At 70.0% G+C, this 114787-nt stretch carries 87 protein-coding genes, 8 tRNA genes, 6 rRNA genes and 1 pseudogene (2 of these 102 running past the window's edge); 49 read left to right on the top strand and 53 right to left on the bottom strand.

The window, feature by feature from the left end:
- From AC3IYI_RS19790 to AC3IYI_RS19775, 4 genes are all read right to left on the bottom strand, one after another.
- Positions 1 to 784, bottom strand: the 5' portion of a protein-coding gene (locus tag AC3IYI_RS19790; protein WP_489411411.1) for a sensor histidine kinase. It extends 461 nt beyond the left edge of the window; only the first 784 of its 1245 coding nucleotides appear in the window; the start codon lies at positions 782 to 784; its stop codon lies beyond the left edge, outside the window.
- Between the two features lie 126 nt (positions 785 to 910).
- Positions 911 to 983 (bottom strand) — tRNA-Gly (locus AC3IYI_RS19785).
- A gap of 79 nt (positions 984 to 1062) precedes the next feature.
- Positions 1063 to 1134: transfer RNA gene (locus AC3IYI_RS19780), tRNA-Gly, on the bottom strand.
- Between the two features lie 86 nt (positions 1135 to 1220).
- Positions 1221 to 1538 (bottom strand): histone-like nucleoid-structuring protein Lsr2, encoded by a 318-nt coding sequence (locus AC3IYI_RS19775; protein ID WP_489411410.1) that lies wholly within the window; start codon positions 1536 to 1538, stop codon positions 1221 to 1223.
- Between the two features lie 361 nt (positions 1539 to 1899).
- Between AC3IYI_RS19775 and purS the strand changes: the two genes are divergently transcribed.
- The 6 genes from purS to AC3IYI_RS19745 all read left to right on the top strand — a co-directional run bounded on the left by purS (position 1900) and on the right by AC3IYI_RS19745 (position 7458).
- The gene (gene purS, locus AC3IYI_RS19770; RefSeq protein ID WP_030009438.1) at positions 1900 to 2145 is read left to right on the top strand and encodes a phosphoribosylformylglycinamidine synthase subunit PurS; all 246 of its coding nucleotides are present in this window, start codon (positions 1900 to 1902) and stop codon (positions 2143 to 2145) included.
- A 2-nt stretch (positions 2146 to 2147) separates the two neighbouring features.
- Entirely contained in the window at positions 2148 to 2852 is a 705-nt protein-coding gene (gene purQ, locus AC3IYI_RS19765) for a phosphoribosylformylglycinamidine synthase subunit PurQ (protein ID WP_489411409.1), read from the top strand.
- Positions 2849 to 5098, top strand: a complete 2250-nt coding sequence (purL, locus tag AC3IYI_RS19760; RefSeq protein ID WP_489411408.1) for a phosphoribosylformylglycinamidine synthase subunit PurL — start codon at positions 2849 to 2851, stop codon at positions 5096 to 5098. The genes purQ and purL overlap by 4 nt, the downstream gene beginning before the upstream one ends.
- Positions 5099 to 5202: 104 nt before the next feature.
- Positions 5203 to 5757 (top strand): hypothetical protein, encoded by a 555-nt coding sequence (locus AC3IYI_RS19755; RefSeq protein WP_489411407.1) that lies wholly within the window; start codon positions 5203 to 5205, stop codon positions 5755 to 5757.
- A gap of 43 nt (positions 5758 to 5800) precedes the next feature.
- Positions 5801 to 6592: a maleylpyruvate isomerase family mycothiol-dependent enzyme gene (locus AC3IYI_RS19750; RefSeq protein WP_489411406.1), complete on the top strand. Its 792-nt coding sequence runs from the start codon at positions 5801 to 5803 to the stop codon at positions 6590 to 6592.
- Positions 6593 to 6630: 38 nt separating this feature from the next.
- A complete protein-coding gene (locus AC3IYI_RS19745) occupies positions 6631 to 7458 on the top strand; it encodes an META domain-containing protein (protein WP_489411405.1) in 828 nt (275 codons plus the stop codon).
- A 9-nt stretch (positions 7459 to 7467) separates the two neighbouring features.
- Here the strand turns inward: AC3IYI_RS19745 and AC3IYI_RS19740 are convergent, their stop codons facing one another.
- From AC3IYI_RS19740 to AC3IYI_RS19730, 3 genes are all read right to left on the bottom strand, one after another.
- Positions 7468 to 8073: an HIT family protein gene (locus tag AC3IYI_RS19740; protein WP_489411404.1), complete on the bottom strand. Its 606-nt coding sequence runs from the start codon at positions 8071 to 8073 to the stop codon at positions 7468 to 7470.
- A gap of 55 nt (positions 8074 to 8128) precedes the next feature.
- Positions 8129 to 9565 carry a sulfatase family protein gene (locus AC3IYI_RS19735; RefSeq protein WP_489411403.1) on the bottom strand — a complete coding sequence of 479 codons (1437 nt, stop codon included), beginning with the start codon at positions 9563 to 9565 and terminating at the stop codon, positions 8129 to 8131.
- 150 nt (positions 9566 to 9715) lie between these two features.
- Positions 9716 to 9811, bottom strand: coding sequence for a putative leader peptide (locus AC3IYI_RS19730; RefSeq protein WP_323187867.1), 96 nt, complete (start codon positions 9809 to 9811; stop codon positions 9716 to 9718).
- 148 nt (positions 9812 to 9959) lie between these two features.
- Between AC3IYI_RS19730 and purF the strand changes: the two genes are divergently transcribed.
- Positions 9960 to 11477: an amidophosphoribosyltransferase gene (gene purF / locus AC3IYI_RS19725; RefSeq protein ID WP_243341158.1), complete on the top strand. Its 1518-nt coding sequence runs from the start codon at positions 9960 to 9962 to the stop codon at positions 11475 to 11477.
- 166 nt (positions 11478 to 11643) lie between these two features.
- Positions 11644 to 12714, top strand: coding sequence for a phosphoribosylformylglycinamidine cyclo-ligase (gene purM, locus AC3IYI_RS19720; RefSeq protein WP_489411402.1), 1071 nt, complete (start codon positions 11644 to 11646; stop codon positions 12712 to 12714).
- Between the two features lie 161 nt (positions 12715 to 12875).
- Here the strand turns inward: purM and AC3IYI_RS19715 are convergent, their stop codons facing one another.
- Together AC3IYI_RS19715 and AC3IYI_RS19710 are read right to left on the bottom strand one after the other, a co-directional pair.
- Complete coding sequence (locus AC3IYI_RS19715; protein ID WP_243341155.1) at positions 12876 to 13142, bottom strand: DUF3073 domain-containing protein; 267 nt, start codon at positions 13140 to 13142, stop codon at positions 12876 to 12878.
- A gap of 298 nt (positions 13143 to 13440) precedes the next feature.
- A complete protein-coding gene (locus tag AC3IYI_RS19710; RefSeq protein ID WP_489411401.1) occupies positions 13441 to 14553 on the bottom strand; it encodes a Leu/Phe/Val dehydrogenase in 1113 nt (370 codons plus the stop codon).
- 232 nt (positions 14554 to 14785) lie between these two features.
- Between AC3IYI_RS19710 and AC3IYI_RS19705 the strand changes: the two genes are divergently transcribed.
- Both AC3IYI_RS19705 and bldC read left to right on the top strand, forming a co-directional pair.
- Positions 14786 to 15616 carry a DUF8083 family protein gene (locus AC3IYI_RS19705; RefSeq protein ID WP_489411593.1) on the top strand — a complete coding sequence of 277 codons (831 nt, stop codon included), beginning with the start codon at positions 14786 to 14788 and terminating at the stop codon, positions 15614 to 15616.
- 588 nt (positions 15617 to 16204) lie between these two features.
- The gene (bldC, locus tag AC3IYI_RS19700; protein ID WP_003949541.1) at positions 16205 to 16411 is read left to right on the top strand and encodes a developmental transcriptional regulator BldC; all 207 of its coding nucleotides are present in this window, start codon (positions 16205 to 16207) and stop codon (positions 16409 to 16411) included.
- A 674-nt stretch (positions 16412 to 17085) separates the two neighbouring features.
- Here bldC and AC3IYI_RS19695 read toward each other — a convergent pair.
- Together AC3IYI_RS19695 and hrpA are read right to left on the bottom strand one after the other, a co-directional pair.
- Positions 17086 to 17159, bottom strand: a tRNA-Asp gene (locus tag AC3IYI_RS19695).
- Positions 17160 to 17228: 69 nt separating this feature from the next.
- The gene (gene hrpA / locus AC3IYI_RS19690; protein ID WP_489411400.1) at positions 17229 to 21164 is read right to left on the bottom strand and encodes an ATP-dependent RNA helicase HrpA; all 3936 of its coding nucleotides are present in this window, start codon (positions 21162 to 21164) and stop codon (positions 17229 to 17231) included.
- 212 nt (positions 21165 to 21376) lie between these two features.
- Here hrpA and AC3IYI_RS19685 point away from each other — a divergent pair, with 212 nt between their 5' ends.
- The 3 genes from AC3IYI_RS19685 to AC3IYI_RS19675 all read left to right on the top strand — a co-directional run bounded on the left by AC3IYI_RS19685 (position 21377) and on the right by AC3IYI_RS19675 (position 23507).
- Positions 21377 to 21829 carry a hypothetical protein gene (locus AC3IYI_RS19685; protein ID WP_489411399.1) on the top strand — a complete coding sequence of 151 codons (453 nt, stop codon included), beginning with the start codon at positions 21377 to 21379 and terminating at the stop codon, positions 21827 to 21829.
- Positions 21830 to 21897: 68 nt separating this feature from the next.
- Positions 21898 to 22653, top strand: coding sequence for a DsbA family protein (locus AC3IYI_RS19680; RefSeq protein WP_489411398.1), 756 nt, complete (start codon positions 21898 to 21900; stop codon positions 22651 to 22653).
- The gene (locus tag AC3IYI_RS19675; RefSeq protein WP_489411397.1) at positions 22650 to 23507 is read left to right on the top strand and encodes a cytochrome c biogenesis CcdA family protein; all 858 of its coding nucleotides are present in this window, start codon (positions 22650 to 22652) and stop codon (positions 23505 to 23507) included. Before AC3IYI_RS19680 ends, AC3IYI_RS19675 begins: the two co-directional genes overlap by 4 nt.
- Before the next feature lie 40 nt (positions 23508 to 23547).
- Here AC3IYI_RS19675 and AC3IYI_RS19670 read toward each other — a convergent pair.
- The 4 genes from AC3IYI_RS19670 to AC3IYI_RS19655 all read right to left on the bottom strand — a co-directional run bounded on the left by AC3IYI_RS19670 (position 23548) and on the right by AC3IYI_RS19655 (position 24340).
- Positions 23548 to 23624 (bottom strand) — tRNA-Phe (locus tag AC3IYI_RS19670).
- Positions 23625 to 23646: 22 nt separating this feature from the next.
- Positions 23647 to 23720 (bottom strand) — tRNA-Asp (locus AC3IYI_RS19665).
- Positions 23721 to 23759: 39 nt separating this feature from the next.
- Positions 23760 to 23832: transfer RNA gene (locus AC3IYI_RS19660), tRNA-Glu, on the bottom strand.
- Between the two features lie 157 nt (positions 23833 to 23989).
- Entirely contained in the window at positions 23990 to 24340 is a 351-nt protein-coding gene (locus tag AC3IYI_RS19655) for a metallopeptidase family protein (protein ID WP_243341145.1), read from the bottom strand.
- Between the two features lie 106 nt (positions 24341 to 24446).
- Here AC3IYI_RS19655 and AC3IYI_RS19650 point away from each other — a divergent pair, with 106 nt between their 5' ends.
- The 8 genes from AC3IYI_RS19650 (at position 24447) to AC3IYI_RS19615 (ending at position 32011) form a co-directional block, all read left to right on the top strand.
- Positions 24447 to 24968 (top strand): FluC/FEX family fluoride channel, encoded by a 522-nt coding sequence (locus AC3IYI_RS19650; protein ID WP_489411396.1) that lies wholly within the window; start codon positions 24447 to 24449, stop codon positions 24966 to 24968.
- Positions 24965 to 25339: a fluoride efflux transporter FluC gene (locus AC3IYI_RS19645; protein WP_243341141.1), complete on the top strand. Its 375-nt coding sequence runs from the start codon at positions 24965 to 24967 to the stop codon at positions 25337 to 25339. Before AC3IYI_RS19650 ends, AC3IYI_RS19645 begins: the two co-directional genes overlap by 4 nt.
- A 204-nt stretch (positions 25340 to 25543) precedes the next feature.
- Positions 25544 to 26026, top strand: coding sequence for a hypothetical protein (locus AC3IYI_RS19640; protein WP_489411395.1), 483 nt, complete (start codon positions 25544 to 25546; stop codon positions 26024 to 26026).
- Between the two features lie 280 nt (positions 26027 to 26306).
- Positions 26307 to 28775, top strand: a complete 2469-nt coding sequence (locus AC3IYI_RS19635) for a DEAD/DEAH box helicase (protein WP_489411394.1) — start codon at positions 26307 to 26309, stop codon at positions 28773 to 28775.
- A gap of 165 nt (positions 28776 to 28940) precedes the next feature.
- Positions 28941 to 29013, top strand: a tRNA-Lys gene (locus tag AC3IYI_RS19630).
- A gap of 225 nt (positions 29014 to 29238) precedes the next feature.
- A tRNA-Met gene (locus tag AC3IYI_RS19625) sits at positions 29239 to 29312 on the top strand.
- A gap of 181 nt (positions 29313 to 29493) precedes the next feature.
- A complete protein-coding gene (locus AC3IYI_RS19620; RefSeq protein ID WP_489411592.1) occupies positions 29494 to 30666 on the top strand; it encodes a PP2C family protein-serine/threonine phosphatase in 1173 nt (390 codons plus the stop codon).
- Positions 30667 to 30958: 292 nt separating this feature from the next.
- Positions 30959 to 32011 (top strand): M23 family metallopeptidase, encoded by a 1053-nt coding sequence (locus AC3IYI_RS19615; protein ID WP_489411393.1) that lies wholly within the window; start codon positions 30959 to 30961, stop codon positions 32009 to 32011.
- On the opposite strand, the gene AC3IYI_RS19610 is transcribed toward AC3IYI_RS19615, so the two are convergent.
- From AC3IYI_RS19610 to AC3IYI_RS19595, 4 genes are all read right to left on the bottom strand, one after another.
- Positions 31962 to 33302: a PrsW family intramembrane metalloprotease gene (locus AC3IYI_RS19610; protein ID WP_489411392.1), complete on the bottom strand. Its 1341-nt coding sequence runs from the start codon at positions 33300 to 33302 to the stop codon at positions 31962 to 31964. The two genes, AC3IYI_RS19615 and AC3IYI_RS19610, sit on opposite strands and share 50 nt — an antisense overlap.
- Before the next feature lie 43 nt (positions 33303 to 33345).
- Positions 33346 to 34167, bottom strand: coding sequence for a tRNA (guanosine(46)-N7)-methyltransferase TrmB (gene trmB / locus AC3IYI_RS19605; RefSeq protein WP_489411391.1), 822 nt, complete (start codon positions 34165 to 34167; stop codon positions 33346 to 33348).
- Between the two features lie 312 nt (positions 34168 to 34479).
- Entirely contained in the window at positions 34480 to 35688 is a 1209-nt protein-coding gene (lhgO, locus tag AC3IYI_RS19600; RefSeq protein ID WP_489411591.1) for an L-2-hydroxyglutarate oxidase, read from the bottom strand.
- Between the two features lie 81 nt (positions 35689 to 35769).
- Positions 35770 to 37368, bottom strand: a complete 1599-nt coding sequence (locus tag AC3IYI_RS19595; protein ID WP_489411390.1) for an NsdA family TPR-like regulatory protein — start codon at positions 37366 to 37368, stop codon at positions 35770 to 35772.
- A 653-nt stretch (positions 37369 to 38021) separates the two neighbouring features.
- Between AC3IYI_RS19595 and AC3IYI_RS19590 the strand changes: the two genes are divergently transcribed.
- On the top strand, positions 38022 to 40325 hold the full coding sequence (locus tag AC3IYI_RS19590) for an asparagine synthase-related protein (protein ID WP_489411389.1): 2304 nt from the start codon (positions 38022 to 38024) through the stop codon (positions 40323 to 40325).
- Between the two features lie 70 nt (positions 40326 to 40395).
- Here AC3IYI_RS19590 and AC3IYI_RS19585 read toward each other — a convergent pair whose 3' ends face one another.
- Together AC3IYI_RS19585 and AC3IYI_RS19580 are read right to left on the bottom strand one after the other, a co-directional pair.
- Positions 40396 to 42369: a sigma-70 family RNA polymerase sigma factor gene (locus AC3IYI_RS19585; RefSeq protein ID WP_489411388.1), complete on the bottom strand. Its 1974-nt coding sequence runs from the start codon at positions 42367 to 42369 to the stop codon at positions 40396 to 40398.
- Positions 42370 to 42687: 318 nt separating this feature from the next.
- Complete coding sequence (locus AC3IYI_RS19580; RefSeq protein WP_489411387.1) at positions 42688 to 43488, bottom strand: TetR/AcrR family transcriptional regulator; 801 nt, start codon at positions 43486 to 43488, stop codon at positions 42688 to 42690.
- A 429-nt stretch (positions 43489 to 43917) separates the two neighbouring features.
- On the opposite strand from AC3IYI_RS19580, the gene AC3IYI_RS19575 reads away from it, so the two are divergent.
- The gene (locus AC3IYI_RS19575) at positions 43918 to 45225 is read left to right on the top strand and encodes an NAD(P)/FAD-dependent oxidoreductase (protein WP_489411590.1); all 1308 of its coding nucleotides are present in this window, start codon (positions 43918 to 43920) and stop codon (positions 45223 to 45225) included.
- Between the two features lie 146 nt (positions 45226 to 45371).
- Positions 45372 to 47195, top strand: a complete 1824-nt coding sequence (locus AC3IYI_RS19570) for an ATP-binding SpoIIE family protein phosphatase (protein WP_489411589.1) — start codon at positions 45372 to 45374, stop codon at positions 47193 to 47195.
- Positions 47196 to 47262: 67 nt separating this feature from the next.
- Here the strand turns inward: AC3IYI_RS19570 and AC3IYI_RS19565 are convergent, their stop codons facing one another.
- Complete coding sequence (locus AC3IYI_RS19565; protein ID WP_489411588.1) at positions 47263 to 48555, bottom strand: MFS transporter; 1293 nt, start codon at positions 48553 to 48555, stop codon at positions 47263 to 47265.
- A 123-nt stretch (positions 48556 to 48678) separates the two neighbouring features.
- Here AC3IYI_RS19565 and AC3IYI_RS19560 point away from each other — a divergent pair, with 123 nt between their 5' ends.
- The 4 genes from AC3IYI_RS19560 to rrf (AC3IYI_RS19545) all read left to right on the top strand — a co-directional run bounded on the left by AC3IYI_RS19560 (position 48679) and on the right by rrf (AC3IYI_RS19545) (position 55002).
- Positions 48679 to 49215: a MarR family winged helix-turn-helix transcriptional regulator gene (locus AC3IYI_RS19560; protein WP_489411386.1), complete on the top strand. Its 537-nt coding sequence runs from the start codon at positions 48679 to 48681 to the stop codon at positions 49213 to 49215.
- 660 nt (positions 49216 to 49875) lie between these two features.
- Positions 49876 to 51400: ribosomal RNA gene (locus tag AC3IYI_RS19555) — 16S ribosomal RNA — on the top strand.
- 286 nt (positions 51401 to 51686) lie between these two features.
- Positions 51687 to 54810: ribosomal RNA gene (locus tag AC3IYI_RS19550) — 23S ribosomal RNA — on the top strand.
- Positions 54811 to 54884: 74 nt separating this feature from the next.
- Positions 54885 to 55002, top strand: a 5S ribosomal RNA gene (gene rrf, locus AC3IYI_RS19545).
- Together the 16S, 23S and 5S rRNA genes form the textbook arrangement of a ribosomal RNA operon.
- Positions 55003 to 55648: 646 nt before the next feature.
- Here the strand turns inward: rrf (AC3IYI_RS19545) and AC3IYI_RS19540 are convergent.
- A complete protein-coding gene (locus AC3IYI_RS19540) occupies positions 55649 to 56716 on the bottom strand; it encodes a hypothetical protein (protein WP_489411385.1) in 1068 nt (355 codons plus the stop codon).
- Between the two features lie 790 nt (positions 56717 to 57506).
- Between AC3IYI_RS19540 and AC3IYI_RS19535 the strand changes: the two genes are divergently transcribed.
- From AC3IYI_RS19535 to AC3IYI_RS19520, 4 genes are all read left to right on the top strand, one after another.
- Positions 57507 to 59031, top strand: a 16S ribosomal RNA gene (locus AC3IYI_RS19535).
- A 286-nt stretch (positions 59032 to 59317) separates the two neighbouring features.
- A 23S ribosomal RNA gene (locus AC3IYI_RS19530) occupies positions 59318 to 62441 on the top strand.
- Between the two features lie 74 nt (positions 62442 to 62515).
- Positions 62516 to 62633, top strand: a 5S ribosomal RNA gene (gene rrf, locus AC3IYI_RS19525).
- Positions 62634 to 62770: 137 nt separating this feature from the next.
- Positions 62771 to 63328 (top strand): GNAT family N-acetyltransferase, encoded by a 558-nt coding sequence (locus AC3IYI_RS19520; RefSeq protein ID WP_489411384.1) that lies wholly within the window; start codon positions 62771 to 62773, stop codon positions 63326 to 63328.
- A gap of 216 nt (positions 63329 to 63544) precedes the next feature.
- On the opposite strand, the gene AC3IYI_RS19515 is transcribed toward AC3IYI_RS19520, so the two are convergent.
- Entirely contained in the window at positions 63545 to 64891 is a 1347-nt protein-coding gene (locus tag AC3IYI_RS19515) for an IS630 family transposase (RefSeq protein ID WP_489405530.1), read from the bottom strand.
- Positions 64892 to 65034: 143 nt separating this feature from the next.
- Between AC3IYI_RS19515 and AC3IYI_RS19510 the strand changes: the two genes are divergently transcribed.
- Positions 65035 to 66306 carry an IS256 family transposase gene (locus AC3IYI_RS19510; RefSeq protein ID WP_489411383.1) on the top strand — a complete coding sequence of 424 codons (1272 nt, stop codon included), beginning with the start codon at positions 65035 to 65037 and terminating at the stop codon, positions 66304 to 66306.
- A gap of 37 nt (positions 66307 to 66343) precedes the next feature.
- On the opposite strand, the gene AC3IYI_RS19505 is transcribed toward AC3IYI_RS19510, so the two are convergent.
- The 6 genes from AC3IYI_RS19505 to AC3IYI_RS19480 all read right to left on the bottom strand — a co-directional run bounded on the left by AC3IYI_RS19505 (position 66344) and on the right by AC3IYI_RS19480 (position 73642).
- Entirely contained in the window at positions 66344 to 67192 is an 849-nt protein-coding gene (locus AC3IYI_RS19505; protein WP_489411382.1) for a hypothetical protein, read from the bottom strand.
- Between the two features lie 949 nt (positions 67193 to 68141).
- A complete protein-coding gene (locus AC3IYI_RS19500) occupies positions 68142 to 69557 on the bottom strand; it encodes an ATP-binding protein (protein ID WP_489411381.1) in 1416 nt (471 codons plus the stop codon).
- A gap of 19 nt (positions 69558 to 69576) precedes the next feature.
- Entirely contained in the window at positions 69577 to 71142 is a 1566-nt protein-coding gene (locus AC3IYI_RS19495; protein ID WP_489411380.1) for an SCO6880 family protein, read from the bottom strand.
- On the bottom strand, positions 71139 to 72446 hold the full coding sequence (locus AC3IYI_RS19490) for a hypothetical protein (RefSeq protein ID WP_489411379.1): 1308 nt from the start codon (positions 72444 to 72446) through the stop codon (positions 71139 to 71141). The genes AC3IYI_RS19495 and AC3IYI_RS19490 overlap by 4 nt, the downstream gene beginning before the upstream one ends.
- Entirely contained in the window at positions 72436 to 73248 is an 813-nt protein-coding gene (locus tag AC3IYI_RS19485; protein WP_489411378.1) for a hypothetical protein, read from the bottom strand. Before AC3IYI_RS19485 ends, AC3IYI_RS19490 begins: the two co-directional genes overlap by 11 nt.
- Before the next feature lie 85 nt (positions 73249 to 73333).
- Entirely contained in the window at positions 73334 to 73642 is a 309-nt protein-coding gene (locus AC3IYI_RS19480) for a DUF8827 family protein (protein WP_031145169.1), read from the bottom strand.
- Positions 73643 to 74579: 937 nt separating this feature from the next.
- On the opposite strand from AC3IYI_RS19480, the gene AC3IYI_RS19475 reads away from it, so the two are divergent.
- Positions 74580 to 76136, top strand: a complete 1557-nt coding sequence (locus AC3IYI_RS19475) for an IS1182 family transposase (protein ID WP_489411587.1) — start codon at positions 74580 to 74582, stop codon at positions 76134 to 76136.
- A 235-nt stretch (positions 76137 to 76371) separates the two neighbouring features.
- Here AC3IYI_RS19475 and AC3IYI_RS19470 read toward each other — a convergent pair whose 3' ends face one another.
- Both AC3IYI_RS19470 and AC3IYI_RS19465 read right to left on the bottom strand, forming a co-directional pair.
- Positions 76372 to 76659 (bottom strand): hypothetical protein, encoded by a 288-nt coding sequence (locus AC3IYI_RS19470; RefSeq protein ID WP_489411377.1) that lies wholly within the window; start codon positions 76657 to 76659, stop codon positions 76372 to 76374.
- A gap of 169 nt (positions 76660 to 76828) precedes the next feature.
- Positions 76829 to 77707 (bottom strand): pentapeptide repeat-containing protein, encoded by an 879-nt coding sequence (locus AC3IYI_RS19465; RefSeq protein WP_489411376.1) that lies wholly within the window; start codon positions 77705 to 77707, stop codon positions 76829 to 76831.
- 110 nt (positions 77708 to 77817) lie between these two features.
- Between AC3IYI_RS19465 and AC3IYI_RS19460 the strand changes: the two genes are divergently transcribed.
- From AC3IYI_RS19460 to AC3IYI_RS19445, 4 genes are all read left to right on the top strand, one after another.
- The gene (locus tag AC3IYI_RS19460; protein ID WP_250744626.1) at positions 77818 to 78426 is read left to right on the top strand and encodes a LysE family translocator; all 609 of its coding nucleotides are present in this window, start codon (positions 77818 to 77820) and stop codon (positions 78424 to 78426) included.
- Between the two features lie 164 nt (positions 78427 to 78590).
- A complete protein-coding gene (locus AC3IYI_RS19455; protein ID WP_489411375.1) occupies positions 78591 to 79394 on the top strand; it encodes a thioesterase family protein in 804 nt (267 codons plus the stop codon).
- Positions 79395 to 79589: 195 nt separating this feature from the next.
- Entirely contained in the window at positions 79590 to 80594 is a 1005-nt protein-coding gene (locus tag AC3IYI_RS19450) for a C40 family peptidase (protein WP_489411586.1), read from the top strand.
- A 213-nt stretch (positions 80595 to 80807) separates the two neighbouring features.
- A complete protein-coding gene (locus AC3IYI_RS19445; protein ID WP_489411374.1) occupies positions 80808 to 81521 on the top strand; it encodes a phosphatase PAP2 family protein in 714 nt (237 codons plus the stop codon).
- A gap of 141 nt (positions 81522 to 81662) precedes the next feature.
- On the opposite strand, the gene AC3IYI_RS19440 is transcribed toward AC3IYI_RS19445, so the two are convergent.
- Positions 81663 to 81902 (bottom strand): hypothetical protein, encoded by a 240-nt coding sequence (locus tag AC3IYI_RS19440; protein ID WP_489411373.1) that lies wholly within the window; start codon positions 81900 to 81902, stop codon positions 81663 to 81665.
- 63 nt (positions 81903 to 81965) lie between these two features.
- Entirely contained in the window at positions 81966 to 82142 is a 177-nt protein-coding gene (locus AC3IYI_RS19435) for a hypothetical protein (RefSeq protein ID WP_489411372.1), read from the bottom strand.
- A gap of 190 nt (positions 82143 to 82332) precedes the next feature.
- Between AC3IYI_RS19435 and AC3IYI_RS19430 the strand changes: the two genes are divergently transcribed.
- Both AC3IYI_RS19430 and AC3IYI_RS19425 read left to right on the top strand, forming a co-directional pair.
- On the top strand, positions 82333 to 83172 hold the full coding sequence (locus AC3IYI_RS19430; RefSeq protein ID WP_489411371.1) for an SCO4651 family lipoprotein: 840 nt from the start codon (positions 82333 to 82335) through the stop codon (positions 83170 to 83172).
- 167 nt (positions 83173 to 83339) lie between these two features.
- A complete protein-coding gene (locus AC3IYI_RS19425; protein ID WP_489411370.1) occupies positions 83340 to 83495 on the top strand; it encodes a hypothetical protein in 156 nt (51 codons plus the stop codon).
- Between the two features lie 29 nt (positions 83496 to 83524).
- Here the strand turns inward: AC3IYI_RS19425 and AC3IYI_RS19420 are convergent, their stop codons facing one another.
- Positions 83525 to 83929 carry a metal-sensitive transcriptional regulator gene (locus AC3IYI_RS19420; RefSeq protein WP_489411369.1) on the bottom strand — a complete coding sequence of 135 codons (405 nt, stop codon included), beginning with the start codon at positions 83927 to 83929 and terminating at the stop codon, positions 83525 to 83527.
- Between the two features lie 194 nt (positions 83930 to 84123).
- Here AC3IYI_RS19420 and AC3IYI_RS19415 point away from each other — a divergent pair, with 194 nt between their 5' ends.
- Both AC3IYI_RS19415 and AC3IYI_RS19410 read left to right on the top strand, forming a co-directional pair.
- Positions 84124 to 84744 carry a DUF47 domain-containing protein gene (locus AC3IYI_RS19415; protein WP_384652478.1) on the top strand — a complete coding sequence of 207 codons (621 nt, stop codon included), beginning with the start codon at positions 84124 to 84126 and terminating at the stop codon, positions 84742 to 84744.
- Positions 84745 to 84749: 5 nt separating this feature from the next.
- Positions 84750 to 85748 (top strand): inorganic phosphate transporter, encoded by a 999-nt coding sequence (locus AC3IYI_RS19410; RefSeq protein WP_489411368.1) that lies wholly within the window; start codon positions 84750 to 84752, stop codon positions 85746 to 85748.
- A gap of 87 nt (positions 85749 to 85835) precedes the next feature.
- On the opposite strand, the gene AC3IYI_RS19405 is transcribed toward AC3IYI_RS19410, so the two are convergent.
- From AC3IYI_RS19405 to AC3IYI_RS19355, 11 genes and pseudogenes are all read right to left on the bottom strand, one after another.
- A complete protein-coding gene (locus tag AC3IYI_RS19405; protein WP_489411367.1) occupies positions 85836 to 87275 on the bottom strand; it encodes an FG-GAP and VCBS repeat-containing protein in 1440 nt (479 codons plus the stop codon).
- Between the two features lie 61 nt (positions 87276 to 87336).
- On the bottom strand, positions 87337 to 88788 hold the full coding sequence (locus tag AC3IYI_RS19400; RefSeq protein ID WP_489411366.1) for an FG-GAP-like repeat-containing protein: 1452 nt from the start codon (positions 88786 to 88788) through the stop codon (positions 87337 to 87339).
- A gap of 36 nt (positions 88789 to 88824) precedes the next feature.
- Complete coding sequence (locus AC3IYI_RS19395) at positions 88825 to 90273, bottom strand: FG-GAP-like repeat-containing protein (RefSeq protein ID WP_489411365.1); 1449 nt, start codon at positions 90271 to 90273, stop codon at positions 88825 to 88827.
- 68 nt (positions 90274 to 90341) lie between these two features.
- Positions 90342 to 91367, bottom strand: a complete 1026-nt coding sequence (locus AC3IYI_RS19390) for an FG-GAP and VCBS repeat-containing protein (RefSeq protein ID WP_489411364.1) — start codon at positions 91365 to 91367, stop codon at positions 90342 to 90344.
- A gap of 238 nt (positions 91368 to 91605) precedes the next feature.
- Positions 91606 to 92013 (bottom strand): annotated as a pseudogene (locus AC3IYI_RS19385) (FG-GAP repeat protein); the annotation flags it as partial.
- Between the two features lie 33 nt (positions 92014 to 92046).
- A complete protein-coding gene (gene pstB / locus AC3IYI_RS19380) occupies positions 92047 to 92823 on the bottom strand; it encodes a phosphate ABC transporter ATP-binding protein PstB (RefSeq protein WP_489363208.1) in 777 nt (258 codons plus the stop codon).
- A 28-nt stretch (positions 92824 to 92851) separates the two neighbouring features.
- Positions 92852 to 93934: a phosphate ABC transporter permease PstA gene (gene pstA / locus AC3IYI_RS19375; RefSeq protein WP_489411363.1), complete on the bottom strand. Its 1083-nt coding sequence runs from the start codon at positions 93932 to 93934 to the stop codon at positions 92852 to 92854.
- Positions 93934 to 94923 carry a phosphate ABC transporter permease subunit PstC gene (pstC, locus tag AC3IYI_RS19370; protein ID WP_489411362.1) on the bottom strand — a complete coding sequence of 330 codons (990 nt, stop codon included), beginning with the start codon at positions 94921 to 94923 and terminating at the stop codon, positions 93934 to 93936. Before pstC ends, pstA begins: the two co-directional genes overlap by 1 nt.
- Before the next feature lie 133 nt (positions 94924 to 95056).
- Complete coding sequence (pstS, locus tag AC3IYI_RS19365; protein WP_489411361.1) at positions 95057 to 96193, bottom strand: phosphate ABC transporter substrate-binding protein PstS; 1137 nt, start codon at positions 96191 to 96193, stop codon at positions 95057 to 95059.
- 344 nt (positions 96194 to 96537) lie between these two features.
- A complete protein-coding gene (locus AC3IYI_RS19360; RefSeq protein ID WP_489411360.1) occupies positions 96538 to 97530 on the bottom strand; it encodes a CHAD domain-containing protein in 993 nt (330 codons plus the stop codon).
- Positions 97511 to 99916, bottom strand: a complete 2406-nt coding sequence (locus AC3IYI_RS19355; RefSeq protein WP_489411359.1) for an RNA degradosome polyphosphate kinase — start codon at positions 99914 to 99916, stop codon at positions 97511 to 97513. The genes AC3IYI_RS19360 and AC3IYI_RS19355 overlap by 20 nt, the downstream gene beginning before the upstream one ends.
- A 401-nt stretch (positions 99917 to 100317) precedes the next feature.
- Here AC3IYI_RS19355 and AC3IYI_RS19350 point away from each other — a divergent pair, with 401 nt between their 5' ends.
- Positions 100318 to 100602, top strand: a complete 285-nt coding sequence (locus tag AC3IYI_RS19350) for a hypothetical protein (RefSeq protein WP_489411358.1) — start codon at positions 100318 to 100320, stop codon at positions 100600 to 100602.
- A gap of 60 nt (positions 100603 to 100662) precedes the next feature.
- Here AC3IYI_RS19350 and mshD read toward each other — a convergent pair whose 3' ends face one another.
- Entirely contained in the window at positions 100663 to 101595 is a 933-nt protein-coding gene (mshD, locus tag AC3IYI_RS19345; RefSeq protein ID WP_489411357.1) for a mycothiol synthase, read from the bottom strand.
- Positions 101596 to 101844: 249 nt separating this feature from the next.
- Between mshD and AC3IYI_RS19340 the strand changes: the two genes are divergently transcribed.
- Positions 101845 to 103668 (top strand): bifunctional metallophosphatase/5'-nucleotidase, encoded by a 1824-nt coding sequence (locus tag AC3IYI_RS19340; RefSeq protein WP_489411356.1) that lies wholly within the window; start codon positions 101845 to 101847, stop codon positions 103666 to 103668.
- Positions 103669 to 103746: 78 nt separating this feature from the next.
- On the opposite strand, the gene AC3IYI_RS19335 is transcribed toward AC3IYI_RS19340, so the two are convergent.
- Positions 103747 to 104529, bottom strand: a complete 783-nt coding sequence (locus tag AC3IYI_RS19335) for an alpha/beta fold hydrolase (protein ID WP_489411355.1) — start codon at positions 104527 to 104529, stop codon at positions 103747 to 103749.
- Between the two features lie 124 nt (positions 104530 to 104653).
- Between AC3IYI_RS19335 and AC3IYI_RS19330 the strand changes: the two genes are divergently transcribed.
- The gene (locus AC3IYI_RS19330) at positions 104654 to 105223 is read left to right on the top strand and encodes a TetR/AcrR family transcriptional regulator (protein WP_489411354.1); all 570 of its coding nucleotides are present in this window, start codon (positions 104654 to 104656) and stop codon (positions 105221 to 105223) included.
- Between the two features lie 101 nt (positions 105224 to 105324).
- Positions 105325 to 106257: a phosphatidylinositol-specific phospholipase C gene (locus AC3IYI_RS19325; RefSeq protein WP_489411353.1), complete on the top strand. Its 933-nt coding sequence runs from the start codon at positions 105325 to 105327 to the stop codon at positions 106255 to 106257.
- Here the strand turns inward: AC3IYI_RS19325 and AC3IYI_RS19320 are convergent.
- From AC3IYI_RS19320 to AC3IYI_RS19300, 5 genes are all read right to left on the bottom strand, one after another.
- Positions 106237 to 107703, bottom strand: coding sequence for a sensor histidine kinase (locus AC3IYI_RS19320; protein ID WP_489411352.1), 1467 nt, complete (start codon positions 107701 to 107703; stop codon positions 106237 to 106239). The two genes, AC3IYI_RS19325 and AC3IYI_RS19320, sit on opposite strands and share 21 nt — an antisense overlap.
- Positions 107700 to 108449, bottom strand: a complete 750-nt coding sequence (locus tag AC3IYI_RS19315; protein WP_489411351.1) for a response regulator transcription factor — start codon at positions 108447 to 108449, stop codon at positions 107700 to 107702. The genes AC3IYI_RS19320 and AC3IYI_RS19315 overlap by 4 nt, the downstream gene beginning before the upstream one ends.
- A gap of 65 nt (positions 108450 to 108514) precedes the next feature.
- On the bottom strand, positions 108515 to 109750 hold the full coding sequence (locus AC3IYI_RS19310; RefSeq protein WP_489411350.1) for a S1C family serine protease: 1236 nt from the start codon (positions 109748 to 109750) through the stop codon (positions 108515 to 108517).
- Positions 109751 to 110144: 394 nt separating this feature from the next.
- Positions 110145 to 111167 carry a LacI family DNA-binding transcriptional regulator gene (locus AC3IYI_RS19305; RefSeq protein ID WP_489411349.1) on the bottom strand — a complete coding sequence of 341 codons (1023 nt, stop codon included), beginning with the start codon at positions 111165 to 111167 and terminating at the stop codon, positions 110145 to 110147.
- Positions 111168 to 111237: 70 nt separating this feature from the next.
- A complete protein-coding gene (locus AC3IYI_RS19300) occupies positions 111238 to 112008 on the bottom strand; it encodes a response regulator transcription factor (protein WP_243339450.1) in 771 nt (256 codons plus the stop codon).
- A gap of 519 nt (positions 112009 to 112527) precedes the next feature.
- On the opposite strand from AC3IYI_RS19300, the gene AC3IYI_RS19295 reads away from it, so the two are divergent.
- From AC3IYI_RS19295 to AC3IYI_RS19285, 3 genes are all read left to right on the top strand, one after another.
- Positions 112528 to 112782 carry a MoaD/ThiS family protein gene (locus AC3IYI_RS19295; RefSeq protein ID WP_112449116.1) on the top strand — a complete coding sequence of 85 codons (255 nt, stop codon included), beginning with the start codon at positions 112528 to 112530 and terminating at the stop codon, positions 112780 to 112782.
- Between the two features lie 10 nt (positions 112783 to 112792).
- Positions 112793 to 114298, top strand: a complete 1506-nt coding sequence (locus AC3IYI_RS19290; RefSeq protein ID WP_489411348.1) for a hypothetical protein — start codon at positions 112793 to 112795, stop codon at positions 114296 to 114298.
- A gap of 190 nt (positions 114299 to 114488) precedes the next feature.
- Positions 114489 to 114787 carry the 5' end (the start) of an LmeA family phospholipid-binding protein gene (locus AC3IYI_RS19285; RefSeq protein ID WP_489411347.1) on the top strand. The gene runs 415 nt beyond the window's last position, so the window shows 299 of its 714 coding nt (coding positions 1–299); the start codon lies at positions 114489 to 114491; its stop codon lies off the right edge, out of view.

The following is a 114787-nucleotide window of genomic DNA, read 5'->3' as shown; positions in this document are numbered from 1 at the left end:
GGGCGATCCGCTGGACCTCGATCATCTGGTCGACGGCTTCGGGGCGTTCGCGCCGCGCGAGCTGCACGGCCAGCTCGCTCTTGAGGGCGATCACCGCCAGGTTGCGGCCCATCACGTCGTGCAGGTCCCGGCCGAACCGCAGCCGCTCCTCGGCCACCGCGAGCTGCGCCTGGACCTCGCGGGCCCGGTCCAGCTCGTACACGGTGTCGAGCAGCCAGCCGGAGAACCCGCAGGTCGCGCACAGGAGGGAACTGGTCAGCAGCGCCCCGACGGCCAGCCCCGCGGACTCGCCGGCCGGGACGCCGGAGGCGACGGACGCCAGGCCGACGAAGGCGGCCGTGGCCGGAGCCACATAGCGCATCTGCCGGACCTTGCGCAGACACAGGACGAGCGTGCCGCTGGTGAAGCAGCTCATGCCGGCGACGAGCGTCGGGGCCACTGCCGGGTCGCTGATGAGCCCGGCCGCGCGCAGGCCGAGGATGCCCAGGGCGGCGGCGGCGGTCAGGGCGGTGACGGTGACCGCGAGCCGCACCGGGCGCTCGCGCCGCCCCAGGATCCAGTCAAGCGACCGGGAGGAGAGGAAGCCGACGAGCAGGGAGTGCGCGCACACCGTCAGGAAGAGCGCGACCGGCACCACTGCCGAGCCCTTTCCGGCGGTCGAGCCCAGCACGGCCAGTCCGATCGACGCGATCTCGATGACCACGAAGAAGTGGAACGACCAGCGCGTGTACAGCTCGACCTTCCCCGCGCTGCTGCGGTTCTTCCACCAGCCGCTGAGTTTCATGGCCCCAGTCTCGCGGGCTCCGGGCCGGGGAGGCCATGACACCTGTCATGGATCTCGGGGCCGGGATCTCCGATAACCGGGCATACGACAAAGGCCCCGGTCATTGACCGGGGCCTTCATACGCTGAGCGGACGACGCGACTCGAACGCGCGACATCCACCTTGGCAAGGTGGTGCTCTACCAACTGAGCTACGTCCGCATGCTTCCCACGACGAAACTGCCGTGCGATGCGTGCATCACTCTACCTGATCCACAACCGTGGTCGGTAAAGCGAGCAGAGCGGGTGACAGGGATCGCACACTGCGCCTTCCCCCTGGAAGGGGGATGTTCTGCTACTGAACTACACCCGCACGACTTCGGGGTCTGACCTGCGGCCTCGCCCCTTGGCGTGATCCACACCTTAGCGGACCGGTGGGGGTGGATGGCAAATCGGCTCTCAGTGCGCGGCGTTGTACTCCTCGTAGATCTTCTTGGGGATCCGTCCGCGCGGCGGGACGTCGTGCTGGTGGGAGCGGGCCCAGGCCCGGACGACCGCCGGGTCGGGGGCGATGGCGGTGTGCTTGAAGGCCTTCCCGGACCGGGCCTGCCGGCGGCCGGCGGCCACGAACGGGGCGAGGCCCTTCCGCAGTTTCTTTGCGTTGGCCACATTGAGGTCGATCTCGTACGACTTACCGTCCAGCCCGAAGACCACCGTTTCCGATGCATCTCCGCCATCGATGTCGTCGGAGATCGTGACTACTACACGCTGCGCCACGGATATCGGTCCCTTCGTGCGACGCCGCTCCCGCTGACGTGCGCGGACGGAGCGGTGATGTCGCCTGTGTGGATGTTTCGGAGGAATGCATCTTTCTGGCGTCGCCGTGCACCGAAAAATGCCGGTGCATCGGAGGAATCCTTTGTACCCCGATTCTCATTGCATTGCGAAGCCCAGTTAATTATCTCCGCGTGTCCCGCCGCAATGCCGGGCGCGTGGTTTTCCGGCGGATTTTGCGAAGCGTTGGTGAAGCCGAAACGGCGTGGAGGATCGTACAAGAGAGATATCTACCCGCGTAGAAATTTCCTCCAGGTACGCTGAGGGAACCGCCTTCGCACCAACCACCTCATCGGGAGTGCCAGTGGCACGCGTCGTAGTCGACGTCATGCTCAAGCCGGAGATCCTCGACCCCCAGGGCCAGGCGGTGCAGCGTGCACTGCCGCGCCTGGGATTCGAAGGGATCGCCGACGTCCGCCAGGGGAAGCGCTTCGAACTGGAGGTGGAGGGACCGGTCGACCAGGCCGCCCTCGACCGCATCCACAAGATGGCCGAAACCTTCCTCGCCAACACCGTCATCGAAGACTTCACCGTGAAGGTCGAGGCCTGACGGTGACCACTCGCATCGGAGTCGTCACGTTCCCCGGAACGCTCGACGACCGTGACTCTCTGCGCGCCGTGCGCCTCGCGGGAGCCGAGCCCGTATCGCTCTGGCACCGCGACAAGGACCTCCACCAGGTCGACGCGGTCGTCCTCGCGGGCGGCTTCTCCTACGGGGACTACCTGCGCGCCGGAGCCATCTCCCGCTTCTCGCCGGTGATGGAGAGCATCATCGAGCAGGCCAAGGGCGGCATGCCCGTCCTCGGCATCTGCAACGGCTTCCAGATCCTCACCGAGGCCCACCTGCTGCCGGGGGCGATGCTCCGCAACAACCACCTGCACTTCATCTGCCGCGACCAGAAGCTGCGGGTGGAGAACACGGAGACCGCCTGGACCGGCGACTACACCGCCGGCGAGGAGATCTCCGTACCGCTCAAGAACATGGACGGCCGCTACGTGGCCGACGAGCGGGTGCTGGACGAACTGGAGGCCGAAGGCCGAGTGGCCTTCCGGTACGTGGTCCGCGGCGAAGCCGCTGATGGATGCGGCAACCCCAACGGCTCGCTGCGCGACATCGCCGGCATCACCAACGCCGCGGGCAACGTCGTGGGCCTCATGCCGCACCCCGAGCACGCGGTCGAGCCGCTGATCGGGACGGGCCGCACCGACGGCCTCCCGTTCTTCACCTCGGTCCTGAAGAAGCTGGTCAGCGCATGAGCCTCGACACCGTCAAGAACGCCACCGAGACCCCGGACGCCTCCCAGCCCTGGAAGGAACTCGGCCTCAAGGAGGACGAGTACGCCCGGATCCGCGAGATCCTCGACCGCCGTCCCACCGGCGCCGAGCTCGCCATGTACTCCGTCATGTGGTCCGAGCACTGCTCGTACAAGAGCAGCAAGGTCCACCTGAAGCAGTTCGGCGAGAAGGTCCCGCAGAACGACGCCATGCTCGTCGGCATCGGCGAGAACGCCGGAGTCGTCGACGTCGGCCAGGGCTACGCGGTCACCTTCAAGGTGGAGTCGCACAACCACCCGTCGTACATCGAGCCCTACCAGGGCGCGGCCACCGGCATCGGCGGCATCGTCCGCGACATCCTCGCCATGGGCGCCCGCCCGGTCGCCGTCGTCGACCCGCTGCGCTTCGGCGCGGCCGACCACCCCGACACCAAGCGCGTCCTGCCGGGCGTCGTCGCGGGCATCGGCGGCTACGGAAACTGCCTCGGCCTGCCGAACATCGGCGGCGAGGTCGTCTTCGACGCCTGCTACCAGGGCAACCCCCTCGTCAACGCCGGCTGCATCGGCGTCATGAAGCACGAGGACATCCACCTCGCCAAGGCCTCCGGCCCGGGCAACAAGGTCATCCTCTACGGCGCCCGCACGGGCGGCGACGGCATCGGCGGCGTCTCGGTCCTCGCGTCCGAGACCTTCGACGACACCAAGCCCACCAAGCGCCCCGCGGTGCAGGTCGGCGACCCCTTCCAGGAGAAGCTCCTCATCGAGTGCACCCTGGAGATCTTCAAGGAGAAGCTGGTCGCGGGCATCCAGGACCTCGGCGGCGCCGGGCTCTCCTGCGCGACCTCCGAGCTCGCCTCCGCCGGCTCCGGCGGCATGCGGGTCGAGCTGGACACCGTCCCGCTGCGCGACGCGACGCTCTCGCCCGAGGAAATCCTCATGAGCGAGTCGCAGGAACGCATGTGCGCGATCGTCGAGCCGCAGTACGTCGACCGCTTCATGGAGATCTGTGAGAAGTGGGACGTCATCGCCACCGTCATCGGTGAGGTGACCGACGGCGAGCGCCTGGAGATCTTCTGGCACGGCGAGCAGATCGTGGACGTGCCCCCGGGCACCGTCGCCCACGAGGGTCCGGTCTACAACCGCCCGTACGCGCGCCCCTCCTGGCAGGACGCGCTCCAGGCCGACGACGCCGGCAAGCTGCCCCGCCCGCAGACCTCCGAGGAGCTCCGCGCGCAGGTCCTGGCCCTGGTCTCCTCCCCGAACCAGGCCTCGAAGTCCTGGATCACCGACCAGTACGACCGCTTCGTCCAGGGCAACACGGTGCTCTCGCAGCCCGAGGACGCCGGCATGGTCCGCATCGACGAGGAGACCAACCTCGGCGTGGCCATGTCCACGGACGGCAACGGCCGCTACGCGAAGCTCGACCCCTACACGGGTGCGCAGCTCGCACTGGCCGAGTCCTACCGCAACGTGGCCGCGACCGGCGCCAAGCCCCTCGCGATCTCCGATTGCCTGAACTTCGGCTCCCCCGAGGACCCGGACGTCATGTGGCAGTTCGCCGAGGCCTGCCGCGGTCTCGCCGACGGCTGCCTGGAGCTGGGCACCCCGGTGACCGGCGGCAACGTCTCCCTCTACAACCAGACGGGCGACATCGCGATCCACCCGACCCCGGTCGTGGCGGTCCTCGGTGTGATCGACGACGTCAACCGCCGTACGCCGATGGCGTTCGCGGAGGCCGGCCAGCTGCTGTACCTGCTCGGCGACACCGCCGAGGAGTTCGGCGGCTCGGCCTGGTCCGAGGTGGTCCACCAGCACCTCGGCGGCATGCCGCCCAAGGTGGACCTGGGCCGCGAGAAGCTCCTCGCGGAGATCCTCATCTCGGCCTCGCGCGACGGCATGATCGACGCCGCGCACGACCTGTCCGACGGCGGCGTGATCCAGGCGCTCACCGAGTCCTGCCTGCGCGGCGGCAACGGTGCGCGGATCGTGGTGCCGGAGGCGCTGGACGCCTTCACCTTCCTGTTCTCCGAGTCCGCGGGCCGGGCCATCGTGGCCGTCCCGCGCAGCGAGGAGCTCCGCTTCACCGACATGTGCGGCGCGCGGGGCCTGCCGGCGGCCCGGATCGGTGTGGTCGACGGCGAGGAGATCGAGATCCAGGGCGAGTTCACCCTCCCCCTGGCCGAACTCCGCACCGCGCACGAGACCACGATCCCGGCGCTGCTCGCCTGATCCGCCGTTTTTCCGAGCCCCCGTCCGGAACCTTTCCGGGCGGGGGCTCGTCCGTTCCGGCAGGACGTCCGCACGGGTGGCGGCCACGGGGGCAGGGGGGACGGATGTCCGGGAGCAGGGGCCGAAGGCCCGGTACGGGCGGGGTGGTCGGTCTGGTCGTGTGCGCGGCCGCCCTCGGTGTGGGCGGCTGGTTCGTCTACGAGCAGTACGGGACCCGCCAGGACAGCCGGGCGGAGATCAACGAGGCCTGTGAGGGGCTGGTGGACCCGGATGCGGTGATGCGGTTCGGCGGCCACGCGGACAAGGTGGACTCCACCGGCACGGGGGGCCAGGTGTGCGTGCTGCGCCGGGCGGTGACCTTCGAGGGGCAGGAGCAGATGGAGGAGTACTTCTCGCTCAAGGTCGTCGCCTCCAAGGACGCCGAGCCGGGCGAAAGCCGGTTCGTCCTCGGGACCCGCAGCGTAGAGGTGACTGCGAAGTGCGCCGCCCCGGCCGAGTCCGCCGGGGTGACCTCCCTGCGGGTGACGGCCGTGCGCGAAGGGGACCGCGCGCACCGCGGCGAGCCCGGGGCCCTGGCGGCGCTGGCCCGCGAGGCGGCCCTGCGCGCGGCGGCGAAGGCCGGGTGCGAGACCACCCTGCCCGCGGCCCCCACGACCTGACGGCTACCGGACCCCGGGCGCCCGGCGGCGTAGGGTCGGCCCCATGCCGCCCGCCAAGAAGAAGCCGCGCACCTACGACCACGCCCGGACCCGTACGGCCGTCCTCGCGCAGTTCGGGCACGTACGGGACGCCGTACGGGAGTTGGACCCCGAGCGGCTCGCCCGGCCCAGCGGGGTCGGGCACTGGTCCGTCGCGGAGCTGGCCGCGCACATCGCGTGGATCGCCGACTCGCTGGCCGGCGGCCTCGCCCGGCCGCCCGCCGCCGTCGCCGAACTGTCCGCCGCCGAGTGGCCCTTCGCGACGGCCTCGCTCGCCGGGAAGATCGCCGAGGCCGCGAAGGAGAACCTGGAGGGCGCCCCGCTCGCCGAGCTCTACGACCGGGCCGGCGCCCGCCTGGCCGAGGCGCTCGACGCGAACCCCGGCAGCCGCGTGCTCGACCTGTGGATCGGGGCCATGACCCTGGCCGACTTCCTGGTCACCCGCACCGTCGAGCTCGTCGTCCACACCGACGACCTGCGCCGCGCCACCGGACTGGACATCCCCGTGGACCGCCAGGCCCTGGCCGCCTGCACCCGGCTGCTCGCCGACGCCCTCGCGCTCAAGGCTCCGGGCGGGGCGGTGGAGTTCCGCGTCCCGCCGTTCGCGGTGGTGCAGTGCGTCGAAGGGCCCCGGCACACCCGCGGCACCCCGCCGAACGTGGTGGAGACCGACCCGCTGACCTGGATCCGGCTCGCCACCGGCCGGACGAGCTGGGGCGAAGCACTGGACGGGGCCCAGGTCCGGGCCAGCGGCGAGCGCGCCGACCTCTCGGCGCTGCTCCCCCTGATGAGCTGATCCGGGAACCGGTTCGCAGCCTGGCGCGTCCCACCGGCATGCGTACGCTGCCGCTCTTCCCCGCCGCCCTGGTCGCCGTACTCGCGCTGTCCGTCACCTCCACCGCCTGCGGTGACGACGGCGCCGCGCCGGGGACGCAACCCGCCCGCGGGTTCTCCGGCCCCTGGTCGGTCGAGAGCCTCACCGTCGACGGCAAGACGCTGCGGGCCCCGGCCGCCGCCCGGCTGTCCGTGGAGCGCGGCAAGGGTTACGAGGCCGAGGCCAGCGGCAACTACGGCTGCAACGGCTTCACCGCCGCGGTGATCTTCGACTCGGCGACCGTCATGACCGTGTCGCCCGGCGTCCACACCGACATGGCCTGCCCCGACCTGCCGTTCGAGACGGCCTTCGCCAGGCTCTTCCGGGGCCCGCTGACCGTGGAACAGGGCCAGGAGAAGATCACGCTGAAGACCTCGGACGGCAACACGATCGCCCTGAGCTCGAAGCCCCCGGCCCCCGCGGCCCCGTTCGTCGCCACGCAGTGGACCGTCGATTCCCTGATCAAGGGGGAGACGGCTTCCTCGGTCCCGGCCGGCGCCGAGGGCCGGGCCCGCTTCACCGTGGCCGCGGACGGGAACGTGAGCGGCAACCTCGGCTGCAACCGCTTCAACGCGAGCGCCGCCGTCGAGGGCGACAAGCTCACCGTCGGCCCCCTCACCAGCACCCGGATGGCCTGCGAGGGCGGACCGGGGGAGGTCGAGCGGGCGCTGACCGAGCTGTTCGGCAGCGGCCCGCTCACCTGGAAGGTCCAGGGCGAGGCCCTCACCCTCACAGCACCCGGTTCGGGCACCGGCATCACCGCGAAGGCGGCCTCGGCCGTCGAGTGACCCCGGGCCTCAGACGTGCGCGGTCCCGCCGTCCTTCGCCATCGCCGCGGCGATCCGGCGCGCGGACTCGGCCCACACCTCGTCGGGGAGCCTCGGCAGCACGTCGTCCCACAGCGGCAGGCAGGAGCCGCGCAACTGCAGCATCCCCTCGGGCCGGGCCATCAGGAAGAGATGCAGGTGGGCGCCCCCGTCGCCGACCTTGCTGACGTGCACGCGGCCGATCCCTCCGAGCGTGCGTACGGCCCGCTCGATCCGCTGGGCCATCCCGCCCAGCTCGGCGGCCCGCTCGGCCGGCAGGTCCAGCAGATCGTGATGGCCGCGCGGGATCAGCATGAGGATGGCGGACAGCGAGCCGTGCAGGCCCATCAACCGCCAGTGCTCGTCCGTCCACAGGAAGTCGGAGTCCGCCGGCACGCAGCCCTCGCACCCCTCCGGCCCGGCCTCCCCGTTGCGGGGCGGCTCGGGCAGGACGGGCTCGTCCAGCGGCCTGACCCGCAGCTCACCCTCGAACGGGAAGGTGTCCCACATCGGGATGCCCTCGGAGGAGAAGGGGATCGGTTCGCCGATCGGCAACCGGCGTACGTACTCACTGGGTTCAGGTATCAGGTCCGTCATGATCCACAGCCTTCCACAGGCTGTGGACCACGTCACGGGCTCCCGCCTCGGCGGCTCAGCCCGGGTACGGCAGCAGCCCCGCGTCCGTCTTCTCCCAGGCCGCCCGCAGTTCGGCCAGCCGGGCCGGCTCCAGCGCCGCCTTGTCGGCCTGCTCGCGGATGTCCCCGGCCAGGTTGAAGAGCTGGTCGCGGCCCGCCTTGCCGCGGTAGTACTTCCAGTCCCCGCGGCGCAGTGCCCGCTCCCCGCGCACCCGCCAGAACAGGTTCCGCTCGGCGACCTCCTCGCCGCGCAGCAGGTACCCGGCCAGGCTGACCCCGTCCAGCGGGTACGCCGGGTTCGCGCGGGCGCCCGCCAGTTCCAGCAGGGTGGCCGTCCAGTCCGGGGTGAAGACCGGCACGTGGCTGACCTGGCCGCCGTCGAGCCGGGCGGGCCAGCGCACGATGGTCGGGACGCGGATGCCGCCCTCCTGGAGGGAGGACTTGTTGCCGGCGAGCGGCCAGTTGTGGGAGAAGCGCTCGCCCCCGTTGTCGCTGGCGAAGAAGACCAGGGTGTCCTCCTCCTGGCCGGAGCGCTTCAGCGCCTTCAGCACCTCGCCGATCGAGCGGTCGAGGTCCTCCACCATCTGCTTGTACTTCTCGATGGACCCGCCGTCCTCGTGCCACAGGGCCCGCCTGTCGCCGGCCTTGATCCGGCGGGTGACCTCGGCGCTCGCCTCGGTGTCCCCGTCGGCGATCCACGGCCAGTGCGGGGTGGTGAAGTTGAGGTTCAGCAGCCACGGCTTGTCGCCGTGGTCGCGGGAGACGTACTCGCCGGCCCGCTCGGTCAGGATCCGCGTGTAGTAGCGCAGGTCCTTGTACTCTGCGTCGCCCTCGTAGAGGTCGTACGAGCCGTCGCCGGACAGCTTGGAGTAGTACTCCAGGGCCCCGCTGAAGTTGCCGAAGAACTCGTCCCAGCCCGACTTGGTCGGGCTGTAGTCGGGCAGGAAGCCGCAGTGCCACTTGCCTATCAGCGCGGTCGTGTACCCGGAGCCGCGCAGCAGCGAGGCCAGCGTCGGGTGGGTCGGCTCCAGGCCCGCCGTCTTGTCGGCGATGGGCTCGGCGAGGCCGCCCTTGGCGCGGCCCGGGTAGCGGCCGGTGTACAGGCTGAAGCGGGTCGGGGAGCAGGTCGCGGAGCCCGAGTAGGCGTCGGTGAAGCGGACGCCCTGGCGGGCGAGCCGGTCCAGGTTCGGGGTCTTGATGTGCGGGGAGCCGTAGGAGGACAGGTCGGCCCAGCCGAGGTCGTCCCCGAGGATGAACAGGATGTTCGGGCGGTGGGAACGGCGTCCCCGCTCGGCCCGGAACTCCCGCTCCTGCGGGCTCGCGTGCTGCGCTTCGGCGGGGGGCGCCGCGTGGGCCGGGGCGGCGGCGCCCAGTCCCACCGCCGCGGCGGCCGCGGTCGCGCCGACCGCGCCGCCGAAGGCGCGCCGGGACAGGTTGGGTTCGTACGAGGTCACGGGTACTCCAGAGCAGGGCCCGTCGGCCCTCCGGAGCGGGCCGGCTCGGGGCAGCGCGGGGCGGCGCAGGGCGCGGCGGAGCGCATGCCGGAGCAGACACGGACGGAAAGCGGCGGGGAAAGGTGAAAAGAAAAGGAAAAGCGGCGCGAGCTACGCAGAACAGCGACAGATGGCGCTGGCGACACGGACGAGGTCCACGTGTCGGCGCGCGACGAGGGTGACGGTGCGGTCACCGAGAGGCTGCATGAGCCGGAGCTTGTACGAAACCACAGGCGACTGTCAACCAGGGCAATCCGGATATTGAGACGAACAGGTTCCGTCACCCTGCGTGCTGTGACATTTCCCGGGCATCCCCAATTCGGACCAGTGGTCGATCTCGCCTACACTCGGAGACGTGCCTCGTGGTGATGGACGACTCAACCACGACCTGCTCCCCGGCGAAAAGGGCCCCCAGGACGCTTGCGGCGTCTTCGGTGTCTGGGCTCCGGGTGAAGAGGTCGCCAAGCTCACCTACTTCGGACTGTATGCATTGCAGCACCGCGGACAAGAGTCCGCGGGTATCGCTGTGAGCAACGGTTCCCAGATCCTCGTCTTCAAGGACATGGGCCTCGTTTCCCAAGTCTTCGACGAAACCTCTCTCGGCTCGCTCCAGGGTCATATCGCGGTCGGTCACGCCCGCTACTCGACCACTGGCGCCTCCGTCTGGGAGAACGCTCAGCCGACCTTCCGTGCGACCGCCCACGGCTCCATTGCCCTGGGTCACAACGGCAACCTGGTGAACACCGCCGAGTTGGCCGAGATGGTCGCCGACCTCCCCCGTCAGGACGGCCGTGCCACCCAGGTGGCGGCCACCAACGACACCGACCTGGTCACCGCCCTGCTGGCCGGCCAGACGGACGACGACGGCAAGCCCCTGACCATCGAGGAGTCGGCCACCAAGGTCCTCCCGAAGGTGAAGGGTGCCTTCTCGCTCGTCTTCATGGACGAGGGAACGCTCTACACCGCCCGTGACCCGCAGGGCATCCGCCCGCTGGTCCTCGGCCGCCTGGAGCGCGGCTGGGTGGTGGCGAGCGAGACCGCCGCCCTCGACATCTGTGGCGCCAGCTTCGTCCGCGAGGTCGAGCCGGGCGAGCTCATCGCGATCGACGAGAACGGCCTGCGGACCTCTCGTTTCGCGGAAGCAAAGCCCAAGGGCTGTGTCTTCGAGTACGTCTACCTGGCGCGCCCGGACACCGACATCGCCGGCCGGAACGTCTACCTCTCGCGTGTCGAGATGGGACGGCGCCTGGCCAAGGAAGCCCCGGCCGACGCCGACCTGGTGATATCGACGCCGGAATCGGGCACGCCCGCCGCCGTCGGCTACGCCGAGGCCAGTGGGATTCCGTACGGCGTGGGCCTGGTCAAGAACGCCTACGTGGGCCGGACCTTCATCCAGCCCTCGCAGACGATCCGCCAGCTCGGCATCCGCCTCAAGCTCAACCCCCTCAAGGAAGTCATCCGGGGCAAGCGCCTGGTGGTCGTCGACGACTCGATCGTCCGCGGCAACACCCAGCGCGCCCTGGTCAAGATGCTCCGCGAGGCCGGCGCGGCGGAGGTCCACATCCGGATCTCCTCGCCGCCGGTGAAGTGGCCGTGCTTCTTCGGCATCGACTTCGCCACCCGGGCCGAGCTGATCGCCAACGGCATGACGGTCGACGAGATCGCCACGTCGCTGGGCGCGGACTCGCTCTCGTACATCTCGCTCGACTCGATGATCGAAGCGACGACCATCCAGAAGCCCAACCTCTGCCGTGCGTGCTTCGACGGCGTGTACCCCATGGAACTGCCCGACCCGCAGCTCCTGGGCAAGCAGCTCCTGGAGACGGAGCTGGCCGGCGGCACCGACGCCGCCGACGCACTCCGGCGCCCGTAGGGCCCGAGGCAACGCCATGGTCCGCGGGCTCGCCCGAGCCCGCGGACCATGGCCCCCTCCCCTCCCCTCCCCCTTCATCCTGCTCAACCTGCGCGAGGCCTGCTCTTTCAGGCTTTTCCGGGGCCTCGCATCACACGCAGCAACGACACGAAAGCTCTCTCCTGTCATGACAGAGAAGACCACCGGTGCCAGCTACGCAGCCGCGGGCGTGGACATCGACGCGGGAGACCGCGCCGTCGAGCTGATGAAGGAGTGGGTGAAGAAGACGCAGCGCCCCGAGGTCCTCGGCGGCCTCGGCGGTTTCGCCGGCCTCTTCGACGCCTCCGCCCTCAAGCGCTACGAGCACCCCCTGCTCGCCTCCGCGACCGACGGCGTCGGCACCAAGGTGGACATCGCCCGCCGCATGGGCGTGTACGACACCATCGGCCACGACCTCGTCGCGATGGTCATGGACGACATCGTCGTCTGCGGCGCCGAGCCGCTCTTCATGACCGACTACATCTGCGTCGGCAAGGTTCACCCCGAGCGCGTCGCGGCCATCGTCAAGGGCATCGCCGAGGGCTGTGTCCTGGCCGGCTGCGCCCTGGTCGGCGGCGAGACCGCCGAACACCCGGGCCTGCTGGGCCCGGACGACTTCGACGTGGCGGGCGCCGGCACCGGCGTCGTCGAGTACGACCGCCTGCTGGGCGCGGACCGCATCCGTACGGGCGACGCCGTCATCGCGATGGCGTCCTCCGGTCTTCACTCGAACGGGTACTCGCTGGTCCGCCACGTCCTCTTCGACCGGGCCGGAATGTCCCTGGAGGGCCACGTCGAGGAGCTCGGCCGGACCCTCGGCGAGGAGCTGCTGGAGCCCACCAAGATCTACTCGCTGGACTGCATGGCCCTCACCCGCACGGCCGACGTGCACGCCTACTCCCACATCACGGGCGGCGGCCTCGCGGCGAACCTCGCCCGGGTGATCCCGGACCACCTGCACGCCACGGTCGACCGCTCGACCTGGACCCCGGGCGCGATCTTCGACCTGGTCGGCAAGGCCGGTCAGGTGGAGCGCCTGGAGCTGGAGAAGACGCTGAACATGGGCGTCGGCATGATGGCCGTGGTCCCGCAGGACTCGGTGGACGTGGCCCTGACCGCCCTGGCCGACCGGGGCGTCGACGCCTGGGTCGCGGGAGAGATCCTCGACCGCGGCGACCACACCGAGGGCGCGACGATGACCGGCGACTACGCGAGCTGACCGGCTCGGGGAGCACGGCCACCACCGGCTCCCACCAGTGCGAACAGCACGGAAACCCGGCCCGGGGCGATGCCCTGGACCGGGTTTCCGTACATGTGAAGCTGTGTGCCGCTGCTGAGGATGAGGATCAGCGCACCGCGAGTCCGACGCCGAGTGGCGCGTCAAGCACCGCGACGGTAGACGGACGGACCGGACTCTTCGTCCTCGTCCTCGTCATCGCTGTTGTAGCGCTCCGCGTACTTGGCGTACGGGTCGTCCTCGTCATCATCATCAAGCTCGTCATCGACGACCGGCTCGCTGACAGGCAGCGGTTCCGTGTGCGATGCGCCCAGCTCATTGGCCAGACGCGACAAGTCAGTCCCGCCGCTGCTGTACTTCAGCTGGCGGGCGACCTTCGTCTGCTTGGCCTTTGCCCGGCCGCGCCCCATGGCTCGACCCCCTCGGTGACGGGGCTCGACGGCCCCAGAGTCTGACACGCGTTCATGGTTCGGAGCGGGCTCTCCGTGGAGAGACCGTCCGTAGGGGTTTAACGGTACCTGCTTCCGCGGCCATACGGTACGCCGCCCGCATGACGCGCCCCGGTGCAGTACCAGCAAGGCGCCCCGTCCTCGCTGGTCAGCTGCGATTTTAGCCGTTTCCTGACGGGCGACCCGCCGAAGCGCAGTGAGTTCCGTCTCGCTGCGCCCCGGAGGGCCGCCCAGAAGCCCCATAAGGGCCCCGTGAGGGTCAGACGGTGCGTGCCGCGCTGCGGGCGTCCGCCATCCGCTGCTCGGCGATGCGGTCGGCGGCCGCGGCCGGCGGAATCCCGTCCGCCTTCGCACGTGCGAAGATCTCCAGCGTGGTGTCGAAGATCTTCGCGGCCTTGGCCTTGCAGCGGTCGAAGTCGAAGCCGCGCAGCTCGTCGGCGACCTGGATGACCCCGCCCGCGTTGACCACGTAGTCCGGCGCGTAGAGGATCCCGCGGTCCGCGAGGTCCTTCTCCACACCCGGGTGCGCGAGCTGGTTGTTCGCGGCGCCGCAGACGATCTTGGCGGTGAGGGCGGGCACGGAGTCGTCGTTCAAGGCCCCGCCGAGCGCGCAGGGGGCGTAGATGTCCAGGCCCTCCACGCGGATCAGCGCCTCGGTGTCGGCGACGGCGGTCACCTTGCCGGCGTACTTGTCGAGGCTGTGTTTTTCAAGGATGTGCTGCACGGACTCGGCGCGGACGTCCGTGATGACGACCTCGGCGCCGTCCTGCAGCAGGTGCTCGACCAGGTGGTGGCCGACCTTGCCGACGCCCGCGACGGCGACCTTGCGGCCGCGCAGGGTCGGGTCGCCCCACAGGTGCTGGGCGCTGGCGCGCATGCCCTGGAAGACGCCGAAGGCGGTGAGGACCGAGGAGTCGCCGGCGCCGCCGTTCTCGGGGGAACGGCCGGTCGCCCAGCGGGTCTCGCGGGCCACGACGTCCATGTCGGCCACGTAGGTGCCGACGTCGCAGGCGGTCACGTAGCGGCCGCCGAGGGACTCGACGAACCGGCCGTAGGCCAGCAGCAGTTCCTCGGACTTCAGTACGTCCGGGTCGCCGATGATGACGGCCTTGCCGCCGCCGAGGTCGAGCCCGGCGAGCGCGTTCTTGTACGACATGCCGCGCGAGAGGTTCAGCGCGTCGAGGACGGCCTCCTCGTCGGAGGCGTACGCGTGGAACCGCGTACCGCCGAGGGCCGGGCCCAGGGCGGTGGAGTGGATCGCGATGACGGCCTTCAGGCCGGAGGCTCGGTCCTGGCACAGCACGACTTGCTCGTGGCCGCCCTGTTCACTGCGGAACAGGGTGTGCAGGACGCCGTCGGTCATTTCGGTCACGGTGGTGACTCCCATGGATGAGATGCGGCGGGAAAGACGCCCGCCCTGCGGGTGGGGGAGGGCGTGCTGGGAGCAGCGTAAGACCTGCGGGGCTCCGCGATCCTCCCTGTCCGGAGATCGGGACGTTCCGGGGTGACGGCCCGGCGCGCGGGCGGGGCAGCGGGCCGCCGTCGGAGTAGCGCCGGGCGGGGCGGGGGAGTACGAGAGCGTGAGCGAATCCCCCGATCCCCGGCTGCCCTCCGCCCGCTCGGCCCCCGCCGTCCCCTACGCCTCCTACCTGCGCGTCTACGAGCCGCTGACGGCCTTCCCGGAGCCCGAGCGCACCCACTGGGCCGACTACGCCCGGCGCGGGGCCACCCCGACGGCCCAGGACGAACTGCGACGGTCGCTGGTGGACTTGGTACGGGTGCCCGTGGTCGGGGTCCCGGCGCACGAGAGCGCGGACGCCTTCACCGCCGAGGTCGACGGGGTCCTGCTGGTCTGCCCCTGGCGGACGAGGCTGCGCGGCTGGCTCGCGCTCCAGGAGCTGGTGGCCGAGTTCCCGCTCCCGGTGCTCGACGCCGCCCTGCCCGCGGCCGCCCGCCGCCGCGCGGCCGAGGAGTACGAGGACTGGCGCGGGCGCAATCCCGATGCGCGGCCGTGGATCCGTACGGGGGTCTGGCAGGTGCCGCTGCGCTGGTTCGTGCTGGTGTCCGACGAGGAGCGGGAGTACGTGCCGGGCGAGGGGCTGCGCTACCGGACCCCGATGGTGCAGGCCCGGCGCCGGCTCGCGCGGGGGCTGCGGACCCTGCGGGAGGCGGACGGGTACGGGATGCTCGCCGACGGGCTGGTGGAGGTCGGGAGCTGGCTGGAGGAGTTCCACCCCCGCTCGATGGTGGAGCTGGACTACGGCGGGCTGCTGCACGCCCTGCCGGCGGACCGGCTCGATGCCGATCACTCGGCGGCGGACCTGGCGGCGGGACTCGCGGCCCTGCGGGCCGGGGACCGGGACGGGGCGGCGCGGACGTACGGGGCCCTGGCGGAGCGGTGGCGGGCGGTCCGGGAGAGACTCTTCGCCAATTGAGTCGCTCGGTTCCGGTTTCGGTCCGAGTGACCTGCGCGACCCGGGTAGCGACTCCGGGTGCGGTTGTCCATCCGGCGATCGGCCGAGCACGGAAGAGAACGGCCAGCTCAAGGCCGTGATGCCCTCTTTTGGGTCTTTGTTCCGGGACCTTCGTCCCGATACGGGCCATTGGCCCAAGCGTGACGGACCGCACTTTCTACACCCTTGCGCCCTTCCCCTACCCTCGTGCCAAAATAGGACAAGGAGTCCGGGGAGGGTTCCTTCCGTCCAACTAAGGGCGGAATGCTCGGTATTGCACTCTACGGGGGGTCTGACGACTCCTGATCGCTCTGTGACTGATCGTCACAGTGGGGTGACTGTCCGTTATGGGACGGTCCATCGGCTTCCGCCGCTGATGAACACCTCGGAGGGCAATTCCGTCGGTTTGGCCCTTAGGGCTGGACGGATGGTGTAGTTGTAGTGCCGAGGACAAGCCGTTCGTCCTATAACCGACTCGGCCCGCGTATGTCCATTTCGGGCAACGCGGGCCAAGGTGCAGAATTTAGAGGAAAGAACCGAGATGGTTCGGTTCTCCCGAGGAGGCCGCTCATGACCGCTCGCACCCCTGATGCCGAGCCGCTGCTGACCCCGGCTGAGGTTGCCACGATGTTCCGCGTGGACCCGAAGACGGTGACCCGCTGGGCCAAGGCAGGCAAGCTCACGTCCATCCGCACCCTGGGTGGACACCGCCGTTACCGCGAGGCTGAGGTCCGCGCACTGCTTGCGGGAATTCCGCAGCAGCGCAGCGAGGCCTGAGGTTCCGCAGCACCCCTTATTGCCGGGTCTATATCGGGTCCCCCAATCCGATGAGACCCACAGAGCTTCAAACGACCGGACCTGCCCCAACAGGTTCATCAGTCGTTCGATCGCGCTGGACTCCGCCGGGTCCAGCGCGATCTTTTTTATGCCCTGGTCAGGGGGTTATCGAGCGGGTGTGCGGAGCCGGCGGGGGTGGGTGCAATGGCACATATAAAATCGAGTGGGCGTATGGGCCCCATAAAAGCGTGCGTCTCAAAAACACATGAGGTGACTCCCGTCACAGATGATCACTCTTGTGGATCAGGCAATGCACCCCGTAAGGGGATGTGCCGCGCAGAGCGCATCATCCGGACGGGCGATTTCCCGGGCGGCGGGGCCGGCCGGCGGGGCCGACTCGGGCACGCGCGGCTTCGGGGTGACTTCGGGTGGGGTGCGGGGGGAATGCGTCGGGAGGCCCGTGAGGGGCCTCCAGGCGCCCCTCACGGGCCTGCGGCGGGTCAGGTGAGGTTCCTGGTGCCCCGGGGCGCCTCAGGGGCTCAATCGGGGCCGTGGGGCGGGCCGGTGGGGCAGTGGCGGCGGTGTGCCCCACGCGCTGTGCTTCGACCCCGCCCTCGACCGCCGGAAACGCGTCAGGGCCCGCATCCCTGAGGATGCGGGCCCTGACGATCTTGCGAACCTGACGGGACTTGAACCCGCGACCTCCACCTTGACAGGGTGGCGAGCTAACCAACTGCTCCACAGGTCCTTGATTTGCGGCCGCTGGGCGGCTGCGAATCAGACTGTACCGCAGCTCAGGGGGTGCAGTCGAACCCGATCACCTGGCAGGTCCCGGGGCCGCCGCGTCCACCGCCTTCACGATGCGCTTGTCGGAGACCGGATAGGCCGTTCCGAGCGCGTGCGCGAAGTAGCTGACCCGCAGTTCCTCGATCATCCAGCGGATCTCGGTGACCTCCGCGGGGACCGGCCTGCCCTTCGGCAACTGCTCCAGCAGCCACAGGTACTCGTCCCGCATCTCGTGGACCTTCTCCATGCGCGTGGTGTCGCGCTGGACGCCCGTGGGCATCTGCTGGAGCCGCCGGTCGATGGCCACCAGGTAGCGCATCAGGTCCGGGAGCCGGCGCAGTCCGGTCAGCGTGACGAACCCGGCCGGCATGAGGGCCGCGAGCTGCGTCTTGACGTCCTGGACGTTGGCCACCAGGGCGAGGCTGGCCGTGGTCTTCAGCCGGCGTTCGCAGGCCTGCCAGGCGGCCAGCACCTGCTGCACCTGCGTGATCGTCCGTACGGTCGTGTCCACCAGGTCGGTCCGCACGGCCTCGTAGAGCTTGCGGAAGCCCGCCTCGTCCCACGCCGGGCCGCCGTGCCGGGCGATCAGGTGGTCGGCCGCCGCGGTCGCGCAGTCGTCGAACAGCGCCTGGATGGAGCCGTGCGGATTGCGCGACAGCGCCAGCTTCTGCTGGTTGCTCAGGTGGTCCGAGGCGAACTTCGCCGGGTTCACCGTGATGTTGAGCAGGATCAGGCGTCGGGTGCCCAGACGCATCGCCTGCTGCTGCTCGGCCTCGGTGTCGAAGAGGCGTACGCAGACGCTCGTACCGGCGTCCACGAGCGCCGGGTACGCCTTCACCGGCTGGCCGGCCCGGCGGGTCTCGAAGACCTTGGTCAGCGTGCCGATCGTCCAGTCGGTCAGCCCGGTCTTCTCCACCGACTCCCCGCCCTCCCGCTCCGCGCTGGCCGCGGCGGCCTGCGAGAGGGCCTGGCGGGCCTTGGGCTTGAGCTGGAGCCGCAGGGCCTCCAGGTCCTTGGCCTCGGCGAGGTTCTTGCGGCGCTCGTCGACGATCCGGAAGGTGATCTTCAGGTGGTCGGGGATCCGGGTCAGGTCGAAGTCCTCGGCGGTGACCGGGACCCCGACCATCCGCCGGAGCTCCCGGGCGAGCGTCACGTGCAGGGGCTCTTGCAGCGGGTGGGAGGTGGCCAGGAAGCGGGTCGCGAAGTTCGGCGCGGGCACGTAGTGCCGGCGGATCGGCTTCGGGAGGGACCGGATCAGCTCGGTGACGACCTCTTCGCGCAGGCCCGGGATCTGCCAGTCGAAGCCCTCGTCCGTGACCTGGTTCAGCACCTGGAGCGGGATGTGGACGGTCACGCCGTCCGCGTCCGCGCCCGGCTCGAACTGGTAGGTCACCCGGAACTTCAGCCGGCCCTGCATCCAGGAGTCCGGGTAGTCGGCCTTGGTGACCCCGGCCGCCTTCTCCGTCAGGAGCATCTCGCGCTCGAAGTCGAGCAGCTCGGGCTCGTCGCGCTTCTTCTGCTTCCACCAGGAGTCGAAGTGCGCCCCCGAGACCACGTGTTCGGGGATCCGCTGGTCGTAGAAGTCGAAGAGCGTCTCGTCGTCGACCACGATGTCGCGGCGCCGGGCCCGGTTCTCCAGCTCCTCCACCTCGGTGAGGAGCTTGCGGTTGTCGGCGTAGAACTTGTGGTGGGTCCGCCAGTCGCCCTCGACCAGGGCGTTGCGAATGAACAGGTCGCGCGAGACCTCGGCGTCGATCCGGCCGTAGTTGATCTTCCGCTGGGCGACGATCGGCACCCCGTACAGCGTGACCTTCTCGAAGGCCATCACGGCCGCCTGGTCCTTCTCCCAGTGCGGCTCGCTGTACGTGCGCTTGATCAGGTGCTGGGCTAGCGGCTCCACCCACTCCGGCTCCACCTTGGCGTTCACCCGGGCCCACAGCCGCGAGGTCTCCACCAGCTCGGCGGACATCAGGAACTTGGGCTGCTTCTTGAACAGCGAGGAGCCCGGGAAGATCGCGAACTTGGCGGAGCGGGCCCCCAGGTACTCGTTCTTGTCGGTGTCCTTGAGCCCGATGTGCGACAGCAGACCGGCCAGCAGCGAGATGTGCACGCTCGTCTCGGGGGCGTCGGCCTCGTTGACGTGAATGCCCATGGACTTGGCGACCGTACGCAGCTGCGAATAGATGTCCTGCCATTCGCGGATCCGCAGGAAGTTCAGGTACTCCTGCTTGCACATCCGGCGGAAGGAGGACGAGCCGCGCTCCTTCTGCTGCTCCCGGACGTAGCGCCACATGTTCAGGAAGGAGAGGAAGTCGCTCGTCTCGTCCTTGAACCGGGCGTGGTTCTGGTCCGCCTGCGTCTGCTTGTCCGAGGGCCGCTCGCGCGGGTCCTGGATGGACAGGGCCGCCGCGATGACCATGACCTCGCGGACGCAGTTGTTCTTGTCCGCCTCCACCACCATGCGGGCGAGGCGCGGGTCCACGGGGAGCTGGGAGAGCTGGCGGCCCATCGGCGTGAGCCGCTTCTTATGGTCCTTCTCGTCCGGGTCGAGCGCGCCGAGCTCCTGCAGGAGCTGCACGCCGTCGCGGATGTTGCGGTGGTCCGGCGGGTCGATGAAGGGGAACTTCTCGATCTCGCCGAGGCCGGCCGCGGTCATCTGGAGGATGACGGAGGCGAGGTTGGTGCGCAGGATCTCGGCGTCCGTGAACTCCGGACGGGTCAGGAAGTCGTCCTCCGAGTACAGCCGGATGCAGATGCCGTCCGAGGTACGGCCGCAGCGGCCCTTGCGCTGGTTGGCGCTGGCCTGCGAGATCCGCTCGATGGGCAGCCGCTGGACCTTGGTGCGGTGGCTGTAGCGGGAGATGCGGGCATTGCCCGGGTCGATCACGTACTTGATGCCGGGGACGGTCAGCGAGGTCTCGGCGACGTTGGTCGCGAGGACGATCCGGCGACCGGTGTGCTGCTGGAAGACGCGGTGCTGCTCGGCGTGCGAGAGGCGTGCGTAGAGGGGGAGGACTTCGGTCAGGCGGAGCTTGCGCTTCTCCAGCGCGTCCGCCGTGTCGCGGATCTCGCGCTCGCCGGAGAGGAAGACCAGGATGTCGCCCGGCCCCTCCGCCTGGAGCTCGTCCACGGCCTCGCAGATCGCGGTGATCTGGTCGCGGTCGCTGTCCTCGGAGTCGTCTTCCAGGAGCGGCCGGTAACGCACCTCCACCGGATACGTCCGGCCGCTGACCTCGACGATCGGGGCCTCGCCGAAGTGCCGGGAGAACCGCTGCGGGTCGATGGTCGCCGAGGTGATGATCACCTTGAGGTCGGGGCGCTTGGGTAGCAGCGTGGCGAGGTAGCCGAGCAGGAAGTCGATGTTCAGCGACCGCTCGTGGGCCTCGTCGATGATGATCGTGTCGTACGCGCGCAACTCGCGGTCCGTCTGGATCTCGGCGAGCAGGATGCCGTCCGTCATCAGCTTCACGAAGGTCGCGTCCTGGTCCACCTGGTCGGTGAACCGGACCTTCCAGCCGACGGTCTGGCCGATCTCGGACTTCAGCTCCTCCGCGATGCGCTCCGCGACCGTGCGGGCCGCGATCCGGCGGGGCTGGGTGTGCCCGATCATGCCCCGGACCCCGCGCCCCAGCTCCATGCAGATCTTGGGGATCTGCGTGGTCTTGCCGGAGCCGGTCTCGCCCGCGACGATCACGACCTGGTGGTCGCGTATCGCCTCGGCGATCTCGTCCTTCTTCTGGCTGACGGGAAGGTTCTCGGGATACGTGACCTCGGGCTTCCGCGAGGCGCGCCCGGCCAGTCGCACGGCGGCCGTTTCGGCCTCCGCGCGGATCTCGTCGAGTACGGCCTGCTTGGCCTCGGGCTTGCGGATGCGGCGGGCGCCTTCGAGGCGGCGGCCGAGGCGGTGCGCGTCACGGAGGGAGATCTCACCGAGAAGCGTCTGCAGGGCGGCGAAGGAAGTAGACATACCTGGTCGAGGATCTCACCCGTAGGCGCTGGGTGGCGAACGCATTTGTGGGGCTGACCCGTACCATTTCGGGACGAGTCCCCCGAGCGTTACCCCGATGTGTCCCCCTGACATGTCTCCCTGACGTGTCACCCGACGTGTCACCCGTGATGTCCCAGCCGTGTCCGAGCGAGAGGCCGCCCACGATGTCCCGCAGCCGCCGCCTCCGGTGCGTGTTCGCGGTACTGCTGGGCTGGGCCCTGCTGGCCGGGACCTTCCAGGCGGCGGCGGCTCCGGTGGCCGCCCGGGTTGGGGCGGCTCCGGTGGTCGCGGTCGTGGTCCCGGTCGTCCCGTCCGTCTCGGTCGCCGGGGCTTCCGTAGCCGTCGGGCAAGGGGCCGTGAGGGCTGCGGCTCCCGCGGAGCCGGGCTCCGCTCCCGCCGGGGCCTTCGCCTTCGCCTCCGCCGGTCCGGCCGGGCCCGCCTGCGCCCCGGGATCCCCCGGCCGGGACGGCGTACCCGCCCTGCCGGTGCGGGCCGGGTCCGACCAGGCCCAGGCCCATGCCCCGCCCGCGCGGCCCGGGCCCGAGGTGGCGGTCCCGTCGCGGGTGACACCGGTACGGGTCCTCGTACGCGGGCCCGGCCAGTCGGCGCCGTCCCCGCTGGAGCTGTCCGTGATGCGGGTGTAGGAGGACCGGCCGCACCAGCCGCCGGTCCGCCAGTCCCGCCCCGTCCCGCACAGCCCTGGAGCACCCGCATGTCCGCTTCGCCGTCCTCTTCCTCTTCCTCCCGCAAGCCCCTGCTGATCTCCGCCGGGGTCGCCCTCGCCGCCGTCACCCTCGGCCTCGTCTCCTGGCAGGCCACCAAACCCGAGAACGGCGCCGCCGGCGCCGCCCGGTCGTCCGCGGCTTCCGCTCCGGAGGCCGGATCCACCACGGACCCCGCCGCGCAGCTCAAGGCCCTGGCCCGCCGCGAGTCCGGGGACAAGCTCGCCGCCGGCCGGGCCGACGCCCCCGTCGTCCTGATCGAGTACTCCGACTTCAAGTGCGGCTACTGCGGGAAGTTCGCCCGCGACACCGAGCCCGAGCTCGTGAAGAAGTACATGGAGGACGGCACCCTGCGCATCGAGTGGCGCAACTTCCCGATCTTCGGCGCCGACTCCGAGGCCGCCGCCAAGGCCGCCTGGGCGGCGGGGCAGCAGGACCGCTTCGTGCAGTTCCACGCGGCCGCGTACGCCGAGGGCGCCAAGGAGAAGGGCTTCGGCGCGGAGCGGCTGACCGAGCTGGCGCGCGAGGCCGGGGTCCCGGACCTGGAGCGCTTCACGGCGGACATGGCAGGGGAGCAGGCGGCGGCCGCTCTGGCGAAGGACCAGGAGGAGGGGTACCGCATCGGCGTCACCTCCACCCCGTCCTTCCTGATCAACGGGCAGCCCATCGCCGGAGCCCAGCCCCCGGCGGCCTTCGAGGCCGCCATCGCCAAGGCCAAGGCCAAGGCGCAGGCGGCCGCGAAGTGACCGACGTCGGATACCTGGCCGCCCTGCTCGGCGGCCTGCTCGCGCTGCTCAGCCCGTGCAGCGCGCTGCTCCTGCCCGCCTTCTTCGCGTACTCCATCGACTCCACGTCCCGGCTGCTGGCGCGCACCGGGATCTTCTACGCGGGCCTCGCGAGCACCCTCGTACCGCTGGGGGCGGCCGGTTCGTACGCCGGGCGGTTCTTCCACGGCAACCGCGAGGCCCTCGTGCTGTGCGGCGGCTGGCTGATCATCGGGCTCGGCCTCGCCCAGATCCTGGGCCTGGGCTTCGCCCCGAAGCGGATCGCGGAGCTGTCGGGGAGGATCCGGCCGACCACCGCCCTGTCGGTGTACGCGCTGGGCGCGGTCTACGGGCTGGCCGGCTTCTGCGCCGGACCCATCCTCGGCAGCGTCCTGACGGTGGCGGCTGTCAGCGGCAGCCCGCTCTACGGAGGCCTGCTGCTGGCGGTGTACGCACTGGGCATGGCCGTGCCGCTGTTCGTGCTGGCACTGCTCTGGGAGCGCTTCGACCTGGGCCGCCGACGCTGGCTGCGCGGCCGCTCCCTCTCGGTCGGCCGCTTCGAACTGCACACGACCTCGCTGGCCTCGGGCCTGTTCTTCATCCTGCTCGGCGCGCTGTTCCTGGCGTACGACGGGGCGAGCGCCCTGCCGGGGCTGCTGGACGTGGACGATTCGTTCGCGGTGGAGCAGCGGGTGCAGGCCGTGGCGGACGCGGTTCCGGACTGGGCGCTGCTCGGGCTGGTGGCCGTGGCGGCTGCGGGCGTGGGCCTGGCGCAGTGGCGCCGACGGGCCCGGGCGGCCGGAGTCGGCGCGGGCGCGGGCGCGGAAGGGGAATGACGAAGAAGGCCCCGTCCGATGGACGGGGCCTTCTTGATTCTGGTGGCTGGGGCCGGGGTCGAACCGGCGACCTATCGCTTTTCAGGCGATCGCTCGTACCAACTGAGCTACCCAGCCACGAAACCGTTTCCGGCTTCAGCGAACCTGACGGGACTTGAACCCGCGACCTCCACCTTGACAGGGTGGCGAGCTAACCAACTGCTCCACAGGTCCTTGCAATGTGCGAGCACAAGTCTCGCACACGGTAATGCGTACCCCCAACGGGATTCGAACCCGTGCTACCGCCTTGAAAGGGCGGCGTCCTGGGCCACTAGACGATGAGGGCTAAAGGCCCGCCGGGCACTTTCCAGCGCGTCGGGGACGTGAGAAGCATATGGGATCCCGGCGGCGATCGCCAAAACGGTTTCCGCGGGCGGGTCAGTGGCGGGTCAGCGACGGGCCGGAGGCGGCCGGGAGGCGGCCCGGACCAGGCCCCGAGGGGGTCAGCCCCAGCCGAGTTCGTGGAGCCGCTCGTCGTCGATGCCGAAGTGGTGGGCGATCTCGTGGACCACCGTCACGGCGACCTCGTGGACCACCTCCTCCGCGCTCTCGCACATCCGCAGGGTCGGCCCCATGTAGATCGAGATCCGGTCGGGCAGGACCCCGGCGTACCACTCGCCGCGCTCCGTGAGCGGGGTTCCCTCGTAGAGGCCGAGCAGTTCGGGGTCGTCGGAGGCGGGCTCGTCCTCCACGAAGACGGCCACGTTGTCCATGACCCGGGTCAGCTCCTCGGGGATCGAGTCCAGCGCCTCGGCCACCAGCTCTTCGAACGCGTCACGCGTCATCTCCAGCACGGGGCCATTCTCCCGTGCCCCGGTCCGATTGCGGCGGCTCGTTCCCGGCGGGCCGGTACCCGGCGCGCGAGAATGGCCCGGTGTCGACATGCGAAGCGGAGTGGGGATGACCCGGCCGGCGGAGGGCGCCGAGGCCATCGACCCGGACGTCGATCTCCACGTGCCGGTGCAGCGCGCCGAACCGCAGCGCCAGGTGGTCGCGGCCGTGGCGGCCGGCGGGGCCGTGGGCGCCGCGGCGCGGTACGGGGTCGGGCTGCTGTGGCCGGCCGCGCCCGCGGCCTTCCCGTGGGGGACCTTCTGGATCAACGTGACGGGCTGCGCGCTCATCGGTGTCCTCATGGTGCTGATCAGCGAGGGCGGCCGGTCGGCGCATCCCCTCGTACGGCCCTTCCTCGGGGTCGGGGTGCTCGGCGGGTTCACCACCTTCTCCACCTACGCCGTGGACTTCGCGCGGCTGCTCGACGCCGGTGAGGCCGGTACCGCGCTGGCGTACGCCGGGCTCACGGTGGCCGGAGCGCTGGGCGCGGTGTGGGCGGCGGCCGTGATCACCCGGCGCGCGGCCGGCGCCGGCCGGGGCCGGTGGCGCGGTCGGTGGCGCGGTCGGGGACGGGTCCGGGGGCGGGGATGAACTGGCTGATCGTCATGGTGGGCGCGGCCGTCGGGGCGCCCCTGCGGTACCTGACCGACCGGGCGGTGCAGGCGCGGCACGACTCGGTCTTCCCCTGGGGGACCTTCGTCGTGAACGCGGCCGCCTCCCTGGTGCTGGGGGCGCTGACCGGGGCGGTGCTGGACGGGGCCGCCTCCTCGCGGCTGAACCTGCTGCTCGGTACGGGGCTGTGCGGGGCACTGAGCACCTACTCGACCTTCTCCTACGAGACGCTGCGCCTTGCCGAGCGGGGCTGGACGTTCCTGGCGGCGGCCAATGTGGCGGCCTCGGTGCTGGTCGGGCTGGGTGGGGTCACGCTCGGCCACCAGGTGGCGGGACACCTGTTCGCCTGAGGGTGCGCCGCCCTTCTCCCCTCGGGGCGTTTTGGGGCGTGTCCCTTACGGGGCAGAGGGAGTTGGGCACACTGACCCGCTCACCGCGGACCCTTGCCAGCGTTCCGGAGGTGCCCCGTGCGCCAGTTGTCCGCTTCCCTCCGATCCTCCCGGTCGCTTCGTCTGGCCGTCGCCGCGCTCGCGGTGGCGGCGACCGCGGGCTGCATGAGTGTCGGGGAGGACGCCGCCAAGCCCGGGCCCTCCGCGTCGACGGGCGTCCAGGGCGGCAAGTCCGGCGGTGGCTCCTCGTCCGGGAAGAGCGCCGGGACCCAGGGCGGCGGCCACGGCTCGAAGGGCGGTACGGGAAACCAGGACGGCAAGGCCGGAGGCCCCGGGACCACCTCCGGCGCGGCCGGGGCCTCCCCCAGCCCGGGCGCGCCGGCCGGTCCGCCCGGGGTCCCCTCGCCGTCGGCCGGTCCGGGCGGCGGAGCGGGCGGCCAGGGCCCCCAGCAGCCCCCGGCGGGCGGTTCCGGCTCCGGGTCGGGCTCCGGCGGAGGCGGCTCCTCCGGGGGCGGCCAGCCCGCCTCCCCGCCCCCGGAGCCGCCGAGCCCCGCACCGTCGGTCTCCTCTCCGCCCGTGACGGAACCCACACCGCCTCCGGCGTCCCCGCAGCCGGAGCCGTCGGAGGGTCCGGGCACCCAGCCGTAGGCCCGGTCCCGGCTCGGACCCGGCCCGATCCGCCCGTCACGGTCTGGCGGGCGGATGGCGTTTCCGCAGGTCAGCGCCATCTTCGGGGGAGTGACTTGCCAGACCCGGGGGAGGGTGCGTATGGTTATAGATCGTTTGATCCCATTGCCCGGCGCCGACTCCGAAGAGCGCCGCGTGGCGCGTACTCTCCCCAGCCGTGGCTGACCGCATTGAGGCGGTCGATTTGCGAATTCACGGAGTTTGGGCGCGTGCCGAGACTCCGGAAGGTTTCGCATTTCGCATGTCCATTTCCAGTTCTGACCGTTCCGTCATGCCCGAGAACGACTCCAACGAGATCGTCGACGCCGAGACCCTCGCGGTCACCGAGGCCATCGAGGCCGTAGTCGCCGACGAGATCATCGAGGCCCTCGAGGCCGACGTGACGAACCACGAGTCCGACGAGTCCGACGACTCCTTCGAGGACTCCACCGAAGACTTCGACAACGCCGCGTCCGATGACGACGCTGCCGACGACGCCGACGCCGAGCCCACCCTGACCTTCGGCGACCTCGGTCTGCCGGACGGCATCGTGCGCAAGCTCGCGCAGAACGGCGTCACCGCGCCCTTCCCGATCCAGGCCGCGACCATCCCGGACGCCCTGGCCGGCAAGGACATCCTCGGCCGTGGCCGCACCGGCTCCGGCAAGACCCTCTCCTTCGGTCTGCCGACCCTGGCCTCGCTGGCCGGCGGGCACACCGAGAAGAAGAAGCCCCGCGCGATCATCCTGACGCCGACGCGTGAGCTCGCGATGCAGGTCGCCGACGCTCTCCAGCCCTACGGCGACGTCCTCGGCCTCAAGATGAAGGTCGTCTGCGGCGGTACCTCCATGAGCAACCAGATCTTCGCTCTGGAGCGCGGTGTCGACGTCCTCGTCGCCACCCCGGGCCGTCTGCGCGACATCATCAACCGTGGCGCCTGCTCCCTGGCGAACGTCCAGGTCGCGGTCCTCGACGAGGCCGACCAGATGGCGGACCTGGGCTTCCTGCCCGAGGTCACCGAGCTGCTCGACCAGATCCCCGGCGGCGGCCAGCGCATGCTCTTCTCCGCCACCATGGAGAACGAGATCGGCACCCTGGTCAAGCGCTACCTGACCAACCCCGTCACGCACGAGGTCGACAGCGCGCAGGGCAACGTCACGACCATGACGCACCACGTCCTCGTCGTGAAGCCGAAGGACAAGGCGCCGGTCACGGCCGCCATCGCCGCCCGCAAGGGCCGCACCATCATCTTCGTCCGCACCCAGCTGGGCGCCGACCGCATCGCCGAGCAGCTCATCGAGTCCGGCGTGAAGGCCGACGCGCTGCACGGCGGCATGACGCAGGGTGCCCGTACCCGCGTCCTCGCCGACTTCAAGGACGGCTACGTCAACGCGCTCGTCGCCACCGACGTCGCCGCCCGCGGCATCCACGTCGACGGCATCGACCTGGTCCTGAACGTGGACCCGGCCGGCGACCACAAGGACTACCTGCACCGCTCGGGCCGTACCGCCCGCGCCGGCAAGTCGGGCGTGGTCGTCTCCCTGGCGCTCCCGCACCAGCGCCGCCAGATCTTCCGCCTGATGGAGGACGCGGGCGTCGACGCCTCGCGCCACATCGTCCAGGGCGTCGGCGCCTTCGACCCCGAGGTCGCCGAGATCACCGGTGCCCGTTCGCTGACCCAGGTCCAGGCCGACTCCGCGAACAACGCCGCGAAGCAGGCCGAGCGCGAGGTCGCCGACCTCACCAAGCAGCTGGAGCGCCTGTCGCGCCGTGCCGTCGAGCTGCGCGAGGAGGCCGACCGCCTGGTCGCCCGCTCCGCGCGTGAGCGCGGCGAGGACCCGGAGGCCGCTGTCGCCGAGGTGGTCGAGGCCGCCGAGGCCGAGGTCGCGGCCGCCGTGGCCGAGCCGGTCGCCGAGGAGCGCCCCGCGTTCCAGAGCCGTGACGACCGTGGCAACTACGAGCGCCGTGACAACCGTCGCGACGACCGTGGCGGCGACCGCGGTGGCGACCGTGGCGGCTTCCGCTCCGGTGGCGACCGCGGTGACCGTGGTGGCGACCGTGGCGGCTTCCGCTCCGGTGGCGACCGTCCGGCCGGCGGCGGCTTCCGCTCCGGTGGCGACCGTCCCGCCGGTGGTGGCTTCCGTCGTGACGACCGTCCCTCGGGTGGCTTCAACCGTGACGACCGTGGTGGCGACCGTGGCGGCTTCCGCTCCGGTGGCGACCGTCCGGCCGGTGGCGGCTTCCGCTCCGGTGGCGACCGTCCGGCCGGCGGCGGCTTCCGCTCGGGCGGTGACCGTCCCGCCGGTGGTGGCTTCCGTCGTGACGACCGCCCCTCGGGTGGCTTCAACCGTGACGACCGCGGCGGCGACCGTGGCGGCTTCCGCCGCGACGACCGCCCGTCCGGTGGCTTCAACCGTGACGACCGTGGTGGCGACCGTGGCGGCTTCCGCTCCGGTGGCGACCGTCCCACCGGTGGCGGCTTCCGCTCCGGTGGCGACCGTCCGGCCGGCGGCGGCTTCCGCTCCGGCGGCGACCGTCCCGCCGGTGGTGGCTTCCGCCGCGACGACCGTCCCACCGGTGGCGGCTTCCGCTCCGGTGGCGACCGCCCGGCCGCCGGTGGCGACCGCCCGTACGGCCGCCGCGACGACAACCGCCCCTCCGGCTCCGGCTCGACCGGTGGCTCCTCCTTCGGCCGCCGCGACGACAAGCCCCGCTGGAAGCGCAACGGCTGAGACCAGCCGCTGAACTGATCGCCTGACAGGGCCCCTACGACAACCCGTCGTAGGGGCCCTGTCCGTGCGTGCCCCCGCCGCCGCGACGACTTCCCCGGGCCGGACGACCCATATGCGATCGGCTGTCCCGCGCTCTGCGGCTATGCTCTGGGGTGAGCACACCGAGGGCCATTAGCTCAATTGGCAGAGCAGCGGACTTTTAATCCGTTGGTTGTCGGTTCGAGTCCGACATGGCCTACTGCTCACAGCGCCCCACCCGGTCCTCCGGGTGGGGCGCTTCTCGTCGTGACGTCCAGTCAGGGCCGCGGCGGGAGCCAGCCGTGCCGGACCGCCCGGGCGCCGACCTCGAAGCGGCTGACCGCCACTCTCATGGCTCTGACCAGCGGTTATGTCCGATCCGGGGTGGCTCGGACGTTAATTGGTGAAGGCCTCCCCCCGGATGGCGTAGAGTTGGGTTTACCGACGCGGGGTGGAGCAGCTCGGTAGCTCGCTGGGCTCATAACCCAGAGGTCGTAGGTTCAAATCCTGCCCCCGCTACTCAGTACGAAGGCCCGGTCCCCTTTGGGGGGCCGGGCCTTCGTCGTGTCCGCGGTGCGTGTCCGTGTCCGCGGTGCGCGCCGTCACTCGAACGGTCCCGCCCGGGTCGCCGTACGGGCCCTGCTGCCCCCAGCCTTGGGGGGCGAGTCGGACCGGGCGTCAGGAGAGCAGCGTGGCGGGGCTGGGCCGGCAGGGCAGGGGCGAGCGCGTCTTCGGCGCGGTCGCCGGCAGTGCCGTGGTCCGACGGATCATCAAGATGCTCCCCGGCACCCTGATCGTCCTCGGCTTCCTCTTCGACGTGCTGACCCCGCCGAGCTTCACCGGGTCCCCCTTCTTCTCCGCAGCCCCGCTCATCGCAGCCCCGCTGTTCTCGCTCCGGGCCACCGTCCTCACCGGGATCCTCGCCACCCTCGCCGTGGTCGTGCTGCACCTCTACAACGGCACCACCTTCAAGGTGGAGGCCATGACCGAGCTGGTCACCGTCGTGACCGTCTCCGGGCTGGCCACACTGATCAACATCGTCGTGCGCCGCGGTACGGAGCAGCTCGCCTCCGCGCGCGGCATCGCCGAGGCCGCCCAGCGCGCCGTACTGCCGACGCCCGCCGAGCGGATCGCGGGTCTCCAGGTCGCAGCCTCGTACGAGGCCGCGCAGGCGGACGCCTTCATCGGCGGCGACCTCTACGCCGTGCAGGACACCCCGTACGGGGTGCGCCTCGCGGTGGGAGACGTACGGGGGAAGGGGCTCGGAGCGGTCGAGGCGGTGGCCGTGGTCCTCGGGGCGTTCCGGGAGGCGGCCGAGGACGAGCCCACCCTGGAAGGGGTGGCCCGGCGGCTGGAGCGGGCGCTCGCCCGGGAGGGGAACCGGCGCGACAGCCTGGACGCGGTGGAGGGGTTCACCACGTGCGTGCTCGGCGAGATCCCGCCGGGCGCGGGCCTGTTGCGGCTCGTCAACCGCGGCCACCCGGAGCCGCTGCTGCTGTACGCGAACGGCGCCCTCGCGGAGCTGGCCCCGGCAGAGCCGGCGCTGCCGCTGGGCATGGGGGAGCTGGGCGGCTGGCCGGACCGGGTGCAGGAGTGGCCCTTCCCGGAGGGGGCGACGCTGCTCCTGTACACGGACGGGCTGACCGAGGCCCGGGACGGGACGGGGGCCTTCTACGATCCGCCGGCCCGGCTGCGCGGGCGGGTCTTCCCCGGACCCGACGAGCTGCTGAGCGCGCTCGCCACCGATGTCCGCCGCCACACGGGCGGCGCGGCGACGGACGACATGGCTCTGCTGGCGGTGGCCAGGCCGGGGGCGCGGCAGCCGAACCGGCGCCGGACGGTGCGGGTGGTCCCGAAGGGGGACGGAGTGTGACCGAACGTAGCCGAAGAAGCGCGCTCGGCTAGCAATCTGACGGACCGTCATTGTGAAGATGTGGCGAGAGGGGTGGGAGGGGCGGCCGTTTTTTGCCCGGGTTGATCCCTGAGCGCGGTGATAAGTCCTGGCCAGAGCTGCGCAGTCGGTGGCTGATTGTCATTAACGATCAATCGCAACTGCTTGGAATCACTCCCCCTTCTCTATTACCGTTCGATAACGCAGAGCGGTCGTCCCAGCCGTCGCAAGAGACGGCACCGTGCGCGTGCTCGCCCATGAGGAGTGTGCCCCGGTGGCCTCCAACTCGCCTGCCCCTGAAGGCATCGACGTCCAGGAGCAGCCCACCGCCGGAGCCTGGGGCGAGTGGAACCCCACCGAGGACTCGGCCCGGCCGCCACGCGGCAAGCACCGCGTGCTCAAGCAGCGCGGGGGACTGGCCCGTTCCTCCACGGTCCTCGGCGTCGGCGTGATCGCCGCGGTCGGCGCGGGCGGCATCGCCACCGCGCAGGACCGGCCCCAGGTCGCCATATCCCTGCCCTCGCTGCCGCCCCTGCTCTCCCTCCCGGAGGCGCTGGGCGGCGCGGACCAGGACGGTGCGGACCAGGGCGGCGCCGACGCCGCGCGGTCCTCGGGGCCGGCACGGTCGGGGATCATCCCGCAGCAGGCCGACCGCCGTTCCGACGCGGGCGAGCTGCTGCGCAGCCGCATCCTCCAGCAGGCCGAGTCCCAGCAGGAGGCCGCCGCGGCCCAGGAGCGGGCCGAAGCCGAGCGGGTGGCACAGGAAGCCGCGGCCCAGCAGGCGCGCGACGCCCGGGCGGCCAAGGAAGCGGCCGAGAAGGAAGCGGCGGAGGCGGCCGAGAAGGCCGCGGCCGAGAAGGCGCGCCAGGCGCAGGAGGCCAAGGAAGCCGCCGAGGCCAAGGCCAAGGCGGAGGCCGCGGCCCGGGCGGCCGGATCCTTCTTCCTGCCCACCTCGGCCTACACCCTCACCTCGCACTACGGCGACTCCGGCTCGATGTGGTCCTCCGGCTACCACACCGGCCTCGACTTCGCCGCCCCGACCGGCACCCCCGTCAAGGCGGTCGGCTCCGGCAAGATCACCTCGGCCGGCTGGTCCGGGGCGTACGGCTACCGCATCGTGCTGGAGCTCCCCGACGGCACCGAGATCTGGTACTGCCACCTGTCCTCGATGTCGGTGACCGGCGGCTCCGTCGCCGGGGGCGACACCATCGGCCGGGTCGGCGCGACCGGCAACGTCACCGGCCCCCACCTCCACCTCGAAGTGCGCCAGGGCGGCGTCACGGTGGACCCGCTGTCATGGCTGAGGGCACGGGGCCTGAACGTCTAGAACCGGGTACGCGTCCAGAACCGGGTACGCGTCCGGAACCCGGTACGCGTCCCGGCGCCGGCCCGCCCGGCGGGCCCAGGGGATCGAACCAGGGCGGGAGTAAGTCCTCCAGCACCGCGGCCCGGGACAGCGCCGGGCCGGCCGTCGCGCGGCGCAGCCAGAGCCGGCGCAGCAACTCCCGTTCCCGCCCGGCGAAGTCAGGCTCCCGGGCCGGGCCGCCGCTGCGCGCCCGGTGACGTAGCAGGGCCAGGGCCGCGGCATCGGCCTCGTACAGCGCGACCGCGCGTCCCGCCGGCCGGCCCCCGGTGCTCCGGGCCAGCGCGCGGGCCAGGGAGCGCGCGGGCATCGACACCAGCGCGGGCACCTCGGCGGGGCTCAGCCAGCCGGCGGCCGCGTACAGGGCGAGCTCCCCGGCGACGGCCCGCAGTCGGCGGCGCCGTATCCACACGGCCAGCCAGGCCAGCAGCCCTAACACCGGGACCATCACGCAGCCGTAGACCACGTAGAACCCGGACTCGCCCAGGTCCGAGGAGCTGTTCCACAGCGCGTGCAGGCCCATCGCCGAGCCCAGGCCGAGCAGCGGCAGGCCGATCCGGCGCGTCCGGCGGACGGCGAGCGCGGCGGCCCCGAAGCCGAGACCGGTGGCCACGGTGAACAGCGGATGCGCGAACGGGGACATGACACCCCGGACGAAGAACGTCGCCGCCGTCACGGAGTTCAGCACCCCGGTTCCGTTCTCGACGTCCTCGTCGAAGGCGTTGCCGAGATAGAGGATGTTCTCGGTGAAGGCGAAGCCGGTGGCGGTGAAACCGGCCATCACGAAACCGTCGGAGGGACCGGTGAACTGCCGTCTCCTGAACAGGAACACCAGCAGCAGGGCGGCCGCCTTGGCGCTCTCCTCGACCACCGGAGCGATCGCCACCGAGCCGAGCTGGTCGGCATGGGAGGGATCGGCGGTGGCCGCGGCTATCCACTGGGTCGCGAAACTGTTGGCCAGTATGGCGATCAGCGCCGCGGCGCACGCCCCCCAGCCGAAGCAGAACGACAACTGCGCCCACGGATGCGGCGCCGCCCGCCCCACCCAGCGGAACGCCGCCACGAGCGGCGCCACCGGCAGCAGGGCCAGGCCCAGACCGACGAAGAACCCGGGCGTACCGGTCTGTTCGCGTACGAGTTCCAGGATCGCGATGCCGCAGACGCCGAGCAGCACGACGAGTACGCAGGTACGCGCGGCGCCGGGGGTACGCGGCACGCGGTGGAGCAGCCGGGGCGGCCGGGTCGCTCGGGGCACACGGTGACTCTACCGAGCGGACCCGACACGTGGAGTGATGTGCTCAGTTCTCGGCGATACCCGTACGCCGGAACAGCAGATCGTGTACGACGTGCCCCTTGTCGAGGCCCTGGCCCTCGAAGCGGGTGAGCGGCCGGAAGTCGGGCCGGGGTGCGTAACCGCCGTCCGCCTGCGTGTTCTCGAACTCGGGCTGGGCGCTCAGCACTTCGAGCATCTGCTCGGCGTACGGCTCCCAGTCGGTCGCGCAGTGCAGGATCGCCCCGGGCGCCATGCGGGTGGCGGCCAGCGCGAGGAACTCGGGCTGGATCAGGCGCCGCTTGTGGTGGCGGGCCTTGGGCCAGGGGTCCGGGAAGTACACGCGGAGCCCGGCGAGGGAGTCCGGGGGCAGCATCTCGCGGAGCAGGATGATGGCGTCGCCGTTCGCGACGCGGACATTGGTCATCCCGCCCCGCTCGGCGAGAGCGAGCAGATTCCCCTGCCCGGGCGTGTGCACGTCGGCGGCGAGGATCCCGGTGCCCGGGTCGGCGGCGGCCATCTGCGCGGTGGCCTCGCCCATGCCGAAGCCGATCTCCAGCACGACGGGAAGCCCGTCGAACATTTCCTTCAGATCGATCACGTCGTGCCCGTCGATGTCGAGCCCCCAGGTCCTCCAGAGCCGCTTCAGGGCTTCGCCCTGCCCGGTGGTCACCCGGCTGCGACGGGGCTGGAAGCTCCGGATCCGCCGCTCGTGGTGCGACCCGGCCGGATCGGGAGCGGGCCCGTCGGGAAACCGCGGCTCGGTACGCCACTTCGGGGGCACGTAGCTGGAGGTCGCCTCCGGCGCGGGCTCGGCGGCGGGATTCTGGGGACTCAGAGACTCAGACACAATCCCCGGATTCTACGCGCGCCCCGCCGACGCGGCCGTTCGTGTCCCGTGCGGCGCCGTTGACCGGGTCGGGGCACACCCGGCCTCGCCGGCGTGTGAGGCGCGGGGTCTGGGGCGCGGGGTCTGGGGCGCGGGGTCTGGGGCGGAGCCCCGGGTCGTTGCGGGTCAGGGCGGAGCCCTGCTGGGGGTCCCCCCGGACGGAGTCTGGGGGATGGTGGAAGGGCGGGTAGGGGGCTTCGCCCCGCAGGGCCGCCCGCCCGCAGGCGCAGCCCGCGCAGCGGGGAAACCGGGCCCGGGCCGCCCGAGAGAGGCCTACGCCGCCCGCAGGGCCTTGAGGGCCCGCCCGGCGATCTCCCGCCCGATCGGCAGCGAAGCCGTAGCCGCAGGCGAAGGCGCATTCAGCACGTGCACCGCCCGCTCCCCCTCCCGGATCAGGAAGTCGTCCACCAGCGTCCCGTCCCGCAGCACGGCCTGCGCCCGCACCCCCGCCGCCGCGGGCACCAGATCCTCCCCGCGCACCGCCGGCAGCAGCCTGCGTACCGCCTCGACGAACGCCGCCTTCGACAGCGACCGCCGTACCTCACCCGCTCCGTACCGCCAGTGCCGCGCGGCCATCCGCCAGGATCCCGGCCAGGCCAGCTCGTCCGCGAGGTCCCGCGGCCCGACCACGCCCCAGCCGTACCCCTCGCGGGCCAGCGCCGGCACCGCGTTCGGCCCGACGTGGACCCCGCCTGCGATGCCCCGGGTCAGGTGGACGCCGAGGAAGGGGAACGCCGGGTCCGGCACCGGATAGACCAGCCCGCGCACCAGCTCGGGCCGGGCCAGGTCGTAGTACTCGCCCCGGAACGGCAGGATCCGCATCCCCGGGTCGTCCCCGGCCAGCCGTGCGATCCGATCGCACTGCAGCCCCGCGCAGTTCACGAGCACCCGCGCGCGCACGACCAGCCCGCCGCTGGTCCGCACCGCCACGCCCGACGCCCGCCGCGAGATCAGATCCACCGCCCCGCCGTAGACGATCTCCGCCCCCGAGGACTCCGCGAGCTGCTGGGCGACCCGCCCGTAGTCCACGATCCCCGTGGTCCCGACGTGGATCGCCGCGAGCCCGCGCACTTCGGGCTCGTACTCCGCGATCTGCGTCGGCCCCAGCTCCCGCACCGGGATGCCGTTCTCCCGGCCCCGCTGCACGAGCGCGTGCAGCCGCGGCAGCTCGTCCCGCTCGGTGGCGACGATGAGCTTGCCCGTCACCTCGTGCGGGATGCCGTGCTCCGCGCAGAACTTGACCATCTCGGCCGCACCGCGCACCGCGAAGCGCGCCTTGAGCGAGCCCGGCTTGTAGTAGATCCCGCTGTGGATCACACCGCTGTTGCGCCCCGTCTGGTGCCGGGCGGGGCCGTCCTCCTTCTCCAGGACGACCACCCGGGTCCCCGGAGCGAGCCCCGCGAGGGCATGCGCCGTCGACAGGCCGACGATCCCGCCGCCGATCACCAGCACGTCGCAGTCCAGCCTGCCCAGTCTGCTCATGCCGCCCACGCCGCCGCCCACACTGACACCTCCCACCCCTGCATAGTGCACCCCGCCACTGACAACGAGGCCACGCGGGGCCTATGCCGGGGTTACCAGCAGAGGCCTGGCCCGCTCGCGCAGTTCGGCGACGCGCGGTTCGTCCCCGTACGGTTCCAGCCGGTGCAGCAGGTCCCGTACGTACTCCGTCGTCCGCGCCGACGAGATCCGCCCCGCGACCTCCACCGCACGGGTCCCCGCCGCGCACGCCGCGTCGAGGTTTCCCGACTCCAGCTCGGCCACCGCGCTCACGACGAGCCGCAGCCCGTGTGATCGTACGTACTCCTCCGTCGGCCGGGACAGTGCCTGTTCCGTGAAACGCCTTACCTGGCGCGGGAGTTTGAGGTCCCGATAGCACTCGGCCGCGTCCGCCGCGAAGCGGTCGTACGAGTAGAAGCCCAGCCAGGTCGGATCGGCGTCGCCGTCCCGGGCCCGTTCCAGCCAGCCCTCGGAGGCGCGCAGCGCGGCCCCGGCGGCCGCCGAATCGCCTGCCTTCGCGTGCGCACGGGCCTCGACGAGGCGGAAGAAGCTCATCGTCCGCGCGGTGGCCAGGCCCCGGTTGCGCTCGACGGCGGCCTGCGCGAGGTCCACGCCCTCGTCCGGGAAGTCCCGATAGGTGGCCTGCAGGGACATCGACGCCAGCACGTACCCGCCGAGCGGTACGTCCGCTGCGGCGCGGGCCAGGCGCAGCGCCTGGATGTAGTAGCGCTGGGCGGCCTCCTGCTGTCCGGTGTCGAAGGCCATCCAGCCGGCCAGCCGGGTCAGTTCGGCGGTGGCGCCGAAGAGCGCGCGGCCCACCTCGTCGGTGTAGGAGCCGAGCAGCAGCGGCGCCGCGTCCACCCGCAGGCATTCGGGGACCATCGAGGAACGCCAGTCGCCGCCCCCGTACTTGGAGTCCCAGCGGCGGGCGTCCTCGGCGGCTTCGCGCAGCTTGGTCACGTCGCTGTGGCCCACGCGCTGCGGGCCCCCGGCATCGGGCGCGGCCGGAGCGGGCGCCGGTGGCGTTTCACGCGACGGCTGGGCGGGCACACCCCCGACATGGGCGCCGGGCGGCGCCGGAAGGCCTTCCGGCGGGGCCGCGCCCGGCACCGCTTCGCGCGCCACCGCGTTGCGTGCCACCGCGTCGCGACCCACCGGTTCGCGTGCCACCAGCTCGCGTGCCACCGGTTCGCGTGCCACCGAGCTGTCGGCAGGAGATATCAGCCAGCGCGAGGCCGGCGTCGCGTACGCCGACACCGAGAAGGATCCGGCGAGCGACTGCCAGATCCCGCCACCCCCGCGCCGGCCGGCGAGGTCGAGCCGGTAGAGGTCGGTGGCCGAGCGCACGGCGGCGCCGACGTCGCGCGGGAAGGCCAGCCCCACCTCGGGCGCCGGGTCGGCGTCCGCGAGCCCGATCTCGTGCAGCGGCACGGGCCGGCCGAGCTTCGCGCCGATGGCGGCCGCGATCAGGTGCGGGGCGGCGCCCTGCGGCACCATCCCCTTCGACACCCACCGGGCCACCGACGTCTTGTCGTAGCGGAGGGTCAGACCGCGCTGAGCGCCGAGGTCGTTGACCCGCCGGGCCAGCCCGGCGTTGCTGATGCCCGCGAGGGCGAGGACGGCGCCGAGCTTCTCATTGGGCTCGCGGAGCTCCCTGGACATGCGCCACCCCTCGTCACACGCGGAACGCAGACGCCGCCGGGGCATAGGCGCCCGGCATTTCGTAAACCCAGCGTAGTTCCCCGCCTCCCAAGCGTTAAGGCCCGCTGTTCCGTATGGCGGGATTGTTGTCCGTATGCACAGTCGGGCGGGGGCCCGGGGCCGGGGCGCACGTGTCAGCGCGTGCTCCACCCGTGTGGCCGTGCGCCCGCCCGTGCGCTCTGGCCGCTGCGGGGGCCCGGCGCTTCGATGTGCGGTGCGTGGGTCGGGCCGCCGCGTGGACCGGGCGGGCCGGGGGATGCCGCTGCCTCAATCCCCGCGGGTGGCGGAATGGTCCGGGGGGTGGATCCCGCCTCCCGGACCGCGCTCCGCGGTCCGGGAGGCGGACCCGCGGGGCTGCGCGCAGGCTCAGCGCAGGGCTCTCAGTACGGCTGAAGAATGGCCGAAACCGACCTATGGGGCGGTCGGAACGGAACGCCAAATACCGCATGGCCGGGGCGTGTTCGTTTATACGTGCGCCCCCCTTACCCACTCCCGCACGCCTGTCTCGTGGCAGCATGGACCCCGAGCCACCCGGGGTCCCTCCGGCCCGCGCGCAGAGCGCCGGCCGCGCGGTTCGCACCCCGGTCAGGTGCCCACGGGCTGGGGAGGCGGCGGTGCGCTGGTTGGTGGGGTGGAGCAGTATCGCCGCGAGCTTCGGCACGGCCGGACGGGTCGCGGGGCACGGTGCTGCGCACGCCTCGGACCAGGGCGGATACGGCTCGGGCCACGGGTCCGGCTACGGCTCCGGTGCGGGCTACGGATCGGCCGGGGGCTACGGCTCCGGGCACGCCTACGGCTCCGGGCACGGCGCCGGCCCCGACGGATGGGGCGACGGCCCGGTCCGCGGCGGCCTCGCCGACGCCGGCCACCCCGACGAACCGGGCGCCGCCGCCGCCGACCGCACCGTGGTCCCCGTCGGCGCCCAGCTCCTCTGGGGCGATCCCGACCCCCTGTGGGCCGTCGGCGACTGGCGCCCGGACGAGATCCGCACCCTCACCGCCGATCCCGCGGACCCCTTCAACCGCCTCGCCGTCCTCGGCTGCTGCGGCGCCACCGACGAGGAACTGCGCCGCGCGCTCTACGCCGCCCGCGGCGGCGCGCTGCGCCACCTCACCCAATGGCCCGGCAGCTACACCGCCGTCGTCCAGGCCGGCCGCCGCATCACGGTCGTCGGCGACCTGGCCGGCGCCCGCCCCGTCTTCTACACGCCCTGGGCGAGCGGGACCGCGTACGCCACCGCCGCCCTCCCGCTCGCCGACCTGATCGAGGCGCAGCTCGACATCGGCCATCTCGCCGCCCTGCTGGCCTGCCCCGACAGCCCGGAGGCGCTGGGCGACGGCACACCGTACGTCGGCGTACGCCGCATCCCGCCCGGCCACGCGCTGATCCTGCGCGAGGGCTCGCGGGAGATCACCGGGTACGAGCCGGTGGCCTCCCTCGCGGTGGCCGCCCCCACGGCCGACCCCGAGCTCGCGGTGGAGGGCGTACGGGAAGCTTTGGTCGACGCGGTGCGCGCCCGGCTCACGGCTCCGCGGCATGCCCCCGAGACGCTGCCCCATGACCCCGGACCCGTCCCCGGAATGGGCCCGGCCGACCGGCGGGCCGCACGCGGCGCACCCGCGCCCGTCCCCGGAGTCGGCGCGGACCTCTCCGGAGGCAGCGCCTCCGCGACCCTCGCCCTGCTCGCGGCCGGCCTCCCGGGCGCACCCGGCACCCTCCTCGGCCGCACCGGGGAACGCCTCCTCGCCGTCACCTTCAACGACCTGGCCACGCCCCAGGGCCGCGAACCCGAACTGGAACGGGCCCACGCCATCGCGGCCGACCCCCGCCTGCACCACGTGGTCGTGGCCGCCGCCGAGGAAGCCCTCCCGTACGCCGACCTCGACGGCCCGCTGACCGACGAACCGGGCCCCTCCCTGGTCTTCGCCGCCCGCGAGCGGCGCCGCCTAGCGGCCGGCTCGGCGGACCACTTCACCGGCCACGGCGCCCGCCAGGTCCTCGACGCCCACCCCGCCCGGCTGGCCGACCTCCTGCTCGACCGCCGCCGACGCGACCTGCTCCGGCCCACCTGGGCCCTCGCCCGCTCGTCCCCGTCGACCGGCGACTCCCTCCTCGTCCCCCTCACCGTGTACTCGGCGGCCCGCCGCCTGGCCCGTACGCCCTACCGCGCCGGCATGGAGGCCGCGGCGTCCCGCCTGCGCGACGGAGTCCCGGCCGCGGGCCCCCTCTCCCCGGTGGACGCCTCGCTCGCGGCCCTGACCTGGTCCCGGCCGGGCCCGGCGGCGGCCTGGCTCACGGGCGAGGCCCTGGCCGAGGTATCGATCCGCCTCACCGCCGCCGCGGGCCGCCCCCCGCTCTCGCTGCGCCCCGGGGAGGCACGGGCCCGCGCCGTCCTGGCCCGGCACGCCGCCGACCACCGGGTCTTCGAGCAGGCAGTGGAGGTCCGCAGCCAGCGGCTGCACGCCCCGTTCCTGGACAACCAGGTCGTACGGGCCGCCCGGGCCCTGCCCGAATCCCTCCGCGTGCAACCCGGCGCCCGGGCGGCGGTCCTGCGCGGGGTCCTGTCCTCGGCCGGGGTCCGGGACCTCCCCCCGGGGTGGGGCGCGACGGCTCACGCCCCGAACGAATCGGCGACCCGTCTGGGACTGCGCGCGGCCCTCCCGCGACTCCTGGCCCTCTTCGCGTCCCCGCTCCTGGCGGACGCGGGCCTGATCGAAGCCCGGGTCGTCCGCCAGGCCCTCCTCGACGCGGCGGACGGCCGCCCGGTCCCGCTCGACGGCCTCGCCGAGCTCGTCTCGATGGAACTGTGGCTGGGCCGCCTCCTGGCCCGCCGGGGCACCTGCTGGACCGGCACCTCCACCCCCCGCCGCAGAGCCGTCCCCACCGGAGTCCCCCTCCGCCGCCCGGCCCTGTCCTGACCTAGGCCGTCTCGGCCGTTCGCCCCTGAGCGGCCGGGACCTGACCGGCCCGCTCCGGAGGCGACGGCCCTCAGCGGCAGCTGATGACGGAGTCGGCCCAGGTCGCCAGGGTCGGCAGGCGGCCGCCACCGGCGCGCTCCACGACCAGGCGCAGCGTCTTGTGCCCGGAGAGCGAGACGGAGACGTCCGCCGCCGGGTCCTCGTAGCCCAGGGCCCGGGACTGCCACAGCCGCTGCCCGTCCGCGTACACGGAGAAGCGGACCGTGCCGTTCGTGAGCAGTGACATGCCGTCCACACCGGCTCGCGCGGAGAAGCTGACGCACCTGCGGTTGAGGGTGATCTCCACGGAGGAACGGGAGGCGACGGTGATCCCGTGCGCGAAGCGCTGTCCGCCGATCACGGGCCCCCAGCGCTGCCACACCCAGCTGCTGCGCCAGGTCTCGATCTCGGGGCCGTCGTGGTTCCCGTAGGCGGACTGGCCCAGTGAGGAGAGCCGGAACCCCTGCGGTGCCTGCGGCGAAGGTTTGGGAGGCGTCGGCTTGGGCGGCGGTACGGGACTCGGCGTGGGGCTCGGCTTCGGACTCGGGGTCCGGCTGGGACTCGGAGTGGGCGAGGGCCGCTCCGGGCTCCGCGAGGGCGCCGGCACGGCCGCAACCGGCGGCGGGGGCGTCCGCTTCTTCGGGGGCGGTACGGATTCCCGTGCCGCCGGCGGCTGCGCCTGAGACGGGCCGGGCTCCGGCGCGGCGGGGGCCGGACTCCGCGGCACCGGCACGGCCACGCCCGGAGCCGGGTTCGCGCGGACGGACGGAGCGGCGTCGTCACCGGCCAGCGCGAACACCACCCCGGCGGCCGCGGCCACCACGACCCCGGCGGCGATGGCCGCCTTGGCGGGCAACCCCAGCCCCTCGGAAGCCACGGCTCCGCCGACCCCACCGGCCCCGCCTCCACCGGCAGCGCCACCGGCGGCACCACCCGCAGCCCCGGCCCCGGCGGCCCCGGCACCAGCCGTGGACCCGCCCGCGGCTGCGGCAGCAGCCCCGGCGCCACCCGCGGCGACGGCTCCGCCGGCCACCACTCCGGCCGCCTTGGCCGCGTACCCGGCGGCGAACCACCCGATGACGGCGACCGGCAGCAGCGCGGGAATGCCCGCGTTGACGTCCTTGAGCTCCCCGGCGGCGAGCCGGCACCGGGCGCACTCCTCGAGGTGCTTGCGCAGTCCCCGCTCGGCCCGCATCCGCAAGCCCCCGCGGGCATAGGCCCCCAGCCGGTCGGCGTACCGGGCGCAGTCCCCGCCGGAACTCAGCGCGGTGCTCACATGGGCCTGGAGGTACGCCTGCTTGAGGCCCTCGCGGGCCCGGCTGGCCAGGACCGCGGTGGCGTTCGCGCTCAGCCCGAAGAGCGGGGCGATCGCGCTCGGCGAGGCCTCCTCGACGGTGGTGTGCCAGAGCACGGCCTGCCACCGCTCGGGCAGGCTCCGGAAGGCCTGCATCGCGAGGGTCTGCTCGGCCTCGTGCATGGCGCGCACATCGGCGCCGAGTTCGAGGGTGTCGTCGCCTGTTCGAACGGGCAGCCCGACCGTGCCGTCGCCGGACCCCGAAGCCTGCTCCGCGAACAGCGCGAAGTCCTCGACCAGATGCTCCCGCTTGGCCGTTTTCGCCCAGGCGGCGGCGACCCGGCGCACGGTGGTGAGCAGGTAGGCGCGCACCGACTGGTCCGGACCCGCCCCGCCCCGTACGGCCTGGAGCGTCCGTGCGAACACCTCGGCCGTCAGGTCGTCGGCGGTGTGCCCGTCGCGGCAGCAGGTACGGGCATAGCGCCGCACGGCATCGGAGTGGCGGCGGAACAGTTCCTCGTAGGCTCCGTCGTCACCCCCGCGCATCCGGGCGATCAAGTCCCCGTCGGAAGGCGGGAGTTCCCCGGTCACCCCGGCGGCGTGCCGACCGCCCGGTTCGCGCTGCGCCGGGACCTGCCGCGCGGGCAGGCTGCCCGCCTCGACCTCGCCTCCGGCGCCACCGTGTGGCTCTTCCCGCCCGTCAACGCTCATCGCGGAAGCCCTCGCAGGACACACTCAACCGGTACACCGATCCAGCGTGTCACACGGCGGGCACGCGCCGAACCGGTCTCCACACCTTCCACTCATCCGGGCAAGCCCCGACGAATCGCCGTACGGAGCCTCACCCGTTCGAGCGAGAACCCCCAGGAAGGAGCCGGTTGACGCCCGCCGACCAATCGAGCCCTCCGACCTGCGCCGCCTCAGACCCGAGCCGGCCTGAGACGCCCCGGACCTGAGACGCCCCCCCCGACCCGGGCCACCTCAGACCGGAGTCGGCCTGAGACGCCTCCGGCCTGAGATGCCCCCCGACTACGCCGTCCGGGACCGCAGCCCTTCGAGCAGGATGTCGAGCAGCCGTGCGGAAGCCGCCGCCTGCTGCGCCGCGTCCGGCAGCGCGGGCGCGGCCGTCGCTATCACCAGCAGCACATCGGCCACCGTGACATCGGCGCGCAGCGCACCGGCTTCCCGGGCCCGGTCGACGAGGCGGCCGACGACCTCCAGCAGCTCGCCCGCGCCCGCGTCCTCCGAAGGCTCGTCGTCCAGGCCGGTCCGCGCAGCGCCGACGACCCGCAGGTCGGGCGCACCGCCGGCCGCGACGACCTGACGCTGGTGCGGAACCCGTGCGGCCTCGCCGTCCGCCCCGTCGGCGCCGTCCTCACCGGGCTCGGCGACCCGCAGTACCTGCGGAGGCAGCAGCCGCCCGGCGCCCGAGGCGACGGAGGTGCGCAGGAAGCGCGACAGCGCCTGCCACGGCTCTTCCTCCTGGCCGAGCGCGGTGCGGGCCTGCTCGGTCAGTCGCGAGGTCTCCTCCTCGGCTATCCGCCGGACCAGGACGTCCTTGCTCGGGAACCGTCGGTACACGGTGCCGACACCCACCCGCGCGCGTCGTGCGACGTCCTCCATGGGAGCCCCGTAGCCGAGCTCGCCGAAGACCTCGCGGGCGGCGCGAAGTACGTGTTCGAGGTTGCGCTGTGCGTCGACGCGCAGCGGCGTGGAGCGGCCCACGCCGTGTGTGGTGGCGCCGCCGGCCATCAGCCGCCCATGGTTGTCGGTCGCGGAAGCGGCCGACGACAGAGCGGTGGCAGAAGCATGGAAATCGGAAATGTGCATATGTATCCCCCGGTAATCATTTGTCTCCCCCCGGAGACACTCCCCGCCTTCATGTCGAGGGGGGCCACGGTCATGAGGGCCCTGGTCCTACTCCTCGACGAGTTACGAACATAGTTGAGCCAGAGTCAATTCAGAAGAGGCAGCCCCGGACGGACCACCGCCCGATCGGAGCATTCACCCTCAATTTTCCGTTCGAAGCCCCCAGAATCGCTCATTCCGTACCGTCTGACCTGCGTACTTCCCCCTCCATCCACACCCCCTGACAACCTCGCCCCGCCGTCCACTCCGGTCACACAATTTGTCAGGCCTGTGGACAAACTCCCGGCCACGTTGCGTCATGGGACGGTGAAGGCTGCTAACTCCCGGGGCACGGCCCCCGGTACCCCGCCCCGTACGCGGATCCTCATCGTCGGCGGCGGCTACGTAGGCATGTACACGGCGCTCCGGCTCCAGCGAAAGCTGAGAGCCGACGAGGCCGAGATCACGGTGGTCACTCCGGAGCCGTACATGACGTACCAGCCCTTCCTCCCGGAGGCGGCCGCCGGCTCCATTTCCCCGCGCCACGTCGTGGTCCCGCTGCGCCGCGTCCTGCCGAAGTGCCGCATCGTCATCGGCGAGGCCCGCCACATCGACCACGCCGCCCGGACCGCGACCGTCACCACCCTCGCCACCGACGAGGAGGGCGCGGGCCCCGTGGAGATCGAGTACGACGAACTGGTCCTCGCCCCCGGCTCCGTCTCGCGCACGCTCCCCATTCCGGGACTCGCCGAATACGCCATCGGATTCAAGACGGTGGAAGAGGCCATCGGCCTGCGCAATCACGTCATCGAACAGATGGACATCGCCTCCTCCACCCGCGATCCCGCCCTGCGCGACGCCGCCCTCACCTTCGTGTTCGTCGGCGGCGGCTACGCCGGCGTCGAGGCGCTCGGCGAGCTGGAGGACATGGCCCGCTACGCCGCCCGCTACTACCACAACGTCAAGCCCGAGGACATGAAGTGGGTGCTGGTCGAGGCCAGCGACCGGATCCTCCCCGAGGTCGGCCCCGAGATGGGCACGTACACGATCCGCGAACTGCGCCGCCGCGGCATCGACCTGCGCCTGGAGACCCGGCTCGAATCCTGCGAGAACCGGGTCGCCGTCCTCAGCGACGGCGCCCGCTTCCCCACCCGCACCGTCGTGTGGACCGCCGGCGTCAAACCGCACCCGATCCTCGCCGCCAGCGACCTGCCCAAGACCGACCGCGGCCGCCTCGCCTGCACCTCCTTCCTCACCGTCGAAGGCGTCGAGCACGCCTGGGCCGCCGGTGACGCCGCCTCCGTCCCCGACATCACGGCCGCGGAGAAGGGCGTCCCCTGCGCCCCCAACGCCCAGCACGCCGTCCGCCAGGCCAAGGTCCTCGCCGACAACCTCGTCGCGTCCCTGCGCGGCGGACTCCTCACCGAGTACGCCCACAAGTACGCGGGATCCGTGGCCTCCCTCGGACTCCACAAGGGCGTCGCCCACGTCTACGGCCGCAAGCTCAAGGGCTACCCGGCCTGGCTCATGCACCGCGCCTACCACCTCAGCCGCGTCCCGACCCTGAACCGCAAGACGCGCGTGCTCGCCGAGTGGACGCTCTCCGGCCTCTTCAAGCGTGAGATCGTCTCGCTGGGATCCCTCGAACACCCCAGAGCAGAATTCGAACTCGCGGCGGGCGGAGGCCCCAAGGACCCTCCGAAGAAGAGCGAGGGCTGATCTGTCAGTCCCGTCGGCCACACTGGACGTGTGACCATAGGTGGGCTCACACCTGCACAGAGTGACATCAGCGTGACATCCGAGTGCCACCCGATCGCCACCGAGTGACACAGCGACCACGAGCGACACCACGAGGCTTGAACGCAGTGAACTTCACGCGCTGGAGCGCCCGGTTCCCCGGAACGCAGCGTCGCGCCGCCGCCCGGTCCGAACACGCCGCCGCCCAGGCCAAACGGGGCGAGGGCTCGGTCCCGGCCGCCCGCGGCGCCGCCGGCCATTCCGCGACCGGCCCCGACGGCTGCCCCGCCGACCCCACGGTCCGCGGCACCGGTTCCGCCCACGGCGCCGCCTGCGCCCCGGCCGCCGCCGACGGTACGGGGACGCCCGCGCCCTCCCTCGACGAGCTCCCCGTACGCGACGTCCTCGACCGCCTCCCGGCCCTCGTCGCCCTCGTGCACGGCCCCGACCACCGCGTCGCCTACGTCAACGACGCCTACACCGCCGGCTTCGGTGCCCGCGCCCCCGGCGCCCCCGCGCACCTGGCCCTCCCCGAGCTCGGCGAGCTCGGCCTGCTCCCGCTCCTCGACCAGGTCCAGCGCAGCGGCAAGCCCCGTACGGCCAAGAACCGCACCGCACCCGGCGGCACCAGCTCGTACACGGTCACCTGCACCCCCATCGAGTTCCCCAAGACCAAGGCCGACGCCGACGGGGCCACCGCCCACGCCCACACCGGCACCGCAGCATCCGACGGCGAAGCGGAAGCCCACACCGGCACCGGCGTCCTGATCCACCTCGCCGACGTCACCGACCACGCCGAAGCCGTCGAGCGGCTGCGCGCCAGCGAGCGCCGCCAGCGCGAGGCCGCCGTCACCCTCCAGCGCTCCCTCCTCCCCCAGGAGCTCGAACAGCCCGACGACCTGCGCGTCGCCGCCACCTACCAGCCCGGCGGCACCGAAGCCGCCGTCGGCGGCGACTGGTACGACGTCATCACCCTCGGCGCCGGCCGCACGGCCCTCGTCATCGGCGACGTCATGGGCCGCGGCGTCCGCGCCGCCGCCGTCATGGGCCAGCTCCGCACCGCGGTCCGCGCGTACGCCCGCCTCGACCTGCCGCCCCACGAGGTACTGCAGCTCCTCGACGGACTGGCCGCCGAGATCGACGCCAGCCAGATCGCCACCTGCGTCTACGCCGTCCACGACCCCAACGAGGGCCTCCTCGCGTACGCCTCCGCCGGCCACCTCCCGATCCTCGTCCGCGACGAGGACGGCACCGTCCGCCGCGCCGCCGACCCCACGGGCCCGCCGCTCGGCACCGGCGGCTGGCTGCACACCTTGGGCACCATCGCGCTGGGCCCCGGCTCCACCGCCGTCCTCTACACCGACGGCCTGGTCGAGCGCCGCGGCGAGGACATCGACGAGGGCGTCGCCGCCCTGGAGCGCGCCCTCTCAGGCGCCCAGGGCACCCCCGCCGTCATCTGCGACCGCCTGATGCGGGCCCTCGGGGTCGACGCCGACCACGACGACGACGTCGCCGTGATGGTCCTCCAGCAGCCCGCCCGCACCGGCGCCGACGCCGAGCTCTTCCACAACGCCGCCCTGGAACTCCTCGGCGGCGTCGAGGCCGCCCCGCGCGCCCGCGCCTTCGCCCAGGGCGTCCTCGCCTCCTGGCGCTTCCCGGTGGAGCTGTGCGACCTCGGAGTCCTGGCCGCGAGCGAACTGGTCGCGAACTCCCTCCAGCACGGCACCCCGCCCATGCGCCTGCGGCTGCGCCGCACCGACCGCCGGCTGATCATCGAAGTCACCGACGGGGACGACCACCTCCCGCGCCGCCGCCGCGCCGAACCGGCCGACGAGACCGGCCGCGGCATCTCCATCGTCGCCACCATCGCCTCGGCCTGGGGCTCCCGCCGCACGCCGGGCGGCGGCAAGGCCGTCTGGTGCGAGTTCGCCCTCCCCGACAAGGCCCCGTAGCCACACACGAAGAAGGCCCCGGTCCACCGGACCGGGGCCTTCTCTGTCTCCTCCTACGTCACTACCCCTACGCGGGCACCCGCTCGGCATCCTTCACGCGCTCGGCGCCCTTCACGCGCTTCACCACGACGGTGCTGCCGGCCAGCGACGGATTGTCCTGCACGGGCGTCAGCTGCTTGCCGAGCCGCAGCGCCAGCCCGGCGATGCCGAGCGAGACCAGGACGAAGATCCCGATGTAGAGCATCGGCACCCCCGCGGCCAGCGGCACACCGAGCGGTCCGAGCGCCAGAGCCATCTGCTTGACCAGCGCGAAGGCCGAGTTGTACTGGCCCACGGACCCCTCCGGCGCCAGGTCGGCCACCAGCGGCGCCAGCGTCGGCGACAGCATGGCCTCGCCGATGCCGAAGAGGGCGTACGTGGTCACGAACGCGGCGGCGGCCATGACCGTGCTGCCGTGCCCCAGCCCGGAGAACGCGGCGATGATCCACGCCACGGTCCAGAGCAGACCGACGAGCGCGATCACGCGGGACCGGCGGTGGTTCTCCACCAGCCGCAGCACGACGAACTGGGCGAGCACGATCGCACCGGTGTTGGCGGCGAGCGCGAAACCGAGCGTGGACGGGGAGATCCCGGCGGCCTCCGTACCGAAGGCGGCGAGACCCGACTCGAACTGTCCGTAGCAAGCGAAGAAGAGGACGAAGCCGAGGATGCAGAACTGCACCATCGCCTTGTGCTCCATCAGCCGCTTCCAGCCGCCGCCCGTTTGAGCGGCGTCCTTGGCCAGCGCGGTGCTGATGGCCGGCACCTGAGGCATCCGCACGGTGGCGATGACCCCGGCCAGCACGAGGAACATCACGGCCTCGATGCTGAAGAGCAGGGTGAAGCTGCCGGGACGGCTCTCGTCGACGATGAGCCCGCCGATCAGCCCGCCGATGCCCAGACCCAGGTTCTGCATGAAGAACTGGAGGGCGAAGGCACGGGTCCGGGTGGACGGGGTGGAGCACCGCACGATCATCGTGGCCAGCGCGGGCTGCATGACGGCCTGGCCGGCACCCAGCGCGAGTGCGGAGAGCAGGATCGCGACCACGCCCGTGGAGAGCCCGAGCGACAGTGCGCCGAACGAGGCGACGACGGCCGCACCGATGACGACGGGGACCGGACCGCGCCGGTCGATCACCCGCCCGGTGAAGGGCAGCGCGAGAAGCGCACCGAGGGCGAACGCCATGAACGTTCCCGTCGCCCACATGGGGTCCAGTTCTCGCACCTTCGCCGCGTAGACGTAGAGGAACGGAACCGTGAAGCCGATACCGAACGCGGTCAACGCGTTCCCGGCCTGGATCCTCCGCATCGCAGCGCCCATCACCTTGGTCACTTCTCACCACCTTGATTGCTGAAGCTTGAAGACTTCATACCTAAAGTTCGATCCTTAACACTACACACCGAAGGAGTTAGATGCCAACGACCCCGTGCCATACTTCGACCCATGGGTGACACCCCCGACGGCACTGCGCCCGTCCACGAGCCGAGCCTCGACGAACAGATCGCCGTCTATCAGCGCGAGTTCCAGGACCTCGACCCCCAGGTCGAGAAGGTCGTATCGGCCCTCAGCCGCCTGAACCGCCGCATGAACGTCGCGTACGGCCGCCAGACGGCGGCCCTGGGCATCAGCAACGCGGAGTGGGAGGTTCTCAAGGCCCTGGTCCTCTCCAGAGCCCCGTACCGGATGGGCCCGAGCGAGCTCGCGAAGCAGCTGGGCCTCACGCCGGCGGCGATGACCCACCGGATCGACCGCATGACGGCGGAAGGACTGGTCACGCGCGAGCGGGACGAGAACAACCGCGTCCGCGTGATCGTGGAGCTCACCGCGGAGGGCCGCAGCAAGTGGCTGGACGCGATGCGCGCGGCGACGGTCTTCGAGGAGGACCTCCTTCAGGACCTCAGCACGGCGGAGCGAGGCGTACTGGGCGACATGCTCACCCGCCTCCTGGACCGCGTAGAGGACCTCCAGTCCCCGCACTGACCGCCTAGTGCCCCGGCCCCAATCCTGGGGTTGACGTGGGCCCCGCGGATCCGTAAGGTTCTTCGAGTTGTCCCTGAGCCGAAAGGTTTCGGAGACAACAAATCCCGCCGCCTCGTTGCGGCACCCAACTCAGCACGATCTCCCACTGGGAACGCATTCGGCATGCCCGAATTCATTCTCGAAGGCCGATTATGAATCGCCTGGGAAATCCACTAGAGTTCGGGAGTCGGAAGGGCCCAACAGCCCGAACGACAAACCCCGTTGACTGGGAGTCAGGCCCGAAAGGATCTGATAGAGTCGAACTCGCCGGAAAGGGAAACGCGAAAGCGAAGACCTGGAAGGCGGAAAACAAGCGAGACAGACTCTGATAGAGTCGGAAACGCAAGAACAGAACGAAAGCCCGGAGGAAAGCCCGAGAGGGTGAGTACAAAGGAAGCGTCCGTTCCTTGAGAACTCAACAGCGTGCCAAAAATCAACGCCAAAAAGTTGATACCCCGTCCATTTCGGTGGATGAGGTTCCTTTGAAAAAGACCTGTGAGGTCGCGGCTTCGGCCCTGATACTTGCAGGCAATTACACAGCGAGGACGCAGTGGACGGTCGGTCTTATTCCGACATGACTGTCCCGCTCTAAGTGCGTGTGCACCGGATAACCGGTAAACATTCATGGAGAGTTTGATCCTGGCTCAGGACGAACGCTGGCGGCGTGCTTAACACATGCAAGTCGAACGATGAAGCCCTTCGGGGTGGATTAGTGGCGAACGGGTGAGTAACACGTGGGCAATCTGCCCTTCACTCTGGGACAAGCCCTGGAAACGGGGTCTAATACCGGATAACACTCCTGCCTGCATGGGCGGGGGTTAAAAGCTCCGGCGGTGAAGGATGAGCCCGCGGCCTATCAGCTTGTTGGTGGGGTAATGGCCCACCAAGGCGACGACGGGTAGCCGGCCTGAGAGGGCGACCGGCCACACTGGGACTGAGACACGGCCCAGACTCCTACGGGAGGCAGCAGTGGGGAATATTGCACAATGGGCGAAAGCCTGATGCAGCGACGCCGCGTGAGGGATGACGGCCTTCGGGTTGTAAACCTCTTTCAGCAGGGAAGAAGCGAAAGTGACGGTACCTGCAGAAGAAGCGCCGGCTAACTACGTGCCAGCAGCCGCGGTAATACGTAGGGCGCAAGCGTTGTCCGGAATTATTGGGCGTAAAGAGCTCGTAGGCGGCTTGTCACGTCGGATGTGAAAGCCCGAGGCTTAACCTCGGGTCTGCATTCGATACGGGCTAGCTAGAGTGTGGTAGGGGAGATCGGAATTCCTGGTGTAGCGGTGAAATGCGCAGATATCAGGAGGAACACCGGTGGCGAAGGCGGATCTCTGGGCCATTACTGACGCTGAGGAGCGAAAGCGTGGGGAGCGAACAGGATTAGATACCCTGGTAGTCCACGCCGTAAACGTTGGGAACTAGGTGTTGGCGACATTCCACGTCGTCGGTGCCGCAGCTAACGCATTAAGTTCCCCGCCTGGGGAGTACGGCCGCAAGGCTAAAACTCAAAGGAATTGACGGGGGCCCGCACAAGCAGCGGAGCATGTGGCTTAATTCGACGCAACGCGAAGAACCTTACCAAGGCTTGACATATACCGGAAAGCATTAGAGATAGTGCCCCCCTTGTGGTCGGTATACAGGTGGTGCATGGCTGTCGTCAGCTCGTGTCGTGAGATGTTGGGTTAAGTCCCGCAACGAGCGCAACCCTTGTCCTGTGTTGCCAGCATGCCCTTCGGGGTGATGGGGACTCACAGGAGACCGCCGGGGTCAACTCGGAGGAAGGTGGGGACGACGTCAAGTCATCATGCCCCTTATGTCTTGGGCTGCACACGTGCTACAATGGCCGGTACAATGAGCTGCGATACCGTGAGGTGGAGCGAATCTCAAAAAGCCGGTCTCAGTTCGGATTGGGGTCTGCAACTCGACCCCATGAAGTCGGAGTTGCTAGTAATCGCAGATCAGCATTGCTGCGGTGAATACGTTCCCGGGCCTTGTACACACCGCCCGTCACGTCACGAAAGTCGGTAACACCCGAAGCCGGTGGCCCAACCCGTAAGGGAGGGAGCTGTCGAAGGTGGGACTGGCGATTGGGACGAAGTCGTAACAAGGTAGCCGTACCGGAAGGTGCGGCTGGATCACCTCCTTTCTAAGGAGCACAGTACCGATTGCAGACAAACGTTCTGCACGGTCAGCTCAGGGTGGAACGTTGATTAGTTGGCACGGTTTCCAAAACCTTCTGTAAGTACTGCTTCGGCGTGGAAAACAGTTTGAGTGGCGGGGATCGTGCTTGGCACGTTGTTGGGTATCTGAGGGTACGGCCGAAAGGCTTTATCTTCGTGATGCCGGCCCCAGTGAACTCGCCAGCTTGTCTGGTGGGGTGATGGGTGGCTGGTCGTTGCTTGAGAACTACACAGTGGACGCGAGCATCTGTAGGCCAAGTTTTTAAGGGCGCACGGTGGATGCCTTGGCACCAGGAACCGATGAAGGACGTGAGAGGCCGCGATAGGCCCCGGGGAGCTGCCAACTGAGCTTTGATCCGGGGGTGTCCGAATGGGGAAACCCGGCAGTCGTCATGGGCTGTCACCCACTGCTGAACACATAGGCAGTGTGGAGGGAACGCGGGGAAGTGAAACATCTCAGTACCCGCAGGAAGAGAAAACAACCGTGATTCCGGGAGTAGTGGCGAGCGAAACCGGATGAGGCCAAACCGTATGCGTGTGATACCCGGCAGGGGTTGCGCATGCGGGGTTGTGGGAATTCTTTTGATCGGTCTGCCGGCCGGTCGGCGAGTCAGAAACCGTTGATGTAGTCGAAGGACATGCGAAAGGTCCGGCGTAGAGGGTAAGACCCCCGTAGACGAAACATCAGCGGCTTGCTTAAGAATCTCCCAAGTAGCACGGGGCCCGAGAAATCCCGTGTGAATCTGGCGGGACCACCCGCTAAGCCTAAATATTCCCTGGTGACCGATAGCGGATAGTACCGTGAGGGAATGGTGAAAAGTACCGCGGGAGCGGAGTGAAATAGTACCTGAAACCGTGTGCCTACAAGCCGTGGGAGCGTCGCCGTTATTCTTCGGAATAACGGTCGTGACTGCGTGCCTTTTGAAGAATGAGCCTGCGAGTTAGCGGTGTGTAGCGAGGTTAACCCGTGTGGGGAAGCCGTAGCGAAAGCGAGTCCGAATAGGGCGATTGAGTTGCACGCTCTAGACCCGAAGCGGAGTGATCTAGCCATGGGCAGGTTGAAGCGGAGGTAAGACTTCGTGGAGGACCGAACCCACCAGGGTTGAAAACCTGGGGGATGACCTGTGGTTAGGGGTGAAAGGCCAATCAAACTCCGTGATAGCTGGTTCTCCCCGAAATGCATTTAGGTGCAGCGTCACGTGTTTCTTGCCGGAGGTAGAGCACTGGATAGGCGATGGGCCCTACCGGGTTACTGACCTTAGCCAAACTCCGAATGCCGGTAAGTGAGAGCGTGGCAGTGAGACTGTGGGGGATAAGCTCCATGGTCGAGAGGGAAACAGCCCAGAGCATCGACTAAGGCCCCTAAGCGTACGCTAAGTGGGAAAGGATGTGGAGTCGCAGAGACAACCAGGAGGTTGGCTTAGAAGCAGCCACCCTTGAAAGAGTGCGTAATAGCTCACTGGTCAAGTGATTCCGCGCCGACAATGTAGCGGGGCTCAAGCGTACCGCCGAAGTCGTGTCATTGCAGCAATAGGGCCAACGCCCGCTGTGATGGGTAGGGGAGCGTCGTGTGCCGGGTGAAGCAGCAGCGGAAGCTAGTTGTGGACGGTTCACGAGTGAGAATGCAGGCATGAGTAGCGATACACACGTGAGAAACGTGTGCGCCGATTGACTAAGGGTTCCTGGGTCAAGCTGATCTGCCCAGGGTAAGTCGGGACCTAAGGCGAGGCCGACAGGCGTAGTCGATGGACAACCGGTTGATATTCCGGTACCCGCTTTGAAACGCCCAATATCGAATCAGGCGATGCTAAGCCCGTGAAGCCGTTCCGGACCCTTCGGGGAAAGGAAAGTGGTGGAGCCGGTGACCCAGACTTGTAGTAGGTAAGCGATGGGGTGACGCAGGAAGGTAGTCCAGCCCGGGCGGTGGTAGTCCCGGGGTAAGGGTGTAGGCCGAGGGGTAGGCAAATCCGTCCCTCATATAAGGCTGAGACCTGATGCCGAGCCGATTGTGGTGAAGTGGATGATCCTATGCTGTCGAGAAAAGCCTCTAGCGAGTTTCATGGCGGCCCGTACCCTAAACCGACTCAGGTGGTCAGGTAGAGAATACCGAGGCGTTCGGGTGAACTATGGTTAAGGAACTCGGCAAAATGCCCCCGTAACTTCGGGAGAAGGGGGGCCATCACTGGTGATCGGATTTACTCCGTGAGCTGGGGGTGGCCGCAGAGACCAGCGAGAAGCGACTGTTTACTAAAAACACAGGTCCGTGCGAAGCCGTAAGGCGATGTATACGGACTGACGCCTGCCCGGTGCTGGAACGTTAAGGGGACCGGTTAGTCACATTTCGGTGTGGCGAAGCTGAGAACTTAAGCGCCAGTAAACGGCGGTGGTAACTATAACCATCCTAAGGTAGCGAAATTCCTTGTCGGGTAAGTTCCGACCTGCACGAATGGCGTAACGACTTCTCGACTGTCTCAACCATAGGCCCGGTGAAATTGCACTACGAGTAAAGATGCTCGTTTCGCGCAGCAGGACGGAAAGACCCCGGGACCTTTACTATAGTTTGATATTGGTGTTCGGTTCGGCTTGTGTAGGATAGGTGGGAGACTTTGAAGCGGCCACGCCAGTGGTTGTGGAGTCGTCGTTGAAATACCACTCTGGTCGTGCTGGATGTCTAACCTCGGTCCGTGATCCGGATCAGGGACAGTGTCTGATGGGTAGTTTAACTGGGGCGGTTGCCTCCCAAAAAGTAACGGAGGCGCCCAAAGGTTCCCTCAGCCTGGTTGGCAATCAGGTGTTGAGTGTAAGTGCACAAGGGAGCTTGACTGTGAGACCGACGGGTCGAGCAGGGACGAAAGTCGGGACTAGTGATCCGGCGGTGGCTTGTGGAAGCGCCGTCGCTCAACGGATAAAAGGTACCCCGGGGATAACAGGCTGATCTTCCCCAAGAGTCCATATCGACGGGATGGTTTGGCACCTCGATGTCGGCTCGTCGCATCCTGGGGCTGGAGTCGGTCCCAAGGGTTGGGCTGTTCGCCCATTAAAGCGGTACGCGAGCTGGGTTTAGAACGTCGTGAGACAGTTCGGTCCCTATCCGCTGTGCGCGTAGGAATATTGAGAAGGGCTGTCCCTAGTACGAGAGGACCGGGACGGACGAACCTCTGGTGTGCCAGTTGTCCTGCCAAGGGCATGGCTGGTTGGCTACGTTCGGGAGGGATAACCGCTGAAAGCATCTAAGCGGGAAGCCTGCTTCAAGATGAGTATTCCCACCTCCTTGAGAGGGTAAGGCTCCCAGTAGACGACTGGGTTGATAGGCCAGATGTGGAAGCCCGGTAACGGGTGGAGCTGACTGGTACTAATAGGCCGAGGGCTTGTCCTCAGTTGCTCGCGTCCACTGTGTTAGTTCTGAAGTAACGAACTGTGTCATATCCGGTTTGGTTAACTTCATAGTGTTTCGGTGGTCATAGCGTTAGGGAAACGCCCGGTTTACATTCCGAACCCGGAAGCTAAGCCTTTCAGCGCCGATGGTACTGCAGGGGGGACCCTGTGGGAGAGTAGGACGCCGCCGAACAATCATTGTGGGAAAGCCCCGCACCAACCCTTATAGGGTTCGGTGCGGGGCTTTTCTGCGTTTCCCGGGACTTCCTCGTCGTCGCCCTGCGCAAGACGCACGGTCGGCAGCGCGGTTCTGAAGGAACGCAGCCACGTGGCGGCCATGTCGGCCGCGTCGCAGTCAGTCGCACGTCGCATCACAGGCTCAGCGCTGTTCACAGCCCGGGACTATCGCAGAGGCGTGACCCTGCCGCATCCGGATGTGAGCTGGGGTGCGTCTGTGTATGACCAGGACCACGCCGGCCAGACCCGTGTCCGTGGAAGCTGTCTTCCCGGAGCTGGCCGCCTACCGGGGCCGGACCGGCAGGGGACGACGGGCCGGTGCCGTTCGTAGGGCTCGCCCAGTTCTTCCACCGGGACGTCCCGGCCTTGGTGGGCGGGCCCGAGGGCGCGGACCTGGTACAGCTCTTCCGCTGCCGTTCACCCACGGGCCCTTCTGGGAGCGCCGTTACCGACTGCGGTGGCGACGGGCTGAGGAAACCGAGCGCGCGGCGCGCTTCCTCGTCTCCCCATCCGAAGTACCCCTGCTGCGGTGCGAGCACGAGCTCCCCGAGCCGTGTGTCCTGCACCCCGAGGAGGTGGACTCCTACCCCTCGTGGGGCGCTTCAGGGTGACGGGGACGCAGGGCCTGGCCGCGGACGGCCGCTCTGTGTTGATGCTGATCCAGCAGTGGGACGGGTCCGAAGCCAGTAGGAGCGGGCCGCGATGGTCAGGGCGATGCCGTAGACGGCGAAGGCGGCTATCCCGATCCAGCTGACGAGCAGTGCGTCGCTCGGGGAGTGGAAGTCGCCGCGTCGCATCGTCACTGCGCCGGCTGTGGCCAGGGCCAAGTATCCGACTCCCACAACGCCGTACGGCGCGAGCGTGGCCGCGCCGAGCAGAGCCGGGGCGAGCGGGAGCCAGCGCGGCACCCGCCGGCCGCGTAGGAATAGCGTCCAGCGTGGAAAGACCTGCCCCCACGGGCGGACCAGGCCCCAGAGCAGAAAAATGCCGAGCACGGCCAGTAGCGCGGTGGGGTCCAGGCCCCAGGACTCCAGGGTGAGGAAGATCCCTGAGGCGCCGTTCCGCTCCGACACCGCGAGCATCTCCTCGCCGGTGATACCCGCGAACGTGCCGCCGGACGCCCAGACCAGCTTCATCGCCGCGTACGGGACAAAGGCCAGCGTCCCGGCCCAGGGAGCGAGTTGGGTGAGCCGCGATACCTCGGCCGACGCTCGTACGGCGGTTCCGGCGGGCAGGCGGTCGGACCGGGCCGTGGCCGCGAGCAGGACCGCACCGACCGCCGCCAGGGCCTTGTTCGCAGCGGACGCTCGGCTGTCCACTCCTTGGCCGACCATCAGCGTGATCACGTCCATCAGCAGGCTGAACGCGGTGATCCCGGCAAGTCCGCAGGCCACCCAGAGCAGCACCCGTAACTCCGGCCGCAGCCCGTACCGCACCACTGCCCCACTGACGAGTGTCACCAGCACGCCCACCGCCACGACCACCCACCCCAGCCCGGAGGCCCATGAGCCACCGCCGTGGGGGAGCAAAGAAGTCCCGCTCAGCGCGCACGCCAGGCCGAAGCCGGCGTACAGCACCGCCCACAGCATCGTTGCCCGGGCCACCCAGCGTGGCCATCGCTGCCACCAGGCGCTGGGGGGCGCCTTCATCGTCCGTTCAACACTGGTCATGCTCTGAACGTCGCACCGACGGCGGAGGGTGGCGTGAGCCGCCGGAGTGATCTCTCTCTCCCCCAGCCGGGTGAGGGACCCCTGCTGCCAAGGTATGAGCTATGGAGCGTGACGTCTCAACTGGCCGGCCGTGGGGAACTGGACTGGACTGACCGCTGTCACCCGTGGCCGGCAGCGGGCGACCGCCAGCTGAGTGATCGCGGAGACCGGCCTTCCGGCGCCCTACAGGAGAGTGGGGCGACCTGTCGCGCCGATTTTGACGGTGCAGGGGGTGTCATGTAGAGTTAAACGGTTGCCTGGAACTGGACAAGTTCGGCAGCCGGCCCCCAAAGAAGCAATTCAGAGTGGGCACCCTCGACTCCTCATCCAGGAATCTGAAGCCGGGAAATCCGGTGGAAAACTTCTGATAGAGTCGGACTCGCCGGAAAGGGAAACGCGAAAGCGAAGAACTGGAAAGCGAAACCCGCTGACTGGGAATCGGACACAAAAGAGTCTGATAGAGTCGGAAACGCAAGAACAGAACGAAAGCCCGGAGGAAAGCCCGAGAGGGTGAGTACAAAGGAAGCGTCCGTTCCTTGAGAACTCAACAGCGTGCCAAAAATCAACGCCAAAAAGTTGATACCCCGTCCATTTCGGTGGATGAGGTTCCTTTGAAAAAAGACCTGTGAGGTCGCGGCTTCGGCCCTGACACTTGCAGGCAATTACACAGCGAGGACGCAGTGGACGGTCGGTCTTATTCCGACATGACTGTCCCGCTCTAAGTGCGTGTGCACCGGATAACCGGTAAACATTCATGGAGAGTTTGATCCTGGCTCAGGACGAACGCTGGCGGCGTGCTTAACACATGCAAGTCGAACGATGAAGCCCTTCGGGGTGGATTAGTGGCGAACGGGTGAGTAACACGTGGGCAATCTGCCCTTCACTCTGGGACAAGCCCTGGAAACGGGGTCTAATACCGGATAACACTCCTGCCTGCATGGGCGGGGGTTAAAAGCTCCGGCGGTGAAGGATGAGCCCGCGGCCTATCAGCTTGTTGGTGGGGTAATGGCCCACCAAGGCGACGACGGGTAGCCGGCCTGAGAGGGCGACCGGCCACACTGGGACTGAGACACGGCCCAGACTCCTACGGGAGGCAGCAGTGGGGAATATTGCACAATGGGCGAAAGCCTGATGCAGCGACGCCGCGTGAGGGATGACGGCCTTCGGGTTGTAAACCTCTTTCAGCAGGGAAGAAGCGAAAGTGACGGTACCTGCAGAAGAAGCGCCGGCTAACTACGTGCCAGCAGCCGCGGTAATACGTAGGGCGCAAGCGTTGTCCGGAATTATTGGGCGTAAAGAGCTCGTAGGCGGCTTGTCACGTCGGATGTGAAAGCCCGAGGCTTAACCTCGGGTCTGCATTCGATACGGGCTAGCTAGAGTGTGGTAGGGGAGATCGGAATTCCTGGTGTAGCGGTGAAATGCGCAGATATCAGGAGGAACACCGGTGGCGAAGGCGGATCTCTGGGCCATTACTGACGCTGAGGAGCGAAAGCGTGGGGAGCGAACAGGATTAGATACCCTGGTAGTCCACGCCGTAAACGTTGGGAACTAGGTGTTGGCGACATTCCACGTCGTCGGTGCCGCAGCTAACGCATTAAGTTCCCCGCCTGGGGAGTACGGCCGCAAGGCTAAAACTCAAAGGAATTGACGGGGGCCCGCACAAGCAGCGGAGCATGTGGCTTAATTCGACGCAACGCGAAGAACCTTACCAAGGCTTGACATATACCGGAAAGCATTAGAGATAGTGCCCCCCTTGTGGTCGGTATACAGGTGGTGCATGGCTGTCGTCAGCTCGTGTCGTGAGATGTTGGGTTAAGTCCCGCAACGAGCGCAACCCTTGTCCTGTGTTGCCAGCATGCCCTTCGGGGTGATGGGGACTCACAGGAGACCGCCGGGGTCAACTCGGAGGAAGGTGGGGACGACGTCAAGTCATCATGCCCCTTATGTCTTGGGCTGCACACGTGCTACAATGGCCGGTACAATGAGCTGCGATACCGTGAGGTGGAGCGAATCTCAAAAAGCCGGTCTCAGTTCGGATTGGGGTCTGCAACTCGACCCCATGAAGTCGGAGTTGCTAGTAATCGCAGATCAGCATTGCTGCGGTGAATACGTTCCCGGGCCTTGTACACACCGCCCGTCACGTCACGAAAGTCGGTAACACCCGAAGCCGGTGGCCCAACCCGTAAGGGAGGGAGCTGTCGAAGGTGGGACTGGCGATTGGGACGAAGTCGTAACAAGGTAGCCGTACCGGAAGGTGCGGCTGGATCACCTCCTTTCTAAGGAGCACAGTACCGATTGCAGACAAACGTTCTGCACGGTCAGCTCAGGGTGGAACGTTGATTAGTTGGCACGGTTTCCTGGATGGATCACAAGTACTGCTTCGGCGTGGAAAGTGACTCACTGACGGGGGATCGTGCTTGGCACGTTGTTGGGTATCTGAGGGTACGGCCGTAAGGCTTTATCTTCGTGATGCCGGCCCCAGTGAACTCGCCAGCTTGTCTGGTGGGGTGATGGGTGGCTGGTCGTTGCTTGAGAACTACACAGTGGACGCGAGCATCTGTAGGCCAAGTTTTTAAGGGCGCACGGTGGATGCCTTGGCACCAGGAACCGATGAAGGACGTGAGAGGCCGCGATAGGCCCCGGGGAGCTGCCAACTGAGCTTTGATCCGGGGGTGTCCGAATGGGGAAACCCGGCAGTCGTCATGGGCTGTCACCCACTGCTGAACACATAGGCAGTGTGGAGGGAACGCGGGGAAGTGAAACATCTCAGTACCCGCAGGAAGAGAAAACAACCGTGATTCCGGGAGTAGTGGCGAGCGAAACCGGATGAGGCCAAACCGTATGCGTGTGATACCCGGCAGGGGTTGCGCATGCGGGGTTGTGGGAATTCTTTTGATCGGTCTGCCGGCCGGTCGGCGAGTCAGAAACCGTTGATGTAGTCGAAGGACATGCGAAAGGTCCGGCGTAGAGGGTAAGACCCCCGTAGACGAAACATCAGCGGCTTGCTTAAGAATCTCCCAAGTAGCACGGGGCCCGAGAAATCCCGTGTGAATCTGGCGGGACCACCCGCTAAGCCTAAATATTCCCTGGTGACCGATAGCGGATAGTACCGTGAGGGAATGGTGAAAAGTACCGCGGGAGCGGAGTGAAATAGTACCTGAAACCGTGTGCCTACAAGCCGTGGGAGCGTCGCCGTTATTCTTCGGAATAACGGTCGTGACTGCGTGCCTTTTGAAGAATGAGCCTGCGAGTTAGCGGTGTGTAGCGAGGTTAACCCGTGTGGGGAAGCCGTAGCGAAAGCGAGTCCGAATAGGGCGATTGAGTTGCACGCTCTAGACCCGAAGCGGAGTGATCTAGCCATGGGCAGGTTGAAGCGGAGGTAAGACTTCGTGGAGGACCGAACCCACCAGGGTTGAAAACCTGGGGGATGACCTGTGGTTAGGGGTGAAAGGCCAATCAAACTCCGTGATAGCTGGTTCTCCCCGAAATGCATTTAGGTGCAGCGTCACGTGTTTCTTGCCGGAGGTAGAGCACTGGATAGGCGATGGGCCCTACCGGGTTACTGACCTTAGCCAAACTCCGAATGCCGGTAAGTGAGAGCGTGGCAGTGAGACTGTGGGGGATAAGCTCCATGGTCGAGAGGGAAACAGCCCAGAGCATCGACTAAGGCCCCTAAGCGTACGCTAAGTGGGAAAGGATGTGGAGTCGCAGAGACAACCAGGAGGTTGGCTTAGAAGCAGCCACCCTTGAAAGAGTGCGTAATAGCTCACTGGTCAAGTGATTCCGCGCCGACAATGTAGCGGGGCTCAAGCGTACCGCCGAAGTCGTGTCATTGCAGCAATAGGGCCAACGCCCGCTGTGATGGGTAGGGGAGCGTCGTGTGCCGGGTGAAGCAGCAGCGGAAGCTAGTTGTGGACGGTTCACGAGTGAGAATGCAGGCATGAGTAGCGATACACACGTGAGAAACGTGTGCGCCGATTGACTAAGGGTTCCTGGGTCAAGCTGATCTGCCCAGGGTAAGTCGGGACCTAAGGCGAGGCCGACAGGCGTAGTCGATGGACAACCGGTTGATATTCCGGTACCCGCTTTGAAACGCCCAATATCGAATCAGGCGATGCTAAGCCCGTGAAGCCGTTCCGGACCCTTCGGGGAAAGGAAAGTGGTGGAGCCGGTGACCCAGACTTGTAGTAGGTAAGCGATGGGGTGACGCAGGAAGGTAGTCCAGCCCGGGCGGTGGTAGTCCCGGGGTAAGGGTGTAGGCCGAGGGGTAGGCAAATCCGTCCCTCATATAAGGCTGAGACCTGATGCCGAGCCGATTGTGGTGAAGTGGATGATCCTATGCTGTCGAGAAAAGCCTCTAGCGAGTTTCATGGCGGCCCGTACCCTAAACCGACTCAGGTGGTCAGGTAGAGAATACCGAGGCGTTCGGGTGAACTATGGTTAAGGAACTCGGCAAAATGCCCCCGTAACTTCGGGAGAAGGGGGGCCATCACTGGTGATCGGATTTACTCCGTGAGCTGGGGGTGGCCGCAGAGACCAGCGAGAAGCGACTGTTTACTAAAAACACAGGTCCGTGCGAAGCCGTAAGGCGATGTATACGGACTGACGCCTGCCCGGTGCTGGAACGTTAAGGGGACCGGTTAGTCACATTTCGGTGTGGCGAAGCTGAGAACTTAAGCGCCAGTAAACGGCGGTGGTAACTATAACCATCCTAAGGTAGCGAAATTCCTTGTCGGGTAAGTTCCGACCTGCACGAATGGCGTAACGACTTCTCGACTGTCTCAACCATAGGCCCGGTGAAATTGCACTACGAGTAAAGATGCTCGTTTCGCGCAGCAGGACGGAAAGACCCCGGGACCTTTACTATAGTTTGATATTGGTGTTCGGTTCGGCTTGTGTAGGATAGGTGGGAGACTTTGAAGCGGCCACGCCAGTGGTTGTGGAGTCGTCGTTGAAATACCACTCTGGTCGTGCTGGATGTCTAACCTCGGTCCGTGATCCGGATCAGGGACAGTGTCTGATGGGTAGTTTAACTGGGGCGGTTGCCTCCCAAAAAGTAACGGAGGCGCCCAAAGGTTCCCTCAGCCTGGTTGGCAATCAGGTGTTGAGTGTAAGTGCACAAGGGAGCTTGACTGTGAGACCGACGGGTCGAGCAGGGACGAAAGTCGGGACTAGTGATCCGGCGGTGGCTTGTGGAAGCGCCGTCGCTCAACGGATAAAAGGTACCCCGGGGATAACAGGCTGATCTTCCCCAAGAGTCCATATCGACGGGATGGTTTGGCACCTCGATGTCGGCTCGTCGCATCCTGGGGCTGGAGTCGGTCCCAAGGGTTGGGCTGTTCGCCCATTAAAGCGGTACGCGAGCTGGGTTTAGAACGTCGTGAGACAGTTCGGTCCCTATCCGCTGTGCGCGTAGGAATATTGAGAAGGGCTGTCCCTAGTACGAGAGGACCGGGACGGACGAACCTCTGGTGTGCCAGTTGTCCTGCCAAGGGCATGGCTGGTTGGCTACGTTCGGGAGGGATAACCGCTGAAAGCATCTAAGCGGGAAGCCTGCTTCAAGATGAGTATTCCCACCTCCTTGAGAGGGTAAGGCTCCCAGTAGACGACTGGGTTGATAGGCCAGATGTGGAAGCCCGGTAACGGGTGGAGCTGACTGGTACTAATAGGCCGAGGGCTTGTCCTCAGTTGCTCGCGTCCACTGTGTTAGTTCTGAAGTAACGAACTGTGTCATATCCGGTTTGGTTAACTTCATAGTGTTTCGGTGGTCATAGCGTTAGGGAAACGCCCGGTTTACATTCCGAACCCGGAAGCTAAGCCTTTCAGCGCCGATGGTACTGCAGGGGGGACCCTGTGGGAGAGTAGGACGCCGCCGAACAATCATTGTGGGAAAGCCCCGCACCAACCCTTATAGGGTTCGGTGCGGGGCTTTTCTGCGTTTACGGGGTCTTTTTGGTTTGGCGGTAGGGAAACTCGGATGAAGTCGGGCCGGCCGGCTCGTTAGGATCCCGAGGTATGAGCGATTACCTGATACGTCCTGTACGGGCTGAAGAGTGGGACAAGGTGAAGGAGCTGCGGATCGCGGCTCTGCGGGATCCGGCCGCGCCGGTGGCCTTCCTTGAAACTCTTGAGCAGGGTGAGGGAAGGAGCGATGAGCTCTGGCAGGAGCGGGCTGCCGGGGCTGCTGCGGGGCGGGGTGTCCGGCAGTTCATCGCTGAGGGGCCCGATGGGGTGTGGGCCGGGACCGTGAGCATCCTCGTCGAGGAGGCCGGCACGACCGACATCTTCGACGGGGAGATCGAGGAGTCCCAGGCGCACCTCGTGGGTGTGTTCGTCCGGCCGGGGCAGCGGGGGACCGGGCTGACGGAGCGGCTGTTCACGGCCGCGCTGGAGTGGGCCTGGGGGCTGGAGGAGCCGGTGCTGGCGCGCGTACGGCTCTTCGTGCACGAGGAGAACGCGCGGGCCGGGGCGTTCTACCGGCGGTTCGGGTTCGTGCCCAGTGGGAAGGTCGTGCCGGTGCCGACCGACCCGTCCGCGAAGGAGCTGGAGTACGTGTTCCCGCGGCCTGCCTAGTGCTGTGACCGGAAAGGTTCACCGGGTCGCGACGCCCGGCACGGCACCTCGCCGCGTTGTCGGACCACGCCGGTACGTCCAGTACGAGGCGCGGTCCTCCGCCTTGCGATGCGTCCCCTCGGCCCTTCGGGCCTGGGGAGACCCCATGCACCGAACGCCGCGACCCGGCAAACCTTTCCGGCACAGCACTAGTGTGATGCGCCGGAAATCTCAGGCTTAAGTTTGTGGTTGGTTGCTGCTTGCTGGTGGGGTGATTTTGGTGAGGTAGTCGGCGAGGGATTTGAGGATCTCGTCGGCGGTCTTCGTCCAGGTGAACGGCCGGGGATTCTCGTTCCAGGTGGCGATCCACTCCTTGATGTCGCTCTCGAGAGCCTGAACGGAGGTGTGGACGCCGCGGCGGATGAGCTTGTCGGTCAGGAGGCCGAACCACCGCTCGACCTGGTTGATCCAGGACGATCCGGTGGGGGTGAAGTGGACGTGGAAGCGGGGGTGTCTGGCCAGCCACGTCCGGATCTCGGGGGTGTTGTGGGTGGCGTAGTTGTCACAGACCAGATGCACGTCGAGGTCGTGGGGCACTGTCTTGTCTATCGTGACCAGGAACTTCTTGAACTCGATGGCCCGGTGGCGGCGGTGGAGTTCACTGATCACGGTGCCGTCGGCGATGTTGAAGGCGGCGAACAGGCTGGTGATGCCGTGCCGCAGGTAGTCGTGGGTGCGGCGCTCGGGCATGCCCGGCATCATCGGCAGCACCGGCTGCGAGCGGTCCAGCGCCTGGATCTGGGACTTCTCGTCCACGCATAACACCACGGCCCGCTCGGGTGGGTTGTGGTAGAGGCCGACGACGTCGACGACCTTGGCGACGAACTGCGGATCGGTGGACAGCTTGAAGGAATCCTGCAGGTGTGGCTTCAGGTCGAACCGCTTCCAGATCCGGCCGACCGTCGATTTCGACAGGCCCGTGCGGGCTGCCATCGAGGCCCTCGACCAGTGGGTGTCCTGGCCCGGAGTGGACTCCAAGGTCGCCACGATCACCTCCTCGACCTGGTCGAGGAGAATCGAGGGCGGCCGGCCCGGCCTGGGCTCATCGGCCAGGCCGTCCAGACGCTCGGCGATGAAACGACCACGCCAGCGGACAACGGTCGAGGTGTCGATGCCGAGCTCGGCCGCGGTCTGCTTGTTCGTCCCACCGTCCGCGCAACGCAGCACGATCCTCGCGCGAAGTGCCAGGTACTGGGCGGTCTTCGCACGCCTGGCCCACCGGGTCAGCTGAGCCCGTTCGGACTCGCTCAGAACGAGGTCGGGCTTCGGCCGGCCGATGCGCATCCCGTCCTCAAGCCCCGCGATGCCCTCCACCGCGAACTTCCCACGCCACTTCCGCACCGTCGCCGCGGTCACACCGACTTCCACGGCGACCCGCGCGTTCGGCACCCCACCCTCACAGGCCAGCACGATACGAGCACGCTCCGCGAACCGCGGCGCCACAGCCCCACCCGCCCAACGGAACAACTCCGCACGCTCTTCATCAGACAGGCGGACTTCAACAGCACGAGGACCCGGAGACATGCAAACAGGCTACAGACTTAGCCATGAGATTTCCGGCGCATCACACTAGCGGAGCGTGTCTGAAAGTTCGTGTAAGTCCGTGATGTGGAAGCCTGGCCCGGGGCTCGGCCTCGGGCCTGTGGGCCAGGCGGATCGGACGAGTCATGGCAGACAAAAACGGAGCGGCCGCGTCCGTGGCCGACGACAAGACGGTTGACGAGGTGGTCGAGCGGCTGCTCGACAAGGCTGACTCCTCGGGGGCGGCTCTGCTCGGTGAGGGCGGGCTGCTGACGGAGATCACCAAGGCCGTTCTGGAGCGGGCCCTGGAAGCCGAGATGAGCGAACACCTCGGCTACGAACGCGGAGATTTGACAGGTCACGGGTCGGGGAACTCCCGCAACGGGACCTCGTCCAAGACGGTGCTGACGGACGCCGGCGCGGTCACTTTGGCGGTGCCGCGGGATCGCAACGGCGACTTCGAACCGAGGCTGGTACCGAAGAACGCCCGCCGCCTGGCGGGGTTCAACGACCGGATCCTCTCCCTCTACGCCCGCGGCATGAGCGTGCGCGACATCCGCTCCCACCTCGCCCAGATCTACGGGGTCGAGGTCAGCCCGGACCTGATCAGCAAGGTCACCGACGCCGTGATCGACGAGCTCGTGACCTGGCAGAACCGGCCCTTGGACGCGGTCTGGCCGATCATCTACATCGACGCGTTGTGGGTGAAGATCCGCTCTGGCTCGGTGACCTCGAAGCCGGTCTATCTGGCCGTCGGCGTCGACATGGACGGCCGCAAAGACGTCCTGGGCTTGTGGGTCGGCTCCGAGGGTGAGGGCGCCACCACCTGGATGGCGGTCCTCTCCGAGCTACGAAATCGGGGCATCGAGGACGTCTGCATCGTGGTCTGTGACGGGTTGAAGGGCCTGCCCGACGCGGTCACCGCGACCTGGCCCAAAGCCACCGTCCAGACCTGCGTGATCCACCTGACGAGAGCCTCGCTCAGGCTTTCGTCGTCGCGGGACCACCCCAAGCTGGTCCCGGCCCTGAAGGCCATCTACACAGCCCCGACCGAGACCGCGGCCGAGCAGGCCCTCGATGCTTTCGAGGCCTCTCAGCTGGGAGAACGCTATCCCGCGATCGTCCGGACCTGGCGGTCGGCCTGGCCGGAGTTCACGCCCTACCTGGCGTTCCCGCCGGCCATAAGGACCGTGGTCTACTCCACGAACATGGTCGAATCCATGAACGCCCGGCTCCGCAAGGCCACTCGAAATCGAGGCCATTTCCCCTCGGAGCAGGCCGCGTTGAAGGTCCTCTACCTCGCGGTCCGCGAGCAGATCAACCCGAAAGCGCGCGACGCGAACCACGTCGCCGCACACTGGAAAGAGGCACTGAACCAGTTCTCACTCTTTTTCGAGGACCGGCTCAGCATCCAATGACACCAGACGACTTACACAAGATCGCTGACACACCCCACTAGCGGGCGGTTACGGGCAGGTCCGCTTCCGGCCAGCGGGAGCGGGCCTGTTCGCGGCTGCGGCACAGGGCGAGGAGCGGGAGCGTCGTGTCCTGGAGCAGCTGCGGCAGTTGGGGGATCGGGGCCACGGCGGCGACGTCCTCGAAGACCAGGGTCAGTGGTGGGTCGAGCCGACCGTCGGATGACCGTGCGGCCATGCGGCGGCCGTGCTCGACCACGCTCGAGGCGAGTGCGGTCAGCAATGGCATCGCACCCGGGTGGGCACGAGGGTCTTCCAGGGGTTCGCCCACCACGTAGAGGGTGCCCCCTTCGGAGGCGAACGATGCGAGGGCGAGGGAATCGGTTCGGTTCGGGGTGCAGGATTCCCGGATGTGGATCGAGCTGAGGGCCGTTAGGGCGCGGGCCGTGAGGTGTTGGGCCTGTTCGCGGCGGTCGGGGTGGGCGGTGAGGGCGCTCTCCAGCTCGCCGGCCGCGCCGGGGGCGGCGGTGGCCGCCTGGGGGTGGGTGCGCAGGATGCGGACCGGCTCTTGGGCGTTGGTGCCCTGGGCCCAGCGGTGCAGTTGCTTGAAGGGGCGGTTGTCCAGGGCGGCGGCCTGGAGCCAGCTGCGCAGGAGCGTTTCCGCGGTCTCCGCGAGCGCGGAGTCCATGCGGGCCTGGGGGCGGACCGGGGCGAGGAGCGCGATGGCGCGGGCGGCGGCGGTGGCGCGGTCCGCGCAGCCTTCCGTGGGGCTCCAGTGGAGGCGGGCCGGGGTGTCGCAGAGGTGGGACGGGTCGTAGAGGAGGACGGGGCCCAGTTTGGAGCGGGCGTCCTTCGTGTCCGACCAGAGGGCGGGGGACGACGTGATCACGAGGGCGGGGCCCTGTGCGGCTGCGATGGCCTCTGCGGCTGCGGTGGTTCGGGTGTGGGGTGGGGCGTAGGCGATGCGGTGGGTTTGTGGCGGGGCTGGGGTCGGTGCGGGCACCGGGGTGGGGGCGTAGCCGAAGCCGTAGCGGTACGCCTCGTCCGTGGGTGCGGCGCCGTTGCCGGGGGCTCTGCCCCCGGGCCCCCGCGCCTCAAACGCCGGCGGGGCTGGGAATGGCTGCGATGCCGACGGGGCCGTCGGGGGATGCGCCCCTGAGGGGGCTGGGATCGAGTGGGGTTTGGTGGGGATGGGGACCGTGGAGGGGTGCGGCGCCGTGGCCGGGGGCCAGCCCCCGGACCCCCGCGCCTCAAACGCCGGCGGGGCTGGGAATGGCTGCGACGCCGGCGGGGCTGGCAATGGCTGCGACGCCGACGGGGCCGGGAATGGCTGCGACGCTGGGGGGGCAGTGGAGGGGTGAGGCGCCGTTGCCGGGGGCGGGCCCTCGGGTCCTCGCTCCTCAAACGTCGGCGGGGCTGGATTTGGCCTCGGCCGGTTTGGAGCCGTGGGTGCGGCTGGGGTCGGCTGGTCTGTTGGTGGGGTGTGGCGGCGGGCCTTTGTTCGGGCGAGGGTGCCCAGGGTGAAGATCGCCAGGACCAGGAGGATGAGGAGCTGGCTGATGAGCAGGCCCCAGAAGAGGCCCCAGTTGGAGAGGGCCTCGGGGGGTGTGTCCGGCCAGGCGGCCGGGATGTTCTGGGGTTGAGCTATCAGTGAGCGGACCGCGGTCGGGGTGCGGGTGAAGGTGACCTTGTCGGGCCAGGCGCCCTTCGCGAAGAGCGCTGCCAGGCCGGTGGACGTCCAGGTGAGGACGGCCAGGCCCAGGAGGAAAGCCAGGAGGCTGAGCAGGAGGCCGTCCGGGATGCCGCCCTGGGGGCGCTGGTCCGTGCTGTTGGGCATGTCAGGCCACCGTGGTCGCCGAGCCGCCGGCGTTGCGGTGGCGTTCCATCAGGAGAGCGCGCTCCTCTGTCTCCAGTTCGGCGGCGAGGAGGTCGTCGGGCAGGCGGTGCTGGACCGAGGATTCGGTCATGGCGCGGTCGGTGAAGACCAGGGGGCGTTCGGCTTCCGTGATCAGGTGTTTGACGACCTGGACGTTGCCGTTCACGTCCCAGACCGCGATGCCGGGGGTGAGGGTGGGGATGATTTCCACCGCCCAGCGGGGGAGGCCCAGGACGCGGCCCGTGGCGCGGGCCTCGTCGGCTTTCTGGGCGTAGATCGTGCGGGTCGAGGCCATTTTCAGGATCGCTGCCGCTTCGCGGGCCGCCGCGCCGTCCACCACGTCCGAGAGGTGGTGGACGACCGCCACGAAGGACAGGCCCAGGCGTCGGCCGAACTTGAGGAGGCGCTGGAACAGCTGGGCCACGAAGGGGCTGTTGATGATGTGCCAGGCTTCCTCGACCAGGAAGATGCGCTTCTTGCGGTCCGGGCGGATCCACGTGTGTTCCAGCCATACGCCGACGATCGCCATCAGGATCGGCATGGCGATGGAGTTGCGGTCGATGTGGGAGAGGTCGAAGACGATCAGCGGGGCGTCGAGGTCGATGCCCACGGTGGTCGGGCCGTCGAACATGCCGCGCAGGTCGCCGTCGACGAGACGGTCGATGACGAGCGCGACGTCCAAGCCCCAGGCACGGACGTCGTCTATGGCCACGTTCATCGAGAGCGCCGACTCGGGTTTCGGGTGGCGCAGTTGTTCCACGATGTCCATCAGGACCGGTTGGCGGTCCGTGATGGTTTCCACTACGTAGGCGTGCGCGACCTTGAGGGCGAAGCCGGAGCGTTCGTCCAGGCCGTGGCCCATGGCGACTTCGATGATCGTGCGGAGCAGCGCGAGCTGGCCCGTCGCGGTGATCGCCGGGTCGAGGGGGTTGAGGCGGATCCCGTCGTCGTTCGCGGCGATGGGGTCCAGGCGGATGGGGGTTATTCCCAGCTGCTGGGCGATGAGGTTCCATTCGCCGACGCCGTCCTCGCCCTGGGCGTCCAGGACGACGACCTGGCGGTCCCGGAAGCGGAGTTGGCGTAGGACGTAGGTCTTTTCGAGGGCGGATTTGCCGTTGCCGGATTCGCCCAGGACCAGCCAGTGGGGCGCCGGGAGTTGCTGGCCGTACAGCTGGAACGGGTCGTAGATGTAGCCCTTGCCGCTGTAGACCTCACGGCCGATGATGACGCCGGAGTCGCCGAGACCGGGGGCGGCCGTGGGGAGGTAGACGGCCTGTGCCTGGCCCGTTGAGGTGCGCACGGGGAGTCTGGTGGTTTCGACCTTGCCGAACAGGAAGCTGGTGAAGGCGTCCGTCAGGGCGGACATGGGATCTCGCATGGGCGGCCATTCCCTCCAGCTAGCGTCGGATGCCGGTGGCGAACGGCAAGGTGTTGACGAAGGCGCGGTGGTGCTCGCGGTCACACCATTCGAGCTTCAGGTAGGACTTGCCCGCCGAAGCGCGGATGGTGCGCTTGTCGCGGGCGAGGGCTTCGGGGGAGCGGGAGGAGACCGTGATGTAGCCGACCAGGTTGACCCCGGCGGCGCCGCTCGCGAGGTCTTCGCCGCGCTGGTCGAGCCGGCCGTGCGCGGCGATGTCGCGGGGGTCGACGGTGCGGTTCATCTTGGCGGCGCGGCTGGCGTCGGCCTCGTCGTTCGTCTTCTCCGTGAGCATGCGCTCGATGGCGATCTCGGTGGGCTCCAGGTCCATGGTGACGGCGACCGTGCGGATGACGTCGGGGGTGTGGACGAGGAGCGGGGCGAGGAAGTTCACGCCGACCGGGGTCATCGGCCACTCCTTCACCCAGGCGGTGGCGTGGCACCAGGGGGCCCGGGTGGAGGACTCGCGGGTCTTGGCCTGGAGGTAGGTCGGTTCGACGGCGTCCAGTTCGGCGGGCCAGGCGTTGCGCTTGGTCATGGCCTGGATGTGGTCGATGGGGTGGTCCGGGTCGTACATGGAGTGCACGAGGGAGGAGAGCCGGCCCTGGCCCAGCGGCTGGCGGACGCGGATGTCGGCCTCGGCGAGGCGGGCGCAGATGTCGGTGAGCTCGCGGGCCATGACGATGGCGAGACCGGCGTCGCGGTCGACCTTCCTGCCCTTGTACGGGGTGGCCGCGCGGGCGATGGTGTGGGCCTCGGCGGCGAGCTCGCGGGTGAAGTGGATGCAGGCGACGAGGTACGCGCGGTGCTGCTCGGAGGAGGTCGACACCATCGACTGGAGCTGGTCGTACGAATCGCGCAGCCAGACGGGGGCGTTGGTGTCGCCGCGGGCGGCCACGTCCTTGTCGTGGGCCTCCGGATCGGCCGGCAGGGTGCGTACGAGCATCTGGACGCGGGTGACAAAGCCGTCGCCGTTGGCCACGTGCTTGAGGAGGGTGCCGAAGCGGTCCACGAGGGCCTCTTGGTCCTCGCTGTCGCGCAGGCCCACGCCGGGGCCCTCGATCTCGATGGCGGCGGTGACGGTTCTGCGGTCCGCGTGGAGCAGGACGGCGATCTCGTCGGGGCCGAAGGGGGCGGCGAGCCAGTTGATGCGGCCGATGCCGGGGGGCGGGCCGATTTCGACCTCGCGGCCGTCGGCGGCGCGGATGCCGGCCTCCATGGAGCCGGAGCGGAAGGTCGTGCCGCGGCGCAGCGTGCGCTTGTAGCTGCGGTTGATCTCGAACCAGCGGTAGAAGGTGCGGCCGCGGTAGGGGATGTAGACGGCGGCGAGGGCGAGCATCGGGAAGCCGGCGAGGGAGACGATGCGCAGGGTGAGGGCGGGGACGAGCAGTCCGCTCATCATGCCGAGGAACGCGCCGACGATGATCAGGGCGATCTCGCCGGTCTCGCGGTTCTTGCCGACGATCGCGTTCGGCCGGGCCCGGCCGATGAGATACGTGCGGCGGGGCGTGACCGGGTGGAGCTGCTGGTGCGACTGGGTCGTCACCGCCCGTCACCTCCTGTGTTCCTCGTGCTGGAGCCCGTACGGGGCGGGGGTGCGGCGGCGGGGCCGCCGCTGTTCCCGCCGCCGGAGCCGCGGCTGCTGTGTGCGGCCATGCCTCCGGAGATCTGGTTGTCGCCGCCGGCGCGGTGGGCGCCGCCGCCGCTGTTTCCGCCGCCGCCGCGGCTGCTGTGGGTCTTGATGCCCTGGGAGACGAGGGAGGCCGGGGAGCTGATGACGGCGGCCGCCTGGGCGCCGTCGGTGGCCTGGCTGCGGTTGGTGCGGGCGGAGGCGATCTCGTCGCCGAAGCCGGGGACGAAGCGGTAGATCATCGCGGAGGCGAAGATCGCCAGGAGGATGATGGCGAGGCCGGAGACGACCGCGGAGAAGGCGTTCGGGCCCTCCTCGCCCGCCAGGGCTCCGGCGAGGCCGAGGACGATCACGATGACCGGCTTCACGAGGATGACGGCGATCATGATGCCCGCCCAGCGGCGGACGTGGCCCCAGAGGTTGCGGTCGACGAGGCCGGCGTAGACGACGGTGCCGAGCAGGGCGCCGACGTAGAGGAGCGCGGCGCGGATCACGAGCTCGAGGCAGAGGATGCCGGCGGCGAGGACGGTGACGAGGGCGACGACGATCAGCATGATCGGGCCGCCGCCGATGTCGTCGCCCTTTTTGAGGGCCTCGGCGAAGGAGCCGAAGAAGACGTCGGTCTGGCCGCCGGTGGCGGAGGCGATGACCTCGGTGACGCCGTCGGTGGCGGAGACGACGGTGTAGAGGATGAGGGGGGTGAAGGCGGAGGCGAGGACGGTGAGCCAGAGGAAGCCGATGGCTTCGCCCATGGCGGTGGTGAAGGGGACGCCGCGGATGGCTCGTTTGGCGACGGCGAAGAGCCAGAGGATCAGGGTCAGGATGGTGGAGGCGGCGAAGACGATGGCGTACTGCTTGAGGAAGGTGCCGTTGGTGAAGTCGACGTTGGCGGTGCCGTTTACCGCTTTGCTGAGCTCGCCGACGATCCAGGCGGCGGCGTCGGCGCAGCCCTTTGCCAGGGAGGACAGGGGGTTGAGGGCGTCGGCGGGGTCGTTGGGGGCGAGGCCCGTGCCCGGGCCTGTGCCGGCGGAGCTGCCGCGTTCGCAGTACTCCCGGGCCGGCCCCGCGATCAACCCGCAGGGGTTGCTCGGGCTGGGCAACGGGGCCGGCGGCGGTGACGGCGCGGCCGTCGCGCGGGCGGCGAAGAGGACGACGGCGGTCTGGACGGCCGCTGCCGTGGCACCGATGCCGCGGAGCGAGAGCCTGCGGCTACCGGGCATAGGTGAAGCCTCCGAATTCGGTGACGGCGCGGCCGATCTCGTCGGAGTTGGATACCGGGTTGTCGCCGCTGACGGGGGTGGGACCGTCCTTCTGCGCGGTTTCGATGACCTTCCAGTCGGACCCGTTCCACTTCAGCGTCAGGGAGATGGTGAACCAGCCGTTGGTCACGGGGCGGGTGGACTTTTCACCGGTCAGCCCGAACATGCCGATGCACCAGACCTCGACAGAGGCGCTGTCGTTGGAGAAACTCTTGATCTTGGTGCCGACGGGTACGGTCCTGCTGACGAACGTGGAGCCCGTGGGTGCGAGGCCGTCTTTGGTCAGCCCGATCTGGGAAAGCAGGCCGGGTGAGTAGTCGGCGTCGAAGCCGCTCCGGAGCTTGCTCCTGGTGCTGTCGTCTGCGACGGCGTCGACAATGGCACGTCTGCGCGCGGGGTTGAACATGCCGTCAGAACCCAGTGCTACGGCATAGTTCGACGCTGCCGACTGGGCGCCCTGCTGGTCCTGGGGGAATCCGGAAGGCACCCCGGACGACCCGCTCCCGACCGGGGCCACGCCCGTGGCTGCCGTTGGGTTGGTGGCGGTGGGGGCCTTGTCGGCGGTCGGGGGGTCCTCGGGGTTGCGGGACTGGTTGGCGAAGGCGATGGCCGCGATGAGGAGGACCACCACGCCGACGACGGTGATCAGGCCTCGGGAGGTGCGGCGCGGCGGGGCGTACGGGTCCGAGGTCTCTGCGAAGCGGGTACGGGTCTGGCCGGTGCCGCCGACCTCGCCGCCACCGTATTGGTCGTCGGTGCTCATTCGGTGTTCGCCCCCTCCGCGTCGTACGACGGTAGCGCTGGTATCCGCGCAGGCGCGGCGTGGTGAGTCCTCATCAGGGCTCGGGCTAGACGGCCATTCCGTAGACGATCGTGAAGAGGGTGCCCAGTGAGCCGATGATGAAGACGCCCGTCAGGCCGGCCACGATGAGGCCTTTGCCCTGTTCCGCGCTGAAGGTGTCGCGCAGTGCGGTCGCGCCGATGCGCTGCTTGGCCGCGCCCCAGATGGCGATGCCCAGGCAGAGCAGGATCGCTACGGCCATGACCACTTCGATCATGATCTTCGCCTCGTTGCCGAGGCTGCCGAACGGCCCCCAGTTCGGGGCGATTCCGCCGATGATGGTGGTGATGTCGCCCTTTTCGGCTGCCAGGATCATGTAACTCACCGCCCCTGTATGGGTAGTTCCGGTAGCCCGTGCCCGGACGGCAGGGGTCACGCTCTATCTTCCCTGATGAAACCGCCGTCGGATGTCGACTTGGCTGCTCTCTTTACCCGATCTGTCGCCCCAGGTGTCGTTCGTACGTCCTGACCTGGGGTCGGGCGGCGTGTGGGGGAAAGAACGTATGGTCACTCTGTGTATCACGAGGGGTGACTGCGGGCAATGATTGTGGTGCCGGTGGGCTGGGTGGCTGTCATGGGGGCGCCGTTTGGCGCAACGGGTCGTGGTTCGTTCGACCATACCGATGATGTTTTCCGACATTCCGTCAGTCGGCCGGTACGGGGGTCTGGTTGCGGGTGATGCTCCCCGTGGGTGGGCCGGTGAGCCGGTGGGTTCGCGGTGCCGCTGGCGCTCGTGCCGGCGGGGGGCCTCGGCTCCGGTGGCCGTCGCTGTCGGGAGCGGTGCGTGCGTGTCTCCGGGCGGTGACCGGTCGGCGCCCGTGGCCGGCGGCGGCGGGTGTACGGGGCCGCGTGGTCCGCAGGGGCCCAAGGCGAAGGCGCAGGGCAATCAGGAGCTCAGTGCCGCGCTGAGCCGGGGGAAGGCGTACATCGGGCGGCGGACCGTGATGGGGGCGACGGTCGGCGGCTATGCCTGGAAGGACCTCACCACGCCGGCGAACCCCGGTTTTCCCAGGGATGCGTGCGCGGTGTCCGTCACCTATACCGGCCAGCGGGCCTAGGTGAAGGTGCTGACGGCCGGCGGGGACGTGTCCGAGATCTTCTGCGACTACTCGGCCGCGGGCTTCGCGTGCCCGCTCGGCTGGCAGGCCGTCGTCCGGCCCTAGAAGGCTGATGAAGATGTTGGGTTCTGGCCCCGCCGCGTCAGCGGCGGGGCCAGACTCGTTGTTGTGGTTCAAGGGGAGTGGGTCGGAGAGCTGGTCGGGCCCGATGTGTGGGCGACGTGCCGGGAGTTGATTCCGGCTGGGAGTGTGTTCGCGTTCCTGGCCGAGCACCGTGGCCGGTTGTTTCCCGCGGAGATGTTCGCGGATATGTATCCGTCGGCGAACGGGCGGCCGTCCATGCCGCCGCAGATCCTGGCCGCCGCGATCACGGTGCAGGCCCTGCATGGCCTGTCGGACTTCGAGACGGTCCAGGAATTACGCTGTGACCTGCGGTGGAAGGCCGCGTGCGGGCTCGGTCTGCACGACATGGCGTTCAATCCGTCGCTTCTGGCGTACTTCCGCCGCCGGCTGGCCCGCTCGGCCCGCCCGAACCGCGTGTTCGAAGCGGTCCGCGAGGTCGTGAAGGCCACCGGGGCACTGAAGGGCAAGCACCGCCGGGCACTGGACTCCACGGTTTTGGACGACGCGGTCGCCACCCAGGACACCGTCACCCAGATCGTCTCTGCGATCCGGGCGGTGATCCGGGCGGTCCCCGGCGCCGCCGAGGTGGCCGCGGTGCAGTGCACGGCCCACGACTACACCGACCCGGGCAAACCCCGCATCGCCTGGAACGACGTCCAGGCCCGCGCCGACCTGGTGGATTGCCTGGTCGCGGACGCACTGCGGCTGCTGGGGCACCTGCCCGAGCAGCAGCTCGGGCAGGCCGCCGGCGCGGTCGGCCTGCTGGCCTTGGTCGCCGGGCAGGACGTCGAGCCCGCCGACGGCTCCGACGGCCGCGACGGACGGTGGCGCATCACGCGAGGGACCGCCCCGGGCCGCATCGTCTCCACCGTCGATCCCGAAGCCCGCCACGTCCACAAGACCCGCAGTCATCAGCAGGACGGATACAAGGCACACCTCGCGGTCGAGCCCGAGACCGGCCTGTTCACCGCCGTCGCACTGCGTCCCGGCTCGGGGGCCGAAAACCACGAGGCAGCCGTCGGCCTGGATCTGCTCGCCGATGAGGAACAGCCGGTTCACGCCTTCGGCGACACCGCCTACTCCACCGGCGACGCCTGCAAGGTTCTGGAGGGGGCCGGTCACCGGCTGTTCCTCAAACCCGCCCCGCTGCGGGCGGCCGTTCCCGGCGGTTTCACCCTCGAGGACTTCGCCATCGACACCACCTCGGCGACCGTGACCTGCCCCCAAGGACACACCGTCCCGCTCTCCGATCCCGGCGGACAGCACCATCAGCGCAGAGCCACTTTCAAGGATCTGTGCACCGGATGCCCCCTGCGCGAGCGGTGCACCAAAGCCAAAGCAGGCCGGATCCTGACCATCCGCCCCCACCACGACCAGCAGGCGGCTGCCCGCCACCAGGCCGCCACCGATCCCGACTGGCAAGCCGCCTACCGCCGCTGGCGACCACCCGTCGAACGCGCCGTCGCCTGGATCGTCCACCGGGGCAACCGCCGACTCCGATACATCGGCACCATTAAGAACGACACCTGGCTCCACACCCGAGCAGCCGCCCTCAACCTCCGCAGACTGATCAACCTCGGACTCACCAACACCAACGGCACCTGGCACCTCGCCCCAGCCGGCACATGAACGCGAGCGGCTGCCCGGCCTCCGGCCGGACAGCCCCTCAACAAGATCTTCATCAGCCTTCTAGAGCCTGTCGTCAAACTCCCGTCTGCCGCGCGGCGTCTGGCACGCGCTCTCGCCGCACCGGGCGAAAGCCCGAGTACGTCCAGTACGCGTACTTTCGCCCGGCGCGCCGAGAGCACGCACTAGACGCCGCGCGGCCGCCCTTCGGGCGACGACGGGAGTTTGACGACAGGCCCTAGGGGACGAAGATGTTCGAGGCGAACGGGGCGAAGCGGGTCTCGCCGGAGTGGATGACGCCGATGACCGCACCGGTGCACCAGCGGCCGCTGGTGATGAAGACGGGGCTGTCGGTGTGGTTCGTGACCGCGGCGGGGCCGTTGTGCAGGATGCAGCCGGACGGTTCGTGGATCGCGTGGCCGTTGATGACCAGCTCTCCCGAGGACGCGTGCGCGGAGCCGCCGAGGCCGAGGACGAGGGTGGCGGCGGCCGCGAGGGTGCCGAGGGTCGTGGTCGGTCGTCGCATGGTGGGGGACCTCCAGTGGGGCCGTCGCCGGCTGGTGACGATCATCTTCCGGTTGTGTGGCTCACCGTAGGGGGTTCGGTGCGGAAGGTGATGCCCGTGGAGGGGCATGTGGATGCTTCGGGGGCGCACGCGTGTCCGGTGTGCGCCGTCAGTTGCCCCGGACCAGTTCCTACGGGAGCCAGTGCGCGGGGCGGGTGAGGGAGGGCGGGATGCGCGTCGCGGCGTTGCCCCGGGCCGCGTTCAGCTGGGCCTGCGTGAGGAAGAGGGTGCCCGTGAGGTCGGCGCCCTGCAGGTCGGTGTCGCGGAAGTCCGCGCCGATCAGGTCGGCCGTGCGCAGGTCGGCGCCGCTGAGGTCGGCGGCGATCAGGTAGGCGCCGCGCAGGTCCGCGCCGGGGAGGCGGGCTCCCATCAGGTCGGCGCCGCGGTGGTTCTTCTTGCGGCCCGCCACCTTGGCCCGTACGAGCTCGCTGGTCTTGAGGAGCAGGGTGTTGACCTCCTGGCGCAGCGGGGTGATGTCGAAGTCCGCGAGGGCCTGCGGGGTCGCCGCGGTCCAGCGCGTGGTGTCGGCCAGGGCGGTGCGCAGCTGCGCGTGGAGCGGGCGGGCGGCGGGGAGGGTGAGGGCCTCGGCGAGGTAGAAGAGCAGCTCGTGCAGGCTCCGCATCACCGGGAAGACCGTGAACATCGGGCCGGCGGAGGCGGGGTGGGAGCGCCAGTCGCGGCCGCCGAAGGTGACCTGGGAGACCTGCTGGCCGGCGCCGAAGCAGTCGAAGACGGTGCAGCCCTGGAAGCCCTGGTCGCGCAGCCCGGTGTGGATGCCGCAGCGGAAGTCCTGCCGGAGGTTCTTGCAGGGGGTGCCGGCGGACTTGTTGACGGCGAAGTCGGTGGACTTGGAGAAGGGCAGGGCCACGCAGCAGAGCGCGAAGCAGCGGGAGCAGTCCGCTTGCAGGAGGGGGAGCGGGGCCGGGGCGCCGGGGCGGGCGGGAGGGCGGCCGACGGGGCGGTCGGGGCGGCCGGAGCGGTCGGGGCCGGTGGGAGGAGGCTTGGGCACGTCCTCATTGTCTCCCCGTGGGGGAGTTGGGTGGTCGTCGGGTGGTCGTCGGGTGGGCGGGACGCGGAAAGCCCTTGATCGTCGAGGGCGGGTCCGGGGAGCATCGCCGTATGACCGAAGTGATCGCAGTAGCCGTCATCACCTTCCTCGCCGTCATCAGTCCCGGCGCGGATTTCGCCATGGTCGTCCGCAACAGCTACCTCTACGGGCGGCCCACCGGGCTGTTCGCGGCCGCCGGGGTCGCGGCCGGGGTGCTGGTCCACGTTTCCTACACGATGCTCGGGGTCGGTCTGCTGATCGCCTCCTCCGCCGAACTGTTCACGGTGATCAAGCTCGCGGGCGCCGCGTACCTGGTGTGGATCGGGATCCGGACCTTCCGGGCGCGCACCGAGGTGGCCGTGGACCTGGAGGAGAAGGGCGGGCTGACGCCGTTCGGGGCGCTCAGGAGCGGGTTCCTGACCAACGTGCTCAATCCGAAGACCACGCTGTTCGTCGTGTCCACCTTCACGCAGGTGGTCGGGCCGGGGACCCCGGTGTGGCAGCAGGCCGGGTACGGGCTGTTCATGTCGGCGGCGCACCTGGGGTGGTTCGGGGCGGTCGCGCTGTTCTTCTCCAACTCCCGTCTGCGCGACCGGATGCTGAAGGCGCAGAAGGCGCTGAACCGGGCCATCGGCTCGGTCCTGGTGGGGCTCGGGGTGGGGCTGGGCTTCGCCCGCTGAGCCCTGGGCCCCTGGGCCCCTGGGCCGCTGGGCCCCTGAGCCGCTGGGCCTGGGCCCCTGCGCCGCTGGGCCGCTGAGCCGCTGGGCTCCGCAGGCCCGGGTTCCGGGCTCCGTCGGCCGGTGGGGCTGGCGGTCGCCGGTTACCAATCGGTAGCGTGGCGGCCATGGGTGCCGAGAGCGGGGTCGAGGGGTTCTACGAGCGGATCGACGCGGGGCGGTTCCTGGCGAGCGGCTACACGCGCGGCCCGTGGGATCCGGGCTCGCAGCACGCCGGGCCGCCGGCCGCGCTGCTCGGGCGGGCGATCGAGGAACGGCCGGGCGGACGGGACGACATGCGGATCGCCCGCATCACCTACGAGATCCTCCGGCCGGTGCCGATCGGCCCGTTGGAGCTGACGACCAGTGTGCTGCGGGCCGGGCGTGGTACCGAGGTGGTCGAGGCCGCGCTCGCCCCCGCCGGGGCCGCGCCCGTGATGCTGGCGCGGGCGCTGCGGATCCGGGTGGCGGGGGAGTCCGTACCGTCCGTCGTGCCCGGGCCGGAGCTGCCGCCGCCCGGGGAGGTGGGGCCCACGCCGTTCTTCCCGGTGCCGTGGGAGAAGGGCTACCACTCGGCGATGGAGACCCGCTTCACGCGGGGCGCGTTCGTCGAACTCGGTCCCGGGACCTGCTGGATGCGGATGAGGGTGCCGCTCGTCGCCGGGGAGGAGCCCCGGCCGCTGGACCGGGTCCTGGTCGCGGCGGATTCGGGGAACGGGATCAGCTCCGTCGTGGACTTCGGGCGGTACCTCTTCGTCAACGGCGACCTCACCGTGCACCTGCACCGCCATCCGGCCGGTGAATGGGTGTGCGTGGAAGCCCGTACGAGCGTGGACGCGGCGGGCATCGGGCTGGCGGACGCACGGCTGCACGACGAGAAGGGCCCGATCGGGCGGAGCGCACAGAGCCTGTTCGTGGCTCCGAGGGGGTAGAGGGCGGAGGCCCAGCGTCCCCCAATAGGTCGTATCTTCCTATGAGTTCACTCGTACGGCACCGTCTGTGCTCCAAGTGCCCCGGGTGGAGCGGTTCCTGTGCCGGTCCCCCGGCGGGATGATTCGACACGGGGTGGCGGGAGCCCCGGGAAAAGCAGTTCGATGGGGGAAGGTTGGCGGGTGCGCAGACTCTGGGTGATCGGTGGAATCGGCTTCGGGGCGTGCCTGTGCTTTCTCGCCCTGCTCGTGGTCGGTACGTACTCGGCGGCCGCGGGCATCGCGACGGGCGCGGGCGGGCGGGCGATCGGGCTCGCGAAGGGGGCCGTGCCGGGGAAGTACCAGTCCCTCGTGCAGAAGTGGGGCAACCTCTGCCCGACGCTCACCCCTGCGGTGCTGGCCGCCCAGCTCTACTCGGAGAGCGGCTGGAACCCGGGCGCGGTGAGTCCGGCCGACGCGCGGGGCATCGCGCAGTTCATCCCGGGGACGTGGGCGACGCACGGCATCGACGGCGACGGCGACGGGGACCGTGACATCTGGGACCCGAACGACGCGATCCCGTCGGCGGCCTCGTACGACTGCGAGCTGGCGCGCTACGTGTCCAAGGTGCCCGGCGACCCGGTGAAGAACATGCTGGCCGCCTACAACGCGGGTCCCGGCGCGGTGAAGCAGTACGGGGGCGTCCCGCCGTACCGGGAGACCCAGGGGTACGTGAAGACCATCACGACCCTCGCCAAGAGCTTCGAGGCCCCCATCGGGCGGGTGGCGCCCTCGCAGCAGGCCGCCGGGGCGATCTACTTCGCGCAGAAGCAGCTGGGGACCCCGTACCTGTGGGGCGGGAACGGGACGCCCGAGCAGGGCGGGCGGTTCGACTGTTCGGGGCTGACCAAGGCCGCGTACGAGTCGGTGGGGATCGATCTGCCGCGCGTGGCGAACGACCAGTACAACGCCGGTCCGCATCCCTCGCGCGCGGAACTGCTGCCGGGGGACCTGGTGTTCTTCTCCGACGATCTGACGAACTCCCGGGAGATCCGGCACGTCGGGCTCTACGTGGGCGGCGGGTACATGATCAACGCCCCGTTCACCGGAGCCGTGATCCGCTTCGACAAGATCGACACGCCCGACTACTTCGGGGCGACGCGCGTGACGAAGGACGGCGCGGAGGCGCTGCCCCGGCGCGAGGGCGTCGGCAACACAGCGTGAAGCCAAGGCCCTGAGCTGCGACGATGAGTCACTCTTCGGTAACGTTGGGGTGATCATTCGGTGGAGAGTGGAACGTAGCAGCCAGAACGGGCGTTCCATGGTCACCGGGGGCAGGACGAGTGGAAGCGCCGGATTGATCACCGGGGGGCGAAGGGCCGCACATCGGGGTGCGGCCGCACGGGTACCAAGGCAAGGGCAAGGGGCCGCATCACCATGGCTGGACTCACAACAGGTGGGCCGAACGTGGATGTAAGCCTGCTGTACGAGATCAACGGACTGGCGCGGCACGCCCCGGGCTGGCTCGACCGGACGGTCGCGCTCATCGGCGAGTACGGGATCCTGCTGGCCCTCCTGCTCCTGGTGCTGTGGTGCTGGCGCGGAGCGCGCCGGCAGGACGAGCACGCGGCCGTCGAATCCTTCGCGGCGCTCGTGTGGGCCCCGCTCGCCGCAGGGGCCGCGCTGCTCCTGAACATTCCGCTGCGCGAGTTCGTGGGACGGCCCCGGCCGGCCGCGCAACACGGCGGGATCGAGGTGCTGGACCCGAGCGCCGGGCTCAACCCCAGCGCCTTCTCCTTCGTCAGCGACCACGCGACGCTCGCGATGGCGCTCGGCGTCGGCCTGTTCGTCGCCCACCGGGGGCTCGGCTTCCTCGGGATCGGGCTGGCCCTGCTGGAGGGTTTCACGCGGGTCTACATGGGCGTGCACTATCCGACCGACGTCATCGGCGGGCTGGCCCTGGGCACCGCGGTGGTGCTGCTGCTCGCGCCGCTCGCGATGGCGCTCCTGACCCCGGTGGTGCGGGCGGTGGCCCGGTCCCCGCGGCTCGGCGTACTGGTCCGGTCCCGCGACCGCGTGGTGGCCCGGCCGGTGGACCTCGCGGCGACCCCGCCGGCGGGGCGCGGGCACGAGAGCGACCTCGCCGCCTGACGCGCTGCTCCGGGCGGTCCCCGGAGCGTCAGCCGATGCGGTACGAGTCCCAGACGCTCAGCACCACGGCCGCCAGCAGGCACAGCGCCGCGGCCACGAAGCAGACGCGGACCGCCGCCGGACGGGAGCGCGGGGGCGGGGTCACGGATCGCCGCCGGTGTCGGTGCCGTCCGCATCCGCCTCCGCGTCGGAGCGCCGGTAGCGGGAGCGCAGCCACAGGCCGGTCGTGGCGGCCGCGGCGGTGGTGACTCCGATGGCCAGGGCGACGTCGCCGGGCCCGTCGGCCGTGCCCACGGGGCTGGCCCGGGCCGGGGTGGCGGGGGCGAACGCGATCAGCAGGGCCCAGAGGAGGGCGGCGAGTCGGGGCGCGGGTCCGGGCATGAGTCAAGGGCAACCGCTCCCGGGCGCGTCGGCCAGCCGGGCCGTCCGATCGGGCGAAACGCCCTAGTCCGAGGGGTGGCCGGTGGCGTCCTTGCGGGCCAGGTCGCGGGAGCGGCGGGCCGGGCCGCGCCAGCCGCACGTACAGACGGCCAGGCTGAACGAGCCGCGTTCCGAGGTGGTCGTGGCGTGACCGGTGGGTGATGCCGGCGCCGGGCCCGAGGGGTCGCGGGGGAGCGGCACTGCGGCAAGCGGAGGGACGAGAGTCGCTTCGGTGTGCGGTTCCACTCCACCAAGGTACCGGGCCGGGGCGGGTGGGGCACTGGCCCGGGGCGAGGAGCTCGCGGCCGTGACGGGAGGCCCCGGGCCTCGTTAAGCGGAGCGGGTGGGGGCCTCGGGCAAACAGCGGTCACGCGTTGGGGGTTGGCAGGCGATGGTGGTGCACCAGCACAGGCACAGGCGGCGACGCGCGGGTCGGGCCGCGGTCGCGGTCGGCCTGGCCCTGACGGTGGCGGCGTTGAGCGGATGCGGTGGCGACGCCGTCGCGGGCGATGACGCCCGCGCCGCCGACGACCCGGCGGCGACGGTCCGCGGAGCCGCCGACGCGCTCGTCAGGACCGGGAGCGCGCAGACCCGTACGGCCATGGAGATGGCGACGGGCGGCACCCGGGTCACGATCCGGGGCGAGGGCGGGGTCGACTTCAAGAACCGGATGGGGCAGCTGCTGGTCATGCTGCCCGATGACGCCAAGGGCAAGGCGGAACACCGGCCCATCACCGAGCTGCTCGTCCCCGGCGCGCTCTACATGAAGAACCGGGGCGCGGGCGTCCCCGACGACAAGTGGGTCCGCATCGACACGACGGCCCTCGCCGACGGGAACCTCGTCACCGGCGGGGCCACCGACCCGATGGCCGCCGCGGAGCTGCTGCGCGGGGCGCGGGAGGTGACGTACGTGGGCGAGACCGAGGTGGGCGGGACCAAGGTGCGGCACTACCGGGGTACGACGGACATCGCGCGGGCCGCGGCGCAGGCCTCGCCGGCGGTGAAGGGGGCGCTGGAGGCGGCGGCGAAAGGGTTCAGCAAGGGTGCGGTGCCCTTCGACGCCTACCTCGACTCCGAGGGCCTGCTGCGCAAGGTCCGCCACCGCTTCACGTACGTCAACAATGGCGTGATCGACGTGTCCTCCACCACGCTGCTCTACGGTTTCGGGACCCCGGTCACCGTCGTCCTGCCGGCCGAAGGGGACATTTACGCCGGGAAGATCGCCGATTAGCCGGCCGGAGCCCCCGGGGGCGGCGCGATCGGGGGCCAGGGCCGGCCATCGGTCCAGTGTGGGGGGCCGGAAATGGTCCATCCGTGTCATGTGCGCCGCGCCGCGCGCTCCCTACGCTGAGAAGCCGAGCGCCGGCGACCGGACGACGGCAGATTGAGGTGACACGCGTGACTCCCGCAGGCGGTTCGACGGTGCAGGACCTCGTGGCGCTCGCCGAGATCGAACTGTGCGGAGAGCTGATCATCGCGGCGTCGGCCGTGGCCGAGGACAGACTCAGCCAGGACCGGATCGACGAGGTGCTGATGGGCGTGTGTTCCGGCTGACCTCCGTCCCCGGGGCAGGTGCCCAGCAGTCAGGTACGCAGCAGGCGGGCGATCGCCTTCGTCGCTTCCTCGACCTTGGCGTCGATCTCTCCCCCGCCCTTGACGGCGGCGTCGGCGACGCAGTGCCGCAGGTGCTCCTCCAGGAGCTGGAGCGCGAAGGACTGGAGCGCCTTCGTGCTCGCCGAGACCTGGGTGAGTATGTCGATGCAGTAGACGTCCTCGCCGACGAGGCGCTGGAGCCCCCGGATCTGGCCCTCGATCCGGCGCAGACGCTTGAGGTGCTCGTCCTTCTGGTGGTGGTAGCCGTGCACCGCGCCGGCGCCGGGGTCCGTGCCCGTGTCCACGCTCGTGTCCGCGCTCGTCCCCGTGTCCGTGTCCGCGCTCGTGTCCGTGGCCGTGGTGGCTCCGGAGCCCTCCGCCTGGATGGCAGTCATGCGTCCTCCCGTGGTCCGGAATGGGGGACCTATACCCCTCGTGGGTATAGGGTACCGGCCCCCGGCCGCAGGGGCAGGGGCCCGTCGTCCTCACTCTGCCCGATGGAGGACACTGGGGAACTGCCGGTTAGCCGTGGCCAGGGGATGCGCCTAGCATCAGCCTGACCGAATCCAATGCACCCCGAGGACCTCACGTGCGATTTCGTCTGACCCCCAGGGAGACGAGCTTCTACGACATGTTCGCCGCATCCGCGGACAACATCGTCACGGGCTCCAAGCTCCTCATGGAACTGCTCGGAGCGGACTCCTCCGCCCGAGCCGAGATCGCGGAGCGGATGCGGGCAGCGGAGCACGCGGGAGACGACGCCACCCACGCGATCTTCCACCAGCTCAACTCCTCCTTCATTACACCGTTCGACCGCGAGGACATCTACAAGCTGGCGTCCTGCCTCGACGACATCATGGACTTCATGGAGGAGGCGGTCGACCTGGTCGTCCTCTACAACGTGGAGGAGCTCCCCAAGGGTGTCGAGCAGCAGATCGAGGTACTGGCGCGCGCGGCCGAGCTGACCGCCGAGGCCATGCCCCACCTGCGCACGATGGAGAACCTGACCGAGTACTGGATCGAGGTCAACCGCCTGGAGAACCAGGCCGACCAGATCCACCGCAAGCTGCTCGCCCAGCTCTTCAACGGCAAGTACGACGCCATCGAGGTGCTGAAGCTCAAGCAGATCGTCGACGTGCTCGAAGAGGCGGCCGACGCGTTCGAGCACGTTGCGAACACGGTGGAGACCATCGCGGTCAAGGAGTCCTGAACCTCGTGGACACCTTCGCTCTGGTCGTGACCATCGGTGTCGCGCTCGGCTTTACGTATACGAATGGTTTTCACGACTCCGCGAACGCGATCGCGACCTCGGTCTCGACGCGTGCGCTGACCCCGCGCGCCGCGCTCGCGATGGCCGCGGTCATGAACCTCGCCGGTGCCTTCCTCGGCAGCGGGGTCGCCAAGACGGTGAGTGAGGGCCTGATCGAGACGCCCCAAGGCAACCGGGGCATGTGGATCCTCTTCGCGGCGCTCGTCGGCGCGATCGTGTGGAACCTGATCACCTGGTACTTCGGCCTGCCCTCGTCCTCCTCGCACGCGCTGTTCGGCGGGATGGTGGGCGCGGCGCTGGCGGGCGGCACCGAGGTGCTCTGGACGGGTGTGGTCGACAAGGTCATTATCCCGATGTTCATCTCGCCGGTCGTCGGCCTCGTCGTCGGCTACCTGGTGATGGTCGCCATCATGTGGATGTTCCGCCGTTCCAACCCGCACAAGGCGAAGCGCGGCTTCCGCATCGCGCAGACGGTCTCGGCGGCCGGCATGGCGCTCGGCCACGGTCTGCAGGACGCGCAGAAGACCATGGGCATCGTGATGATGGCCCTGGTCATCGCCGACGTGCAGACCGAGGGCGCTGCGATCCCGGTCTGGGTCAAGATCGTGTGCGCCGTGATGCTCTCGCTGGGTACGTACGCGGGCGGCTGGCGCATCATGCGCACCCTCGGCCGCAAGATCATCGAGCTGGACCCGCCGCAGGGCTTCGCGGCGGAGACCACCGGTGCCTCGATCATGTTCGGCTCGGCGTTCCTCTTCCACGCGCCGATCTCCACCACCCACGTGATCACCTCGGCGATCATGGGTGTGGGTGCGACCAAGCGGGTGAACGCGGTCCGCTGGGGCGTCGCCAAGAACATCATCCTGGGCTGGTTCATCACCATGCCGGCCGCGGCGCTGGTCGCGGCGCTCAGCTTCTGGGTGGTCAACCTCGCCTTCGTGTGACCGCCCGAGTCCTACGGAAACCAGTGCGCCCCGCCGGATCGGCTGATCCGGCGGGGCGCACTGGCATGTCGGGCGTGGGGCCGGCTGCTAAGGGTTGGCGAGCTTGCCGGGGCCGAAGCTCCAGCCGAAGTGGGCGCGGCCTGCCGGTCCGCCGAGGCCGGCCAGGTTGTGGCTGGTGGCTCCGACGGCGGTGACTCCGGTCGCGTCGGTCTTCAGCTTCCAGACCCGGCCGGTGAAGTTGTCCTCGCCGTACCCGCTCACATAGAGCTCGGGCTTTCCGTCCTTGTCCGCGTCGAGCAGGGTCGTGCTCGCGCCGAAGTGGTCGAAGCGCTCGGAGGTGCTGGGGATGCCCGTGGAGTTCTGGGTGAACACCTTGGAGCCGGTTCCGGTGATGCCCGAGGCGCTGCCGCGCAGCACGGTGATCGAGCCGGACTGGTGCGTGGCGGCCAGGTCGGTGCCTGTCTCCCAGGGAGCGCCGACGATGATGTCGGCGTATCCGTCTCCGTCGGTGTCCCCGACGGCGACCGCGCTGCCCCACCGGTCGTCGGCTTCCGCGACGCCGGGGACGCCGGGACTGTCCTGCGTGTAGGTGAGCACTTCGGACAGGGTGCGGGGCATCTTCGGGCCGCCGTAGGCGACGTGGATCCGGCTGCCGTCCTTGTCGAACTGGTTGGCCTCCCCGCCGACGAAGTCCTGGTAGCCGTCCCCGTTGATGTCGCCGAACGCTCCGGCGCGTTGGCCCTTGGCCCAGCCGACGGGGGTCGGGCCGGCCGGCCCGCCCTTGTAGATCACGCTCTTGTCCCAGCCGGTGGCGACGACCTCCGCGATACCGTCTCCGGTCATGTCGGCGACGTAGAGCCCGATGATGCGCAGGCTCTCCGAGTTGGAGGTGTGGCGGAGCTGGATCGCCGCCGGCTTGCCGGTGGCGAAGTCGAAGGGTCCCTGGAACACGACCAGTTTGCCGGAGGGTGCGTTCGTTTCGTCCGCGACCGTGAGGATGTCGGCGACGCCGTCACCGGTCACATCACCGACGGCGGCGGCCCTCCTGGGTGTCAGGTACGCCCCGTCCGGGAGGCGCGTTCCGTGCTTGATCTGGCGGGTGTCGCGGCCGGTGAGGCCGTCCTTGCCGCCGCGCAGGATGAGGACACCATAGACGTCGTGCACGATCAGGTCGGTGTATCCGTCGTGGTCCACGTCGCCCTGGCCGGAGATCCAGCCGAACCCGTCGTTCTCGGTCAGCTCGCCGGGAACGCCGGGGGTGTCCCGGGAGATCAGCGCGGCCGTGTTCTGCAGGCCGGTGCGGGAGCCGTACTGGACGGAGAGCATCCCGGCGCGGCTGATACCGCCGACGGTGGCGGTGTGGGCGCCGATCGCGAGGTCGGGGTAGCCGTCGCCGTTGAAGTCGGCGGTGTCGCGGGCGGTGGCCGCCAGGGTGGCCGTCGGGGCCGCGGTGGCGGGGGTCAGGGTGGTGAGGCCGAGGACGGCGGCCGTGCAGGCGGCCGTGGTGAGGAGCGTGCGTGCGCGCATGGGCTGGGTGTCCCCCCGTGGAGGTGGTTGGTGGTGAGGTGTGGGTCGGGTCGGCCCGTCGTCAGCCGGTGGTGCGGAAGCCGAAGGAGGAGACGCCCTTGGGGCCGCCGAGGTCGGCGAGGGTGAAGCTGGTGGCGCCGGCGCCGATGACGCCGGTGGTGTCCGTGGTGAGCTTCCAGACGCGGCCGGTGAAGTTGTCCTCGCCGTGTCCGCCGACGTAGACCTCGGGCCTGCCGTTCTTGTCGCTGTCCAGGACGCGGAGGGTGGTGGCGAACTTGTCGTCGAGTTCGGAGGTGCTGGGGATGCCGGTGGAGTTCTGGGTGAAGGACTTGGCGCCGGTGACGGTGATGCCGGTCTTGCTGCCGCGCAGGATGGTGAGGGCGCCGGAACGGGCGGTGGTGGCGGGGTCCGTGCCGGTTTCGCCGGGGGCGCCGATGAGGATGTCGGCGTAGCCGTCCTGGTCGGTGTCGGCGACGGTGAGCGTGTTGCCGAAGAGGTCGCCGGTCTCGCTGATGCCGGGGACGCCGGTGCTGCTCTGGCTGTAGGTGCGGGACGGGAGGGTGGTGCTGAGGCCGTTCGGGCCGCCGTAGGTGACGGTGACGTTCTCGGCGCCATGGCTGACGAAGTCCTGGTGACCGTCCCCGTTGATGTCGCCGAAGCTGCCGGAGGTTTGGTTCGGCAAGTCGCCGACCTTGACCAGGCCGTTGGTGCGCGTGCCCTTGAACACCGTGCTCCTTCGCACGTTCTTCGTGGGGTCGACACCGCCGATCAGCACGTCGTCGATGCCGTCACCGGTCAGATCGGCCACGCTCACGGCGCCGGTGTCGAGGCCGTCCAGGGCACGGGTGTCGCGGATGACGAACGACTTCGGCTTGCCCGTGGTCCGGTCGAACGGCCCGTACTCCGTGACCTGGCCGTGAGCCAGGCGGCCGCCGCCCCAGGTCCCGGAGAGGATGTCCGGGGTGCCGTCCCCGTTGACGTCGCCGATGGCGAGCGCCGACCAGAGGCGGTCCGAGCCGCCCGCGGACTTGAACTCGTCCGGCACGGTGACGGAGGCGCCGGTGATGCCCTGCTTGCTCCCCCAGAACAGCTCGAGGTTCATGCCCTGAGCCACGACCAAGTCGTCGTAGCCGTCCTGGTCGAAGTCCCCGTGGCCTTCGGGGTGACCCCACTTGGAGTCCTCGCGGGGATCGCCTTCGACGCCCTCGGTGGCCCGGGTGATGACGGAGGCCTTGTCGTACTGGAAGCCGGTGGCCGATCCGTAGACCACGGACACCGCCCCCGCCTTCTTCAGGCCGTTGACGGTGGCGGTGTGGGCGCCGATGGCGAGGTCGGGGTAGCCGTCGCCGTTGAAGTCGGCCGGCTTGGCCGGGGTGGCGGCGGTCGTCGACGTCGCGGCGGGCGCCGCGGTCGTGGCGGTGGCCGCGGTCGTGGCGGTGGCCGGGGCGGCTGCGGTGAGGCTGAGCGCGGTGGCCGCGCAGGCGGCGGCGGTCAGCAGGGTGTGCTTGCGCATGGGTGGACGTCCTGTCCTTGTCCGAGGGGTGACGGGTCAGCCCGCGAAGCGGTAGCCGAAGTTGGAGGCGCCGGAGCTGCCGCCGAAGGCGGTCAGGCCGAAGCTGGTGGCGCCGGTACCGGTGAGGCCGGTGCCGGGCACGGTGAGGAGCTTCCAGACGCGGCCGTCGTACACGTCCTCGCCGTTGCCGCCGACGTAGACCTCGGGCTCGCCGTTCTTGTCGGTGTCGATCGCGGTGAGCGCGGAGCCGAAGTGGTCGTTGCTGTCGGATGTGCTGGGGATGCCCACCGTGTTCTGGGTGAGGATCTGCGCGTCGGCGGTGGTGATGCCGGTCTTGCTGCCGCGCAGCACGGTGAGGGCGCCGGACCGGGCGGTGGTGGCCTCGTCGACGGCGCTCTCGTCCGGGGCGCCGACCAGCAGGTCCGCGGATCCGTCGCCGTCGGTGTCGGTGATCGCCAGGGTGCTGCCCCAGAGGTCGCCGGGCTCGGCGATGCCCGGGACGCCGATGGAGGACTGGGTGAGGAGCCGGGCGGGCGCGGTGGTGTTGAGGCCCTTCGGGCCTCCGTAGTTCACGCTGACGGCATCCCGCTCGATGTCGCTGCGCGTCGCGGCGAGGCCGATGGCCAGGTCCAGGTACCCGTCGCCGTTGAGGTCGCCGAAGGCGGAGCCGGTGACGTTCGAGTGCTCCGCGTACTGCTTGAACGTGCCACTGCCCTTGACCAGACCGGTGCGACTGCCCTTGAGGACTTTGCTCTTGGGCTTGTCGTCCCGGTCGCCGCTGACGATGACGTCCGCGAACCCGTCGCCGGTGACGTCCGCGACGAAGAGGGCGCGGGGCCCGCTCAGCTGGTCTTCCTTCTCGATGTCGCGGAAGAGGGTGGACGCGGCCCTGCCCGTGCTGCGGTCGACCGGCCCGTACAGGACGCTCAGGCCGGAGGCGCCGCCGCCGTGGGAGCGGATGACGATGTCGGCGGTGCCGTCGCCGTTGACGTCGCCGCTGCCGAAGGCGCCACCGAGCAGTGCGGGGTCGGTGGCCGTGTGGTGGCCCGCGGGGAGCGTGGTGGAGGCGCCCGTGATGCCGCTCCGGGAGCCCCAGAGGATCATGTTCTTGTCGATCCAGCGGAGGTACACGTCGTCGAAGCCGTCGCCATCGAAGTCGCCGTGGGCCGCGACCTCGTGCCACTTGCCGTCCTCGACCGGGCTGTCGGGGACGCCGGGGGTGGCCTGGCTGATGGCGGGCTGGTCGTACCTCAGGCCGGTGGCCGAGCCGTAGGCGACGGTGATGGCGCCGGCCCGCTTGACGCCGTCGACGGTGGCGGTGTGGGCGCCGATCGCGAGGTCGGGGTAGCCGTCGCCGTTGAAGTCGGCGGTGTCGCGGGCGGTGGACGGGGCGGCGGGCGGGGTCGCGGTGACGGGGGTCGGGCTGGTGAGGCCCAGGACGGCGGCGATGCAGGCGGCCGTGGTGAGGAACGTGCGCGTGCGCATGGGTTGGGTGTCCCCCCGTGGAACTGATGGGTGGTGAGGTGCGGGCCGGCCCGGAGGCGTCGCGTTGCCTACTTGCCGAACCAGGCGCCGAAGTGGGCGCTGCCGTAGCCGCCGCCCAGGTTGAAGGACGTGGCGCCGGTGCCGGTCAGGCGGGTGCCGCTGTTCTGCAGCTGCCAGACCCGGCCGACCCAGTTGTCCTCGCCGTTGCCGCCGACGTACAGCTCGGGCTTGCCGTCCTTGTTCGCGTCGAGGAGGGTGACGGCCGAGCCGAAGTGATCGGCCGTCTCGGAGGCGCTGGGGATGCCCGCGGAGTTCTGGGTGAAGACCTGGGAACCGGTGCCGGTCAGGCCGGTCTTGGAGCCGCGCAGCACGGTGACCGCACCGGCCCTCTCGGTGGTGGAGCCGGTGCCCGACTCCACGTGCGCGCCGACGACGAGGTCGGCGTAGCCGTCATTGTCGATGTCGCCGAGGGCGACATCGTTGCCCCAGCGGTCGCCCTTCTCGTTGACGCCCGGGACGCCGGCGGTGTCCTGGTCGTAGAAGCGGGCGGGCAGGGTGTTGCTCACGCCGTAAGGGTCGCCGTAGGTGACGGTGATGCCGCCGGTCCCGTACATGTCGTACCCCTGGCGCCTGCCGACGAAGTCGCCGTAGCCGTCCCCGTTGATGTCCCCGAACGCGCCGACGCGCCCCAGCGAGTCGAGCATGCCGCCCTGGACCAGGCCGTTGGGGGTGCTCTTGAGGAGCATGGCCGTGCGCTCGAGCGCGCTGTGGTTGCTCCCACCCATCACGACGATGTCGGCAATGCCGTCGCCGGACATGTCACCCACGCTGACCGAGTCGGTGCTCATCCCGTCCTTGGCACTGGTGTTGCGGAACTGCGTGGAGGCCGGCTTTCCGGTGGCACGGTTGAACGGGCCGAACCACGTGGCCAGGCCTAGCGAGCCCTTGACGCCGACCTGGGCCCCGGGCAGGACGAGGTCGTCCTTGCCGTCGCCGTTGACGTCCCCGACCGCCCCTGAGATCGATTCGAACCAGGGCGACTCGGCCGTGCCGGTGCCCGCCGGGAGGGCGGTGCCACCCGAGATGCCGGACACACCGCCCCACAGGATCAGGGTCTCCCAGTAGGAGGTGATCGCCAGAATCGTCGTAGCCGTCGGCGTCCAGGTCGCCGTAGGCGGACTCGTGGCCCCAGCCGCTGATGGTGCTGGTCGGCTCGCCCGGGATGCCGGCGGTGGCGCGGCTGATCAGTTGCTGCTTGTCGTGGCGCAGGCCGGTGGAGGAGCCGTAGGCGATGGAGACTATGCCGGCCCGCTTGAGCCCGTTGACGGTGGAGGTGGGGGCGCCGACGGCCAGGTCGGCGTAGCCGTCGCCGTTGAAGTCGGCGGCTTCCTTGGGCACGTACTTAGGCGTGGCCGCCAGGGCGGTGGGTGCGGCGGGCGCGGCCGTCGCGGGGGACAGGCCGGTGACGGCCAGCACGGCCGCGGTGCAGGCGGCGGCCGTCAGGTACGTGGTACTGCGCAAAAGATCCCCCCCGGAATCCGGTGGCGGCCTCAAGGGCCGCTTCCGGTACGCAACTTGTCGCTGGCGTACGTATGACCGACGAGCAGGGGGCAGGGTTGTTGTGATCCAAGTCACGATGTGGGGTGGTGTGCGGGGGCCGGGAAAAGAAGCGGGCCGGCTCCCCCCACCCAGGGGGAGCCGGCCCTTTTTCTTTCTTTCGCCTTGCGGTGGCACCGCCATGCAGCACCGCAGGACGTCTCGCAACATCCCGGTTTAGCCGAAGCGGCCCGAGATGTAGTCCTCGGTCGCCTGCACGGACGGGTTCGAGAAGATCCGGTCCGTGTCGTCGAGCTCGATCAGCTTGCCGGGCTGGCCGACCGCGGAGAGGTTGAAGAAGGCCGTGCGGTCGGAGACGCGCGCCGCCTGCTGCATGTTGTGCGTCACGATGACGATCGTGAAGCGCTCCTTGAGCTCGCCGATCAGGTCCTCGATGGCGAGGGTGGAGATCGGGTCGAGGGCCGAGCAGGGCTCGTCCATCAGCAGGACCTGGGGCTCGACCGCGATGGCGCGGGCGATGCACAGACGCTGCTGCTGGCCGCCGGAGAGGCCGGAGCCGGGCTTGTTCAGGCGGTCCTTGACCTCGTTCCAGAGGTTGGCGCCCTGGAGGGACTTCTCGACGATCTCCGCGAGCTCGGACTTCTTGAAGGAGCCGTTGAGGCGCAGACCCGCGGCCACGTTGTCGAAGATCGACATGGTGGGGAAGGGGTTCGGGCGCTGGAAGACCATGCCGACCGTGCGGCGGACCGCGACCGGGTCCACGCCGGGGCCGTACAGGTTCTCGTCGTCCAGCAGCACCTTGCCCTCGACGCGGCCACCGGGGGTGACCTCGTGCATGCGGTTCAGGGTGCGCAGGAAGGTGGACTTGCCGCAGCCGGAGGGGCCGATGAAGGCGGTCACGGAGCGGGGCTCCACGGTCATCGAGATGTCGTCGATGGCCTTGTGGGTTCCGTAGAAGGCGGACAGTCCGCTGACGTCGATTCGCTTCGCCATGGTGGTCACTTCGCTTTCAGTGGTCGCGTCAGCGACCGGTCTTGGGGGCCTTCCAGCGGGCGATGCCGCGAGCCACCAGATTGAGGATCATGACGAAGGCGATCAGGACGAGGGCTGCGCCCCAGGCCCGGTCGTAGGAGGCTTCACTGCCGACCTTGTACTGCTCCCAGATGTACAGGGGGAGCGAGGACTGGGCGCCTTCGAAGGGGTTGTTGTTGATCAGCTGGGTACCGAAGACCAGCAGCATGATCGGCGCGGTCTCACCCGCGATGCGGGCCACGGCCAGCATCACGCCGGTGGCGATGCCGCCGATGGCCGTGGGGATCACGACCTTGAGGATCACGCGCCACTTCGGCACACCGAGGGCCAGGGCGGCCTCGCGCAGCTCGTTCGGGACGAGCTTGAGCATCTCCTCGGTGGAGCGGACCACGACGGGCATCATCAGGATCGACAGGGCCAGGGCTCCGGCGAAGCCGGAGGGGCCGAAGCCGAGCATCAGGGTCCACGTCGTCAGGATGAACAGACCCGCGACGATGGAGGGGATGCCGGTCATGACGTCGACGAAGAAGGTGACGGCCTTGGCGAGCGGGCCCTTGCCGTACTCGACCAGGTAGACGGCGGTCAGCAGGCCGATCGGGGCCGAGATCGCGGTGGCCAGCGCGACCTGCTCGATGGTGCCGAGGAGGGCGTGGTACACGCCGCCGCCGGGCTCGAAGGAGGTCACGCCGTTCATCGAGTGGCTGAGGAAGTCCCCGTCGAGGACCTCCATGCCGCGGCTGATCGTCGTCCACAGCAGCGAGAGCAGCGGGACGAGGGCGAGGATGAAGCAGACCCAGACGACGGAGGTCGCGACCCGGTCCTTGGCCTGGCGGCGGTTCTCGACGATCGAGCTGGCCGTGTACGTGATGACCACGAAGAGGATGGCTGCCAGCAGACCCCACTGGATCTTGCTGTGGAGGCCGAAGAGGGCGCCGAGGCCGGAGCCGAGGGCGACCGAGAGGGCGGCGATGCCGGCCGGGGCCCAGCGGGGCAGGTGGCCCTGCGTCAGGCTGCTGGGGGCGGCGGACTTGGCGGCCCGGGAGGGGCGCGGGTCCTGGAGTGCGTGGCTCATCAGGCGTTCGCCCCCGAGAAGTCCTTGCGACGGGCGATGATCAGCCGGGCGGCGCCGTTGACCAGCAGGGTGAGCAGGAAGAGCACGAGACCGGAGGCGATCAGGGCGTCGCGGCCGAACTCGTTGGCCTCGTCGAACTTCGCGGCGATGTTCTGCGCGAACGTGCCGCCGCCCGGGTCCAGGATGTGGCCGGAGATCAGGAAGCTCGGGGAGAGGACGGTCGCGACGGCCATCGTCTCGCCGAGCGCGCGGCCGAGGCCGAGCATCGAGGCGGAGATGACTCCGGAGCGGCCGAAGGGCAGCACCGACATGCGGATGACTTCCCAGCGGGTCGCGCCGAGGGCCAGTGCGGCTTCCTCGTTCATGCGCGGGACCTGCAGGAAGACCTCGCGGCTGACGCTGGTCACGATCGGCAGGATCATGATCGCGAGCAGGATGCCGACGGTGAAGAGCGAGCGCGCGACGCCGACCTGGGTCTTGTCGAAGACGTAGGTCCAGCCCATGTACTCGTCGAGCCACAGGTTCAGCCCCGCGAGCTGCGGGACGAGGAAGAGGGCGCCCCAGATGCCGTAGATGATCGACGGCACGGCGGCCAGCAGGTCGACCACGTAGGCGAGGGGGGCGGCCAGCTTGCGCGGCGCGTAGTGCGAGATGAACAGGGCGATGCCGACAGCGATCGGAACCGCGATGGCCATCGCGATGATCGAGCTGACGACGGTGCCGAAGAGCAGGACGGCGATGCCGAAGACGGGGGGATTGGCCGACGCGTTCCAGTCGAACGTGGTGAGGAAGTTGCCCTCGTTCTCGGCCAGCGCGATGGAGGCGCGGTAGGTGAGGAAGATGGCGATCGACGCCATGATCACCAGGAGCAGGATGCCGGAGCCCTTGGAGAGGCCCGCGAAGATCTTGTCACCGGCGCGGCCGGTGGACCTTCCGCTCTTGGAGACAGGCGGAGCCGTGTCTAGCTGGGTGGGTGTGGTGGAAGCCATGGTCTTTCCGGTCTGGATGGGGGGCAGGCCCCCTGGCGGCGGTGCACCGGATCCCCTGGGTGGAGGGGAGGGTCCCCGGGGCCGGTCCGCCCCCCGGACGGGGGGAACGGACCGGTGGTCCCGGGGGTCTGTATCAGGCGAGCTTCGCGATGACTTCGCGGACCTTGGCGTTGATCTCGACCGGGATCGGGGCGTAGCCGTTCTCGGTCAGGACCTTCTGGCCCGCGTCGGACGCGGTGTAGTTCAGGAAGGACTTCACGGTCGAGAGGGTCTCGGCCTTGTTGCCCTTGTCGCAGACGATCTCGTAGGTCACCAGGACGATCGGGTAGGCACCCTCGGCCTTGGTGGCGTAGTCGAGCTTCAGCGCCAGGTCGTCACCGGTGCCGGAGATCTTGGCGGCGGCGATGGCCTTGGAGGCGTTCTCGCCGGTGGCCTTGACCGGAGCGGCAGCGCCGGTGGCGACGTCCACGGTCTTGATGCTCTGCGAGGAGGCGTACGAGAGCTCGAAGTAGCCGATCGCGCCGTCAACGGCCTTGACCTGCGAGGCGACACCGGAGGAGCCGGAGGCGGCCTGGCCACCCGGGGCCGGCCACTTCTTCGCGGCCTCGTACGTCCAGGCCTCGGGAGCGGCGGCCTTGAGGTACTTGCCGAGGTTCTCGGTGGTGCCGGAGTCCTCGGAGCGGTGGAAGGCCTGGATCGCGGTGGCGGGAAGCGTGACGCCCGGGTTCAGCTTCTTGATCGCCTCGTCGTCCCACTTCTTGATCTTGTCGTTGAAGATCGCGGCGAGGGTGGGGGCGTCCAGCGTCAGCTTGTCGACGCCGGCGACGTTGAAGCCGATGGCGATGGGGCCGCCGACCATCGGCAGGTCGATGCCCTGACCGCCGGTGCAGATCTTCTTCGACTCCTCGAGGGCCTCGGGCTTCAGCGCCGAGTCGGAACCGGCGAAGCCGACGGTGCCCTGGTTGAACGCGACGATGCCCTCACCGGAGGAGGAGGACTTGTAGTTCACCTCGACGCCGGGGCAGGCGGCCATGTAGTTCTTCACCCACAGGTCGACCGCGTTCTTCTGCGCGGAGGAGCCCGAGGCGAGGAGCTTGCCCTTGGCGCCGTCGCACTTGATGTCGCCCACGGCGGCGGAAGGCTTGGCCGAGGCACCGGCGTCGGTCTTGGTGTTGTCGTCCGAGCCGCACGCCGTGAGGACCAGGGCGCCGGACACGACGAGCGCCCCGAGGGCGGAGGCACGAAGCATGTTCTTGCGCTGAAGCTTCACTTTCGGGTGTTTCCTTCCAGAAGCCGCCGGCCGCTTTCTGAATCGGGGCGGCGTGCGAAGAGGACTACGTCGGTTGCCCGGAGGAATCGTCCACGTTCGGGGCGACTCGCTCCCTGCTCCTACGAAGTTAGGCAGATCAGGTGAAGCGGCCGACCGCGGTAAGTGAACGGACGGTGAACCGTGGCGGACGGGGTGGTGTGCCCGGCCGTGTTCGGCATCCGACGTCATCTCCCGTTACCCCGCCGTTACCGTAGCGTGACCGCCGTGGACGGGTGCGGCGCCGTTGCCGGGGGCCAGCCCCCGGACCCCCGCGCCTCAAGCGCCGGCGAGGCTGAGAGATCGCCTCAAACGCCGGCGGGGCTGGATTTGGCGGCGGGGCTGGATGTGTCTGCGTGGCTGGAATCAGCCGGTTGCCAGATGTGCTGGAAGGTGGCGCGGGAGGCCTCGACCTCGTGGCGCTGGTCCGCGTGCAGGACGCCCAGGGCGTACGCCGTCGCCGGGGCGATGCGGGGGGTGCGGGCCGCCGTGGCCGAGGCCGCGGCGGCTTCCGCGGCGTCCCGGTGACGGGTCAGCGCCTCGCCTGCGACCGTCAGACGGGCCACGTCGCCGCCCAGGGCCTCCTGGGCGTAGCGGTGGACGCGCAGCAGGCGGCGTACCTCGTTCCACGAGCCGTCGTGGTCCGCGTCGTACGGGTGCGAGGGCGAGGGGGCGGGCAGGGAGTGCACCGCCGTGGACAGGCGGGAATGAGCCACCTCGGCGAGGGGGACCAGGACGTCGTTCACCCGGCCGCCCGCCGCCACCGGGTCCAGCGGGACCTCGGAGGCCAGGACCGCCACCGCGTCCGCAACCGCGTGGAAGCGGGAGGAGCCGAGCGCCTGCAGCGTCGCGGAGTGGGCCCGGGTACGCGCCAGGGTGAGCTGGCGCTCCAGCAGGGCGCCCGCGCGCGCGGAGCCCACGGTCAGCGAGCCCGCCGTACCCCTGGGCGCCGGTACCTCGGGGCTCCCCGACAGCCGCTGCAGGGCGTCCATCAGCCGTGACAGCCGGGCCGCGTACGCGTGCTCGTCGGCCAGGGTCGTCGAGAGCCAGACCAGCTCCGTGCGCAGCGAATCCGCCCAGGAGGAATCGGCCACCGCCCTGAAGGTGGACAGGGAGCAGGAGATCCGGCGCGCAGCCCCCCGCAGGCTGCGCGCCGCCTCGCTGCCCTCGGCGCCGCCGCTCGCCGCGCCCTCCTCGTGCAGGCGCAGGCCCCGGAGGAACGCGGTGGCCTGCGCACGCAGGTACGTACCGAGCACGGTGCCTGCCGCCGTCGCGGTCAGGTCATGATTTGGCTGAGCCACGCCGGCGCCTCCGGGCGTCAATGAGCATCTCCTGAACGTGCCGCAGCGGCTGGCCCTCGCTGTCCGTGCTGTGCCGGGTCCATTCGCCGTCCGGGCCCAGGTGCCAGGAGGTGGTGGCGTCGGACATGCCGGTTTCCAGCAGCCGGTCCAGTGCCGTGCGGTGGGCCGGGTCGGCGACCCTGACCAGTGCCTCGATACGGCGGTCGAGGTTGCGGTGCATCATGTCGGCGCTGCCTATGTACACCTCGGGTTCGCCGCCGTTGCCGAAGGCGAAGACCCGGGAGTGCTCCAGGAAGCGGCCGAGGATCGAGCGGACCCGGATGTTGTCCGAGAGCCCGGGGACACCGGGGCGGATCGCGCAGATGCCGCGGACCCAGATGTCGATGGGCACGCCCGCCTGCGAGGCCCGGTAGAGGGAGTCGATGAGCGCCTCGTCGACGATCGAGTTCATCTTGAGCCGGACGTACGCGGGATGGCCCGCCTTGTGGTGGGCGGCCTCCTTGTCGATCCGGGAGATCAGGCCGCCGCGCAGCGAGCGCGGGGCCACCAGCAGCCGGCGGTAGGTCTCGCGGCGCGAGTAGCCGGACAGCCGGTTGAAGAGGTCGGAGAGGTCCGCGCCGACCTGGGAGTCGGCGGTGAGCAGGCCGAGGTCCTCGTAGAGCCGTGCCGTCTTGGGGTGGTAGTTGCCGGTGCCGACGTGGGAGTAGCGGCGCAGCGTGTCGCCCTCCTGGCGGACGACGAGCGACAGCTTGCAGTGGGTCTTGAGGCCGACGAGGCCGTAGACGACGTGGCAGCCGGATTCTTCGAGCTTGCGGGCCCACTTGATGTTGGCCTGCTCGTCGAAGCGGGCCTTGATCTCGACGAGTACGAGGACCTGCTTGCCGGATTCGGCGGCGTCGATCAGGGCGTCCACGATCGGGGAGTCGCCGGAGGTCCGGTACAGCGTCTGCTTGATCGCCAGGACGTCCGGGTCGGCGGCGGCCTGCTCCAGGAAGGCCTGCACCGAGGTGGAGAAGGAGTCGTACGGGTGGTGGAGCAGGACGTCGCGCTCGCGCAGCGCCGCGAAGATGTCGGGCGCGGACGCGGACTCGACCTCGGCGAGGTCGCGGTGCGTGCCGGCGACGAACTTCTTGAACTTCAGCTCAGGGCGGTCCAGGGAGGCGATCCCGAAGAGGGCCGTGAGGTCGAGGGGGCCGGGGAGCGGGTACACCTCGGACGGGTTGACCTTCAGCTCCTGCACGAGCAGGTCCAGGACACCGGGGTCGATGGACTCCTCGACCTCCAGGCGCACCGGCGGGCCGAAGCGGCGCCGCATCAGTTCCTTCTCGAGGGCCTGGAGGAGGTTTTCCGCGTCGTCCTCCTCCACCTCGAGGTCCTCGTTGCGGGTCACGCGGAACATGTGGTGCGCGAGCACCTCCATGCCGGGGAACAGCTCCTCCAGGTGCGCGGCGATGACGTCCTCGAGGGGGACGTAGCGCTGCGGGGAGGCTTCCAGGAAGCGGGAGAGGAGCGGGGGGACCTTGACCCGGGCGAAGTGGCGGTGGCCGCTGACGGGATTGCGTACGACCACGGCCAGGTTCAGGGACAGGCCGGAGATGTACGGGAACGGGTGCGCGGGGTCCACGGCCAGAGGGGTGAGCACCGGGAAGATCTGGTTGCGGAACAGGGTGAAGAGGCGCGCCTGCTCCTTCTCCGTGAGGTCCGGCCACCGGATGAGGTGGACGCCTTCTTCGGCGAGCTGCGGGGAGATGTCCTGCTGGAAGCAGGCGGCGTGGCGGGCCATGAGCTCGCGGGAGCGGGTCCAGATGAGGTCGAGGACCTCACGGGGCTGCAGGCCTGAGGCCGAACGGGTGGCGACGCCGGTCGCGATGCGGCGCTTGAGGCCGGCGACGCGGACCATGAAGAACTCGTCGAGGTTGCTCGCGAAGATCGCCAGGAAGTTCGCGCGCTCCAGGAGGGGCGTCGTGGGGTCCTCGGCGAGCTCCAGGACGCGCTCGTTGAAGGCGAGCCAGCTGCGCTCCCGGTCGAGGAAGCGGCCCGCGGGCAGCTCACCGGTGTCCTTGTCGTCGTAAGCGTCCAGGTCCGCGTCGAGATCCGGTTCCAGATCGACGTGCGGGCGGTGGGCGGCTATCGACCCCAGGCGGGCATGGGCGCCGGTGGCGGCGCGCGCGGCCACGGCCTCGGGGGTGGCTGCGCGGGCGGCCGCGGAATCGGAGACATCGGCGGCGCTGGGTGCGGACGGCGAGGCGAACTTGTGCGCCGGCTGCTGGGTGGGGACCTCGGAAGGGGTTGCGCTCGGCTTGTGGCTCATGACTCCATTCTTCCGCGCGCGCGGGAGGACAGGCGCGTCGGAAGTGTCGGCCGTCAGTCGGAGTCGGGGCTGCATGCGGTCAGCTTCGCGACCGCGCATTAATGCCCGGTTAATGGCGTATGGCTTCCAGGGTCCGGGCGGGGGTCGTCTGGTGCGGGGGTCGTCTGGTGCCGACCGGGAGCGGGGGAGCCGTGGCTGCGCCCGCGAAGCGGGGGCCGCCGCCGCCCGTGCCGACGCGGTGGGGCTGCGGGCAGGTGCGGCGGGCCGGGGCCGCGTCTGCGAAGCCGGGGCCGCGGCCTGCACCGACGGCGCTGGGCGGCGCCAGCGGGTGCGTGGGGTCCGGGGGTGTTCTAGCGTCGGTAGGAGGGAGGGATGTCCTGCCGAGCCGGTCCGGTACGGGGCCCGGGCCCAAGCCGTACGTCGGCTGCGCGTGCTCGGCGTCGTTCCCGCGTGGTTCCGGAGAGCAGGTACGTCCCATGCGCACGTCGACCCGTATCGCCAGTGTCCTCGCCGGTCTGAGCCTCGCCCTTGGTGGCGCGTCCCTGGCGGCTCCGGCCGTGCAGGCGGCCCCCGCGGACGTTTCCGCCTGCATCAGTCAGGTCGAGCGGGAGCTCAAGGGCGGCGAAGCCCCGGCTTCCGTCCGTGCGTCCTGTTACATCGCGCTGAGCGGCGCCCAGGACGAATGCGTGTCCGGTCTGACCGAGGGCGCCGGTGTGACCAAGGGGACCGCGGAGGCCGCCTGCAAGCTGGGCGCCGAGTAGCCGAGTAGCCGGGGAGCCGGGGAGTCCGGGGCCGGGGAGGAATCCCGGCCCCCGGCCCGGTCAGCTCTCCGTGCGGTACATCAGGTCCACCTCGTGGGTGGAGAAGCCGAGGCCCGCGTAGACGGCGAGGGCCGCCGGGTTGTCGGCGTCCACGTAGAGCATCGCCGTGGGCAGGCCCGCTCCGGCCAGGTGCCGCAAGCCGATCGCGGTGAGGGCCTTGCCGAGGCCGCCGCCCTGCGCGCCGGGGCGTACCCCGAGGACGTAGACCTCGCCCAGCTGCTGCTCGGCGTGCACCTTCGTCCAGTGGAAGCCGACCATTTCGCCGTCGCGCTCCGCGAGGAAGAAGCCGTCGGCGTCGAACCAGGGCTGCGCGATGCGGTCGTTCAGGTCCCGCTGCGTGAGCGAGCCCTGCTCGGGGTGGTGGGCGAAGGCCTCCGCGTTGACGGCCAGCCAGGCGGCGTCGTCGGTGCCGGGCACGAAGGTGCGTACGGTCACCCCCGCGGGGAGGACCGCCTCCGGCAGGGGGGCCGCGTCCGCGCCGAGCGGGCGGCGGAGCTGGCGCAGTTCGCGGAACAGGGTCAGGCCGAGCACCTGAGCGAGGTGGCGGGCCGCTGACTTGCCGCCGTGCGCCCACACCCGGATCCGCTTGCCGGAGGCGGCCAGCAGGGCGGTGCCCAGCGCCCGCCCGTGCCCGCGCCCGCGCATCGCGGGGTGCACGACGAGCTCGGCGGCGGGGGCCTCCACCGGGTCGGTGTCCTCCAGTTGCCCGTACGCGGTGAGCCGTCCCTCGGAGGTGAGGAGGAAGTGCCGGATCCCCTCCCGCGCTCCGCCGCGCAGCTGGAGCCGGCCCTGCTCGGACACGGCGGTGGTGCCGTCGGTGCGGGCCGCGTCCTCGATCAGGGCGAGAACGGCGTCGGCCTGTTCGTCCGTCAGTTCGTCGAGGGTCTGGATCTGCCGTCCCGGCTCCAGGACCACTGCTGCGTCGTCAGTCATGGAACCGAGCCTACGACCACGGTGGGGGAGCGGCGGGGTGCGGCCCGGACGGGCGCCCGGACGGCCGCGCGAACGGGCCGCGAACGGGCCGCGAACGGCCTGCCGACAGCCCGCGGACAGCTCCGCCGACGGGCGTCCGTCTCCTGCGTGTAACCAGCTCGATACCCGGTACCCCTGTCGCGCTACGCGCGTTGACTCTAGGCTTCGGCAGACCTCCCAAGATGTATCGCTGTCCGCAAAGGGGACCAAATGTCAGCGACGCCACAACGGCTCCGCCGAAACCGCCGGTTGGCCCTCACCGCTCTCGCCGTTGCCACGGCGGGCGGTGCGATGATCGTTGCCGCCCTTCCGGCCGGAGCCGCGAGTGGTGACGGATACGGCTCGGACTACGGCCGTACCGTCGACGTACAGATGCTGTCGTTCAACGACCTCCACGGCACGCTGGAGCCCCCGCAGGGTTCCTCGGGCACGGTGACCGAGCGTCAGGCCGACGGCACCACCAAGGCCATACCCGCGGGCGGTGTCGAGTACCTCGCCACCAGCCTGCGCGAGGCCCGCAAGGGCCACCCGTACTCCGTCACGGCCGCGGCCGGCGACATGATCGGCGCCAGCCCGATGGTGTCGGGCCTCTTCCACGACGAGCCGACGATCGAGGCGCTCAACGACCTCGACCTGGACGTGAGCGGCGTCGGGAACCACGAGTTCGACGAGGGCAAGACCGAGCTGCGCCGCATGCAGTACGGCGGCTGCCACGCGGTCGAGGGCTGCTTCGAGTACGGCAAGGAGTTCGGCGGCGCCGACTTCAAGTACCTCGCCGCGAACGTGGTGGACGAGAAGACCAAGCGTCCGATGATGAACCCCACCTTCATCTGGAAGAAGGGGGACGTGAAGATCGGCTTCATCGGCGTCACCCTGGAGGGCACGCCCGACATCGTGACCGCCGACGGGGTCAAGGGCCTCACGTTCGGCGACGAGGTCGAGACGGTCAACAAGTACGCCGAGGAGCTGAACAAGCAGGGCGTGAAGTCGATCGTGGCGCTGATCCACGAGGGCGGCCTGCCCGCGAGCGGCGCGTACAACTACGACTGCGACGTACCGGGCGCCGGCGCCGGCATCTCCGGGGCCATCGTCGACATCGCGAAGAACATCTCGCCGAAGGTCGACGCCCTGGTCACCGGCCACACGCACCAGGCGTACGCGTGCAACATCCCCGACCCGGCGGGCAAGCCGCGCACGGTCACCTCGGCCGCCTCGTACGGCCGGCTGTACACGGACACCACGCTGACGTACGACCGCGCGACCAAGGACATCGTCCGTACGCCGGTCACGTTGCCGAAGGCCGTCCAGAAGGTCGTCACCCGGGACCAGCCCAAGGCCCCGGACCTGACCGCGCTGATCCAGCGCTGGAACGCGCTGGCCGCGCCGATCGCGAACCGTCCGATGGGCTACATCTCGGCCGACATCCCGGGCCGCGGCTCGTCGGAGTACGAGAAGCCGCTCGGCAACGTGATCGCCGACGCGCAGTTGGAGGCCCTGGCCCCGGCGGCCAAGGGCGGCGCCCAGCTCGCCATCATGAACCCGGGCGGCATCCGCGCGGACCTGGCCTACAAGGCCGCCGGCGGCGAGGGCGACGGGGTGGTGACCTACGGGGAGTCGTACACCGTCCAGCCGTTCACCAACATGATGACGGTCGTCGACCTGACCGGCGCCCAGCTGATCACCACGCTCCAGCAGCAGGTCAGCGGCCCGGTCAACGGCGTGAGCCCGAAGATCCTGCAGATCTCCAAGGGCTTCTCCTACACCCTGGACACCACCAAGGCGGGCGCCGAGCGCATCGTCGTGGACTCGGTGAAGCTGAACGGCGAGGCCATCGACCCCGCCCGGACCTACCGGGTCGCGATGAACGAGTTCCTCGCGGGCGGCGGTGACGGCTTCGGCGTCCTGAAGGAGCACAAGAACAAGCTGGTCGGCGCGTCCGACCTGGACATCTTCAACGCCTACCTGGCCGGGCACTCCTCGGCGACCGCGCCGCTGGCCCCGCCGGTGGCGGACCGGATCACGGTCATCAAGTAGCACCTGTTTCTTGTAGCACCTGCCTCTTGAGGGGCGGTGGGCCGTCGGCCCGCCGCCCCTTCGGCGTTCCCGGGGGTCCTACAGGGCGGCGAGGAAGCCGCGTACGGCCTCCGCGAGGCCCTTCGGGTCCTGGAAGGGCACGAAGTGCTCGGTGTCGAGGCCGGCGTACGAGGTCCCGGGGCGCTTGGCCACCATCGCGTCGGCCAGCTTCCGCGGGAGCACCTCGCTGCGCAGTCCGTGGACGAGCAGCGCCGGGCAGCTGCTCGCGAGCCAGACGTCCCAGCGGGAGGCGTCGTCCCCGGCGAGGGTGGCCAGGGTGGCCGCGGGGTCGAACGGCAGCCGCCAGCCGGAGTCGTCCGGAAGCGGGCGCAGGAAGGGAGCGACCCCCTCGCCGAGCGGGCCGAGCGCGGCGAGGAGTTCCTCGCGGGTCGGCGCCGTGTACGGGAGGTCGCGCAGGAAGTCCCAGAAGGACGGGCCGTCCTGGCGCGGGCTCTGCACCGGGGCGTCGACGTTGATCAGGGCGGACACCAGGTCGGGGCGGGTGGCGGCGAGGTGGTAGGCGTTGACCCCGCCGAGGGAGAAGCCGAGGACGGGCACGGGGCCGCCGGGGGCGAGGTGTTCCAGCAGGGCGGCGGCGTCGGCGGTGTAGCCCGCGCGGCTGTACTCGGAGGCGAGGTCGGAGTCGCCGTGCCCGCGCTGGTCGGGGGCGATGACCCGCCACTGCTCGCCGAGGTCGGCGGCGAGGGCGGTGAAGTGGGCGCCCTCGGAGAGGCCGCCGTGGAGGGCCAGCAGCGGGCGGCCGGGCCCGCCGAAGTCCAGGTAGGACAGGGTGCGGTCGTCGATCTTCAGCTCGTGGCGCATGGCGTTGCTCTCCCCGCGTGTGCTGGTCGGTAGGCCTGAGTTCAGCCTGACAGGATTTGGGCAAGCGCGCAATACACGCGTGTAGCGCGTGTGCCCAAATCCTTGGCGCGGCTACGATCCCGGCATGGGAAATCGCGAGGACCTGCTGGCCGGAGCCCGGCGCTGCCTGGAGGAGAAGGGGTACCTCCGCACGACCGTGCGCGACATCGCCTCGGCCGCGCAGGTGAGCATGGCCGCGATCGGCTACCACTTCGGCACCCGCGAGGTGCTGCTCAACCAGGCGCTGTTCGCGGCCATGGACGAGTGGGCCGCGGGGTCGGGCCGGCTCACCGGGCAGGGTGACACCGCGCGGGAGCGCTACGCCGACACCTGGGACCGCAAGATCCGGGACTTCGCCGAGATGCGCTGGCTCTGGACCGCCTCCGTCGAGGCCTTCGTGCACGCGCAGTCCTCGCCGGAGCTGCTCGCGGTCCTGGCCGAGGGGCAGCGCCGCAACCGGCGCATGGTGGCCGCGCAGTTGCGCGGGGTCCCCGTCGAGGAGGTCGCGGAGGAGGACGTACGGAGCCTCGGGTCGGTGCACATCGCCCTGCTGACCGGGGTGATGGTGCAGTGCCTGACCGACCCGGAGCACGCGCCGGACGGCCGGTCCCTCGCCCAAGGGCTGCGTGCGATGGCGGAGTTGCTCGAAAGCTGATGCCTACCCGTGGGTAGTAATGCGTGCCTCCGCGCGCCATAATCCGGGCCACCACTGGGTCGGCAAAAGGGGCGGGCATGGGCGCGGGCACGGTCACGGGCATGGGCACGAATGCGGGCGGCGCGGGTACGGGGCTGCGGCGGCGCGGCTTCCTGGCGGGGGCGGTCGCCCTGGGCGGCGCGACCGTGCTCGGCGCGGGCGCCGGGACGGCCTCGGCCGCGACTCGGGCCACCGGCACAGCAGCAGCGAGCGCACTCTCCACCCAGGACTGGATGAGCGGCCTCGGCGACTCCACCGCCCTCCAGCGGATGACCATCCCCGGCACCCACGACTCGGGCGCCACCAGGGGCGGGCTCTACGTCGCCTGCCAGAACACCTCCATCGCCGACCAGCTCGGCTCCGGGATCCGCTTCCTCGACGTCCGCTGCCGGGTGACCGGCGGATCCTTCGCGATCCACCACGGCGCGTACTACCAGAACCTGATGTTCGGCGACGTCCTCGCCGCCTGCTGGAACTTCCTCGCCGCGCACCCCTCCGAGACCGTGCTGATGCGGCTCAAGCAGGAGTACTCCGAGGAGAGCGACGCGACCTTCCGCGCCGTCTTCGACGACTACCTGAACAACCGGGGCTGGAGCCCGCTCTTCAAGATCGCGGACTCGCTGCCGACGCTCGGCCAGGTCCGCGGCAAGGTGCTCCTGCTCCCCGACAACGGCGGCCTGCCCGGCGGCCTGCGGTACGGCGACGGCAACGTCTTCGACATCCAGGACGACTACATGGCCGAGCCCTTCGCCAAACGGGGCAAGATCGAGAACCACTTCCGCAAGGCCGTCCAGCAGCCCGGCAAGTTCTTCATGAACTACACGAGCACGGCCGCGGCCCTGCCGCCCCGCTGGAACTCCGACCGCCTGAACCCGCAGGTGCACGCCTTCGTCGACGGCGCCGAACTGGCCGGCCGGACCGGGCTCGGGATCGTCCCGATGGACTTCCCGAACACCCGCTCCGGCCTGGTCGCCTCACTGATCCGGCACAACTGACGCCTGCGCGGGCGGCGGAGCCGGTGCGCCCGGGATGCTGAGGACCGCCTCCGTGCCCGGGCCGCCGTCCGCCGGGGCGCGCAGTGCGGCCGTGCCGCCCGCTCGCTGCACCGTACGGGCCACGATGGACAGGCCGAGGCCGCTGCCGGGCAGGGCTCGGGCGGAAGGGGAGCGCCAGAAACGCTCGAAGACGTGCGGGAGGTCGTCGGCCGGGATGCCGGGACCGCGGTCCCGTACGGTCAGCTCGCCCGCGCGCAGCGACACGGTGACCGTGCTGCCCGGCGGGCTGAACTTCACCGCGTTGTCCAGGACGTTGACGACGGCCCGCTCCAGGGCGGCCGCCTCGCCGCGTACGTACCAGGGCGCCAGGTCCGAATCGAACTCCAGCTCCGGACCGCGCAGCCGGGCCCGGGACAGCGCCGTGCCCGCGATCTCGTGCAGGGCCACCACCCCGAGGGGGCCCGGGGCGGCCGCGTCCGGGCGGGACAGCTCCTGCAAGTCACCGATCAGCGAGGCCAGTTCCGTCATCTGTGCCTTGACCGAGGCCAGCAGTTCCCTGCGGTCCTCCGGCGGGATGGCCCGGCCGGTCTCCTCGCTGCGCGCCAGCAGCTCGATGTTGGTGCGCAGCGAGGTGAGCGGGGTGCGCAGCTCGTGCCCGGCGTCCGCGATCAGCTGGGCCTGGCGCTCCTGGGAGGAGGCGAGCGCGGCCGTCATGGAGTTGAAGGAGCGCGAGAGGCGGGCGATCTCGTCGTCGCCCTCGTCGGGGATGCGGACGGTGAGGTCCTCGGTGCGGGCGATGTGCTCGACGGCGTCGGTCAGTTCGTCGACCGGGCGCAGGCCCGTACGGGCCACCCAGAGGCCGGCGACGCCCGCGCCGAGGATGCCGACGCCGGAGACGAAGACGAGCACCCAGGCCAGGGTGGACAGGGGCTTGTCGATGTCGGCGAGCGGTTTGGCGACCGAGATGGCGAAGAGCGGGGAGGCCGGGGAGACCCGCGCGGGCTGGGTGTAGACGCGCATGTCCACGCCTTCGGCGGTCGTCACGTCGTGCAGGGTCGCGCCCCGCAGGCCCGCGGCGATCTGCCTGTCGAGCGCGGTGACCGGCAGGTTCGCCGGACCGCTCACCCAGCAGTGCCCGCCGTCGGCCGTCACGATCTGTACGGACGCGTTGAGGCTGCCCGCGATCTCCTGGCCGGCCTGGGCGTTCTGGTCGTTCTGCGTGGGCGCCTTGTCCGGGCACGGCTGGTTGCCGAAGATGCGCCGCCCCACCTCCGCGGAGGCGTTCGTGGACATCAGGGACCGGTCCAGCTGGTCGCGCAGCTGCGTACGCACCATCACCCAGGACACCGCGGCGACCGCCGCCACGGCCAGCGCCACCGCGACGGTGACCAGCAGGGCGAGGCGGGAGCGGAGCGGGAGGGCCCGGAACCTGGCGGTGGGGCTCACTCCGGGCCGCCGGTATCGCCGGCCCCCGCGGCGCGCAGGACGTAGCCCACCCCGCGCACGGTGTGGACCAGGCGGGGCTCGCCCCCGGCCTCGGTCTTGCGGCGCAGGTACATCACGTACACGTCCAGGGAGTTGGAGCTGGGCTCGAAGTCGAAGCCCCATACGGTCTTGAGGATCTGCTCGCGGGTCAGGACCTGGCGCGGGTGCGCGAGGAACATCTCCAGCAGGGTGAACTCGGTACGGGTCAGCTCCACCGGGCGGCCGCCGCGGGTGACTTCGCGGGTGGCGAGGTCCATGCGCAGGTCCCCGAAGGTCAGCGCGTCGGCGTCCTCGGGCCGGCCGTCCCCGCCGGAGGGGGCGGCGTAGGAGCTGCGGCGCAGCAGGGCGCGTACCCGGGCGAAGAGCTCGTCCAGCTCGAACGGCTTGACCAGGTAGTCGTCGGCGCCCGCGTCGAGGCCGGTGACGCGGTCGCCGACCGTATCGCGGGCGGTCAGCATCAGGACCGGCGTGGTGCTGCCGGCGGCGCGCAGCCTGCGGGCGGCCGTCAGACCGTCCATCCGCGGCATCTGGATGTCCAGGATGATCAGGTCGGGGACGTACGAGTCCGCCTTGTCGAGGGCGTCGAGCCCGTCGACGGCGGTCTGCGTGCCGTACCCCTCGAAGGCCAGGCTGCGGCGCAGGGCCTCGCGTACGGCCGGTTCGTCGTCGACGACGAGGATGCGCTGCTGGTCGCCTTCGGCGCTCATACGGGGTCCCCCCAGGTGGTGGTCGGTCTCCTACCAGGCTCGCACGGGGCGGACTGGTAGTCGGGTTAGAAGGAGGTCCCGAAACCGTTCGCGGTGTCGTTGCCGGTGCCGTTGTCGCTGCTGCCGTCACCGCCGGGGCCGCCCTTGCGCAGGGAGGGGAGGTCGGCCTTGATGGTGTTGACGGGGATGGCGAAGCCGAGGCCGACGCTGCCGGCGGAGCCGCTGCCGCTGGAGGGGGAGTAGATCGCGGAGGGCATGCCCACGATCTCGCCGTTCATGTTGACGAGGGCGCCGCCGGAGTTGCCGGGGTTCAGGGAGGCGTCCGTCTGGATGGCTTTGTACGAGGTGGTGTCCGTGCCCGTGTTCCCGTTGAACTGCTGACCCCCGTACGAGAACGGGAAGCCGTCCTGCGGGGACTGCTGCTTCTCGGACTTCGGGACGTTCACCTCGCGGTTGAGCGCGGAGACGATGCCGCTGGTGACCGTGCCGGTGAGGCGGTCGGGGGAGCCGATGGCGACGACCTCGTCACCGACCTTGATGGTGTCGGAGTTGCCGAGGTTCGCCGGCTTGAGGCCGCTCGCGCCTTCCAGCTTGATGAGGGCGAGGTCCTTGTCCGGGTCCGTGCCGACGATCTTCGCGCTGTACTTCTTGCCGTCGCTCATCGTCACCTGGATCTTGGCGGCGCCGTCGATCACGTGGTTGTTGGTGACGATCTCGCCGTCGGCGCTGATCACGATGCCGGAGCCGGTGCCCTGGCCGGAGGCGGTGCTGGTGTCGATGCGGACGACGGAGGGGCTGACGTTCTCGGCGACGCCGGAGACGGTGCCGTTGCTCGACTGGGAGATGGTGCTGCCGTTGACCAAGGTGCCGGTGCCGTTGGTCTTGTTCAGCATCTGCTGGACGGCGGCGGCCGTTCCGCCGCCGACGACGGCCGCCGCGAGGGCCACGGCGGCGAGGAGGGCGACCGGGCGCTTGGCGCGGGCGTGGCCCTGGCCCTGGCCCGGGCCCTGCGGGGCGGGGGCCGCGGGGGCGGCCTCGCCCCAGGTGGCCCAGCCGCCGGTGCCGCCGTTGCCTCCGGTGCTGCTCTGGGGGACGGTCTCGCCCTGGATGACCGGGGGAGTGTGGGCCTCGTGCCAGCCGGGGGCCGGGGCGGCCGGGGGGTAGGAGGGCGGCGGCGGGTAGGCGGCGGCGTCCTGTGCGAGCCGGTCACGACCGCGCTGCCAGTCCTCGCCCCAGGGGGCGGGCTGCTCGGGGCGGTTTTCCTGGGGGTACTCGCCTTCGCGGCGGAGGTTCTCGGTCATGACTACGACTGTGTCCGCCGATGATGAGAGGTTCCTGAGTCCCCGCTGAGAAGCCCGACAGAACCGTGTATGCCCGAAATAAGGCCGGGTTGGGCCGAGTGGGCCGGGTGCGGGCGGGTTGGCCCTGCGGGGCTGGGTCCCCTACCCGCCCTTCGCCCGTTCCCCGGGCTCCGCCCCGGACCCCTGGGGCTCCGCCCCAGACCCCGCGCCTCAAACGCCGGCGGGGCTGGAATTGCCCCCGCAGAGCGTGCACGTGCGGGCTGACGCCGGCGAAAATCCAGCCCCTCCGGCGTTTGAGGCGCGGGGGTCCGGGGGCTGGCCCCCGGGTACGGCGCCGCGCGCGGGCACGGCGGGCAGCACGCTCCGGGGTGCCGGTTACATCAGCGGCCAGCTGTTAGCGGCAGCCGCAGGAGCGGCGGACGACCAGGGCCGACGGGAACTGCTTCAGGCGTTCGCGGCGGGAGCCCGCCACCCGCAGGGCGTCGTCCAGGACGAGGTCCACCGCGGCGCGGGCCATCGCCGGGCGGTCCGAGGCGATGGTGGTGAGGGGCGGGTCCGTCAGGGCCGCCTCCTTGACGTCGTCGAAGCCGGCCACCGCCAGCTGCTCGGGCACGTCGATGCGCAGCTCCCGCGCGGCGCGCAGGACGCCGATCGCCTGGTCGTCCGTAGCGCAGAAGATCGCCGGCGGGCGGTCCGGCCCGGCCAGCAGTTCCAGGGCGACCTTGTACGCGTCGTAGCGGTTGTACGGGGCCTGGAAGAGCCGGCCCTCCACCGAGCGGCCGGATTCGAGCATGGCCCGCCGCCAGCCCTCGACGTGGTCGGCCACCGGGTCGCCGACCTCGGGGGTGCTCTCGACGCCGCCCAGGCAGGCCACGTACGGGTGCCCGTGTTCGAGGAGGTGCCGGGTGGCGAGCTGCGCGCCGCCGATGTCGTCCGTGACGACGGCGACGTCGTCGATGGCCTCGGGGCGCTCGTGGAGGAGGACCACGCGGGCGTCCCAGGCCTCGATCTCGGAGGCGGCCTGCTCGCTCATGCCCTGGCTGACCAGGATCAGGCCGGAGACCCGCATCCCGAGGAAGGCGCGCAGATAGTGGACCTCGCGCTCGGTGCGGTAGTCGGAGTTGCCGACCAGCACCATCTTTCCGCGCTCGGCGGCGGCCTGCTCGACCGCGTGCGCCATCTCCGCGAAGAACGGCTGGCGGGCATCGGGGACGATCATGCCTATGAGGTCGGTGCGGCGTGAGGCCATCGCCTGGGCGACCCGGTCCGGGCGGTAGCCCAGCTCCTTGATCGCGGCGAGGACACGCTCGCGCGTGGCCGGGGCAACCGGCCTGGGTCCGTTGTTGATGACGTAGCTCACGACGGCGGTAGAAGTACCCGCAAGTCGTGCCACGTCATCCCGCGTCACCTTGGCCACGCGCGGAAGTCTACGCGGGGTGACCTACCTCTGGGCAGGGCGTCCAAAGGAGGTCATTCCCGCGGGCTCCCTAGTCCATTCGGGTGAGTGCCGCCGCGGCCCGCGCGGAGGCCTCGGCCGCCGCCTTCGTGGCCGCCTGTGCGGCCGCTTCCGCCGCCGCCCGCTCCACCTTCTCCGGGGTGACGAAGCGGTACCCGACGTTGCGGACGGTACCGATCAGCGACTCGTGCTCGGGCCCGAGTTTCGCGCGCAGACGCCGTACGTGCACGTCGACGGTGCGGGTGCCGCCGAAGTAGTCGTAGCCCCACACCTCCTGGAGGAGCTGCGCACGGGTGAAGACCCGGCCCGGGTGCTGGGCGAGGTACTTCAGGAGCTCGAACTCCTTGAAGGTCAGGTCCAGGACCCGGCCCTTCAGCTTCGCCGAGTACGTCGCCTCGTCGACCGACAGGTCACCGTTGCGGATCTCCATCGGGGAATCGTCCGAGCCGAGCTGCTGGCGGCCGGTGGCGAGGCGCAGCCGCGCTTCGACCTCGGCCGGTCCCGCGGTGTCGAGGAGGACGTCGTCGATGCCCCAGTCAGCGGTGACGGCCGCGAGGCCGCCCTCGGTGACGACGAGGATCAGCGGGCAGCCGGGCCCCGTGGAGCGGAGCAGCTGGCACAGCGACCGCACCTGGGGCAGGTCGCGGCGGCCGTCGACGAGGATCACGTCGGCGCCCGGTGTGTCCACGAGGGCGGGGCCCTCGGCGGGGGCCACCCGGACGCTGTGGAGCAGCAGGCCGAGGGCCGGCAGCACCTCGGTCGAGGGCTGCAGGGCATTGGTCAGGAGCAGGAGTGAGCTCATGCCCGACCACCCGCCCGGGTCGGACGGTGGTACTGGTGGTGCTGGTGGTGTGCGTGCGCAGGTGCGTGCGCCTGTACCTCTGCCCGCACCTGCACTTGCACGACGGTTCGCTGGTCCATCACGTCGGTTCCTCCTCGGTCCCGTCGAGGACTTTCGCGGCACTGCTTCGTACGACTTGCCGGGTATCCGTCCGTCCCCGCGCCCTGAGGCCCGGATGGACACCACTGTTCTCGGTCCGTTCAACGTGCTGAAAGCACAAAAGGACCCGGGGGCTACGTTGCCCGGATCCTCTCGCCAGCAGAATAGCCCACCCTCCCGGGCCGGGCCGAGGCTTCTGAGCGTTCCACTTCTGTGGTTCCCACCACCTCCGGGACCTGCATATGGGTCGGTTTCACCGTATCGGTGGACCCGGTGCGGGCCGCCTGGGCGCACGCGGGGCGCGCGGAGGCACGCCGGGATCGGGGGCGCGAGGGTTCATGATGGAGGCCGACGGCAGAGCGCCGACGAGAGGAGCGTGCAGTGGCAACCGGAACCATCCGCTACTGGGCGGCGGCGAAGGCCGCGGCCAAGACGGCGGAGGAGCCGTACTCGGCGCGGACACTGGCCGAGGCGCTCGACGCCGTGCGGGAACGCCACCCCGGGGAGCTGACCCGGGTCCTGCTGCGCTGCTCCTTCCTCGTGAACGAAGAGCCCGTGGGCAAGCGCCCGCACGATTCCGTCGAGCTGACCGAGGGGGGCACCGTCGAGGTGCTCCCGCCGTTCGCGGGCGGGTGAGCGGAGCCCCATGAGCACGCCTGAGGAACAGCAGCAGCAGTTTCTAGAGCAGCAGCAGCAGCAGCAGCAACAACAGCAGCAGCAGCAGCCGGATCCGTACGGGACCCAGACCTGGCAGTCCCCTACGTGGGACACCTCGTACCAGCCGGTGCAGGCCCCGCTGGACGGCGTACCGGCGCAGTACCCGGTCGCCCCCGAGGGCTGGTTCCGCGAGGAGCCGCAGGCCCCGGGGCAGGGGCAGGCGCAGCCTCAGGCGCCCGTCCCCGGTCAGGAGTGGGGGCAGCAACAGGCGTACGCGGAGCCCTACCCGGACCCGTACGCGGACCCCTACGCGGACCCCTACGCGGCTCCGGCCTACCCGCAGACCTCGGCCCCGGACCACTGGTTCCGCGACGAGGCGCCGGTGCAGCCGGTACAGCAGGCGGCGCCGGTGCAGCAGGCCCCGCAGGCCGCGCAGGGCGAGCCCCCGCAGCAGTGGGGGGAGACCGCCTACGCGCCGGCGTACCCCGGCCCGTCCGACCCGTTCCAGGCGGAGGCGCAGGCGGCGCAGGCGCATGCCCAGGCCCAGGCTCCCGCCCTCGGCCAGGAGTGGGTCGCGGAGTCGGCCCCGTACCTCCCGCAGCAGGCGGTCCAGGCTCCGGACGGGGCTCCCGCCGCGCACCCGGCGGCGGCCGACGCTGTGGCCGGCGGGGTGGCCGACGCTGCGGCCGAGGAGGAGCCCGCCTGGTCGCCGCCCACCCTCGCCGGCAACACGCTGCGCGCCGTGGACCCGGCCCAGGCCCGCGCCGAAGGCCGCTCTCCGATCATCGATCCCGGTCCGCAGGCGGCCATACTGACGGCCGCCCTCGGGCTGGTCATCGCGGCGGCCGCCGCGCTGAGCGAGTTCGCGCTGCTCGCGCCCCTGATCGCCCTCCAGGGCCTCACCGCGGCGGGCTGGTTCCGGCTCAACGGCATGTGGCCGGCCCGTCAGGGCATCGCCCTGGCCTTCGCCGGGGCGGTCGTCGCCGACGTGGCGGTGCTCGCGGTGGACGAGCCGTACGGCCCCGGCGCGATCATCGGCACCCTCGGTGCCTGGGTGCTGCTGACGCTGGTGCTCCAGCTGCGCAGCCACGCGGAGCCGGACGAGCGGATGTACGGGCTGATGGCCTCGGTGGCCTCGGCCGCGCTGGCCATTGTCTGCGCGGGCTACCTCGCGGCCGGCTCCGCCGCCGTGAGCGTGGGCGCCGCAGCCGTGGCGGTGGCCGTCTTCGCCCGGGCGCTCCCGCTGCCCACCGCGCCCTCGGTCGGCGTCTCGCTGGCCGCCGCGGCCGGTGCGGGCATCGCCGTGGGCGGGCTGACGTCCGTCGGAGCGGGCGGTGCGCTGATCGGCCTGGCGGCCGGGGTGTGCGCGCTGATCGGGCTGCGCGTGGCGGCGTACGACTACCCGTCGAAGTTCGTCCACATGACGGCCGGTGTCGCGCTGCCGCTGGCCGTGGCGGCCCCGGCGGTCTACCTGATCGGCAGGGTGGTGGGCTGAGGCCCGCGCCTCCCCTCCTGAGCGCCCGCCCCGCTTGCCCGGGGCGGGCGTTGTCACACCGGCGCACACCGGCGCGCACCGGCCACCCCCGCCTCACCCCGCCTCACCCCGCCTCACGTCAACTCACAGCGCCCTCACGGCCGGACATGGTCCACTGGCCCGACGTACCAATCGTCTGGGGGGTGGGCACGTGCGCGTCCTGCGTGTCGTTGTGATCATCGGACTGGTCCTCGGTGGCCTGTTCGTCGGGCTGGACCGCTGGGCCGCCGGCTATGCCGAGGACCGGCTGGAGGATGAGATCCAGGCCCGGCAGGGCCTGTCCGGAGTGGAGGCCGACGTCCACGGGTTCCCGTTCCTGACCCAGCTGCTCTCCCGGGACCTCGACCAGGTCGACCTGAAGGTGGCCGGCGTCGACGTGGCGACCTCGGACGGCCGTACGACGCACCTCTCCCGGCTGCGGGTCGCCTTCCGCGGGGTGGAGCTGAACGG

The sequence above is a fragment of the Streptomyces sp. GL_148 genome (genome assembly GCF_057834205.1).
The sequence above is the reverse complement of the archived record's forward strand: the minus strand, read 5'-3'. Positions and strand labels throughout refer to the sequence as shown.

Excerpts from the sequence above, each read along its gene's own strand:
- purL (WP_489411408.1), top strand. The coding sequence starts at position 2,849 with ATGAGCCTCGACACCGTCAAGAACGCCACCGAGACCCCGGACGCCTCC.
- AC3IYI_RS19755 (WP_489411407.1), top strand. The coding sequence starts at position 5,203 with ATGTCCGGGAGCAGGGGCCGAAGGCCCGGTACGGGCGGGGTGGTCGGT.
- AC3IYI_RS19750 (WP_489411406.1), top strand. The coding sequence starts at position 5,801 with ATGCCGCCCGCCAAGAAGAAGCCGCGCACCTACGACCACGCCCGGACC.
- AC3IYI_RS19745 (WP_489411405.1), top strand. The coding sequence starts at position 6,631 with ATGCGTACGCTGCCGCTCTTCCCCGCCGCCCTGGTCGCCGTACTCGCG.
- AC3IYI_RS19740 (WP_489411404.1), bottom strand. The coding sequence starts at position 8,073 with ATGACGGACCTGATACCTGAACCCAGTGAGTACGTACGCCGGTTGCCG.
- AC3IYI_RS19730 (WP_323187867.1), bottom strand. The coding sequence starts at position 9,811 with ATGCAGCCTCTCGGTGACCGCACCGTCACCCTCGTCGCGCGCCGACAC.
- purM (WP_489411402.1), top strand. The coding sequence starts at position 11,644 with ATGACAGAGAAGACCACCGGTGCCAGCTACGCAGCCGCGGGCGTGGAC.
- AC3IYI_RS19715 (WP_243341155.1), bottom strand. The coding sequence starts at position 13,142 with ATGGGGCGCGGCCGGGCAAAGGCCAAGCAGACGAAGGTCGCCCGCCAG.
- bldC (WP_003949541.1), top strand. The coding sequence starts at position 16,205 with ATGACCGCTCGCACCCCTGATGCCGAGCCGCTGCTGACCCCGGCTGAG.
- hrpA (WP_489411400.1), bottom strand. The coding sequence starts at position 21,164 with ATGTCTACTTCCTTCGCCGCCCTGCAGACGCTTCTCGGTGAGATCTCC.
- AC3IYI_RS19680 (WP_489411398.1), top strand. The coding sequence starts at position 21,898 with ATGTCCGCTTCGCCGTCCTCTTCCTCTTCCTCCCGCAAGCCCCTGCTG.
- AC3IYI_RS19650 (WP_489411396.1), top strand. The coding sequence starts at position 24,447 with ATGACCCGGCCGGCGGAGGGCGCCGAGGCCATCGACCCGGACGTCGAT.
- AC3IYI_RS19645 (WP_243341141.1), top strand. The coding sequence starts at position 24,965 with ATGAACTGGCTGATCGTCATGGTGGGCGCGGCCGTCGGGGCGCCCCTG.
- AC3IYI_RS19640 (WP_489411395.1), top strand. The coding sequence starts at position 25,544 with ATGAGTGTCGGGGAGGACGCCGCCAAGCCCGGGCCCTCCGCGTCGACG.
- AC3IYI_RS19635 (WP_489411394.1), top strand. The coding sequence starts at position 26,307 with ATGTCCATTTCCAGTTCTGACCGTTCCGTCATGCCCGAGAACGACTCC.
- lhgO (WP_489411591.1), bottom strand. The coding sequence starts at position 35,688 with ATGAGCAGACTGGGCAGGCTGGACTGCGACGTGCTGGTGATCGGCGGC.
- AC3IYI_RS19595 (WP_489411390.1), bottom strand. The coding sequence starts at position 37,368 with ATGTCCAGGGAGCTCCGCGAGCCCAATGAGAAGCTCGGCGCCGTCCTC.
- AC3IYI_RS19585 (WP_489411388.1), bottom strand. The coding sequence starts at position 42,369 with ATGAGCGTTGACGGGCGGGAAGAGCCACACGGTGGCGCCGGAGGCGAG.
- AC3IYI_RS19580 (WP_489411387.1), bottom strand. The coding sequence starts at position 43,488 with ATGCACATTTCCGATTTCCATGCTTCTGCCACCGCTCTGTCGTCGGCC.
- AC3IYI_RS19575 (WP_489411590.1), top strand. The coding sequence starts at position 43,918 with ATGTACACGGCGCTCCGGCTCCAGCGAAAGCTGAGAGCCGACGAGGCC.
- AC3IYI_RS19565 (WP_489411588.1), bottom strand. The coding sequence starts at position 48,555 with ATGGGCGCTGCGATGCGGAGGATCCAGGCCGGGAACGCGTTGACCGCG.
- AC3IYI_RS19560 (WP_489411386.1), top strand. The coding sequence starts at position 48,679 with ATGGGTGACACCCCCGACGGCACTGCGCCCGTCCACGAGCCGAGCCTC.
- AC3IYI_RS19540 (WP_489411385.1), bottom strand. The coding sequence starts at position 56,716 with ATGACCAGTGTTGAACGGACGATGAAGGCGCCCCCCAGCGCCTGGTGG.
- AC3IYI_RS19520 (WP_489411384.1), top strand. The coding sequence starts at position 62,771 with ATGAGCGATTACCTGATACGTCCTGTACGGGCTGAAGAGTGGGACAAG.
- AC3IYI_RS19515 (WP_489405530.1), bottom strand. The coding sequence starts at position 64,891 with ATGTCTCCGGGTCCTCGTGCTGTTGAAGTCCGCCTGTCTGATGAAGAG.
- AC3IYI_RS19510 (WP_489411383.1), top strand. The coding sequence starts at position 65,035 with ATGGCAGACAAAAACGGAGCGGCCGCGTCCGTGGCCGACGACAAGACG.
- AC3IYI_RS19500 (WP_489411381.1), bottom strand. The coding sequence starts at position 69,557 with ATGCGAGATCCCATGTCCGCCCTGACGGACGCCTTCACCAGCTTCCTG.
- AC3IYI_RS19490 (WP_489411379.1), bottom strand. The coding sequence starts at position 72,446 with ATGCCCGGTAGCCGCAGGCTCTCGCTCCGCGGCATCGGTGCCACGGCA.
- AC3IYI_RS19485 (WP_489411378.1), bottom strand. The coding sequence starts at position 73,248 with ATGAGCACCGACGACCAATACGGTGGCGGCGAGGTCGGCGGCACCGGC.
- AC3IYI_RS19480 (WP_031145169.1), bottom strand. The coding sequence starts at position 73,642 with ATGATCCTGGCAGCCGAAAAGGGCGACATCACCACCATCATCGGCGGA.
- AC3IYI_RS19470 (WP_489411377.1), bottom strand. The coding sequence starts at position 76,659 with ATGCGACGACCGACCACGACCCTCGGCACCCTCGCGGCCGCCGCCACC.
- AC3IYI_RS19460 (WP_250744626.1), top strand. The coding sequence starts at position 77,818 with ATGACCGAAGTGATCGCAGTAGCCGTCATCACCTTCCTCGCCGTCATC.
- AC3IYI_RS19455 (WP_489411375.1), top strand. The coding sequence starts at position 78,591 with ATGGGTGCCGAGAGCGGGGTCGAGGGGTTCTACGAGCGGATCGACGCG.
- AC3IYI_RS19445 (WP_489411374.1), top strand. The coding sequence starts at position 80,808 with ATGGCTGGACTCACAACAGGTGGGCCGAACGTGGATGTAAGCCTGCTG.
- AC3IYI_RS19440 (WP_489411373.1), bottom strand. The coding sequence starts at position 81,902 with ATGCCCGGACCCGCGCCCCGACTCGCCGCCCTCCTCTGGGCCCTGCTG.
- AC3IYI_RS19430 (WP_489411371.1), top strand. The coding sequence starts at position 82,333 with ATGGTGGTGCACCAGCACAGGCACAGGCGGCGACGCGCGGGTCGGGCC.
- AC3IYI_RS19420 (WP_489411369.1), bottom strand. The coding sequence starts at position 83,929 with ATGACTGCCATCCAGGCGGAGGGCTCCGGAGCCACCACGGCCACGGAC.
- AC3IYI_RS19405 (WP_489411367.1), bottom strand. The coding sequence starts at position 87,275 with ATGCGCGCACGCACGCTCCTCACCACGGCCGCCTGCACGGCCGCCGTC.
- AC3IYI_RS19400 (WP_489411366.1), bottom strand. The coding sequence starts at position 88,788 with ATGCGCAAGCACACCCTGCTGACCGCCGCCGCCTGCGCGGCCACCGCG.
- AC3IYI_RS19395 (WP_489411365.1), bottom strand. The coding sequence starts at position 90,273 with ATGCGCACGCGCACGTTCCTCACCACGGCCGCCTGCATCGCCGCCGTC.
- pstB (WP_489363208.1), bottom strand. The coding sequence starts at position 92,823 with ATGGCGAAGCGAATCGACGTCAGCGGACTGTCCGCCTTCTACGGAACC.
- pstA (WP_489411363.1), bottom strand. The coding sequence starts at position 93,934 with ATGAGCCACGCACTCCAGGACCCGCGCCCCTCCCGGGCCGCCAAGTCC.
- pstC (WP_489411362.1), bottom strand. The coding sequence starts at position 94,923 with ATGGCTTCCACCACACCCACCCAGCTAGACACGGCTCCGCCTGTCTCC.
- AC3IYI_RS19355 (WP_489411359.1), bottom strand. The coding sequence starts at position 99,916 with ATGCAGCCCCGACTCCGACTGACGGCCGACACTTCCGACGCGCCTGTC.
- AC3IYI_RS19350 (WP_489411358.1), top strand. The coding sequence starts at position 100,318 with ATGCGCACGTCGACCCGTATCGCCAGTGTCCTCGCCGGTCTGAGCCTC.
- mshD (WP_489411357.1), bottom strand. The coding sequence starts at position 101,595 with ATGACTGACGACGCAGCAGTGGTCCTGGAGCCGGGACGGCAGATCCAG.
- AC3IYI_RS19340 (WP_489411356.1), top strand. The coding sequence starts at position 101,845 with ATGTCAGCGACGCCACAACGGCTCCGCCGAAACCGCCGGTTGGCCCTC.
- AC3IYI_RS19335 (WP_489411355.1), bottom strand. The coding sequence starts at position 104,529 with ATGCGCCACGAGCTGAAGATCGACGACCGCACCCTGTCCTACCTGGAC.
- AC3IYI_RS19330 (WP_489411354.1), top strand. The coding sequence starts at position 104,654 with ATGGGAAATCGCGAGGACCTGCTGGCCGGAGCCCGGCGCTGCCTGGAG.
- AC3IYI_RS19325 (WP_489411353.1), top strand. The coding sequence starts at position 105,325 with ATGGGCACGAATGCGGGCGGCGCGGGTACGGGGCTGCGGCGGCGCGGC.
- AC3IYI_RS19315 (WP_489411351.1), bottom strand. The coding sequence starts at position 108,449 with ATGAGCGCCGAAGGCGACCAGCAGCGCATCCTCGTCGTCGACGACGAA.
- AC3IYI_RS19310 (WP_489411350.1), bottom strand. The coding sequence starts at position 109,750 with ATGACCGAGAACCTCCGCCGCGAAGGCGAGTACCCCCAGGAAAACCGC.
- AC3IYI_RS19300 (WP_243339450.1), bottom strand. The coding sequence starts at position 112,008 with ATGAGCTCACTCCTGCTCCTGACCAATGCCCTGCAGCCCTCGACCGAG.
- AC3IYI_RS19290 (WP_489411348.1), top strand. The coding sequence starts at position 112,793 with ATGAGCACGCCTGAGGAACAGCAGCAGCAGTTTCTAGAGCAGCAGCAG.